The organism is Scandinavium sp. NPDC088450 (genome assembly GCF_044900545.1).
Lineage (GTDB): Bacteria > Pseudomonadota > Gammaproteobacteria > Enterobacterales > Enterobacteriaceae > Scandinavium.
Map to the genome: position 1 here is coordinate 1 of NZ_JBJDNI010000025.1, position 83,314 is coordinate 83,314.

The window sequence follows — 83,314 nt, forward strand, 5'->3', positions numbered from 1 at the left end:
TGAGGTCTCTTCTGTTTTGTTAGCGCAACCAGTAGATCACACTTCATCGTGCTTTTCACTTTTGTGGGGATACCTCAGCCCGCGGGGAGAGGGGATCAACCGGTATACTCTCTCTCCTTTGGGGAGAGGGCGGGGAGAGAGGACTTTCTTTACTCCCACATCCGGCTGGAGCTGGTTTGGTTTTCTCCCTCTCCTTTGGGGAGAGGGCAGGGGAGAGGGGTTATCACCGTATTCACAAAGGGAACCACCATGCCACTACACCGACCGTCGTTCTTTGCCAGTGCTCGCGGCCGCCTGCTGTTTTTCAACCTGCTGGTGGTGGCCGTCACGTTGATGGTCTGCGTCGCAGCCGTGCTCGGTTTTCGTCACGCCAGCCGAATCCAGGAACAGGTGCAGCAACAAACGTTCGACGACATGACGGGCAGCATGAATCTGGCGCGTGACACGGCTAACGTGGCGACGGCGGCGGTGCGGCTTTCTCAGGTGGTCGGCGCGCTGGAATACAAAGGGGAAGCCGAGCGTTTGCAGGCCACACAGCAGTCGCTAAAACGTTCGCTGGAAAAGCTGGCAGCCGCTCCGCTTGCCAGGCGTGAGCCTGAGCTGGTGCAGCGCATTATTCAACGCAGCAATGAACTTCAGCAGAGCGTGGCGGGCATGTTGCTACGTGGGCAACAGCGCCACCTGGAGCGCAACGCGCTGTTGAGTTCGCTCTACCAGAACCAGAGCTACCTAAGTCATCTGGAAGAAATTAATCAGCGTCAGGGTGAAGGCTCGCTTGATAATCAGCTGTTGCAGGAAATGGACCGGCTGCTCACTGCCGCGATTGAAACGTCGATGCCCCGCTCTACGGTGCGTCAACTGGATGAAGTCATGCACGCTTTGCCGATGCAAAGTGCTGATCCGCTGATCGCCTTCATTTTGCCGGATTTCGGTGCGGAATTACGAAAATTAGCCCCACTTTCACTCCAGCTTGAGCAAAGCGACCTGACGATCAGCTGGTACATGTTCCATATCAAAGCGCTGGTGGCCATCCTTAACGATGACATCAATCATTATGTGGCGCAGGTGGCGCAGTCTTCAGAGCAACGGGTGGCACAAAGTCATCGTGAACTGGGGTCGATAGTCGATCTCATCCTCAGTTTTGCTCTGTTAGCGCTGATTATCACAGGGTTCGCTGGCTGGTATATCTACCGTAATTTGGGCTCGAACCTGAACGCCATTTCCGATGCCATGTCGCGCCTGGCGCATGGCGAGCAGGATGTGCCCGTTCCGGCATTGCAGCGACGAGACGAACTGGGAGAGCTGGCGCGTTCGTTCAGCTTGTTCGCCCGCAACATGGCTTCGCTTGAGCACACCACCCGGTTGTTGAAAGAAAAAACGACCCAGATGGAAATCGACAAAATTGAACGTCAGGGTCTGGAACAAGCGCTGCTCCACAGTCAGAAAATGAAAGCCGTAGGCCAGCTAACGGGCGGGTTAGCCCACGATTTCAATAATTTGCTGGCGGTAATTATCGGCAGCCTCGAACTGGTCAAACCCAACGATACTGACGCACCGCGAATTTCCCGGGCGTTAAAAGCCGCAGAGCGTGGGGCATTATTGACGCAACGGCTGCTGGCGTTTTCCCGCAAACAATCGTTGCATCCGCATGCGGTAGAGATGAAAGGGCTGCTGGAGAATCTGGGTGAGCTGATGCGCCACTCTCTGCCTTCAAGTCTGACGCTGGATATCGAAGCGCAAACCCCGGCATGGGCGGCGTGGATTGATGTTGGGCAACTGGAAAATGCCATTATCAACATGGTGATGAACGCCCGCGATGCAATGGAAGGGCAAGCTGGGATCATCAAAATCCGCACCTGGAATCAGCGCGTGACCCGCAGTGACGGGCGCAGGCAGGATATGGTGGCCGTCGAGGTGATTGATCACGGCAGCGGAATGTCGCAGGAAGTGAAAGCCCAGGTGTTCGAACCGTTCTTCACTACCAAACAAACGGGCAGCGGCAGCGGACTAGGGCTGTCGATGGTTTACGGTTTTGTGCGTCAGTCAGGTGGGCGAGTCGAAATAGAAAGCGCCCCGGGGCAAGGCACCACCGTACGCTTGCAGCTTCCACGTTCCACATTGCAGGCCATAGAGCGCACGCACGAAGAAATCATGCCGGAAGAGCAGCCAGCCGAACAGCTGGCGCTGGTGCTGGAAGATGAAACCGATGTGCGCCAGACGCTGTGCGAACAGCTGCACCAACTGGGCTGGCTGACGCTGGAAGCAATGAATGGCGAACAAGCGATAGCGATGCTGGATGCCTCGCCGGATATCGCCATGCTGGTGAGCGACCTGATGTTGCCGGGAAAACTGAGCGGCGCAGAGGTTGTCAGTTATGCGAGAAACCATCACCCGCAGGTGGCCGTGTTGATGATCAGCGGTCAGGATTTGCGTCCGGAACATAACCCACAACTGCCGGACGTCGAGCTGCTGCGTAAACCGTTCACCCGCACGCAGCTTGCGCAGGCGTTGCGTCAGGCGGCCCGTAATTGAGATTCCTCCGCTACCCGCCCCTGCCTGCGTTGATTACGCTCAGGTCAGTCCAACCCAGAGACTGACCTGATGAAACGTACAACCCTTGCGCTGCTGTTTTGTTCTCTGCCTTTGATGAGCCAGTGTGCCCGCGCAGACATTATCGATGATGCGATTGGCAACATTCAGCAGGCGATCAACGACGCCTATAAGCCGAGCAACGACCACGTTTACCACGACGATCGTGATGACAGCGATAACGAAGATGACAATCGCCAACAGGACACGACCCGCAATCGCCAGTATGACGATCGCTATCGCCAGCTTGAAGATCGCCGCCATCAGCTTGATGACCGCCAGCGCCAACTGGACCAGGAACGCCGCCAACTGGACGATGAAGAACGTCGGTTGCAGGATGATTACGACCGCTAAGAGTTTTTTACCTCTTAAGCGATACTTTGGGCTTTGGCAGTAGCTTTTGATTCAGGAAAGAAGCAAACAGCGCCGTCAGGATAGCAGCGACCACGCTAATGATCATCAGCGCGATCAACAAAGTCAGACACACGCTGGCAGTCATGCCGCGCCACTGCCCCAAGGCGGCAAGATGTGAAAATTCCATCAACCACTGAGTGTGTGTGGCGGAATAAAATAAGGCCATAAAAATGACAGGTAAAGATAGCGGTATTATTAGCACTGTAATAATCATCCTGTTCACCTCCCCTTATATCCTTCATATGTGAAGAAATAGCTATCTTTCGACTATTTCATATTTTCCCATTATTGTCTTGATGAGTTTCTCTTACTGTTTAATTAATTTATAGCTGAGCATAAATTTCAATTAAATAAAATCCATTTTTAATGAATTAGAAAATAAAAATAAACTAATTGTGATATTTCCTTTAAGGTTTGGTGATGCTTAGGGAGCTGTTCCTGGCTAGTGTTAAATGGCAGCGCGAGAAAAATGCAGTTATAGAGCGTTATTTTCGTTATCAGCAACTCAGCCTAATGAAGGGAAAAGACCATGATCAATAAAGCAGTTATCTTTACCGTGTTAATGGCCGTCAGTGCTGGCTCGCTGGCAGCAACCGAGATCCGCGATTCACAAATGTCGGGGATGAAAGAGAAAATCGGTAACGTCTCGGTTAACGTGAAAAGCGGAACCTTTGAAGAAGCCATGGCAGCACTCAGCAAAGAAGCTGATGCCAAGGGAGCTGAGTATTATCATATTACTTCACTGGAGCGTACCGGGATGAGTGCCGACATCAGGGCCACTGCGGTTATCTATAAATAAAAATATATGCTTTCCGTGCCTGGTATTATTGGCCGTAACTTTCTCCGTGAGTGAGGTTACGGCCTTTTTTATAGAGACGTATTGTCGACATTAACATAACGGCGATATTTTAAATCCGGGCGCTAGCTACTCCACTACAATCTCCATTCCATCAAACCCTGCTTCAAATCCTTCTGGTAACGCATTGTCCATCAGCCACTCGTCGAACTGATGGCTGATATGCGTCAGCACCACGCGCGGGCAGCGGAGTATCTCATTCAGCGCTATCACGGTATTCAGATCGCAGTGATTACGCGGGGTCTGTGGGCGCGGCTCGTGGCTGCAATCAATGATCATCACCTGCGGATGGTTGTTGAGCAGGAATTTGAGCGTCTTTTCCGGCAGCCCGGCGGTATCGGAGAGCCATGCTACGCGGCTGTGAGCCGATTCCAGCAGGTAGCCAAAGGTCAGTTTTGAATGGGTGAGCGGCAGCGCTGTGACCTGCAACCCTTGCAGTTCAAACACCACAAATGGTTCAACGGTGTGGCTGAAATCCAGTATCCCGGGATGTTTGAACAAATCGTCGCAGCCTTCTTCATCCGGCGGGCCGTAAACCGGGATTTTTTCCCCAATACCCCAGCGCAGCGGAAACAGCCCCTGGACGTGATCCATATGATAGTGGGTCAGTAAAAACTGGCGGAAACTGCCAGCCGGATGATGGTCCATCAAATCGGGGATGCCTGCATCCAGCAAGGTCACAGCCTCGTTATAGCGCACCTCGGCGCTACAAGGGCGACGGCGATAACCGGGATTCAGGCGAGCACGCTGACAGGCGACGCATTCGCAGCCGAAGGCCGGCACGAGCTGGGCGCCGCCGGTCCCGGTCAGACGGAGAGTCAGGCTCATGGTTTATCCTCGAAAATTGCCCGGCGGCAGGTTGTTTGCCGGGCCTACAAAACCCGTAGGCCGGGTCAGCGAAGCGCTACCCGGCAAGGTGTTCACAACGCTTTCTTAAAGCGAAAGTGACTTTGCAGATACCCTTCGCGCAGATAGAAGCGGTGCGCGTCGGTGCGAACTTTGCCGCTGGACAGTTCCATCAGGCTTGCGCCCTGCGCACGGGCTTCGTCTTCCGCCCACGCCAACAGTTTTTTGCCGATGTTCAGCCCGCGTACCTGCGGCAAAATGACCAGTTCCTGAATTTCGCCAATCCAACAGTTCAGGTTGAGCGGAAACATGATTTGCAAACCAATCATCCCGACCACGTTTCCGTCCAGCTCGGCTAACTGATAGTGCTGGTTCGGATTGTTGAGATTCGCGGCGAAGCCTGCCGCGAAAATCTGCCGATCGTAGTCTTTCTGTTTTAGCTCGCAAATCAGGCCGTAAACGGCTTCGGTGTCATCGAGGGTGGCGCGGCGAAGTTCACAGGGCATGCTGGCTCTCTTTTTGGTTTCCATGGGTACGAATCAGGTGCAAAAACGTCTCCACAGACTGTAGCAGACTGCCGTCGTTATTCAGCGTTAAACAGTCCGTCGGCGTGTAACGTGCCGCTCTGTCGAGACGCTGATCAATCTCTTTCTGTGTCTCTCTGCCACGCTGTTCCAGACGGCTTCGCAGCACGTCGGGCGACACCTGCAAGCAGATGGGGAGCAGCGCATCGGCATATCGCGCTTTGGTTTGTGCCAGATGTGCGCGCGAGCCGTTTACCACCACGTCAAACCCGGCGTGAAGCCAGACGTCAATTTCAATGCCAACGCCGTAATAGAGATTATTCGCATGCCAGCTCAGGGCGAAAAGCTGGCGCTCGGCGCGAGTAAAAAACTCGTGTTCGCTTAGCGCGATATGGTTTTCACTTCCCGCGCTGGCAGGGCGCGTAATGTAGCGGTGAGCCACTAACATCCGCGCTTCTTCCCGCTGGCGCAGCGCCGCCAGCAGGCTGTCTTTCCCGGACCCGGAAGGGCCGACTAACCAGATGAGCTTTCCCGTCATTAAAAGACCCTCTTGCCCTGACGCCAGACATGATCGATGTGGACGTTTTCGCCCTTGCGATGCACCAGCACGAGGTCGGCGCGTTTGCCTTCGGCAAGTGTGCCGCGGTCGTCCAGATTCAGCGCGCGAGCCGGATTGCGTGTCACAAGAGCAACCGCCTGCGGCAGCGTGAAGCTGTTGCGGCCGTCATCGGCGATGCGGAAGGCTGCATCCAACAGGCTTGCCGGGTAATAGTCAGAGGAAAGGATGTCGAGCAGGCCGCGAGCAGCCAGTTCATGCGCCGCCACGTTGCCGGAATGCGAGCCGCCACGCACGATGTTTGGCGCGCCCATCAGCACGTTCATGCCAAGCTTGCGGGAAGACTCTGCTGCTTCGAACGTGGTCGGAAATTCGGCGATAACGCTGCCAATCTGATGGGATTCGACGACGTGGTCGTGTGTCGCATCATCATGGCTTGCCAGCGCAATGTTACGCGCACGGCAGAGATCTGAAATCGCCATCCGATTTGGGTGAGACCATTCATCCGCCAGCGCGATTTGCTCGGCCTCAAAGCGCTCCATCTGATCGTTGGTCAGATGGTATTTGCCCTGATAGTACTCGCGGTATTTCGAGCGATCGGCGTACTGGCGCTGGCCCGGCGAATGATCCATCAGCGACACCAACGACACCAGTTCACGGTCAACCAGCTTTTCAAACAGCGGCAGGGTGGTGAAATGAGGCAGTTCGCAGCGCAGATGCAGGCGGTGCTCGGCACGATTGAGACCGCGTTTCTGCGTCTCCTCCACGGCGTTGATCATCTTTTCCAGATTTTCGAGGCGGTCGCCGCCGTCGCGCACATCCCCAATCGCCACCGCATCCAGCACGGTCGTAATGCCGCTGGCAACCATCAAAGCATCATGGCTGCTCATCGCGGAATGCGCGGGCCAGTCCACTTTCGGGCGCGGGGTGAAGAATTTATCCAGATTATCGGTGTGCAGTTCAATCAGCCCTGGCAGCAGCCAGCCGCCTTCGCCGTCCATCGCCTGCGGGCTCTGGCTTTGGGTTTCTGCGTAGGTGCGGATCACGCCGTCCTGAATGTCGATGGAGCCGTGCACCACTTCGTTTTCAAGCACTAACTTCACGTTGTTGATAATCATGCTGCAGCTCCCATCGGGTGCAGGCGGTCGGCGACAATATTGCGCACCGCTTCATCATGGAAAATGCCGACAATCGCCGCGCCGCGCGCTTTGGCCTCACGAATCAGTTCCACCACGGCGGCGCTGTTTTTCTCATCCAGCGAGGCAGTCGGTTCATCGAGCAGCAGAATTGGGTAGTCGACAATAAAGCCGCGAGCGATGTTAACGCGCTGCTGTTCACCGCCGGAGAACGTTGACGGCGCGAGGTGCCACAAGCGTTCCGGTACATTGAGGCGCGTCAGCAGGCTGGCTGCTTTGGCGTAGCATTCGTCGCGCGATACGCCGAGATCCAGCAGTGGCTGCATCACCACGTCGAGGGCAGAAATGCGCGGGATAACGCGCAGAAACTGGCTTACCCAGCCGATGGTGCTTTTGCGTACTTCCAGCACTTTACGCGCCGGAGCCGTGACCAAATCGACCCATTCGTCGCCGTGTTTAATGTGAATATGGCCCGCGTCGGGCAAATAGTTGGCGTACAGCGAACGCAGCAGCGTGGATTTTCCGCTGCCGGAATGACCGTGCAGCACCACACATTCCCCGGCTTCGACAGTCAATTCCGCTTTGTACAACACCGGCAGATGGATGCCGTTTTGATGGTGCAGGACGAAGGTTTTACTCAGGTTTTCAACGCGAATCATGTTGGCCTCTTGGTTCGGGTTGCCGGGTGGCGCTGCGCTGACCCGGCCTACACGGCGTGCATTTGTAGGCCGGGTAAGGCGTAGCCGCCACCCGGCAAAAATCAGTTCTGCAAAACGGATGACACGAGCAGTTGGGTATAAGGGTGGAGCGGGTCGTCGAGCACGCGGTCGGTTAAGCCACTTTCCACCACCTGGCCTTCTTTCATCACCATCAGGCGGTCCGCCAGCAGGCGCGCGACACCCAAATCATGGGTGACAATCACTACCGCCAGATCCAGTTCCACCACCAGGCCGCGCAACAGGTCGAGCAGACGCGCCTGAACTGACACGTCCAGCCCGCCGGTGGGCTCGTCCATAAACACCAGCTTCGGATGCGTGACCAGGTTGCGGGCAATTTGCAGACGTTGCTGCATGCCGCCGGAAAAAGTGGTCGGCAGTTCGTCGATGCGTGATGGCGGAATTTCTACCGCTTCAAGCCACTGCTGCGCTGTTTCGCGGATGTTGCCGTAATGACGCGCACCGGTTGCCATCAGGCGTTCACCGATGTTGCCTCCTGCGGAAACCTGACGACGCAGGCCGTCCATCGGATGCTGATGCACCACGCCCCATTCGGTGCGCAGCAGGCGGCGGCGTTCGCCTTCGCTCATCGCATACAGCGATTTATCTTCGTACATCACCTCGCCCTGCTGCGGTGCAAGGCGGGCAGAAATGGCTTTCAGCAGCGTGGTTTTGCCGGAACCGGATTCGCCGACAATCCCCAGCACTTCGCCCGGCCACAGCTCAAACGACACGTCGGTGAAGCCTTTGCCTGGCGCATAAAGGTGGGTCAGGTTAGTGACCGAAAGTAACGGCTGATTCATTGATTTAATGCCTCGCTCTGTTGGCGGCAGTAATCGGTATCGGAGCAGACAAACATCCGTTTGCCGGTGTCATCGAGCACCACTTCGTCGAGGTAGCTGTGGCGTGAGCCGCAAATGGCGCAAGGCTCATCCCACGCCTGCACGGTGAACGGGTGATCGTCGAAATCGAGACTTTCCACTTTGGTGTACGGCGGCACGGCGTAGATGCGCTTTTCACGTCCGGCCCCAAACAGTTGCAGCGCAGGCATCTGATCCATTTTCGGGTTATCGAATTTCGGGATTGGCGACGGGTCCATCACGTAGCGATCGTTCACTTTGACCGGGTAGGCGTAAGTGGTGGCGATATGGCCGAAGCGGGCGATATCTTCGTACAACTTCACCTGCATCACTCCGTATTCTTCCAGTGCGTGCATGGTGCGGGTTTCGGTTTCGCGCGGCTCGATAAAGCGCAGTGGCTCTGGAATCGGCACCTGGAAAATCAGGATCTGATCTTCCGTGAGCGGCGTTTCCGGAATGCGGTGGCGAGTCTGGATAAGCGTCGCGTCTTCGGTGCGCTCGGTGGTGTTCACTCCGGTCACGCGTTTGAAGAAGTTGCGAATCGATACGGCGTTGGTGGTGTCATCCGCGCCCTGGTCGATCACTTTCAACACGTCCGCTTCGCCAATCACGCTGGCCGTCAGCTGAATGCCGCCGGTGCCCCAGCCGTAAGGCATTGGCATTTCGCGGCCGCCAAACGGCACCTGGTAGCCAGGAATGGCGACAGCTTTGAGAATGGCGCGGCGGATCATGCGCTTGGTCTGTTCGTCGAGGTAAGCGAAGTTATAGCCGGAGAGGTTAGCCACGGTTGTGCTCCTGTTGCAGGCGTTTGAGCAGTTCCAGTTCGGCCTGGAAATCGACGTAGTGAGGCAGTTTGAGGTGCGAAACAAAACCTGCGGCTTCGACATTATCGGCGTGCGCCAGCACAAACTCTTCGTCCTGCGCCGGGCCTGCGAGGTGTTCGTCGTAGTCGGGAGCCTGAAGCGCTCTGTCCATCAGCGCCATCGCCATCGCTTTACGCTCGCTGAGACCAAACACCAGGCCATAGCCCCGCGTGAAGTGTGGGGCTTCATCTTCCGGCGCAACGAAACCGTTCACCATTTCGCACTCTGTCATCAGCAGTTCGCCAACGTTCACTGCAAATCCCAGCTCTTCTGGCACAATTTCCACATCAACATAGCCACTGCGAATTTCACCGGCGAACGGGTGGTTACGCCCGTATCCACGCTGTGTGGAATAGGCCAGCGCCAGCAAATAGCCTTCGTCACCGCGCATCAGTTGCTGTAAGCGAGAAGCGCGGGAGCATGGGTAAACCGGCGGTGTGCGGGTGATGTCGTCCGGCGTTTCGCCTGCGTCTTCTTCCGCTTTCGCCAGCCCTTGTTTGCTTAACAGGCTGAAGACGTGTGGGGAAGCGGCGGGCTGTTCATCGCTGGTGCGTAATTCAGGCGTTTCACCATTTGCCAGTAGCGTGAAATCCAGCAGACGGTGCGTGTAGTCATACGTAGGGCCAAGCAGCTGACCGCCGGGCACATCTTTGTAGACCGCTGAAATTCGACGCTCTAAGCGCATTTCGGCGGTGTTGAGCGGTTCGCTGACGGCGAGTTTCGCAAGCGTTGTGCGGTAAGCACGCAGCAGGAAGATGGCTTCAACGTTGTCGCCGCTGGCTTGCTTCAACGCCAGCGCCGCCAGTTCGCGATCGGCGATGCCGCCTTCGGTCATCACGCGGTCCACCGCCAGGTTTAGCTGCTGCTCGATTTGCGCGACGCTCAGTTCGGCAAGCGTTGGGTCGCCGCGACGTTTGCTTTCCTGTAGGGCGTGAGCGGCTTCAATCGCCTTCTCGCCCCCTTTAACGGCAACGTACATCAGCACACCTCCACGTGGGTTGTGCGCGGGATAGCCAGCAGGCGATCGCCGCAGGTCAGGATCAGGTCGACGCCCAACGGGAACGGGTGCGGGCGTTCGGTCAGTTCATGCAGAATGCAGTCCGGCAGCTGGGGAGCAATCATTCGCTCTTCGTTAATGCCCGCGCCGGTCAGACGCAGCATGCGCCCGCCGCTCAGGCTGTTGAGCTGCACAATCAGCGTGGCGCTGGTTTCTGGCGCAACGGCACTTCCCGCCGATAACGCATTGAGCTGCTCTGCGCTGATGCTGGTGTCGGTCACGGCAAACAGCGCTTGCTGAGGTTGATCGACCAACGGCGCATTGGTATGAAAACGCAGGTTCTGACGAGCGATATCGTTATCGACAGAAGCGGACAGCCAGACCGGGGTGTCGTTGTCAGCCAGCGTCAGCAGCACGCTGGTGGTGGCGGGCGTCAGAGGCTGCCAGCCGTGCTTATGCTGCTGCATCGAGACGATCACACCTGGCTCGCTCATGGCTTTCAGCAAACGACGGAAACTGTGTTGGGCATCCTGCACCGGAAGAGGGAAAGCAGTCTTCAGTTCTGTAGAAAAGGTCATGCGTTGTCTCCACGCACTAAGGTAAAGAAGTCTACCCGGCTGGTGTTCACTTCGGCGTGGCGGGCGGCAATGCGCGCTGCGCGCTCGGCTTCCAGCGGGGCAATCAGGGTTTCCATCAAGGTCTGAAAATGGTCATGGGTTTGCAGCAGTGCGTCGATCACGGCGCAGCGTTCGGCATGAGCTTTATCGCGCCCAAGCACCCAGCTATAGCCCAGCGTACCGTCCTGCAATCGAATGGCCGCGCGGGTCAGCGTGGCATCTCCCGCAAAGAAACGTGCGCCGGTTGCGCCCATGCGGGCCTGGATTTGCACCAGTCCACTTTCGGGGGCGCGGAGCGTTTCGTACTCAGGCGTCAGCTTCAGAGCCTGCATACGGGCATTCAACTGCGCGGGGTCACTGTGAGTCAGTGCGGCGATCCAGCGCTGACGGGTAGCAGTATCGAAAGGCATTCAGTGCTCCATGGTGAATTCAATCATGTCGGCGCGGGTCAGGCTGACGGAGTACTCCGCCGCATTGATCTGGCCTTCACGATGGTTCAGGGTGCGCACGCAAAGCAGCGGCGCCATATTCGGGATTTCGAGAATGTTGCTCTCTTTAGCCTGAGCGCGACGAGCGCTGATCCGGGTTTGTGTCCGGGTCAGGGTGAGGGTCAGTTCATCGCGCAGAAAATCGTGCAGCGACCCGCTGTTAAATCGTTGCAGAACAGGCCAGAAACTCATGTCGGCGAAGTAGTGGTCGATCAGACACAGCGCCACGCCATTCACCCGACGCAAGGTGCGCAGATGGATAACGTTGTCGCCTTCCTGAACCCCCAGCGCATCCGCCACGTGGCTGGAAGCAGGGCGCAGAACAGACAGCAATTTTTCGCTGGTTGGATGGCTACCCTGATCGAGCAGATTCTGGCTGAAGCGTGCCTGCGCGTTGAGTGGGTAATCAAAAGGCCTCATCAGCACCAGCACGCCAATCCCCTGACGGCGCTGGACCCACCCTTTTTCCACCAGTTGATCGATAGCGCGACGCAGCGTGTGGCGGTTGACTTCAAAGCGTGCCGCCAACTGGTGCTCGGCAGGCAAATAATCCCCGCAGCGATACTGACTGCGCAGCTCTTGTTCGAGCTTCGCGGCAATTTCCTCATAGCGAGTCGGATAACTGGTCGGATGTCTGGACAGGTGGATCATAGGGAAGTCCTCTTCACGGTTGAGTCGCCTGATGCCCTCTCCCCAACCCTCTCCCACGTGGAGAGGGGGCTTTTCTTTCACCCACTTCCAGGTGCTTAGGGGGCTTTTCTTTCTCCCTCTCCCTCAGGGAGAGGGCAGGGGAGAGGGTGAGAGCTCACCAGAAACTGCCGACATCCTGACGCGGCAATATGACAGCGCCGTTAAGGCCCGGTGACTGAACGATGAAGAGTTGAGGTAAGGCGTGTGACAGGGCGGGAGGGCCCGCCCGGAGTGGGAATTACTGCGGCTATTTGACGACGTTGATCATCCACGGCACGCCGAATTTATCGCTGACTTTGCCAAATCCGTGCGCCCAGAAGGTTTCCTGCCAGTCCATTTCGATTTTTCCGCCCTGTGCCAGGGCTTCGAACCAGCGTTTACCTTCATTCACGTCCTGTGTGTCGAGCACCAGCGTGAAACCGGAATAGCTGACGCTGCCGCTCATGCCGTCACTCATCATGATGTCGCTGCCCGCGATGCGGACGTTGGAGTGGGCAATGGCGTCAGGTGGAAACTGCATGCCGGAAGGGCAGCCTTCTTCGCTGTTTTCGGATTTCGGCATTTCGCCAAAGGTGATTTTGTAGCCCAGCTCAGCGTTCAGCGCTTGTTGATAAAAGGCATGAGCTTCGGCGCAGTTGCCGCCAAAAGAGATGTAGGGACTTAAAGACATAACCATGACCTCGGATAAAGGGACCCGATAAGTGTAGTTACGTTGGGTGAATGTCACCAGGCGGTACGGTTTGGGAGGGTTGCAGAGAAAGGAACTGTAGGCCGGATAAGCGCAGCGCCATCCGGCGAAAATGCCCGGCGGCACTGCGTTTGCCGGGCCTACAAAGACACTGACCGTGGGATATTAATTCTTCTTCACGAACTCGGATTTCAGCTTCATTGGGCCAAAACCATCAATTTTGCAGTCGATGTTGTGATCGCCTTCAACGAGGCGGATATTCTTCACTTTGGTGCCGATTTTCAGCATGGAAGAGCTGCCTTTCACCTTCAGATCTTTCACGACGGTGACGCTGTCGCCGTCAGCCAGCAGGTTGCCGTTGGCATCTTTGACAATCAGCGTGTCGGCATCGTCAGCGGGCTGAGCATCGTTCCATTCGTGGGCGCATTCCGGGCAGATAAACATCCCGTTATCTTCATAGGTGTATTCAGAATTGCATTTCGGGCAATGTGGCAGAGACATAGGAACCTCATAAGTGATAAAAATGCGCCACAGGCCGTGCAAATTGCGGCTGAGCGCCAAAAGTATCACTCATTATACTGCATATCCTTACGGTTGTCGGGACTATTTGCCAATGCCAGCGTTAACGCTTTGTTGGAATAAATTATTTCTCTTATTCTAAATTGCTGGAGAATGCCGTTTACGTTATGGTGAACAGGCATTTCTGAATATTACACAGCGCTATCATCTCCCTTCATTTTCGGCCGGAAATTTATATGCAATATATCCTGTCGAACGGTGTTTATAGCGCTACGCTGTATATCTCCTGGTTTTTTTACGCGCTGCATTTTCATCGTGGTGCGGATAATTATATAAAAAATTTAAATCGGGAAATAAAAAAGCCTGACAAATAAAAGTTATAAAATTTGCGTTAAGGGAATACTTTAACCATGTACACACAGACAATATTTGAACTGAGTCAGGAAGCTGAGCGTTTGCTTCAGTTGGCATTACGGCATCTGGACACGGTCACCGCGCTGCCAGGGGGCTTGCAGGCAGAGCAGGGGCACGCAGAAATCTCACCCACAGCGCACTCGGGCGGGCATCTGCTGGCTGCTCAGCAGGACACGCTGAATAACGAATTGCGAAAAATTACCCGGCTGGAAATGGTGCTGGCGATTGTCGGCACCATGAAGGCAGGGAAATCCACCACCATTAATGCCATTGTGGGGACGGAAGTTTTACCTAACCGAAATCGCCCCATGACGGCATTGCCGACCCTTATTCGTCATACGCAAGGGCAAAAAGAACCGGTATTGAATTTTATTCATGTCGAGCCGATTGAACGCTTAATGCACGAGTTGCAGGAAAAGTTGCGGGATATCGACAGAGCCAAACTGGCGCTTAAGCTTGAAGTGGATAAAGACATGAACACGCTGCTGGAACGTATTATCGGTGGCGTGGCATTTGAAAAACATTATCTGGGTGCGCAGCCTATTTTTCAGTGCCTGAAAAGCCTCAACGATCTGGTGCGCCTTTCCCGGGCGCTGGATGTGGATTTTCCCTTCGCGGATTACGCCGCTATCGAACACATTCCGGTGATTGAGGTGGAATTTGTGCATCTGGCGGGGTTGGGTGAAAACCCCGGCCAGCTGACGCTGCTGGACACGCCCGGGCCAAATGAAGCCGGGCAGCCGCACCTGCAAAAAATGCTCAACGAGCAGCTGGCTCGCGCCTCTGCGGTGTTGGCGGTGATGGATTACACCCAGCTTAAATCGATTTCTGACCAGGAAGTGCGGCAGGCGATCGCCGCTGTCAGCAAATCGGTGCCGCTGTATGCGCTGGTCAATAAGTTCGACCAGAAAGATCGTAATAGCGACGATGAAGAGCAGGTTCGGGCGACTATCTCGGGCACGCTGATGAAAGGCTACATCACACCTGGACAGATTTTCCCGGTCTCGTCGATGTGGGGCTATCTTGCCAACCGCGCTCGGCATGAGATCTCCACCTATGGAAAACTGCCTGATCATCAGGATCAGCGCTGGGTGCAGGATTTTGCCGAAGCCGCGCTTGGCAGGCGCTGGCGCACGGCTGATCTGGACGATCTGACTCATATTCGCCACGCCGCGGATTTGCTGTGGGAAGATTCGCTGTTTGAAAAGCCGATCAACATGTTGCTGCATGCGGCGCATGCCAATGCGTCGTTATTTGCGTTGCGTTCGGCATCGCATAAGTTGTTGAACTATGCGCAAACCTCGCGGGATTTCCTCGACTTTCGTCTGCAAGGACTGACCGTTACGGCGGATCAACTACAGGACAATATCGCCCGCCTTGAAGAGGACATGGCTCACTTTACAGTGCGCCAGCGGGTGGTGAGCGAAGAGATCAGCCACGAAGTCGAACAGGCGATGGAAGCCGCACAGGGTTTTATCGAGCTGCAGCAGCGTGAAATCCTGACGCTGGTGGAGAACAGCTTCAGTGAGGACAATCTGCATCAGATGAGCGTGACGCACGGCGCTGAAGTGCGCTGGTCACAGCAGGACGGTAGCGGGGAGCTGATCCTTGAAGATGAAGAACAGGCGAACCGGTTGCTGAGCCTTATCCGTTCCGATTGCGAAAGCACGATTTTTTCCTGTCAGCAGGGCATTATCCGCGAGCTGTCGCTGCGCTTTAGTCAACTGGAAACCTCGCTCAGCCGAACGCTTGATGATGCGCTGCGTCCGATAGAATCACACGTCAAAGAGGAGTTGCATCGCGCAGGGTTCCGCACACGAATTACGCTGCCGGTGTTTCAGTCCGGATCGTTACAAATCACGATGCCACAATGGTTTAACGGGGCTATCGCGGCGGAAGAAAGCCCGGTGGGCAATGCCCGTGGCGGCATGCGTGAAACGGTCAGTCGCTGGCTGAACAACCCCAATTGGGGCTGGGACGATTATGTGATGACCAAAACGCGCTACATCATTGATGTGAATGCGATTAAAGGTCGAATTCTCGACAGCGTCGCGACCTTCTGTTCACAAATCCTTAAAGCTTTGGCGGCGCAAGTCGATGTCTCTGTTACGGCGGGAATGGCGACGTTCTTCGCAGAGTTTTCGCAAAGCCTCAGTAGCTTGCAAAAAAGCCTGCAGGAGAGCCTGACGCTCCGCCAACACCACCAGTCCACGGTGGCCGTGCTTTGCCAGAAGCTTCAGCAAAGCCTGGCGACGGTACGCTGGATTGAAGAGGATGCGCGCCTGTTGCGCGATGATATTCAAACCCTTTTTGCGGCTGAACAGAGATGAACACGCGATTGCTGGAGGGGCCGGGCCGGGCGCTTGAGTCCCTCCATGCCCGATTTATGGTCGACCTGGTGCTGGGGATTGATAACCCTCGCCAGCATGCGCTTGCCCCGCAACAGCAGCAGTTTCGTGAGCGTCTGATGAATGAAATCGTGGCGCAGACGCAGCTGCGGCCCTGGTCTGCGGCGGGGTTGTTCAGCGACAACCCGGCGATGCGGTTGGGCCTGGCGGAAAAACTTGCCAGCCAGTTTGATCCCGGGCATCTGGCGCTCACCCGGATGAGTGATTACCTGCTGATTTTGCAGGCCAAAAGCCACGCCTCAGTGGAGTTACGCCAGCAGTATGGCCTGATTGGCGAACAGTTCAGCCTGCGTGCCGGACATAAACATCGGGCGCTCACCCAGCGCGGGTTGATGGTGCAGTCTGGTTTGCACAGCGACGAAGTTTTTACCCGCTGGCACGCCGGGCAATACGATGGCTGGTCGCTGGCAGGGCGGTGCTATGTCGCGCTGGAAGAGCTGCGCTGGGGCGCGTTTGGCGATACCTGGCGGCTGGCAAATCCCGAAGTGCGCGCGTTGCTAAAAGACAGTTTGCGCACCATGACAGCACAGTATCTGGCGGAAGGCATTGGGGCGGCGAAAGAGACTCGCCATTCTTATCACCAGTGGCTGGCTTCGCCAACGTCAGTGGGGCTGATGGATCATAAAGAGATGCTGGCCTGGATGGGCAGCAACTGTGATGCGGTCCGACAGCCGGTGTGCTGGTCGGTGACACAAACCTGGCAGCCCGTTGCGCTGGGCATGCCGAGGCTTTGTTCTGCAACACGGTTGGTGGATGCCATGATTGAAGAGCTGTTTACCGAATGAATTTGTCGGGTGGCGCTTGCGCTTACCCGACCTACGATAAATTCGCGTTACGTTGTCGTTGCAGGCCGGGAAAGCTTCCGTGCCGCCCGGCATCTGGCATTAATGATGTAATGACTCTGCGGCTACCGGTTCTGGCTGTTTTGCGGTTTGTGGCTGACCAAAACGTTTAGCGTACAGCGCGGTAATGATCGGCACCAGAATCGCCGTCACAATCACGCTTGCGGCAACCAGCGCCGTGGCTGATGCGGCGACCGGTTCGAATGCCGGGTTAATTTGCGCGATAATCACCGGGTTTGCCACCGCAGCACCTGCGGCGGAAGACGCCGCCACACCTGCCGTACCATTTCCGCCGCCAATCAGACGATCCGCCAGAATCAACGGAATACCGGTGATGATGATCACCGCCACACCCAGCACGATACCCAGCAGGCCGGTATCCATAATCACGCTCAGATTGATGGTATTCCCCAGCGCGAAACCGAAGAACGGGATCAGCACCGGGGTCGCCTTGCTGAAGAACGCACGGAAGTCATGATCCAGGTTGCCGAGGACAAAGCCAATCAGAAACGGCAGGACAGCACCGATGAAGTGATGTGGCTCGAAAGAGGCGAGGCCAGCAGAGCCGAGGATAACCATCGTCATCAACGGGCCGGATTCCAGCGACATCAGGACAAACGCGCCGGATTCTTCTTTGGTGCCGTACTGGTTCATCAGGCTGGCATATAAGCCGCCGTTGGTCATGTCCATCGCAGAGACCAGCGCCAGCACTGAGAGGCCCGCGAAGAAGCCGGTCTGAATACCGCCTTCAGGAATGAAGGTTGCAGCAATCATCGCGACCAGCCATGCGACTGCTATTTTCGTCACGACCAGCGTGCCTGATTTGCGTAATACCGTGCCGGTAGCGCGTAAATCAATTGAGGCACCAATACAGAAAAACCACACCGCCAGAATCGGTACTGTGCCGCCAATCATACCTTTAGTGAACGAGCCAAAATAATTACCGGTATCCGGTGCAAGGGTATTTAACACTGCGCCGAGGAGCAGCGGCACCAGCATCATTCCGCCAGGGATACGTTCAATCGTGGCTTTGATTTTCATTTTCTATCCTCACTTCCCATCGCCTTCTGGCGGGAAAGACATAAAAGACGAGTCATCAACAGACTGGCCGAGGTGTTGTCGGGTATCTGTTTGTTTATGCAAGCTAAATTACGCAGAGGTGTTGTGTGCAGACGGACTGTCAGGTCGCCGGCTGCAGGCTGCGTGGCTATGATGCGATCACTGGAATAATGATTCAATGAAAATAAAACAGTGTTTTAGTTATATTTGTCACATATTTGAAGGAAAGCTTTGTCGGGGTTTTAAATATGATTTTGCTGTGAACTGAATGTAAAGAATTGTCGGTTGAAAATCGTTAGCGTATTAATTATACGCACAGAGAATTGTGCTTAATTAGCGAGAATATCGGCGTTTTTTTGTGCGGGAAATGCGAGCAGCTAACCGGGGGAATTCAGGCCTTGAGATTGAACTTATTTACGTTTCATGAATCAACATAACAGTAAGCGTATTTTTCCGTGAAGTTGATCACACTTATAAACACTGTTAGGGTAAAGACAGAAATACGAGAAATATCCCTGCTCATTGACCTGTTGGTCAGCCCCTTTTACTGCCAGAGCAGGCGTCAACAGGTTCGGTTGTACAGGCTGTAACCAGCCAGTGTAAGTAAACCTGCTACGCTTGAAATGAGGAGCACAGCAATTCGCCGCTCCACTACCGCACCGCTGCGAACCCCCTTGTTCGCCCCCTTGCGTGCGCTCACGGCGATAGTTAACGAGGACAACAATGCTAAAAAGGAAAAAAGTTAAGCCGATCACGCTTCGTGATGTCACCATCATCGACGACAGTAAGCTGCGCAAAGCGATCACCGCCGCTTCGCTGGGTAACGCGATGGAATGGTTCGACTTCGGCGTATACGGATTTGTGGCCTACGCACTCGGTAAGGTCTTTTTCCCGGATGCCAACCCAGGCGTTCAGATGATTGCCGCGTTGGGGACCTTCTCCGTTCCCTTCCTGATTCGCCCACTGGGGGGTCTGTTCTTCGGCATGCTCGGCGACAAATACGGTCGCCAGAAAATACTCTCCATCACCATTATCATCATGTCGATCAGTACCTTCTGTATCGGTCTGATCCCCGGCTATGCCACCATCGGCATCTGGGCTCCTGTCTTGCTGCTGCTGTGTAAGATGGCGCAGGGCTTCTCCGTCGGTGGCGAATACACCGGGGCATCCATCTTTGTCGCCGAATACTCGCCGGACCGTAAACGTGGCTTTATGGGAAGCTGGCTCGACTTTGGTTCCATCGCCGGTTTCGTGCTGGGTGCGGGCCTGGTGGTGCTGATTTCCACCATTGTCGGTGAAGACAACTTCCTTGAATGGGGCTGGCGTCTGCCGTTCTTCCTGGCGCTGCCGCTGGGTATTATCGGGCTTTACCTGCGTCATGCGCTGGAAGAGACCCCGGCCTTCCAGCAGCACGTTGAGAAGCTGGAGCAGGGCGACCGTCAGGGCCTGCAGGAGGGGCCGAAGGTGTCGTTTAAAGAGATTGCCACCAAACACTGGCGCGCGCTGCTGGTGTGCGTGGGGATGGTGATTTCGACCAACGTCACCTACTACATGCTGCTGACCTACATGCCGAGTTACCTGTCGCATAACCTGCATTACTCGGAAGATCACGGGGTGCTGATCATCATCGCGATTATGGTCGGGATGCTGTTTGTGCAGCCGATTATCGGTATGCTCAGTGACCGCTTCGGCCGTCGTCCGTTTATCCTGGTCGGCAGCGTGCTGTTGTTCGTCTGTTCCATTCCGGCATTTATCATGATTAACAGTGATGTCGTCGCGCTGATTTTCTGTGGCTTGTTGCTACTGGCGGTGATCCTCAACTGCTTTATCGGGGTGATGGCTTCTTCCCTGCCAGCGATGTTCCCAACGCACATTCGCTACAGTGCGTTAGCCAGTGCGTTTAACATTTCAGTGCTGGTTGCCGGTTTGACGCCAACGCTGGCGGCCTGGCTGGTGGAATACACGCAGAACCTGATGATGCCAGCCTATTACCTGATGGTGATTGCGGTCATCGGTCTGCTGACCGGTATCTCGATGAAAGAAACAGCGAACCGTCCGTTGAAAGGTGCGACGCCTGCGGCTTCGGATATTCAGGAAGCGAAAGAAATTCTGCGAGAGCATCACGATAACATCGAGCAGAAGATTGAAGATCTCGATACGCAGATTGCTGAACTTCAACAAAAACGCTCTACGCTGGTCGATCAGCATCCGCGCATTAATGAATAACCGCATTCATTAGCTTTGCTTAAGACGCCTCCAATTCTGGGGGCGTTTTTTTTGGCGCCAGCCATCCTGTTTTATGATTCGTATTTTGTGACTTGCGATAGAAAACGAATCAAAAATGGTTAGCATGCTCACAGTTCCTCTGCAAACTACTCATGGGTTCTGGATAACACGAGGTTCTCTGCCAGGATGAATCCGCGTTAACTCACCTGTAAGAGGATTCAATGAATAATAAAAATCATAAAATAATGAACTGTATTACCGCCGCCCTGTTGACCCTCAGTGGTAGCTCCGCCCTGGCAGCAGCACATTCAACAACAGACGTAAAAATCATTCGTGACGGCTATGGCGTGCCGCATGTGTACGCCAACGACGCCCGGCGGCTGTTCTACGGCTATGGCTATGTCGTGGCGCAGGACCGCCTGTTCCAGATGGAGATGGCGCGGCGCAGTACTCAGGGCACGGTCAGTGAAGTGTTGGGCAGCAAGTATCTCGACTTCGACAAGGACATCCGTACCAACTATTGGCCTGCGTCCATTCAGGCACAGATTGACGCTCTGCCGCCAAAAGAACGGGACATTCTTGAGGGGTACGCCGAAGGGATGAACGCGTGGATCGACAAAGTGAACGCTCAACCTGAGAAGCTGATGCCGCAGCAGTTTACGAAGTCAGGCTTCAAACCGCAGCACTGGCGGGCCTTTGATGTGGCGATGGTTTTTGTCGGCACCATGGCGAACCGTTTTTCTGACAGCACCAGTGAAATTGATAACCTGGCGCTACTGACTGCGCTACGGGATAAGTACGGCGCGGACAAAGGTATGGCGGTGTTCAATCAGCTGAAATGGCTGGTGAACCCTGATGCTTCCACCACCATCGAAGGCAAAGAGAGCCGCTACCCTTTACGGCTGAACAGCGAAGCGACGCAGCTTGCGTACCAGCTTCCTCGATACACGCAGACGCCGCCGATGCTTGAACGGCTGGCGAAGGGCGACGATGGCGCGTTGTTGGCGCTTTCGGGCAAAGCAAACACTGACACCATTGCGGCACAGTTTGCTCGCAGCGGGGCGAACGGGCTGGCGGGCTATCCAACAACCAGCAACATGTGGGTGATTGGCAAAGCCAAAGCGCAGGGCGCAAACGCCATCATGGTGAACGGGCCGCAGTTCGGCTGGTATGCCCCGGCGTATACCTATGGCATCGGTTTGCATGGCGCAGGTTACGACGTGACCGGCAACACACCCTTTGCTTATCCGGGCCTGGTGTTTGGTCACAATGGCCATATTTCCTGGGGGGCGACGGCAGGCTTTGGTGACGATGTGGATATTTTTGCCGAGAAGCTGGATGACGCGCATCCAGGCGCGTATTACCACAACGGGCAATGGCAAGAGATGCAGCGCCGTGATGAGCAAATCCCGGTGAAAGGTGAGAAGCCAGTGGCGTTCACGGTCTGGCGAACGGTGCATGGCAACGTGATCAAGATGGACAAGTCGACGCACACTGCCTATGCCAAAGCCCGCGCGTGGGACGGCAAAGAAGTGGCGTCGCTCCTGGCGTGGACACACCAGATGCAGGCGAAAAACTGGGGAGAATGGAAGCAGCAGGCCGCGCAGCAGGCGCTGACCATCAACTGGTATTACGCTGACCAGCAGGGCAACATCGGCTATGTTCATTCCGGAGCCTATCCCCAGCGCCAGCCGCAGCACGACCCGCGTTTGCCTGTGCCCGGCACCGGAAAATGGGACTGGAAGGGCATTTTGCCGTTCAGCACTAACCCTCAGGTCTACAACCCGGCTTCCGGCTACATTGCGAACTGGAATAACTCCCCGCAGCAGGGCTATGTGGCCTCCGATCTGTTTGCCTTCCTGTGGGGCGGCGCTGATCGTGTCGATGAGATCAAACGTTTAATCGACAAGCAGCCAAAACTCACTCGTGAACAGGCGTGGGATATCATTCGCCACACCAGCCGTCAGGATTTGAATTTGCGTCTGTTTTTACCGACGTTGCAGGCGGCGGTGAAAGGGCTGCCGGAAAGCGACCCGCGCGCGAAACTGGTTCGCACATTATCGGGCTGGGACGGCAGCAATCACCTGAATAGCGACGGAAAAACCTGGGCCGAGCCGGGGTCGGAAATCCTGAATCTCTGGCTGACCAGCATGCTGAAACAGACCGTTGCTGCGGCTGTGCCTGCGCCATTCGACAGCTGGTATACCGCCAGCGGCTATGAAACCACTCAGGATGGGCCGACGGGATCGCTGAATATCAGCGTGGGCGCCAAGATCCTGTATGAGGCGCTGAAAGGGCAGCAAAGCCCGATCCCACAGGCCGTTGATCTGTTCCACGGGCAAACGCAGCAGGAAGTGGTGCTCAACGCGCTGGATGAGAGCTGGAAAACGTTATCGCAGCGTTATGGCACGGACATGACGCAGTGGAAAACGCCAGCCATGCACTTAACCTTCCGGGCGAACAACTTCTTTGGCGTGCCGCAGGCGTTGCCAGAGGAAGCGCGCCATCAGGCGGAATACCAAAACCGTGGCACCGAGAATGACATGATTGTCTTCTCGCCAGAAGAGAAGCCGGGCAGCGTGCTGGCGTGGGATGTGGTGGCACCAGGGCAGAGTGGGTTTATTGCCCCGGACGGCACGCCAGCGAAACACTACAACGACCAGCTTAGCCTGTATCAAACCTTTGGCCGTAAGCCGCTGTGGCTGAACGCCGAAGAGGTGAAGCAGCACAGCGAATCTGAAGAAGTGCTGCATGTGACGCGTTAAGGCCGGTATCAGCAGCCAGCGGCAATGTAATCGCCGTTGGCGCTGATCGGGATAACGGTCAAAAACAGCACCACGGCAAACAGGACAATCAGCAATCCGCCGACAATTTTAATCGCAGGCACCAGCCACGGGCGCGGGTTGGTGCTCTCGCCAAACAGCGCGACAGTACGCTCTCGCGCATACCGTACGGCGAGCGAAAGCCCCAGAATCGATAACGCCGTGCCCAGCGCCATCACCATCACCGCAATGATCCCCCAGGTCACGATGCCCAGCGCATTGGAAAACAGCAAAATCATGATTGCCCCGCTGCATGGGCGAGCGCCAATGGCTAATACAATGGCTGCCCGGGTTTTCCAGTCGGCCTGTGCGAGGTCTGCGCCAACGCCGTGATGGCCGCAGCCGCAGCTATCACCATGATCATGGATAGGTTTAAGACTTTGAATGCTGAGCTTGCGTGGACGCAGGCTTTTCAGGGCTTGCCAGATAACAAAGGCCCCGAAGCTGCCAATCAGCATGGCACTGATTTTTTCCACATACCAGCGGCTCTCGCTGAGGTCACCCGATGCCAGGTTGAGGCCGACGGCCAGAATAAACACGAACAGAATGGCGCTCACACCCTGCATCAGGCTGCCGATAAACGGCACAACCCGCGCGGCAAGCTGGCTTTCGTTATGTGTGCTGAGGTAGGTGGTAACGATAAATTTGCCGTGTCCGGGCCCGATGGCGTGCAAAACGCCATACACAAAAGCGCCGACCAGGAGCCAGACACCGCCGCTGTACTGGTGGTTATTCAGCTGCAACAGGTACATCACCAGATAGCGGTGAAGTGTGATTTGAGTGGCGAGACACCATTGCAAAAATGCGGGCCAGTGGCTGTGAAGCTGAAAAGCCAGTGCCAGCAGGGCTACAAACAGGAAGAGTGCGCCGGGGATTCGCCAGTCACGTTTAGCGGCCAATGTCGTCATGATGGGGTTGCTTCGTCAAAAAGTGCATAGCGAAAGTATAACGGAAGGCAGGCGTCAAAAAGCCAGCCCGCAGGCTGGCTTTGTGTCAAATATTGTCTGACTTACTCGATATATCGCTGCAGGCGCTGCAACAGAAGACGGTTTTCCTGGCGCAGGCGTTCATTTTCATCCAGCAACGTGAGCGTGACGGCGATACCCGGCCAGTCCAGCGCCAGCTCGTGGCGCAGGCGTAATGCGCGATGCACAACCGTGACGGCATGATCGTCAAATTGCCAGGCGGCATCGGTGCTCTGGCGAGGTTCTATCACGCCAAGGCCGACAATTTCATCCAGTTCTTCTTCGGAAACGCCGGTGTGCAGGCAAAATTCGGTTACGGTAAAAGTGATGGTGACATTAGCCATGATTTTTCCCCCACGTTTTACGCGGACTGAAGCTGGCTTGCGCCTCGGCCAGTTGCTGCCAGAGCTCCGTGCTCTTTTCATCAGGTTTTGGCGGCATCACAATCTTAATGACCGCGAACAAATCGCCGGTCTGCTGTTTGTTCACCAGCCCTTTGCCTTTGATGCGCAGGCGTTGGCCCGCCTGACTGCCCGCCGGAATGGTGACCAGCACGCTCTCTTTGAGCGTGGGCACTTCCACTTTGGCGCCGAGTGCGGCTTCCCAAGGTGCGAGCGGCACCACGACTTCGAGGTTATGCCCCACAATGTCGAACAAAGGATGCGGCGCAATGCGGATTATCAACCACAGGTCACCGTTGGGACCGCCATTTTCACCCGGCGTGCCCTGGCCTTTGAGGCGGATGCGTTGACCGTCACCGACGCCAGCCGGAATTTTAACATTGAGGGTTTTCGGGAATTCCTGCTCGATCATGCCAAACACGTTATAAACCGGCAGCTTATAGCTGATGGTACGCTGATGCGCGTCGAGGGTTTCTTCGAGGAAAACAGCCACTTCGATTTCCACGTCGTGACCACGGGCGGTGTGTGCCTGGCGCGATTGCTGTGCACGATGACCAAACATAGACGAGAAGATATCGTCGAAATCCTGCTGGCTATAGCTTTCTTGCTGCCCGGTATGGGCCTGCTGGCGAAACGGTGGATCGTTGCGATGTTGCCAGAGCGTGTCGTATTCCTGACGACGTTGCTCGTCGCTCAACACTTCCCAGGCTTCGGCCACCTCTTTAAAGCGGGCTTCGGCATCGGGTTCTTTACTGACATCGGGATGGTATTGACGAGCAAGTCGACGATAGGCGGTCTTAATGGTTTTGAGATCGTCCGTCGGCTTCACGCCCATGATGGCGTAATAATCCTTTAATTCCATAGCATTATCTCTTATGAATCACGAACAGAACGGGTTCCCTGAAACAGTTACCCTTGTAAGTGTAGGGCAACCCAGGTGATCCAGTCAGAGAAAATGCGCAGGGATAGAGCGGAACTCAGTAGCGGCGAGCGGATTTTGAGGCGCTGTCGTCATCAAGCAAGCTGAACTGGTAGTCGCACAGTTCAGCACGACGGCGATCACAGGCTTTCTGGAACGTGGCCTGCGATCCTGGCGTCAGGGTGTCTTCGATACGAGCAATCAGCTTTTCCAGCACGTGCTCCTCTTTTACACAGCGTAGCTTTTTCAGGTAGTGATCGACGGTCATAGTGCCTCCTTGCTGGCTTTGGATGGGGAAACAATCGTCATGCTGCGCGCGAAGAGTACATGCGATAGTGTTCAAAAGATATTCAATTTTTGTTGCGGCGTTGTTGGAAATCGACGTCAAAGGCATGGAATATGAAGGGTTATCAGGTGGATAAGCCGGAGTTTTGCGCTAAACGTGCAAGAGTATTTTCAGAAGTTTCAGGGGCGGGGTGGGGGAAGTGTCTGTAGGGTTGATAGGAATCGAAGGCCTAAAAGCCAAAAACCATCCCGTAGGCTGGTTTCTCTGAATAAGTGGTGCCCGGACTCGGACTAACGCCGCAGGCGTTTGAACAACGCGCTTGTCGCGTTGGCCCCGAAGGGGTGAGCCGCTTGCGGCGAATCATCGAACCAAACTTCGATGAAGAGTCCGGAAATACAAAAGCAAAAACCCAGCCATAGGCTGGGTTCTCTGAATAAGTGGTGCCCGGACTCGGAATCGAACCAAGGACACGGGGATTTTCAATCCCCTGCTCTACCGACTGAGCTATCCGGGCAACGGGGCGCATTAAACCTTAATCAGTGCTGTCCGTCAACTCAATTTCAGGAAAAAACGACTGTTTGCTTAACTTTGCGGCAATCTGAACGGTTTCGCCGCAATTTCCCGTGTTCAGGTCAGTGCGCCGCCAGAACGGCATTGGGCGAAACGCAAAATATCTTCAGCCAGACGCTGTGCTGTGTCGACGTCCTGTTGGCTGCGTTTGACCAGCAGACGGCTCAGGCAGCCTTCCAGCACCAGTTCCATTTGCTTCGCGACCATGGTTGGGTCGTCCACTTCCAGTTTTGTCAGCAGGTCGTGCGTGAACTCGTGAGCGGCGCGTTTTTGCAAATCGGCCAGTTGGTGAATCGGATGCTCTGGATCAGGGTAGAACGTGCAGGCGGCGATAAACAGGCAACCCGGATAGCGACCATTGCTGACACACTCTGTCAGGGCGCTATAGCGGGCCAGCAGTTTTTGCTCGCTGCTCATCTCTTCGTTGAGCATCAGTTGCCGACGCCAGGTATCAACTTGTTGACTGAGGAAACGCAGCACGTCATACAACAGCGCTTCTCTGTCGGGCCAGAAACGCTTCAGAGACTCGAGCGGAACGTCGACCTTTTCGGCCACCATTTCCAGCGTTGTGTCGGCAATCCCTTTGATCTCAAGTAATTGCAGGGCTTGTCCCAATACGTCTTCGCGTTGCACGGCTTTCTCCTCCGTTTATCCCTTTAAAAGTGTCGTTTACCGGGGCAGTTTCTGCAAATGCGTGTAAAACGCACTGGCATCCATAAACCCGGCAACCCGCATGGCAGGGATTTCATTTCCTGCGGCATCAAAAAACAGAATGGTCGGTAGACCCGGAACCTGCAACTGTTTCAGCAGGGCGGCATCCTGCGCTGTGTTGTGGGTCACGTCCGCTTGCAGCAAAACGGTGTTTTTCAGCGCTTGCTGTACCTGTGGATCACTAAAGGTGTATTTCTCGAACTCTTTACAGGCCACGCACCAGTCAGCGTAGAGATCGAGCATCACCGGTTTCCCCTTTGCTTGCGCCAGCGCCTCGTTCAGGGCTTCCACATTCGCAATGTTGGTGAAATTCAGGTGTGCTTGCTGCTGTGCGGCTGGTGCGCCAAATGCCCAATCTTGTAACGGCCGAGCACTGACCAGCGCGGCAGCGAGCAGGGCAACTTGCACGATGCGCATCCACGGCTTACCTGCCGTCAGGCTGGTAATAAATGCCCAGCCGAAGAAGGCAATGCCGAGCAGCGACCACAACCGCAGCCCCCACGTCTCACCCAGAATACGTTCGAGCAAAAAGACCGGCAGGGCAAGAATAATAAATCCAAAAGCGATTTTAACTTGTGCCATCCACGGCCCACTTTTCGGCAGCAGGCGATTGCCAAAGACGGTGACCAAAATCAGCGGAATGCCCATACCCAGAGCGTAGAGATACAGCGTCCCACCACCCAGCCAGAGGTTCCCGCTTTGCGCGATGTAGAGCAGGATCGCACTTAAAGGCGCGGTGGTACACGGTGAGCAAATCAGCCCGGCAATGGCGCCCATCGCAAACACGCCACCCGCCGAGCCGCCCTGTTGGCTGTTGCTCATTAACGTCAGCCGGGTTTGCAATGAGGACGGCAGTTGCAGTGTGAACAGGCCAAACATCGACAGCGCCAGCAGGATGAACACAGCAGACAAGCCGATCAGCACATAAGGATGCTGAAGCGCGGCCTGGAACTGCAGCCCGGCAGCCGCCACGACCAGCCCTAACGCGGTATAGGTTAGCGCCATTCCCTGCACATAGAGGAAGGCTAGCAGCAGCGCTCGCCCGGTGGAAAGGCGCTGTTTGCCGCCTAACACAATGCCGGAGATCAGCGGATACATTGGCAGAACGCAGGGCGTGAATGCGATGCCAATGCCAATCAGCAATGCCCACAGGGCAGAGAAGGGGAGTTCGGTTTGAGTGTTCCCCTTCTCCCCAACCCTCTCCCCGGAGGGGCGAGGGAGAACGACAGTACTTTCTGTTTGAGCTGCGGGAGTGGCAGTCGCAGCAACCACCGCACTCAGCGGCACCACTTTGGTTTCTGGCGGATAACAAAAACCGGCTTCAGCACAGCCTTGATACGTCACCGTCAGCGTGGCGCCTTTACTGGCTTCAGCCACCGTAAGCGGCACCGTCAGCCGTTGGCGATAAATTTCACTTTTGCCAAAGAATTCATCTTCATGCCACTCGCCCTTGGGGAGCTGCAAGGGTGAAATTGAGGCCTGAGAAGGCGTGACGGAGACCTGTTTGCGGTAAAGATAGTAGCCGTCTTTAATCTGCCAGCTCAGCGTCATATCGTGCGCGTTTTGCTGAAAATCGAAGGCAAAGGCCTGATCGGCAGGAATGAAATTCGAGCGGCCGGGTGCGTCAAATAACCCGGCGAAGGCTGAGGTGCTGCACAGCAGCAGGATCAGCGTAAGGATGCGTTGAGCCATGAGAGGTATTCGTTGTCTCCGTGGGAAACGGGTAAAACCAGCAGTTCCGGGGTCTGATACGGGTGATGAGACTTCAGGCAATCCAGCAGTGCTTGTTGATGCGCCGTGTCGGTTTTCAGCAGCATCTGCACTTCATATTCCTGTTCTAACTTGCCTTCCCAGTAGTAAAGCGAAGTGGCGCCAGGCAACAGGGTCACACAGGCCGCGAGTTTCTCGGCCAGCACTTTGGCGGCGAGATCCTGAGCGGTGGCTTCATCCGGGGCGGTACAGAGTACAACGACTGCGGTGGGCAGGGTCATCTTCAACCTCGTATCGGCGAAAAAAGGCACTATAGCACGACGCAGGGGGGAAGGATGAATGACTCGGGCCGCTTAGCGGCCCGACTTTAAGTATTTTTACGCTCGACTGAAATCAGAGGATAAAGCTGCCCAGCACGAAGCCAAAGCAGACGGAGAAGATGACGCCCATCGTGCCAGGGATAAAGAACGGATGGTTGAAGACAAAGCGACCAATGCGCGTGGTGCCAGTGTCATCCATCTGTACTGCTGCGACGAGAGTCGGGTAGGTTGGCAGAATAAACAAACCAGACACAGCGGCAAACGAGGCCACTGCGGTCAGTGGCGATACGTTCAAGGCCAGTGCCATTGGCATCAGCGCTTTCGCCGTGGCCGCCTGAGAATAGAGCAGCGCTGAGGCGAAGAAGAAGATAACCGCCAGAAGCCAAGGATGGCCCTGAATCACGCTGCCTGCGGTCTCTTTGATCCAGTCGATATTGTGCGAAACGAAGGTGTCACCAAGCCAGGCAACGCCCAGAATACAGATACAGGCGCTCATCCCTGCTTTGAAGGTGCTGGAACTGAGAATGCTGTCGGTTTCGACCTTACAGATAATCGTTGTCAGGGTGGCAACGCTCAGCATGATGATCAAAATGGCATTGGTGGTGTTCATCAGCGGTTTCGCCACCAGACCCAGGCTTGGACTGTTGACGATGGCATAAGCGACCACGCAAAGCACGCCCACCAGGAACAGCAGCACCGACAATTTCGCCTTGGGTTTAATCTCCATTTTGCGTTCGCCACGGAGCTCAACCAGCCCTTCTTCCAGACGCTTGAGGTAAACCGGATCGTCGGAAAGCTTTGAGTTGAAGAGCAGGGTGACGAGGAATGACATCAGCAACACCGCCATCAGAGTCGAAGGGATCACGACCGACAGCAAATGAATGTAGCTGACGCCATGGCCTTCCATCACCGAAGACATGTACACCACGGCGGCAGAAATCGGGGAAGCGGTAATGGCAATCTGCGCGGAGACAACGGCTGTTGAAAGTGGACGGCAAGGTTTCACACCCTGTTCTTTTGCCACTTCGGCAATGACTGGCAGGGTGGCCAGTGAGATGTTGCCAGTGCCCGCAAAAATGGTCAGGAAGTACGTCACAATCGGTGCGAGGATGGTGATGTATTTTGGATTTTTGCGCAGCAGTTTTTCTGTCTGATTCACCAGGTAATCCAGGCCGCCGGCAATTTGCATGGCTGAGATGGCTGCGATCACCGCCATGATGATGGAGATAACGTCAAACGGGATCTTGCCGGGCTCCACGCCAATGGCGGCGAGGACCAAAACACCGAGGCCACCCGCATAACCGATGCCGATGCCCCCTAGTCTGGCGCCAAGAAAAATCGCCGCCAAAACGATGATCAGTTCAATGACTATCATAACCGCTTCCTTGATTGTTAGATGTTGGATAAGTGAATGTTATTATTTTGATATTCACTATAAGCAAAAAGGCACGTCACTGTGGACGTGCCTTTTTGATTTTAACCCGAAAGATTACTGTTCGTTTTCATCGGTAAAGCGTTTCGCTTTATAAGCCGGGTGCATCAGGTTCTGGGCGGAAAAGATATCGTCCAGTTCGGCTTCGGTTAACAGGCCGCGCTCGAGGACCACTTCGCGCACGCTTTTACCGGTTTCGGCACAGATTTTCCCGACGATGTCGCCGTTGTGGTGACCAATGTACGGGTTGAGATAGGTGACGATCCCGATGGAGTTATAAACGTAGCTTTCGCACACTGCTTTGTTAGCGGTAATGCCGTTAACGCACTTTTCCAGTAGGTTGTAGCAGGCGTTGGTGAGGATGTGGATGGATTCAAACATCGCCTGACCAATCACTGGCTCCATCACGTTCAGCTGCAACTGGCCGGCTTCAGAGGCCATGGTTACCGTGGTGTCGTTGCCAATCACTTTGAAGCACACCTGATTCACCACTTCTGGCACAACCGGGTTCACCTTGGCTGGCATGATGGACGAGCCCGCCTGCAGTTCTGGCAGGTTGATTTCGTTCAGGCCTGCGCGTGGACCGGAAGAGAGCAGGCGCAGGTCGTTACAGATTTTAGAGAGTTTCACCGCCAGGCGTTTCAGGGCGCTGTGCACCATGACGTACGCGCCGCAGTCAGAAGTCGCTTCAATCAGGTCTTCCGCTGGCACAACAGGCAGGTTCGACACTTCTGCCAGTTTCTGTACAGCCAGTTGCTGATAGCCGTCTGGTGTGTTCAGGCGTGTGCCGATGGCGGTTGCGCCAAGGTTCACTTCCAGCAGCAGCTCAGCGGTACGCAGCAGGTTTTTGGTTTCTTCGTTCAACAGCACGTTAAACGCGTGGAATTCCTGGCCGAGGGTCATCGGGACTGCATCCTGCAACTGGGTACGGCCCATTTTCAGAATGTCCTGGAATTCGACGGATTTACGCTGGAAGCCATCGCCTAATTGATTGATGGCGTCCATTAATTTCACCACGGAAGCATACACCGCGATGCGGAAACCGGTTGGGTAGGCATCGTTGGTCGACTGGCACTTGTTCACGTGGTCGTTCGGATTAAGGTATTGGTACTCGCCTTTTTGGTGGCCCATCAGCTCAAGGCCAATGTTGGCAAGCACTTCGTTGGTATTCATGTTGACGGACGTGCCCGCGCCGCCCTGATAGACGTCAACCGGGAACTGATCCATGCATTTGCCGTTATTCAGGACTTCATCACATGCGGCAATAATGGCATTGGCGACACCTTTTGGAATGGTGTGCAGCTCTTTATTCGCCAGCGCGGCGGCCTTCTTCACCATCACCATCCCGCGGACAAACTCCGGGATGTCGCTGATTTTGCTGTTACTGATGTAGAAGTTTTCAATCGCTCTCAGAGTGTGGACACCGTAGTAAGCGTCCGCTGGAACTTCCCTGGTACCCAACAAGTCTTCTTCGATACGAATGGTGTTTAACATGTGAACCTTCTTGATTAATCTGCCAATGAATTCACCGTACACACAGGATGAGTGGGGTCATGTGTGTTTTCTGACCGACGATTATTTCCTTAATCGGCCCGGTGCCCATGATCATATGCTGATAATAGCGAATTGCCGTAATCTGGATCACTTATTATGTGCCGATCCGTATCAGATTTATTAATCTGTGAAATGAATCACCGCAAAAACAGTGTGGAAAAAAATGATTCCTCGGATGGATTGAAAATGGCGGTTTTGCCTCCATCTCCTGAAAACGCGATTCGCAAACTCATTCAGACCGTTGCCGGGAGCAGCGGTTGTCCAACAGGAGAAGCCAGTGCGCTGGATACCTTTTATTGCCTTTTTCTTATACGTCTACATTGAGATCTCGATTTTCATCCAGGTCGCTCATGTTTTAGGCGTGTTCCTGACCCTGATTCTGGTGATTTTCACCTCGGTTATCGGTATGTCGCTGATCCGCAACCAGGGCTTTAAAAACTTTCTGCTGATGCAGCAGAAAATGCAGGCGGGTGAAAGCCCGGCGGCAGAGATGATTAAAAGCGTATCGCTGATCATTTCTGGCCTGCTGCTGGTTATCCCCGGTTTCTTTACCGATTTCCTTGGCCTGTTGCTGCTGTTGCCGCCAGTGCAAAAACACCTGACGCTCAAACTGATGCCTCACCTGCGTTTTTCCCGTATGCCGGGCGGCGGTTTCAGTGGCGGAACCAGCGGTGGTGAGACGTTTGACGGGGAATATCAGCGCAAAGACGAACAGCGCGATCGCCTCGATCACAAAGACGATCTGTAATTTATTGACCTGGTGGCGCTGTCGCTCTGGTGTTGTAGGCCGGATAAGCGAAGCGCCATCCGGCACTCAAACCACGCTGCGTTTAGGTAAAAACAGCCACAGCGCCGCCAGCATCACAATGGCGTACAGGCTTTTCAAACCCACCATCGCCAGCAACAACAGGCACAATATCCCGCCAACAACCGCAAGCACTCTGTATCGCCCCTTCAGTAATCGGCAACCCGCCAGCATGCACAGCAGATAAATCATAATAAAAATGCCATTGGCGTAGACGATCAGCGCTTCGAGATTGATATCCAGCATATAGATGCAAAGTGTGCTCAGCACACAGCAGCCCAGCACCGCGTTAAGTGCATTGAGCGGGATTCGGCGTGGTGATAACTGCGCCAGGCGGCTGTCCGGACGATACTGCGCCTGCGACCACACCAGACGCGCAAAGCTCTGGATATAGATGTTAAGACTCGCGAAGCACGCCAGGAATCCGACCACACTCGCAACCCAAAGGGCTTTCACGCCAAACAAAGTGACGACAATTTCCGGGAGTGAAGCGGCGGCGGCTTTGTCTGCGCCAAAAGCGTGGAAGTGCAAAACTAACACCGTGCACGCCCAATAAACAGCGCCAGCCAGCAGCAAGCCGATCATCAAGGCGCGGGGGAAATCACGTTCAGGTTGTTTGAATTCGGACGCCATGTGCGCAAAAGCTTCTAGCCCGACGAAACACCAGAACATGACCGAGAGTGCAGCGAAAAGCTGTGAGGTATTGACGTCAGTCACGGGCGGAAAGGGAATCGCGGAAAGTGTGATATCGCCCGCCCACCAAAGGGCTGCAATCAGAACAACAATCAATACGGCAACCAGCGTTTGCAGGTTAGCGCTGGTGCTAGCGCCGCGTGAGCCGACCCACCAGACAATGCCCAGCGTGCCCAGTTCTGCCAGCAGCAGTTGCTCATCGTGCCAGCCAAAAAGTGCCTGACTGAAACCGGTGGCAATATGCAGAGCCGCTGGAAGCCCGACGGGAATGACTGAGAGAAAAAGCCAGCCTGTGACACGCTCCAGCCGTGGACCAAACGCCATGCCGACGAAATGCGCGACGCCGCCTGCGCTTGGGAAATGGCGGCCTAACAGAGCGAAAACGATAGCGATGGGAAATGCCAGCAGAATCAGTGCAGGCCACGCCCACAGGCTGTTATTGCCCGCCACTAACGCGCCCAGCGCAGGGACAGCAAAAACCCCCGTTCCCAGCAAAGAGGTGGAAAGTAATCCCACGCCCTGAGCCAGCCCCAGTTCTTGTTTTAAACCACTCATTACTTCAACCTCTTAGATGAATGTCTGCATCCTGGCATTTTTAAGCCGTGCTGTGTTTCGTGACATAAGTCCGTTTCAAAATTTTTTTTGATTTTGCCCCTTGAAGGCCTTGTCTGCCATCCCCATCTCTCAGGTCACTAGCCGGAAAACCGATTGCGGCCCGGCGTCACCCATAACTGATAAAGACTTTCTCAAAGGAGAGCTATCAATGAGTATTCGTCCGTTACATGATCGTGTGATCGTCAAACGTAAAGAAGTTGAATCCAAATCTGCTGGCGGCATCGTGCTGACCGGTTCTGCTGCTGGCAAATCAACTCGTGGCGAAATCATCGCTGTCGGTAAAGGCCGCATCCTGGAAAACGGAACCGTGCAGCCGCTGGACGTGAAAGTGGGCGATATCGTTATCTTTAACGATGGCTACGGCGTGAAGTCCGAGAAAATCGACAACGAAGAAGTGCTGATCATGTCCGAAAGCGACATCCTGGCAATTGTTGAAGCCTAATCCACGAAACGAAGTTAAGGGAAAAGAACAATGGCAGCTAAAGACGTAAAATTCGGTAACGACGCTCGTGTGAAAATGCTCCGCGGCGTAAACGTACTGGCAGATGCAGTGAAAGTGACCCTGGGCCCGAAAGGCCGTAACGTGGTTCTGGATAAATCTTTCGGTGCACCGACCATCACCAAAGACGGTGTTTCCGTAGCACGTGAAATCGAACTGGAAGACAAGTTCGAAAACATGGGCGCGCAGATGGTGAAAGAAGTGGCCTCTAAAGCGAACGACGCTGCAGGCGACGGCACCACCACCGCAACCGTACTGGCGCAGGCTATCATCACTGAAGGTCTGAAAGCTGTTGCTGCGGGCATGAATCCGATGGATCTGAAACGTGGTATCGACAAAGCTGTCGCTGCTGCGGTTGAAGAACTAAAAACCCTGTCTGTACCGTGCTCTGACTCTAAAGCTATTGCACAGGTGGGTACCATCTCCGCTAACTCCGATGAAACCGTCGGTACTCTGATCGCTGAAGCGATGGATAAAGTCGGTAAAGAAGGCGTTATCACCGTTGAAGACGGTACCGGTCTGCAAGACGAACTGGACGTGGTTGAAGGTATGCAGTTCGACCGCGGTTATCTGTCTCCGTACTTCATCAACAAGCCAGAAACCGGCGCTGTTGAGCTGGAAAGCCCATTCATCCTGCTGGCAGACAAAAAAGTCTCCAACATCCGTGAAATGCTGCCAGTCCTGGAAGCCGTAGCGAAAGCGGGCAAGCCACTGGTTATCATTGCAGAAGATGTTGAAGGCGAAGCGCTGGCAACTCTGGTAGTGAACACCATGCGCGGTATCGTGAAAGTGGCTGCTGTTAAAGCACCTGGTTTCGGCGACCGTCGTAAAGCTATGCTGCAGGACATCGCAACCCTGACTGGCGGTACCGTTATCTCTGAAGAGATCGGTATGGAGCTGGAAAAAGCGACCCTGGAAGACCTGGGTCAGGCAAAACGCGTTGTTATCAACAAAGACACCACCACCATCATCGATGGCGTGGGTGAAGAAGCGGCAATTCAGGGTCGTGTGACTCAGATTCGCCAGCAGATCGAAGAAGCTACCTCTGACTACGATCGCGAAAAACTGCAGGAACGCGTAGCGAAACTGGCTGGCGGCGTAGCCGTTATCAAAGTTGGCGCGGCCACTGAAGTTGAAATGAAAGAGAAGAAAGCTCGCGTTGAAGATGCCCTGCACGCCACTCGTGCTGCGGTAGAAGAAGGCGTGGTTGCTGGTGGTGGCGTGGCACTGATTCGCGTAGCGTCTAAGCTTGGCGAACTGCGTGGCGTGAACGAAGACCAGAACGTGGGTATCAAAGTTGCACTGCGTGCGATGGAAGCTCCACTGCGTCAGATCGTACTGAACTGCGGTGAAGAGCCTTCTGTTGTGGCGAACACCGTGAAAGCGGGCGACGGTAACTACGGTTACAACGCGGCGACCGAAGAGTACGGCAACATGATCGACATGGGTATCCTGGACCCAACCAAAGTAACCCGTTCTGCGCTGCAGTACGCTGCTTCTGTGGCTGGTCTGATGATCACCACCGAATGCATGGTAACCGACCTGCCAAAAGGCGATGCTCCTGATTTAGGCGCTGCCGGCATGGGCGGAATGGGTGGCATGGGCGGCATGATGTAATACATCCTGCCTCTGTCGGTAAGTGGGAAGCCAACTTACCTCAGAAAGCAATGCCATAAACCGGTTCGCCAGGCGTCTGACGCTGAAAGCTGAAGGTTTGTCAGGCGAACATAAAGCACCGAACGATTCTGTCGTCGGTGCTTTTTTTATCCCGAAAATCGATTCTTTACGGCGCGAGTGCTCCTGGCGTCATCGTCTATTTCTTAGCTGTTGGCAACGAGTCCACACGTGGTAACGGGGCATGTATAGCTTGATATTGCCTTCGTCGCAAAGCGGTAGTTTTGACGAGTAAATTTTAAAGGTACGAGTACGGGCATCAGAGGAATTTATCTCATGCCGGATGACCCACTCCGCTCATCATTGATGGCGATTACAGCGGTATGCTCCCTCAGTATGCGGGAAAACGGATAGCGGTGATTGGCTAGTCCAACCGTACGGAGCCTGAGTTTCGTCTCTCATCATTTGCGAATTTCCAGGGCTGGAGCGTAGAGGCTAAAAGCAGGAATGACGCAAATTGAATGGCCGTCACATTATATTGAATGATCATTATGAATGATCAATTCTAATTTATTATTGATATTTTTAATATTAATGAATTCCTAAAGTAAGGCATAACACCTAATTTTATTCATCATTACCTCACCGTGTGCTTATAATATTTTCGCTGAGGTATTAACGGGTGGGGGTAGGTGGGAATTCGTTGCTTTAGGCGGAATGACCTCTTTTCGTGATTTTTGTTCTGCTTGCTGGATGTTAATAATACTGATTGTTTAGCAGCAGATCAGATGGCCATCAGCGGTGTCGAAAGTCGACGTATATTACAGGAACCGTTCAAACCAAAGGATTTAAGGTATGAATAACGCAATTAATGCGATAAAGCGCAAAGTAAATCAGTACCAGGAAATTAAGAAACAACGTGGTGTGACGTTGCTCGAAATTATCATTGTTTTAGGTATCGTGGGCATTATTGCTGCGGGTGTGATTATTCTTGCGAACCGTGCCTTTACGGCACAGGATATCAGTGAGTTAGTCGATAATACCAACTCCGTACGCGTAGGCACGACCGAAGCGTATAAAGACTCTGCTGAGTATCCAGCCACTGTTGACGCCACCCCTTTAACAAAAGCTAATGTTTCCACTTTAGCCAACGACTCTATTATCTCTGCCCTTGTTAAAATGGGCAAAATTTCTGCCGATGAAGCCTTTAACGGCATGTCTAATGATGCCTTTGAAATCGGTGGGGTTAAATATGCCACTGCAGATTCAAAAATGAAAGGTTTCTATATTGTTATTAACGGTCTGGATACTGAGGATTGTCGTAATATTGCCTCTCAGATCGGTTCGCAATGGGACTATGTTGCCTCCGGAGTGGCAGCGGCGGGCGCAGCGTTAGGTGCCACCGGCGCGCCAGGTCAGCTATCAGGTGATGCTTCCGACTCAATTCTGAAAACATTGACAGCTGATAATTTAAACCCGGCAAGTATTGTCAAAACTGGTTTCTGTGACAATTCTACTAGTGCTGGCTCCGATAATGCACTGATCTTAGGCAGTAAATAAGCCAGGCGTTAACGTTTAAGCACCAAGCTTACAACATTTATTGTTGTAAGCTTGTTTCTGTCTCTGCCCGGGTGATGAGAATTATTATGCGGAAGGTAAGCAACTGCAAAGGATTTACCTTATTGGAAATGATTGTCGTCATGGGCATCATGGGCATCATTTTTACGTCATTCGCACTCTATAAAAAAAGACAAATAGAATCCGTGGCAAGAGAAAATCTGGCGAATGTCATTGTCGGTGAAATGTATGGGTTTTTGCAGTTTACGCATGAGGATGAAATCGAGCTGAACAGTGATGACAATGCCGATGGAGAACGAGATGTCATCCTCAATCCGCTTTATGATAAGTCTATTCAGCCTACCGATGATAAAGGGAAAGCGTATAGTTGGCGTTCAAATAATAGGGCTCTGAATGATGAGCCGGGAAATGAAAATCAATATATCAAGTGGGATAATGACCAAATGCGAGGGTATTTTACCAGCCATCGCTGCTTCAGTTCGAGTAACCAAAAAGTCGCTGATAAAGAGTTTACTACCGACTATTTGCGCTGTAACCAGCCTCTTAACAGTCAGGATAAATTTCTGGTTCTTGAAAGGATTGACCTTATAGGGAATGGGGTGGAAGGCGATCGAACCATCCAGCGGATAGACTTCTTTGTGAGTTTCCATCCTGGAAAAGAGGGTAGTAAAGACATCGATAAGTTTTCACTCGAAAACTATGCGACAGCATTCAGTCAGGCCCTGTCTCATTACAACATTGCCTATACGCAGGCAGATTACCTCTACCGCTCATCGGCTCTAAAAAGCGATGCCATCAATTTTGGCGTTGGCTGGAAGCTGCTAAAGGCGAAATCAGCCAGCTCAACCGACGATGCCATACCGTTTGGTAGCCTGGCGTCCTGGCTCGATAAAATTGACCAAAATGCAGAGCAACTGGGCATCCGTTTCAGTTTTATACCCGGCATGGGTGAAATGGTTAAACCGGACGGGTCAATCGGCGTTGATAAATTATGCTGGAATTATGATGAAAATAAGCTCACGCATTGCCTTGAAGTTGAAAAGGGAACGGGACGTAACAGTGAGCAAGGCGTTATGCACCTGACTGCCAAAAATAATGAAAATGAAACGGTAACAGGCACGCTGATGGCAAACGTTATTTTTGAAGGAGAAGCCTACAATCCTGAGTCAGGTCAAAATGAAATCGCATTAATGACCAGCCCCGTCATTTCTTACCAGTCCTTTGGCAACACCAAAGGGGGAACAGATGTCATTATCGATGATCCCGAAAATTACGATAAAAATGTAACCGATGAGCCTGGGTACATCAAACTCCCGGTGCAGACATGCCCTGTGGCACCCAACGTTAACGATCCAGCCAAACCGATTCAACTTTATCCTCGCCTTGCCGCGGCACTTTCCTCGATTGTGGCCGATGTGGGTAAAAGTGAAAATTCGGATGGCACGATTGAAGATGACGGTAACTTTTCTGACTTCTCGAACAGTGAGATGAACCGGGTATCTGCCAACGGTGTTCTGGATCATTTAAGCGGTGTGGCGATTCAGGTCAATTTCATTGATGAAACTGAGCCTGCGTCTGATTACTGGGTCGTGAGTGCAACCAGTGGCGTTTATGACAATGTGTCAGGTAAAGGGGTCAATGTGATAAACCCGGGATCACTTTCTGTCGTTCTGACCTCATGGTGCAGTTCAGTGAAACAACCTGCTCACGGTAAATCGGTTCCAATGCCTCCTACGAAATAGTACAGCCTTGATGAAGAATGGATTGTTTGGTTTTTTGATACTGTTCAGGATGGAATAATATGAAAATTAAAAATCTCGGATGTGCAGTGATTTTGTATTTAGCGTTAGGGACACTATCTCATGCTGCGGGGAATACGGTAGGAAATGTTACGACATCAGCCACGCCCCCTGCCACGCAGACGAATTCCGGAAAAGCATTAAGCCCTTTTTCAGCTGACAGTAAACCTGCAACGAGTGGGAGCCCAGTTCCCGCCATCATAATGCCAGCCCCGGTGAATGTGACCATGGTACTGAACAGTGGCGATTTACTCAGTTATGGGATTAAAGTCTGGGCTGAGAAGTCAGGATACAAACTGCTTTGGCAAAGCAAAAATGATTACTTGATTTACAACCCCATTGTCCTCAGTGGCAAAGATGATGATACGGTTTTGACTGAGTTGGGAAGGTTATTTGCCTCTGAAAACTATGGTCTAATTATTAAGAATTATCAGAGAAATCATGTTTTAGTTGTTGATGATATGTAATGTCATAATCTTCATGGATAGAGAGATATGAAATCAAAAATAGTATTGATTGCAATGTTTTTTATCTTGCAAGGTTGCGCAGAAAAATTTAACAAAGAATTTTCACGTGACAGTGCGACCGCTGCCTTAGAAGGTGCAATGTCTGCGGATGAAATGAAAGTTAAGCCGTATGTCAAATATGATACGGCCTACCTGGGTAAAAAAGTTGACTATAGCTCTACCCGGCAGAATCTGTTGGCTAAAAAAGTCAGCATAAACTCCTATGAGCCGACGGATTTAAATACGGTTATGGAAGCCGTACTGGCACAAACGGGGGTTAGCCATCGTATTAATTTAGCGATTCCATCGGAAAAGGGAAGTAGCACCGGGAATGTTGAAATTGGACCACGCAGTATCAACTTTAACGGAACATTTGAAGAGTTTATGCGCTATTTGTCCGCGTTGTATGATGTCAGCGCTGTATTGGATGAAAACAATATTTTAAAAATAGATGCCTTTAGTGTCTATGCAATCAAACTTGATTTCTATGGTGAGAATAATAAATTCGAGGCGAGCCTTGATTTGTCCAACGATGCCGTCAGCAATGGTGGGTTGAAAGGGAAGTCAGAAACGAAATTCGAATCCACATTCTGGGATGATGTCGAGGATATGGCTGATAAGTATGTCTCCAGTGGCATGTACAGCATATTTAAAGATGCTTCAATTGTGACATTGACGGGCCGGCCTTCAGAATATAAAGCCTTGAGTGATGTCCTGGCAAAATACCAGAATGACAATAATCGACAATTTGTGGTTACCTATAAGATCTTTACGCTGAACAAAGAGAAAATGGAAGAGTACGGCGCTGGTTTAAATATGAACTATCAGGATGGTGGCTCCAGCGTTGTCATCGACACAGCAATGATGGGGATGCTCGGCGGTGGCATGACGGTAGTGGCAGGCGCTGACAGGGCGCTAAGCATTGATGCAAAGCTTAATGCATTATATTCACTTACGGGGAGTAAGGTTCTGCAAAGCGGTTCCTTTGTTACGCGTAATAATGTACCCATCCCGCTGAATATGACTAACTCGCAGCATTATGTTTCCGGGCGCACCCGTACGGTGAATAATGATTCTGGCGAAGAAGATATTGAAATTGAGACATCAGAGATTATTACAGGGACCAGCTTTATTATCACACCTCGGGTAATGACGGATGGGCGGGTCGAGGTGACCAGCGGTTTTACCAAGAGCCAGCTAAATTCCATTGATGTCTTTGATACTGTCCAGTTACCGAATGTGACAACAACAGAAATGTTTAATTCAACGGCAATTAACCCCGGCAGCTTATTGATGGTAGCAAAATATGATCTCAATGAGTTGAGTAAAGATAAACAGTATATGATGCTTGGTTATGGTGAAAATGCTAACGATAACGAAAGCACGGTCGTGATGGTGGTGGGGATTGATTATTACCGTGCCCCCTTAAATCGATAATTGCCCAGAGGGACACCATGCTTAAGACTTTATCACGCAATAATATCCTGACAGGCTTAGTCTGGGAGATTTCTGGGGCAGAAAGCCAGGATATAGGGTATAGCCGGTGGATGTCAAATATCCGCCGTAGCCACCGTGTGTACGTCTATAGTCTCAAGGATACAGACGGAACGAGTGAGCTAACGGGATATTCCTCGAAAACAACGCCGGGTTGTGAATCCTTTGCTGTCCATTTGAGAAATCTTTATGGTGATGGGGCTTATTATTTTTCGACAGGAAACAATGAAGTCTATCTATTGATGGTGATGGATGGGGTGATCATCAGTGGTAGTGACTGCGTGGTGACAGAGGCTTTTTTTGAAAAATTTAGTCAGTCATTACCTGACTCCAGATACTCCAGACTGCAACTGATTGAAGTCACCCCAGGACAAATCGATGTTGTCGTTGAATCGTGCAAAGCCAGTCAACTCGTTTATAGAAAAAAGCAACGCCTGTTTTGGACAATGGTGGGGGGGGGCATCTTTATATTACTTTTGGCCTCAGCTATTTTTCTTTATAGCATAATCGCAGGGTGAGATGATGATCAAGCGATTACAGTTAAGAACAAATAGACGCCCTGCTTCGCCAGGCTCAAAAATAGGGTGGGTTGTTGCTATCTTATTTATTGTGCTTATTTCATGTGCTGGAGGTTGGTATTATTTTGTGTATACGCCGGCACAAGAAAAGGCCAAAGCGCTTCACCAGGAACAAGAGCAACTGGCCAAGGATATTAAAGCGATAGACGCTTTTTATCTCAAGGAGTTATCGGGTGGCAGTGTGCAACGTTTTACCGAGTTGGCCAATGAAATCGTTGAAAGCTCAATAATACTTCAGAAATTCAATTATGTTGATGAAGTCTTCACCTGCACGGCAGAAAACTGTGTTTTTAGCTACAAATTGGGCGAGGGAGGCGTATTCAATGTGGCTCAAAAAATATTCTGGGGTGAGGTCTATACGGTGAATTATTCAGACAGCACATATGATTTCACAGGAATAAAATCCAGATTAGACAGTAATCCTGTTCTTACTGCCTATAAAAATAAGCAAAATGCAAAGGTCTATCCCTGCGGTGATTTACTGAGTTATGTTTATTCCTATAATTCTGCATTTATTCATGAAATGCCTTTAACCATTAAATCTCCACCATCGTCGTCGATACTTGCACTTGAAGAGAAAATTGTAAACAAAGGAAAGTTAAAACTGGTTGGTCTCAGTTTTATTCCTTGGGAAGTGAAGTTATCGTCGGTGGAAAATACGAGTGCTAGCTTTGGATATATTAATATTTTGTATCTGGCCAGTTTCTTCGAACGGCAAGCTTACAAAGATGCCTTTATTATTAAAAAAATCGATACTGCGAAGGAAAACAACATTACAGGAGTCATGGTATGCAAAAGTGGAAAATAATGATTGCAACGGCAATTGCTTCACTTTCTTCAGGCAGTTATGCCGACGATGTTGTCAATAATGGTGAAAATCCTGCCGCAGTACCCGCTCCTGTCCAGGAGCACATCTCAAAACTGATGCAAGACGACGTTGAGTATAATGAAAAACTCCGCGAGCTGTCGCATTTGGTTGTGCTGGCCAAATTACGCCTTGAAATAGCAAAAATAAAGAGTGAGGCGTCTGAACTCTCGGCCCCGCCGCCAGTGAATAACGGAGAGGAAAAATCAGGCACTGCTGAGGCCAAACCTCCTGTCGCGTTGATTTCGCCACCACGAGTGCTCATGTTATCGCAGATTGCTGGTGTGACGAAGGCGGCGGTTTCTGTGGGAACGAAAACTATTTTTGTCCGCATAGGGGAGTTGTTTGCGGTGAATGGGAAGCGCTATGTCGTTCATCAGGACAAAAGCGGACAGCGTTCTTTTGTGCAGGAAGTGCCGCAGTGATTATCGATTATATTCAGTTAACAGATGAATCTATTTACAGTAGTGAATGGGTTTTTGCTGAAATTGAAGACCGGATGCTATTGGCCCGTTTGGGGACACAGGAATTTCTGATTTCAACACGCTCTGTTGTTGAAGAACTTCATATTATTCAATATGAAGTGCGTAAAATGAACGATATCCACCGACACAATATTGTGGGTATCGCGGGTGTCACTGAGTCGGTGTACTTCAAAATATTCGAAATTGTCTCATTGCAGAAGCAGAGTCTGGTTTCTTTGGATATCAGTGAAACTCAGAAAGAGCTGGAAGCCATTTTGATTGAGGCGGTGAGGCTCGGGGCTAGCGATCTGCATATCACGCGTAATGATATTTTGGCGAAACTTGAAGTGAGAGTAAATGGATTGTTACTGCCGATGATGCAGATGCCATCCAGCAAATGTGATGAGTTGGTCTTTGTTTTATACAACGTGCAAGCCAGCACCCGAGACACGACATGGAACCGCACTATTCCGCAGAGTGCTAATATTCTTTATCAGTTGAATGCGAGAAGTTTTCGTTTTCGTTATGCCCATTTCCCTATATTTGGCGAAACTGCAGACTGTTATCATGCGGTGCTTCGTATTATTCCGTCTGGATTTTCGAAAGGGACTGTCGCCAATCTTAATAAACTTGGGATATCGCACGAAGAGCTGGAAGACTTGAAGAAAATCCTCAGTAACCCTTACGGCGCTTATATCATTGCGGGGACAACGGGGTCAGGGAAATCCACGACGCTGAAAAATCTGATGGAGTGGTTGCAAATCAACCGCTATGCAGACAGAGGGTGCTTTCTTACGGTTGAAGACCCTGTGGAATATCAAATCTACGGCGCGAAACAAAGTTCTGTGGTGAGTGTTGAAGGGGGTGGGTTTCATTCCGCCATCAAATCAGCATTACGTCGCGATCCTGATGTGCTGATGGTTGGCGAAATCCGTGACAACATCTCCGCCAACGCCCTGGCGGGTGCAGTAGAAAGTGGCCATTACTGTTTTACCACCGTGCACGCCGGTAACATCGTCTCTTTATTGCAACGTCTGTCTGCGATGGGAATTACCAGCGACAAACTCTCAACGCCTGGTTTTGTGGCCGGGCTGCAGTGCCAAAAATTGGTTCCTGTTATTTGCGCCGACTGCCGGCGTTCGCTGGAGCTGCCTTTTGGCGGCCAGATGATGACGCTGTATGAGCAAAGGGAGGAGGGCTGTGAGAAGTGCAATTACACCGGCATCAGTGGCCGGCAGCTTGTTATTGAATATATGCGGCCAACCTATGACGAATTAGCGGCGATATCCAGACAGGAATGGCTACAGGTGTATGTGCTATGGCGAAATAAACGTATTCCCGCGCCTGGATTGAGTGAAGGATTTGAAATTAAGGAGAAAGTCTTTGCCGAAGTACTGCGTGGGCGTGTGTGTGCGACCTGGTTCAGCATGGAGTTCGGTGATGTAGAAAAAGACAATCTGGAGGTCATCCTTGGCAAAGTTCAGTAAAAAACAGCGTCTCTACCTGTATAAGTTTTGCGCCGATATGATCAGCACAGAGCTCCCTCTCTATGACTCATTGCTTAAACTGCAGACTGAGGGCAAGACGCTGCTCGGGCGTGCTTTTGCAAAGAATGTGGGGGTGCTGACAAACAACATGAAGTCCGGACTGACCGGGGCATCGATAGCGGTCATGTTTGAGGGCCTGGTGCCGCAAAGTGAATTAAGCGTGATAAACGCGGCGGAACAAAGCGGCAGCCTCGCGGACGGGTTTATGACACTGGTGAATGTCATCAACTATAACAGCGAGTTAAAGAGCAAACTGATCGGTGCCATTTTGTTTCCGGTCATTATGCTGACCCTCTCTCTGCTTGTCATTGCCGGGTATTCAGTCAAAGTTTTTCCCGCTTTTGAAAGCGTTGTGCCTGTCAACAAATGGCCGGGGGTCACTCAGGCTTTATTTGGTTTTGGCAAAGCCCTTGTTGCCGGGCTATGGATTTATATTCTGGCAGGCGTCATTGCCACCGTTTTTTTATTAAGATTTGTTATTGCTAATTTTTCCGGGCCGATACGTAACAAATTCCTTGATAAGATCTTACCCTTTTCGACCTACAAGCAAATCACGGCCTCGATCTTTCTTAATAACCTGGCGTTAATGTTAAAAAATGGAATCCCTCTGAATGATGGGCTGGCCATTATTTTGCTGAACTCGAACCGCTGGTTAAAATCCCACATCAATGGCATGCGTGAAAAAATGGCGGTAGGGTTGGGGTATGGGGATGCCTTAAATACCGGCCTGTTTGGCCCTGAAACGCTTCTGAATATTAGTTTGTATGCGGGGCTTCCCTCTTTTAATGAAGTGTTAGCGTCAGTCTCCAAAAAATCTCGTGAACAGGTTCAGGAATATATCAAAACCCTTTCCAGCTTACTGAAATCTCTTTCTACCATGGTCCTTGGGGGATGCGTGATATGGGTGTTTGCGGCGTTATTCGCTCTTTCTGACTCGCTCGCTAAGCTGGGTGCCAGTGGTTCATTTTAAAGGAAATAGTATGAATAATTTCAGGATGTATTGGTTCATGACCCCTTTATTCTTCGGAGTGCTGTCATTCAGCGTCTTCTCTGCCACCATCCCGAAAGGGGGCGTTTTCAAATATTCAATAAAAGTCAACGGTGATGAGTTGGGACCGCTGGATATGCCATTGGCATTGCCCATTGCGAATTTTTTTGGCTTTACTCGCGAGGGTAATCAATATTCTTATGAAGAAAAGAACTCCTTACCCATTGCGATCAATATTATGTATATCGAATCGTCACTCAGCGACGCCCCGCCACCCCGCTTACCCTCAATCACTGATGATAACTTCGATTTTTCTGAGCACTATCTGCATTATAAAACAGACGCAACTTACAGCTGGGTCAGCGGGGGTAAGGAAGGGGGATGGGTGATGCCGGTGATTAATGCTCAGCCCTATCAACAGGGCGATCCTTTCCCGGCCGTGACGACCTGTGTGGGGACCCCTGCAACCGTTAAAGAACAGCAGTATAAATGTAAGCCCGGAATGAGCAGCAGTACCCGCAACCTCTCAATGTATGATGAGCTGATTGATGTGGCGGCCAGTATGAACAAACCGTTGTGGGTGGGGACCCTTGTCTTCCCACGCGCCTCAGACGGGCCGGAAGGCTATACGAGCAATGCGGGGACCGGGGGCGAGGGTCATGAGCTGGTTGTTTACCTTCCTCATCGCCATCTGGCATTGATACATCTGGAAGCCGTGTTAATGGGGTCGGCAAACGGCGCCGATCGGCGCCTTGCGGCATGGACGCTTAAAAGCGACGACGGCGAATATTTCGAACCTTTCAGTCAATATAACAATACCGAAGAGTTTGGATTTGTGTCTGCTGGAAACACTACGGATAGCCGCACCACGATTTTTAGCGTCATTCCTTTTTCTCTGATGTCGAATAATCCGCCGCGTATGCCCATCGCCGAGGTCGCTGCTATTCACACACGTCTGGCAGGCGGTGTGCAATGGGCCGATGAATGGAGTGATTTCGCGCCAGGGCAGGGGATAGAGGCATCTCGTCTTTTCACCTGCATGAATGGGGCAAAAGGCTCAGTCGATGATTATACCCAGTTAGCCACTTTTCAACTGCCGGATGTCGACGAGTTTAAGGGGCTTGATGGCAAAACAAGGCTGCTTCCGGAAGGGCAGAAAGGATTCACGTTCGAACAAATCATAGAGCGTCCCCCGACATCAGATGACGCGTATGTCTGTGATACCAAAGGAACGCAGCTATTTTCCCGGCGCATAGATAGCACGTCATCTGGTGGCTGGACTTTGCGCCTCGACTTTACAAACAGGGTTAGCGGTATTACCGCGAAATGACGTTACCACAGATGAGACTCTTTGTTTCACATCAAGGGACTGAGTGTTATGTATAATTTTTATCTTTGGTTTTACCCGGTGATGGCGGCAATTGTGGGGGTATTTATCGGGAGTTTTATCAATGTCGTCATCTATCGTTTGCCGCTGATGATTTACGCGCAAAGCAACGGTGAGCCTGATGCCGGAAAAATAAATTTATGGTGGCCGCCTTCGCATTGTCCTGGCTGCGGTACACCGGTGTGGCGGCGAGATAATATCCCGGTATTAAGTTGGTTATTACGAAAAGGTAAATGCCGCCATTGCAACGGTCATATTTCAGCGCAGTATCTTATTTCTGAAATCCTGTGCGGCGTTTTCTTTACCCTCCTGACCCTCAAAGCCTGGCCGAATTTTACTGAAGCGCAAATCTGCTGTTTTTTCCTTTATTTTTGTTTGCTCTATACGCTGTCGGTGATTGATTTTCAGCACCTGTTGCTGCCCGACACGCTGGTATCGCTGCTTTTATGGAGCGGGCTTGTGGCCTCAATAAGCGGTCTTACCGGGCTGCAGCCTCGTTCAGCCATTGTGGGGGCTGTCGCTGCATGGCTGCTGCTATACAGTGTGATGACAGGGTATGAAAAACTGCGGGGACGGGAGGGGTTAGGATACGGGGATGTGAAGCTGATGGCCGCCATCAGCGCCTGGCTTGGAATCGAAAAACTGCCCGAACTCATTGTCTGGTCAGCCGTCTCTGGCATCGTTATCTACGTCTTGTGCGCGTGCCTTAACAAGCGTCGGGCACTGCACGAGAATGCGGATGAAGCAGAAAAGCACTACATCCCCTTTGGCCCGTCTATTTCCGTGGCCGCGCTGGTGCTGTTTTTTAGCGGGCAGTTCTGACCATGCGTATCCGGATGGTCTTTCTGAGTCTGCTTTTTCCGCTTGCTGCGCTAGCCAGCAGCGATACGGTGGTGACGCTCGCGCTGATTCATGTCTCCCGTAATGATGCCACTCAGTCCTTTTCCCCCGCGTTGCTACGGGTGTCGCGTGAGGAACGCCCGGCAACGGTGAGTGCGTTAGCCCGTTACCCTGACTTTCATCCTCCCCTGGGTGTTCCATTACAGACCACGTCGTCGTTCAGTATGCGCCTGCACCCGTTTACACAACGCTTTACCCATCATGATGGGACAGACTTTGCGGCTCCCCTTTTCTCTCCTGTATTTGCGACAGAGAAGGGCACTGTTGTGGAGGCTAAATACGATGCCTTAGCCGGGAATTATATTGTCTTGCGCCATCCCGGCGGCTGGAGCAGTCGTTACATGCATCTGAACAAGATGAGTGTGGTACCCGGGCAGTCGGTTAACCGTGGCAGTGTCATTGGTTTTTCGGGGAATACCGGGCGGAGTACCGGCCCGCATTTGCATTTCGAACTGGCCTACAGAGGGGTTCCGGTTAATTCTGCTAACCTGCTGGTTGCTTCTCATTTAGGGACATTTCCCTCCATGGAGAAAGCCGTTGTTCGCGCCGTGGTGCCTTTTGTGCCAAAAATAATGCTGGTCACGAAAATTGCGGGTGAGGAAAAGGTGATGGTCAAATTCGGAAGGAAAACGGTTTACGCAGGCGTAAACCAGACCGTATTTGGGCTTTATCGGGTATTAATGGAAAATGGGCGTTATCGTTTGAAGGCTGTGGCAAGAATGAAGTGAATCTTTCAGTTCCCGCAATAACTCTGGTATAAGGTTTATCAGGACTCAAAGGTCTACTTTATAGTGACGAGGAATAACATGCGTATCAGAGTGTTAACAGGAATGGTTGGTGCCGCGCTGCTGCTCGCGGGTTGTAGCTCCAGTAACGACCTGTCAGCCGGCGGGCAGAATGTTCGCTTTGTTGAAGACAAACCGGCAAGTGAATGCCAGCTTCTGGGAACCGCGACGGGCAAGCAGAGCAACTGGCTCTCCGGCCAGCACGGTGAAGAAGGCGGTTCAATGCGCGGTGCGGCGAATGCGCTGCGTAACCAGGCGGCTGAAATGGGTGGCAACGTGATTTACGGCGTAAGCAGCCCCACTCAGGGCATGCTTTCAAGCTTCGTACCGACTGACAGCGAAATGATCGGCCAGGTTTATAAGTGCCCAAACTGATCCTTCCCGTCTGGAAAAAGCGCCCTCATCAATAGAGGGCGTTTTTGTTTATTCCGCTTTTGCTGGCATCTGCTGTGTTTTTTGATAGAGCTGATACAGCGCCCGTAATCCGTGTTGTTGAGATAACAGCCCTTTACCGGAGGCAAGCGTCGCCACCGAAATTCGACACGGTTTTCCTTCCAGTTTTTTCAGCCGTGGGCTAAATGGCAGTAAACGCTGGGCAATAGCCTGAGCCTCTTTCATATCACCCCGAATGCGCGATTTAATCAGGGTACCGCAAGCCTGTTGCTGCCCGTTTTCATCGGTAAAGTGATAGACCAGCGCCAGATAATGCGTAAAGAGTTCGATTTTCCAGGCGGGATGCTGGTAGGTGTCGTATTCCATTTCACCGTTATCTTTCATGTCGGTGTCATACATCGGCAGGAAATCGAGCAGGGAAGCAATACGCAAAGACAGCTCATGCATCCCGGCATTATTGATGGCATGAGAAATTGCGCTGATCAGCAAGGCGATTTGGGCATCATCAAGAAATACTGTCAGTTGGTTTTCCCCTTGCAAGGTAAAAATCAGCTCAGAACCCTGTTGTTTTGCCTCACCCGGAGCAAAGCCCGTGACGCGCTGGCGAATATCGGCGTGCAGCATCTGTTCCTGATTCAGCTCAGGAATGTTGTGGTGCAGTGATTGCGTTGCGACATGCTGACGCGTTTTAAACGTGGCTTTATCTTTGGCGTTGCGCTGGCCTTGCAAGTAGAGACGGTGCTCAAGATAAATATAGAGATCGCCTAGCGGCAGGGCGGGAATAAAAATCAGGGATGCCTGATTATGTTGATGCTTGAATTTGAGTGCCAGAGCCTGAAACTGCTGGGCGTGGCGAATCACGCCGGTGTTGATACCGGTGATAGTGAAGGTCATTTCTTCTCTCCCTGATGAGGTCTTATCCCTGAGAATCTGTCCTGAACCCAGGATGGCGAGGGATGTTTTTTGCGGAGGCTAAAATAGCACTCAGCCAGATTTCGGGAGAGTCGGTTTCCGGACTTGAAACCTGTGCGACAGGCATCGCACAGGCTTTTGCTGAAGGGATTATTGTTGGCGAAGCTGCAAATCCAGCGGGGTTTTACTCGGTTCGCCACCAATCTCACGTGCCAGTTTCGGCACCATATAGCCAGAGATCAGCGTCAGGAGTTCGCGCATGATGGCCCGGGCTTCGTCATCACTCACCATGTAATGCGCCGCCCCCTGCACTTTGTCCAGCACATGCAGGTAATAGGGCATCACGCCTGCATCAAACAGTGCATTACTGAGATTGGCCAGCGTTTGCGCGTTGTCATTCACATCACGCAGCAGCACGCTTTGGTTGAGCAATGTGACGCCCGCAAGCTTCAGCTTACGCATCGCCTGGCGGAATTCTTCGTCAATTTCTTGCGCATGGTTGATGTGGTTCACCAGCAAAATTTGCAGTGAGGAATGAGCAAAGCGTTCAGTTAACGCCTCGGTGATGCGCGCCGGGATCACAATCGGCAAACGGCTGTGAATACGAAGTCGCTTCAGATGAGGAATCGCTTCGAGCGCATCCATCAACCACGCCAGCTCATGATCCTTCGCCATCAGCGGATCGCCGCCTGAGAAGATAATCTCATCAAGCTCCGGGTGGGCGGCAATGTAATCCAGCGCGACCTGCCAGTTTCGTTTGTTGCCCTGATTATCGGCATATGGGAAATGTCGACGGAAGCAGTAGCGGCAGTTGACGGCGCAGCCACCTTTCACCAACAGTAAAGCGCGGTTGCGGTATTTATGCAGCAAACCGGGCACCACACTGTGCTGTTCTTCGAGCGGATCGGTGCTGAAACCTGGGGCAGCAACATACTCCTGCTGCGAGGTAAGTACCTGTTTGAGCAGCGGATCGTTCGGATCGCCAGGCTTCATTCTTGCAGCGAAAGCACGAGGCACGCGCAGCGGGAAGAGACGTTTTGCGTCACGACCGGCGAGCAAATTTTCATCAGCGTCTATCTTTAACAGACGCAACAGTTCATCAGGATCGGTGATTACATCGGCAAGTTGCGATAACCAATCTTCTCTGGACGGGGTGTTTAGGGTTACAATATGCGCCATTTTGTGGCTTAGCTACCAGTTAACAAATTTAGAGGGCCTTATGGCGACTTATTCTAGCAACGATTTCCGTGCCGGTCTTAAAATCATGATGGATGGCGAACCGTACTCGGTTGAATCCAGCGAGTTCGTAAAACCAGGCAAAGGCCAGGCGTTCGCACGCGTTAAGCTGCGCCGTCTGCTGACCGGGACTCGTGTTGAGAAAACCTTCAAATCTACCGACTCTGCAGAAGGCGCAGACGTTGTCGATATGAACCTGACTTACCTGTACAACGACGGTGAGTTCTACCACTTCATGAACAACGAAACCTTCGAGCAGCTGGCTGCCGACGAGAAAGCGGTTGGCGATAACGCTAAATGGCTGCTGGACCAGGCTGAATGTATCGTGACCCTGTGGGACGGCCGTCCAATCGCCGTGACCCCGCCAAACTTCGTTGAGCTGGAAATCGTTGAAACCGATCCAGGTCTGAAAGGTGATACCGCAGGGACTGGCGGCAAGCCAGCAACCCTGAGCACCGGCGCCGTGGTAAAAGTGCCCCTGTTCGTACAGATTGGCGAGGTTATCAAAGTTGATACCCGCTCTGGCGAATACGTTTCTCGCGTGAAGTAATTCATGCTATAAAAAAACGGCGCAACGCTTGTTGTGCCGTTTTTTTTAAAGGGCAGGGATGATGAACCGCTTATTCAAACTCTTCTTCATACTGTTGGTCTCCGGAGCACTGCTTTCCGGCTGCAATACCTTCCGTGGCTTTGGCCAGGATGTCGAACATCTGGGCAATTCAATTTCTCACGCCGCCAGCAAATAAGTTCACATCGTCTTAAAATTGCTTCGTTTCGCTCTCACTACGTCTTTCTTGTCTATGCTTATGTTGCTACAGCACAACTGTTAACTGGCAATAAAAGGAAGACATCATGCTTAAGAAATCCATTGCTGCGTTTTTTACTCTCCTGGTGCTCTCTTCAGCCCTGACTGCTTGTAATACGACGAAGGGGATGGGGGAAGACATTTCCAGTGGCGGCCAGGCTATTTCCGGTGCAGCGACCAAAGCTCAGAACTAAAGATGTTCGGTACGGCTTTTCGGCCGTACCGTTATTCAACGCATTCTGCTGAGGGAATAAAAGGCGAGAAGCGATGCTCGACTTTGAGCTTCAGGCGAATGTTGCGTTTGTAGGTATAAACGGTTTTTCCGGTGATCCGCATCTCGCTGGCAATGGTTTGATTGCTCGCCCCTTCCATCCACAGCGACAAGACTTTCTCTTCCTGACGCGTCAATAAAGGCGTTACGACCCGTGCCGGATTGATGATTGGGCCGCTAAGCAGCAAATCCATCACTCGTTGTCTGAGAACGTCCAGCGGGGCTTTCTTTGATATCGCTTCACCGACGTTCTTAAAAACAAAGGGTTCATTCTGTAAACGAAGGACTCGCGTTCGCTGTTCGCAAACATTCAGCAGTGCAGGTAGAAAATGCGACTGGAGAGCGTCGTGCTGAAAACTGGCGAAATCGGCGATCACCAGATGAGGCTGCCAGCTTTCGACATGGGCTTTGGCGAGTAACAGACTGTTCAGGTGAGTGACTAAAAATGACGATGCCTCGTCTGTTTTTTGCTGCAACCCCGTCTCCAGCCCAAGGCGACTGAAACAGCAGCGATCGATAATCAGAATTTTATACATGCTGGGCAAATGCGCGCTTCATAGGGTGCAGGAAGTAATGGGCCAGGCAACCATGATAGAGAAAGAAGCCCTCAGACAAAAAGGCGATCTCCACATTGAAATGCGCTCATTTCACGTTATCGTCGAGGAAAAGTAACTTAAGTTAAATTGCTTGCATGCCCGACATCAGTGGGTAAAATAGGCGCTCTTCTTGACCTTACGGGACGACCCGTAAGCGTATCTTAATCTCGGGGACGACCCCTTTCTGGAGTCACTATGTCCTGGTTAATTCTTGTTGTTGCGGGTCTTCTTGAAGTGGTTTGGGCTGTTGGCCTGAAATATACCCATGGTTTTACTCGTCTGGTGCCTAGCGTGATTACCGCTACCGCGATGATCGCGAGTATTGCGTTACTTTCCTGGGCGATGAAAACATTGCCGGTCGGTACCGCTTACGCCATCTGGACCGGTATCGGTGCCGTTGGCGCAGCGGTAACAGGTATGCTTCTGTTAGGCGAATCTACCAGTCTGGCGCGTATTTTCAGCCTGGTGCTGATCGTCTGCGGCATTATCGGCCTGAAACTCAGCGCTCACTGATAAGTCTGATTCACCCAAATAAGTTTCTCTACCGGGAAACCTTGCCGGGTCGCGATATCCAGCATTTGCTGTTTCATTTCAGGAGAGATGGTTGGCGTGCGGGCAAGTATCCACAAATAGTCGCGATCCGGCCCACAAACCAAGGCATGACGGTATTCTTTATCCAGCGCGATAATATTGTAACCGCCATAGAAGGGGCCAAAGAATGATACTTTCAATGCAGCCTGATTTGGCGGGCCAGTAAAGTAAGCGACACCCTCTGTTTTTTGCCACATCCCGCGATCGGGGTTATAGCCTTTATTCAGCACGTCAATGCCACCATCACTCCGCTGGCTGTACGTCGCGGTGACTTTCTCCAGACCACTCTCGAAGTTGTGATCCAGCCGGGCGATTTCATACCAGGTGCCGAGGTAGCGGTTGGCGTCAAAGGGAGAAACAACGGTCACGCCTGGTGGCGGGATAGGGTTACTACAGGCAACAACCAAAAACGCAGCGGCAACAGTCGCAATGAGGGGCAGCAGACGCATGGCAATGTCCTTGCAGGTTTTTTTGTAAGTGTAGAACCAGGCGGGAAAAATGTACGGCGGGCAGAAAGAAATATGCCCGGCGTGTGCCGGGCATCTCAGCTTTAGATGAAAATGATCCCCACAAGGGTGACGATAGTCAGGATCGCCGCCAGGCCATAGAACACCCACTTACCGTTTGGCACGTGAATTTTCAGGTCATGCATCGCGTGGTGAATACGGTGCAGGCCACACCAGAGTGGCAGCACAATCATCAGGAACAGGAACGCGCGGCCAATAAAGCTTTGGGCAAAGGCCAGGACGCGCTCATAGCTGAACGCGTCATGAGGCGCGAGTCCCAATGGCAGCAGAACGCCCACTAACAGCACGATAACAGGGGCAATAATGGCACCCCACATGCCGCCTGCGCCAAACAAGCCCCAGAATACGGGTTCGTCTGAACGTTTCGGATTTGGATTGATCATCTCGGTCTCCTTACCAGAACAGCGCGACAAACAGGATGATGACCGTGACTACAATCGTCACGCCCCATAGCCCTTTAATCACAGGCTCTGGCCCCAGTTTTTCGCCTTTCACAATCACGTTAGCGGCTTTGGGTGCCAGTTCGAACCAGGTTTTGGTGTGCAGCAACGCTGCCGCCAGGGTTATCAGGTTCAGGATTACCACAATCGGATTTTGCAGAAAACCGACGTATCCCGCCCAGGACTCTGCGCCGTGTTTCAGGGCAAACAGCCCGTAAATCAGAACGATACTGAACCAGACTGTCGGCACTGCAGTGCCTTCACGCAGCATGTAGAAGCGGTAAAAAGGCAGTTTCTTCCACCACGTTGACGTCATCGGCTGGACATAGGGTTTACGTTTTGTCGTCATCATGCACTCCTTAGCGTGGTTTCAGGGTGGCGATAAGAAAGTCTTTCGAGCTTTCCACTTTGCCCTGCTGAATGGCGGCTGCCGGGTCGACATGCTTCGGACACACTTCCGAGCAATACCCGACGAACGTACAGCTCCAGACGCCATTCTTGCCGTTGAGCTGCGCCATGCGCTCTTTCTTACCGTGATCGCGGGTGTCTTCGTTATAGCGGTGCGCCAGGGTGATGGCGGCCGGGCCGATGAACTCTTTGTTCAGACCAAACTGCGGACAGGCGGCATAGCAAAGGCCACAGTTGATGCACCCTGAGAACTGATGGTATTTCGCCATCTGCGCCGGGGTTTGCTTGTTCGGCCCCTGATCCGGTGTACGCGGGTTGCCGATGATATACGGCTTAATGGCTTCCAGGCTTTCGATAAAGTGGGTCATATCGACCACCAAATCTCGTTCAATCGGGAAGTTCGCCAGCGCCTCAACCTTCAGGCCGTTGGTGTATTCACGCAGGAACGTTTTACAGGCAAGCTTGGGTACTTTGTTGACCATCATGCCGCAGGAGCCGCAAATCGCCATGCGACAGGACCAGCGATAGCTTAAGTCCGGCGCGAGGTTATCTTTGATGTAGCCAAGCGCATCAAGTAATGAAGTTTGCTCATCGTAAGGCACTTCATAGAACGCGCTGTGCGGGGCCGTGTCCACTTCCGGGTTGTAGCGCACGATCTCGATTTTCAGGTTTTTCATCTCAGCCATTTGCCGTCTCCTTCTTGTCGGCAGCTTCCGCTTCTGCACCGTAAACACGTTTCGCCGGTGGCAGCGTTGTGATTTTCACGTCGCTGTAATCAAGGCGTGTGGTGCCGTCCGCGTCGCGGTAGGCGAGAGTGTGCTTGAGGAAGTTAACGTCATCGCGCTCGGTACAGCCTTCGTCGAGACGCTGATGAGCGCCACGAGACTCTTTACGCGCCATGGCGGAATGCGCCATACATTCGGCAACGTTCAGGCCATGACCCAGCTCGATGGTGTAAAGCAAGTCGGTGTTGAAGACGCTGGACGTGTCGGTAATGCGCACACGCTTGAAGCGTTCCTGCAGCTCAGCCAGCTTGTCGATGGTTTTCTGCATCAGTTCTGGCGTGCGGTAAATGCCGCAGCCTTCTTCCATCGACAGACCCATTTCGTCGCGTATCTTCGCCCAGTTCTCGTTGCCTTCCTGATTGACCAGCGCTTTCAGGCGTTTTTCGACATCGACAACCTGTGCGTCCAGTGCTGCGCTGTTGGCTTCGCCTACGGTAGAGGCTCGTTCCATGGCTTTCTCGCCCGCCATGCGGCCAAAGACCACCAGTTCTGCCAGAGAGTTTGAACCGAGACGGTTCGCGCCGTGCAGGCCCACAGAAGAACATTCGCCAACGGCAAACAGCCCTTTGATGCGGGTTTCACACTGCTGATCGGTTTCGATACCGCCCATGGTGTAGTGCGCGGTTGGACGCACCGGAATCGGTTCTTTCACCGGGTCGACACCCACGTAAGCTTTTGCCAGTTCACAAATGAACGGCAGACGCTCAAGCAGCTTTTTCTCGCCCAGGTGGCGCAGGTCAAGGTAGACCACATCGCCGCGTGGCGTTGGAATGGTGTTGCCTTTGCGCCACTCATGCCAGAATGCCTGCGACACTTTGTCGCGCGGGCCGAGTTCCATGTATTTGTTCTTCGGCTCGCCGAGCGGGGTTTCCGGGCCCATGCCGTAATCCTGCAAATAGCGGTAGCCATCTTTGTTGACCAGAATCCCGCCTTCGCCGCGACAACCTTCGGTCATCAGGATGCCGGAACCCGGCAGCCCGGTTGGGTGATACTGCACGAATTCCATATCACGCAGTGGCACGCCATGGCTCAGCGCCATGCCCATACCGTCGCCGGTGACGATGCCGCCGTTGGTGTTATAGCGATAAACGCGCCCAGCACCGCCAGTGGCCATCACCACCGCATTGGCACGAATCTGGACCAGTTCGCCTTCCATCATGTTCATCGCCACCAGACCACGGGCCTGGCCGTCATCGACCAGAATGTCGAGGACGAAATGTTCGTCGAAGCGCTGAATTTGCGGGAATTGCAGAGAGGTCTGGAAGAGCGTGTGCAGCATGTGGAAGCCGGTTTTATCGGCGGCAAACCACGTACGCTCGATTTTCATCCCGCCGAAGCGGCGCACGTTCACAGAACCGTCTTCACGACGACTCCACGGACAGCCCCATTGCTCAAGCTGGGTCATTTCGGTTGGGCAGTGGTGGACGAAGTAATCAACGACGTCCTGTTCGCAAAGCCAGTCGCCGCCAGCGACCGTGTCGTGAAAATGGTACTCAAAGCTGTCATGATCCTGCGCGACGGCGGCAGAACCCCCTTCGGCCGCCACGGTGTGGCTGCGCATGGGGTAGACTTTTGAAATCAGTGCGATTTTAGCGTTGGGATTAGCTTGTGCTGCAGCAATAGCAGCCCGTAATCCCGCCCCGCCAGCGCCTATAACGGCAAGATCGGCATGAAAGGTTTGCACGACATTCCTCCAGATTGTTGTTATTTCGCAACACGCCTTACCAAAGGTAGTTCACTCATGCGGCACGGCAATTGCGAAAGCGATTCCACTGCTCCTTTATGGGTAAAACAGTATATCCGTATGAATGAGGGGGAAATTTGACGCGTTCGATTTTTTTGCTGTTCTGTGCTGCCGTTTATCATCGGAATTGATGGATTGCGTCACGAAATTGGCTTCTTCAATAAAATCCGGCTTTAAATCGGGTCAGATTTGTCTCGCTCCGGCGTTGAGGGTAGACTTCGTGCCTTTGTTTGACTTCGGAGAGTTTTACCATGAGCGAAACGGCAACCTGGCAGCCGAGCGCCTCCATCCCCAATCTGTTAAAACGTGCGGCCATCATGGCGGAGATCCGCCGCTTTTTTGCTGACCGCGGCGTGCTGGAGGTGGAAACGCCCTGCATGAGTCAGGCAACGGTGACGGATATTCATCTGGTGCCGTTTGAAACGCGTTTCGTCGGCCCGGGCCATTCTCAGGGTATCAATCTCTACATGATGACCAGCCCGGAATACCACATGAAGCGCCTGCTGGCGGCGGGATGTGGCCCGGTGTTTCAGCTGTGTCGTAGTTTCCGCAATGAAGAGATGGGGCGTCATCACAACCCGGAATTCACCATGCTGGAGTGGTACCGTCCGCACTACGACATGTATCGCCTGATCAATGAAGTGGATGATTTGCTGCAACAGGTACTTGAGTGCCAGCCCGCAGAAAGCCTCTCTTACCAGCAGGCGTTCCAGCGCCATCTGGAAATTGACCCGCTGTCAGCGGATAAAACTCAGCTACGTGAAGTGGCGGCGAAGCTCGACTTAAGCAACATTGCCGATACCGAAGAAGATCGCGATACCCTGCTGCAGCTGCTGTTTGCCATGGGTGTTGAACCGCACATTGGTAAAGATCGCCCAACGTTTGTCTATCACTTCCCGGCAAGCCAGGCTTCACTGGCGCAAATCAGCACGGAAGATCATCGCGTAGCTGAGCGCTTCGAGGTTTACTACAAAGGTATTGAGCTGGCGAATGGTTTCCACGAACTCACGGATTCCCGCGAACAGCAGCAGCGTTTTGAGCAGGACAACCGCAAGCGTGCTGCACGCGGTCTGCCGCAGCAGCCGATTGATGTGAATCTGCTGGAAGCCCTGAAAGCAGGTCTGCCAGATTGTTCCGGCGTCGCGTTGGGCGTGGATCGTTTAGTGATGCTGGCGCTGGGCGCAGAACAGCTTGGGGATGTGATTGCTTTTACGGTGGACAGAGCCTAGGTAAACAGCAAAAATCCTCTCTTTGAGAGGATTTTTTTGTGGTTGCACCCCTCGCCCTGTGGGAGAGGGGCCGGGGGAGAGGGCATCAGGCGACTCTCCCCTAAATTTTACAAACTCCCCGCCGTCCGTCCACGTCCTGCTGAAGTCATCGTTCTACCCGTCTTGCGGCCATCCATGGTTTCCAGACGCATCTGGAACGGTGGGAACGGCATATCGATCCCGTGTTCACGGAAGCCTGCCAGGATCAGCTGGTGGATCTCATGGCGCAGCGGCATGCGATGCCCCATTTCAGCGGCGTAGATACGCAGTTCGAAGATCTGAATCCCCTGCTGCAAATCGACCAGGAAGACTTCCGGCGCCGGGTTGTCTATCACATACGAACAGCGTTCGGCGGCTGTCATCAGGATTTGCGTCACTTCTTCGCTGTTAGCGTCGGAAGGGGCTGGAACCGTTAACACCACGCGAGTCACTGAGTCCGAAAGCGACCAGTTGATAAACTGCTCTGTGATGAAGGCTTTGTTCGGCACGATGATCTCTTTGCGATCCCAGTCGCTTATCGTGGTTGCACGGGTGTTGATCTTGGTGACGCTACCCGTCAGGTCGCGGATCGTCACGGTATCGCCGATACGGATCGGTTTCTCAAACAGGATGATCAGGCCGGAAATAAAGTTGGCAAAAATCTCCTGCAAGCCAAAACCAAGCCCGACACCTAACGCGGCAACCAGCCACTGCAGCTTCGCCCACTCAATGCCGATCATCGAGAAACCGACCAGGCCGCCAATCAGCATCAGCAGATATTTGGTGATGGTGGTAATCGCATAACCTGTGCCTGGCGTCAGGTTGATGTGCTGCAACACCGCCAGCTCCAGCAGAGCAGGAAAGTTTCGCACCAGTTGGGTGGTGATGATAAAGACCAGAATCGCAATCAGCACCGCACCGAGCGTAATTGGCTCCAGACTTTCGACCCCCTGAACCGTCGAGGTGGCATCCCAGAGAGAAATGTTTTCGAGGAAGCCAAAGGCGGAGTGAATTTCTGACCACAGCACGATAACTGAGACCAGGGCGATCAGCATCAGGATCGAACGCACCAGGCGCAGGGATTGTGCGCTCAGGGTGTCGAGATCGACTTCGGCAATATCGACTTCCGCTGATCCTTCCAGGCTGGTGGAGTGATGGGGATCTTCTTCACCGCGCGCACGATGAGCAAGCATTTCGGCCCGACGATGCTTGGCGCGGTCAAAGGCAATTCGGCGGCGCTGGATGAGCATCCAACGACGAATGACATGGTAAACCACCAACAGCAGGAACCAGATGGCGACAGACGTTTCCAGTCGAACCAGCAAGGCTTCGGCTGTAGCCAGATAACCGACGGCTGCCGCCAGAATCGCGGCCAGTGGCGCACCCAAAAGCAGGTTCCACAGCACCCGGTTAATCATGTTGTCGCCGTTGCCCTCTCTGTCGAGGTACAGCGGAATACCGGCACGTTTAAGGCTCAGGGTCACTACCGCCAGCGCTCCGCAAATCAGCATAAAACAGAGCCTGCCGAGCGAGGATGAGAATTCACGGTCGTTGAGATTATCGAACATGATCAACGCCATAATCAGCGGCACGATAAGCCCGATGCTCATCAGGTAGTAGCGCATCGCACGGGCAACGCGGTTACGCGGCCAGCCAAAGTGGGCCACGAACAGACCATTTGGGCGGGCGAAGGCGGCGCAGATCATCACCACCCACAGTAACGGTACGGTAGCCGTTACGCCGTCGCCAATTGCCACAGCCAGCGGATAAGGCCACGCTTCCTGTAAACCATAGCCGAGCGTCATCCACAGCACTGGCAGCGGTGAGGCCACCAGAATCGACCAGAAAACCGTCCGTAGCGTTAGCCAGAAATGGTCTTGTGTCACTTTGCCGACACGGCTGCTTGAACGCTCCAAAAAACGCGTGAAATGCTTGCGAGAGCTGATGCTAAAGCCCACCAGAATCAGCGCCGCGAAGAGGGGAATCAGCGTTTCTTTGCTGGTTAACATCATCACCGAGGCTTTGCCAAGCTGACTGACGGTGTCCAGTGAAATCAGTCGACGCAGGTCCTGAACGATGCTCAGTGGCCATGAGAAGGAGATTGGGCTGACATCGGAGGTCCAGAAGAGATAGCGGTGCGTGGCTTCGTTAATCTCTTTTAAAGCGTCTTCTAACTGACCGTTTGCCACTTTCAGCTTGGTCAGTTCCAGGATTAGCGTATCGCCGCCCTGCAACAGAGAATTCAGCAGCTCGCGCTGAGTGCGCAGTTGAGCGTCGAGAATACGGGATTCTTCGCTCGACAGGGGTTGCCCGTCGGCCTGCTGGATTTGGCGTAATTGCGGCTGCTTGCTGAGGAGATCTTCATAGCGCAGACGATGTACGCGCAGCTGCGCCATTTCGGTATCGAGCTGCTGCGGTTTAGGCATTTCCGGTAAACGGGCCACCTGGGCACGCAGAGCTTCACCCAGCAGATTCGAGGAGCCCAGCCATTGCGACTGCTCGCGCAGCGTGTTGAGCGCCTGACGAACCTGCAAGGTTTGATTGGTCGCCTGACGCTGCTGTGATGCCACTAAATCCATACGCTGAGCCTGCTGGTTCAGCGCCTGCGAAAGCTCGCGGTTGGTGGTGAATTGTTTGACCAAATCTGGCGGCAGATTAGCGCTGTTTTCTGCCAGCAGCTCGGTGCTTTCCAGGGCCTTTTCGGCTTCGCGCTGACGCTGACTGTTGAGCTGGTTACGCAGCGCCTGCAAATAAGTATCGAGCTGTTCGCTCTGCTTTTGCGCCAGCTCAGAGCGCATTCTTGCCAGTTCCTGGCGGTTGTTGGCCGACAGTTGCGCCAGTTCCAGTTCGTTGACCAGGGCTTTTAGTTTGGCGGATTCTGCCTGCAGGCTGAGATTTTGCGCCTGAGCCGAGTTGCCCGTGGCGCTGCCGACCCGGCGTTCCACCTCGTTTAGCTGACGGCGAGCATCAGTTTGCTGCTGGGGAAGCTGGTTCAGAGAATCGGCGATTTCGCGGGCACGTTCTTGTTCCTGCTGTGCCTGACGGCTTTTCTCCAGCAGTTGGCTACTGACCTGCAGGATTTCCTGATTAAGCGCGTCTGTGGTTAACCCGGTGGGTACCTGACGAGGTTCCTCACGCAGATTCGACAGCTGGCTACGCAGGGTTTGAGAAAGCTTGGGGAAATTGTCGATAGACTGCTGATACTGCGTGGCGCGCTCAAGCGAACCTTTACGTTCTTCGAGCGCGTTTAGTGCGGACTGAAGCGCCTCGACGGCTTCAGGCTGAGCGGGCTTCGCCGCTTTCGCTTGTTCCAGTTCCTGAGCAATTTGTTTGCTGTCGGGGGCGCTGGCTGCGTACGCCCCCATGCTGAGGCACCAGGCCATCAGAAAAGTGATAATCAGGCGCACGTCAGCGGTCCTTCCTGGTTAGCCCTGGTCTTTGCTGTCTTCGACCAGCGGGCTGGCGTCGTGTTCAGCTTTGATCTCTTCTTCCGCCAGCACTTCAGCTTCGGGGGCGACGAAAGCTTCGGTAGAAACGGCCAGCGGCAGGCCAATTTTGGTGACGGACAGGCTTTCAAGCTGCTCAGCCAACTGGACTTTGCCAGGGGCGAACAGGTTGATAACCGTTGAACCGAGTTTGAAGCGACCCATTTCCTGGCCTTTCAGCAAGGCCACAGAACCTTCGCTTTCACCGGCAGGCCACGTCCAGCGTTTAATGATGCCTTCACGCGGTGGAGTAATAGTGCCAGCCCAGACAGTTTCAATGCTGCCCACGATAGTTGCGCCCACCAGAATCTGCGCCATTGGGCCAAATTCGGTATCAAACAGGCAGATAACTCGCTCGTTACGGGCAAATAAGTTTGGCACATTCTGCGCGGTCAGGTGGTTCACAGAGAACAGGTCACCCGGCACGTAAATCATTTCACGCAGGATGCCGTTGCACGGCATATGCACGCGGTGATAATCACGCGGGGACAGATACGTGGTGGCAAACGAACCGTTACGGAACAGGTCCGCCATCAGATAGTTACCCGCCAGCAGAGCTTCCAGGCTGTAGTTGTGGCCTTTTGCTTGCAGAATTTTGTCGTCTTCAATCTTACCCAACTGGCTGATTACGCCGTCGGCTGGCATCACCAGCACGTTCGGGTCGGTATTCAGGGGACGAACATCGTCACGCAGCGGGCGGACAAAAAAATCGTTAAAGGTGCGATAGCTGGCAGTATCGGGTTTCTGCGCTTCTTTCATATCGACCTTGTAATACTTCACGAACAGGTCAATCACCAGCTTTGTCAGCCAGCCTGCTCGTTTGCTCGCGCCCCAGCCGGCGAGGCGTGTCAGCCACAGTTTCGGCAGAATGTATTGAAGCGAAAGTTTAAATGAATTTAACAAGGTAGCCTCCAGGCCAGTGTCGGGTCATCACAGACTTTATATCCAAGCCATTTAAAAAAATGGGGGGCTGATTCTATCGGCAGTCAGCTTAAATGTCAGTCGTCGGTTTCAGAAAAGCTTTTACGCGTTTTTACCTGGGCCATGCTCTCGAGGATGCGATGGTAGTTTTCAAAGCGCGATTCGGCGATCTCACCTTTTTCGACCGCTTCACGAATGGCGCAGCCGGGATCGTTGTCGTGCTTGCAGTCGCGGTATTTACAGGCGCCTAAATAGTCCTGGAATTCGACAAAGCCATTGAAGATTTGTTCCGGATCCAGATGCCACAAGCCAAATTCACGTACGCCCGGGGAGTCAATCACATCGCCACCGTGCGGGAAGTGGTAGAGACGCGCTGCCGTGGTGGTGTGCTGGCCGAGACCGGAGTTATCGGAAACATCATTGGTGAGAATTTCTTCCTGCAAGCCGAGCAGAGCGTTCAGCAGGCTGGATTTGCCCACGCCGGATTGGCCCGCAAAAATGCTAATGCGGTCAGTGAGCGCGACTTCAAGCGGCTTAAGGCCGTCCTGCGTGCGGCTGGACACCATCAGGACCTTGTAACCGATGCGGCGATAGATATCCATTTGCTCGTTAACGAAAGCCATGCTCTCGTCATCAAGCAAGTCGATTTTATTCAGCACGATGATCGGTTCAACGTTGAGCGTTTCGCACGCCACCAGATAACGGTCGATAATATTGACGGAAAGCTCCGGCAGGATCGCCGACACAATGACAATCTGATCGATGTTGGCGGCGATAGGTTTGACGCCGTCATAGAAATCCGGACGCGTCAGGACTGAGGTGCGTTCATGCACGGCTTCCACGATGCCTTTGACGTTAACGCCTTCTGCCGCGGTTTTCCCCGGACGCCAGACCACGCGGTCACCGGTCACCAGAGAACGAATCGTGCGGCGAATGTTGCAGCGGTGAACGCCGCCGTCAGTTGCTTCCACGTCGGCATGCATGCCAAAGCGGCTAATGACGATGCCTTCAGAGGCTTCACCAAACAGGTTGTCATCGAAATCGGCCTTCTCCGCAGTCGTTTTAAGGCGGCGCTGATGGTTCGCTTTGACGCGGCGCTGTTGACCTTTGGAGAGTTTATTTTTACTCAATCGGGCTAGCTCCTGGTCGCCCCAAAGGGGCAAAACCTTTATGATACACGCTATTTTAGACGAATATAGTCACAGTCGTTGTGACGCGAGAAGGGTGGAAAATAGCATGAGTGCAAATGAAAACAACCTCATTTGGATCGATCTTGAAATGACAGGCCTCGATCCCGAGCGTGATCGCATTATTGAGATCGCTACCCTGGTGACCGATGCCAATCTCAACATCCTGGCAGAAGGGCCGACCATCGCGGTACATCAGTCTGATGAACAACTGGCGCTGATGGATGACTGGAACGTGCGCACTCATACTGGCAGCGGCCTGGTTGATCGCGTAAAGGCCAGCACTCAGGACGACCGTGCGGCGGAACTGGCTACCCTCGAATTCCTGAAACAGTGGGTGCCGGAAGGCAAATCACCTATCTGCGGTAACAGCATCGGCCAGGACCGCCGTTTCCTGTTTAAGTACATGCCGGAACTGGAAGCTTACTTCCATTACCGTTATCTGGATGTCAGCACGTTGAAAGAGCTGGCGCGTCGCTGGAAACCAGAAATTCTCGACGGCTTCAAAAAGCAGGGCACTCATCAGGCGATGGATGATATCCGTGAATCGGTCGCTGAACTGGCGTACTACCGCGAGCATTTTATCAAGCTGTAAGTTTTATGCCGGGCCTACAAGCCATTTGTAGGCCGGCTAAGCGCAGTGCCAGCCGGCAATCGGTGTTAATTTGCCCACATCGATGATTAATTCAGCACTTAAGCAAAAATCAAAAAAAATCGCGCGAAGGGGGGTTGCAGCTAAAAGGATTTCTCGTATAATGCGCCTCCCGTAACGACAGAGAATTCATCGTTACGACAGCAACAAATTTGCGGGAATAGCTCAGTTGGTAGAGCACGACCTTGCCAAGGTCGGGGTCGCGAGTTCGAGTCTCGTTTCCCGCTCCAAAATTTGAATGCAGCAAAAGTTGACAGTATCGCAAGATACGCACCACCCAAGCGGGAATAGCTCAGTTGGTAGAGCACGACCTTGCCAAGGTCGGGGTCGCGAGTTCGAGTCTCGTTTCCCGCTCCAAAATTTGAATGTCAGCACAAGTTGACAGTATCGCAAGATACGCACCACCCAAGCGGGAATAGCTCAGTTGGTAGAGCACGACCTTGCCAAGGTCGGGGTCGCGAGTTCGAGTCTCGTTTCCCGCTCCAAAATTTTCTTCAGTCTGACTTCTTATCCACAGCGTGAAAGCACGTTGGGGATGATTCTTGTTTCCTCTGACACACTCTTGTAAACAGACTTATCCACAGGCCTGAGTTTTTGTCTTAAAAACCAAAATGCTTCGATGTGTGAATAGTATCTTTTCAATTCATTGATTTATAACAAATAAATAATATTTCAGATTGTTATTTTGATCTCTTGACGTCTCAGGGCGTGTTGAATTGCAATGTGTTTTTATTTTTATTCACACCCTGTGAATGATTCAGGCATCCCTCGGTAACCCTTTTTCGATCACCCTCACCAGACGCTGTTTTTGCGGTAACTGCACTTCCACAACGTTGGCATTTCGTTTCTCAATTTGCTGCGCAATCGCCCACTCAATGTGCTCGTCGAGAAGTGGGTGCTCACCTCGGCGACTTTCCAGGGCGTGTAAATTACGCTCATCCCAGGGGGCATTTCCCAGTGCGACGCTAATGTTTCGCAGCCAGCGGAGATGGCCGATACGCCGAATGGGCGAGCCTTCTGTGACTTTCAGAAAATGGGCCTCGCTCCAGGCAAACAGTTCAATCAGCTCCGGCGCGTGCAGGGCTTTGCGCGGGCTGAAATCCTCTTCAACGGTTAATTGTGAATAGCGATTCCACGGGCAAATCAACTGGCAGTCGTCACAGCCATAAATGCGGTTACCCATGAGTGGGCGAAATTCTTCCGGGATGGCCCCTTCCAGTTCGATGGTCAGATAGGAAATACAGCGACGGGCATCGACAGTGTAGGGTTCAACAATCGCTCCCGTCGGGCAGATGGTCATACAGGCGACACAGCGCCCGCAGGCTTCTTCCACTGGCTTATCAATGGGTAACGGCAGGTCTATCAGCAGTTCGCCAAGGAAAAAGAAAGAGCCCGCGTCACGGCTTAAGATAAGTGAGTGCTTACCTGTCCAGCCAAGCCCGGCTTTTTCAGCGATTGGGCGCTCCAGAAGGGGCGCGGAATCGACAAAAGGTCTAAAATTCAGCGAGGCACACTGTTCCTGAATTTTTTCGCCCAGCTTCTTAAGACGATTACGCAACAGCTTATGATAATCACGCCCGAGGGCATAACGGCTGACGTAACCGAGCGAAGGATTTTTCAGGGTGCTGGCAAACGCGGCATGGGTGGGCAAATAGTTCATTCGCACACTGATCACGCGAAGCGTTCCCGGCAGCAATTCATGCGGGCGGGCGCGCATCATACCGTGACGTGCCATCCACTCCATTTCGCCGTGGTACTGTTTGTCCAGCCATGCCTGCAGTTTGGGTTCGGACTCGCTGAGGTCAGTATCGGTGATACCGACGTGCTGAAAGCCCAGTTCGGAGCCCCACTGCTTGATGTCTTGCGCTAATTGATTGAGATCGAGGGGCTGTGACATGACGGACCATACAATGACGAGAAACCCCGCAAGTATACCACACACCATCTGGTCTGCGGATGACCTGCGTCGCGCCGAAAAAGAGGCCGCCGATGCGCTCGGGTTAACGCTTTATGAACTGATGCTTCGTGCTGGGGAGGCCGCTTTCACGCTTGCCCGCGAAATTTATCCTTCAGCCGCCCACTGGATTATCCTCTGCGGACACGGCAATAACGGTGGCGATGGCTACGTTGTCGCACGCCTTGCTCAGGCCGCAGGCATCACTGTCACGCTGCTGGCTCAGGAGAGCGATAAACCGCTTCCTGAAGAGGCCGGGCAGGCACGAGCCGCCTGGTTGAATGCGGGCGGTATTATTCATGCAGACGATATTGCCTGGCCGGAAGGCGTGGATCTTATCGTCGATGCTTTGCTGGGAACCGGGCTGAACAGCGCTCCACGCGAACCGGTTGCCAGCCTTATCTCCCATGCCAATGAACATCCTGCTCCGATTTTCTCTCTGGATATCCCTTCCGGCCTTCTGGCGCAAACGGGGGCTACGCCCGGAGCGGTGATTCATGCGGCTCATACTTTGACGTTTATCGCCCTCAAACCTGGATTGCTGACCGGCAAAGCTCGTGATGTCACGGGGCGTCTTCATCAACACTCGCTCGGCCTTGATAGCTGGCTGAATGCTCAAACCACGCAAATTCAACGTGTTGAGGCTTCGCAGCTTGCGCAATGGCTCCTGCCGAGACGGGCCACTTCACACAAGGGGGATCACGGCAAACTGGTGATCATCGGCGGTGATGTAGGAACTGCGGGAGCCATCAGAATGGCGGGTGAAGCCGCATTACGCGCTGGAGCGGGGCTGGTGCGAGTGCTGACTCGCAGCGAGAATATCGCGCCAATCATCACTGCAAGGCCGGAGTTGATGGTTCACGAACTCACTCCGCAGAGCCTCGATGAAAGCCTTGAATGGGCTGAAGTGGTGGTAATTGGGCCGGGTCTGGGCCAACAGAATTGGGCAAAGCAGGCGCTGCGCAAAGTGGAAAACGTCCGTAAGCCCATGTTATGGGACGCTGACGCACTGAACCTTCTGGCAATCAATCCGGATAAACGTCACAATCGCATTCTGACGCCACACCCCGGCGAAGCCGCCCGGTTACTGAATTGCAGCGTGGCAGAAATTGAAAGCGATCGCTTACTTTCTGCACAGCGTCTGGTAAAACGGTACGGTGGAGTGGTGGTGCTAAAAGGCGCGGGCACGGTCATTGCGGATGAAATCCACGGCCTGGCCCTTGTCGATACCGGCAATCCCGGTATGGCCAGCGGTGGAATGGGCGATGTGTTATCAGGCATTATCGGTGCGTTGCTAGGTCAGCATCTCACGCCGTATGATGCTGCTTGCGCCGGTTGTGTGGTGCACGGCGCGGCGGCGGATATGCTCGCTGCGCGATACGGACCCCGTGGCATGCTCGCCACCGATCTTTTTTCCACGCTACAGCGTGTTGTTAACCCGGATGTGATTGACGTAAACCATGATTAATCGAGTGATTCCCTTACCCGACGAGCAGGCAACATTAGATCTTGGCAACCGCATGGCTGCCGCCTGCAAAGGCGCGACCGTTATCTATCTCTACGGCGATTTGGGCGCCGGGAAAACCACCTTCAGCCGTGGCTTTTTGCAGGCACTCGGCCACAAAGGCAACGTCAAAAGCCCTACTTACACGCTGGTAGAACCGTACACCCTCGATAATCTGATGGTGTATCACTTCGATTTATATCGCCTTGCGGATCCTGAGGAGCTCGAATTTATGGGGATCCGCGATTACTTTGCTGATGATGCCATCTGCCTGGTGGAATGGCCGCAACAGGGCGCGGGTGTATTGCCTGAACCGGATGTCGAAATTCACTTAGAGTACCAGGCACAAGGGCGAGAGGCGCGCGTGACGGCAGTCTCCTCACTGGGTGAGTCTTTACTGGCACGTTTGGCCAGTTAACCTGAGGGATGGCGGGATGATTTATCGCGTTAAAAGTTGGTGTGCGGCAAGTTTGATGCTTTTTTGCCTGCAGGCGACGGCGGCGAGTTTATCCGATATTCAGGTGTCCAACGGAGATAAACAAGCCCGCATCACCTTCAGTTTCATGGGCGATCCAGACTACTCGTTTTCCCAGGAAGGGAAGCGCAGCGTGGCGCTCGACATTAAACAAACAGGTGTGATTCAAGGCTTACCGCTTAATTTTAGCGGCAACAATCTGGTGAAAAGTATTCGCTCAGGCACGCCGAAAGATGCGCAGTCTCTGCGTCTGGTGGTCGACCTGACCGGCGACGGGAAAACCCGTGCGGTGAAACAGCAAAGCGGTGGCAATTACACCGTGGTGTTCACCATCAATGCGGATGAGCCACCGCCGCCGCCACCGCCACCTGTCGTTGCGAAACGAGTGGAAGCTCCAGTGGTCGCTCCGCGTCCTGCTGAACCGGCAAAAAATCCGTTCAAAACGCAGAACGATCGTATGACCAGCGTCACCAGCAGTAACACGGCGACGCGTCCGGCGGCAAGAGCCAGAACCGCCAGCGTGACAGGCGATAAGGTGATTATTGCCATTGATGCCGGTCACGGCGGTCAGGACCCGGGCGCGATTGGTCCGGGTGGGACGAAAGAGAAAAACGTCACCATCCTGATTGCCCGTAAGCTGCGTGCGCTGCTGAACGATGATCCGATGTTTAAGGGCGTTTTAACCCGCGATGGCGATTACTTTATCTCGGTAATGGGGCGTTCGGATGTGGCGCGTAAGCAAAACGCCAACTTCCTGGTGTCCATTCACGCGGATGCCGCGCCAAACCGTGATGCCACAGGCGCTTCGGTATGGGTGCTTTCCAATCGCCGCGCAAACAGCGAAATGGCCGGATGGCTGGAACAGCATGAGAAGCAGTCCGAACTGCTGGGCGGGGCGGGCGACGTGCTGGCAAACAGCCAGGCCGATCCTTACCTGAGCCAGGCAGTGCTGGATTTACAGTTCGGTCATTCTCAGCGCGTCGGGTATGATGTGGCGGTAGATGTCCTGGGCCAGCTACAGCGAGTGGGCAATATTCACAAACGCCGCCCTGAACACGCGAGTTTAGGCGTCCTGCGCTCACCGGATATTCCGTCGATCCTGGTAGAAACTGGGTTTATCAGCAACAGCGGGGAAGAGCGTCTGTTGGGCAGCGACAGCTACCAGCAGCAGATTGCTGAGGCCATTTACAACGGCTTGCGTAACTACTTCGAACAGCATCCGTTACAAAACGGCCCGCGTGGTGAGTCTTCACAAACGGCCAGCGCCACTTCTCCCGGCGGAACGTTAATAAATTAAGGAGCCTTTCAATGCCGATTCAGGTTTTACCGCCACAGCTTGCGAACCAGATTGCCGCTGGCGAAGTGGTAGAACGGCCCGCATCGGTAGTGAAAGAGCTGGTAGAAAACAGCCTTGATGCGGGCGCAACCCGCATCGATATCGACATCGAACGCGGTGGCGCAAAGCTCATCCGCATTCGTGATAATGGCTGTGGGATTAAAAAAGACGAGCTGGCGCTGGCGCTGGCTCGTCACGCCACCAGTAAAATTGCCTCTCTTGACGATCTGGAAGCGATAATCAGCCTCGGTTTTCGCGGCGAAGCGCTGGCCAGTATCAGCTCTGTTTCCCGTTTAACACTCACTTCACGCGTTGCCGAGCAGCAAGAAGCCTGGCAAGCCTATGCGGAAGGGCGTGACATGGACGTCACGGTGAAGCCGGCGGCCCATCCTGTGGGAACCACGCTGGAAGTGCTGGATTTGTTCTACAACACTCCAGCGCGTCGCAAGTTTATGCGCACCGAGAAAACCGAGTTCAGCCATATTGATGAGATTATCCGCCGCATTGCGCTGGCCCGTTTTGACGTCACCATTAATCTGAATCACAACGGTAAAGCGGTGCGCCAGTATCGCGCGGTAGCGGAGGGCGGGCAGAAAGAGCGCCGTCTGGCCGCTATCTGTGGAACACCGTTTGCGGAACACGCGCTGGCGATTGAATGGCAGCACGGTGATTTAGCGCTCCAGGGCTGGGTGGCCGATCCGAAGCAGACCAATGCGCAGCTCGCCGAGATTCAATATTGCTATGTGAATGGTCGCATGATGCGAGACCGCCTGATTAACCACGCCATTCGCCAGGCCTGTGAAGACAAACTGGGCGCGGGTGAACAACCGGCCTTTGTCCTCTATCTGACGATCGACCCGCATCAGGTCGATGTGAATGTGCATCCTGCCAAGCATGAGGTGCGTTTCCATCAATCACGCCTTGTTCATGACTTTATCTATCAGGGCGTGTTGAGTGTCCTGCAACAGCAAGTCGATGCGCCGCTGCCATTCGCGGTTGAAGAGGAAGAACCGGCCCCACGCTCGTTTCCTGAAAACCGGGTAGCGGCTGGGCGAAATCACTTTGCCGAACCGGCTGTTGCGCGTGACTCCGCTACGCCTCGTTATAGCAGCCAGACCAGCAGCGGTGGCAGCTCGCGAGCACCTTCAGGCGCAGGATGGCCGAATGCGCAGCCTGGCTATCAAAAGCAGCAGGGCGCGTTATACAAACAACTTTTGCAAACGCCCGTTGCCGAACGTAAGCCTGTAAGCGCGCAGGAAACCGAAAGCCTTGCCGGGCACAGCAGCAGCTTTGGCCGCGTGCTGACGATAGTCGCCAACGATCGTGCGCTGCTCGAACGTGACGGGAAGCTGAGTCTTCTGGCATTGCCCGTTGCGGAACGCTGGTTGAAACAAGCGCAGCTCTCCCCGGAAAGTGCACCTGTTTGCGCTCAGCCTTTGCTTATTCCGCTGCGCCTGAAAGTGAGTGCTGATGAACAAGCGGCAATCCAAAAAGCCCTGCCAGTATTAGGGCAATTAGGCGTGGAAATTCAACCAGAAGCGCAGCATGTGACGGTGAGGGCGGTGCCTTTACCCTTAAGACAACAAAATTTACAAATCTTGATTCCTGAACTGATAGGCTACCTCGCGCTGCAACCATCCTGTGATGCGAGCACGCTTGCGCAGTGGTTAGCACGAAACCTCGCAAGCGACCATGCGCAGTGGAATATGGCGCAGGCGATAGCCATGCTGACCGACGTTGAACGTCTGTGTCCGCAACTGGTGAAAGCCCCGCCAGGTGGCCTGTTACAACCCGTTGATTTACATACGGCGATGAATGCCCTTAACCATGAGTAACGACACAAATAGCCTGCCTAAGGCCATATTCCTGATGGGGCCAACGGCCTCCGGCAAAACGGCGCTGGCCATTGAATTGCGTAAAGTTTTGCCCGTAGAGTTGATTAGCGTGGATTCCGCCCTCATCTATCGAGAGATGGATATCGGAACCGCGAAGCCGGATGCGCGTGAGCTTGCCGCGGCACCGCACCGGTTGCTGGATATTCTCGACCCGGCGCAGGCGTATTCTGCCGCGGAATTCCGCCGCGATGCGCTTGCCGAAATGGCCGAGATCACCGCAGCAGGGCGTATACCGCTGTTGGTTGGCGGCACTATGTTGTATTTCAAAGCCTTACTGGAAGGATTGTCGCCGTTACCGTCGGCAGATCCTGACGTGAGAGCCAGAATTGAACAACAGGCAGCAGAGCAAGGATGGAATGCGCTGCATCAGCAACTTCAGGAAATTGACCCGGTTGCTGCTGCTCGTATTCATCCAAATGATCCGCAAAGACTTTCCCGGGCACTGGAAGTTTTTTTCATTTCGGGTAAAACTTTAACGGAACTGACGCAAACGTCAGGCGAGGCTCTGCCGTACAAGGTGCATCAGTTCGCCATCGCCCCGGCGAGCCGTGAACTGCTCCATCAGCGCATCGAGCAGCGTTTTCACCAGATGTTGGCTTCAGGTTTTGAAGCAGAAGTGCGGGCGCTTTTTGCCCGCGGAGATTTGCATACGGATATGCCTTCCGTTCGTTGTGTGGGATATCGCCAGATGTGGTCGTACCTTGAAGGCGAAATTCCTTATGATGAAATGGTTTATAGAGGTATTTGCGCCACGAGACAGTTGGCCAAGCGCCAGGTGACCTGGTTACGCGGCTGGGAAGGCGTTCACTGGTTAGACAGTGAGCAACCTGAACAGGCGTTCAACGAAGTGTTGCAGGTTGTTGGTGCGGGTCAGGACTGAACGTGTAAAATTAAGACGTATCGTGCGCAATTTTTCAGAATCGCAAGGTTCTAAGTACAAGCCCGAAGTTTGTGGGTAAAAAACCCTGAAAACCGTGGGTAAAACAAGCATATAAGGAAAAGAGAATGGCTAAGGGGCAATCTTTACAAGATCCGTTTCTGAACGCACTGCGTCGGGAACGTGTTCCAGTTTCTATTTATTTGGTGAATGGTATTAAGCTGCAAGGGCAAATTGAGTCTTTCGATCAGTTCGTGATCCTGTTGAAAAACACGGTCAGCCAGATGGTCTATAAGCACGCAATTTCTACGGTGGTTCCGTCTCGTCCGGTCTCTCATCACAGCAATAACGCCGGCGGCAGTACCAGCAACTACCATCACGGTAGCAACGCGCAGGCTTCATCTGCGCCGCAAGACAGCGAAGAAACCGAATAAGGTTGATGGCTGTTTTTCCATGTCGGGGAGCCAGGTGGTTTGGTTCCCCGCTGGTCTTTTAGGAGAGATTACGCTTGTTTGACCGTTATGATGCCGGTGAGCAGGCGGTACTGGTACACATCTATTTTTCGCAAGACAAAGATATGGAAGACCTTCAGGAGTTTGAAGCCCTGGTCTCTTCCGCCGGTGTCGAAGCAATGCAGGTGATTACCGGTAGCCGTAAAGCGCCGCACCCAAAGTATTTTGTTGGTGAAGGTAAGGCTGTCGAAATTGCGGAAGCCGTTAAAGCAACGGGCGCGTCCGTTGTCTTATTCGACCATGCATTAAGTCCGGCCCAGGAACGTAACCTGGAGCGTTTGTGCGAGTGCAGGGTTATCGATCGTACCGGTCTGATTCTTGATATTTTTGCTCAGCGTGCGCGTACCCATGAGGGGAAACTGCAGGTTGAGCTGGCGCAGTTGCGCCATCTGGCGACGCGTCTTGTGCGTGGCTGGACCCACCTTGAACGACAAAAGGGCGGGATTGGTTTGCGCGGCCCGGGTGAAACCCAGCTCGAAACTGACCGTCGTTTATTGCGTAACCGCATTATGCAGATCCTCTCTCGTCTGGAGAGAGTTGAGAAGCAACGTGAGCAAGGGCGCCGTTCGCGTACTAAAGCCGATATTCCGACCGTGTCGCTGGTGGGTTACACCAACGCCGGGAAGTCGACGCTGTTTAATCAGATTACTGAAGCGCAGGTTTACGCCGCGGACCAGCTGTTCGCGACGCTGGACCCGACTCTGCGCCGTATTAACGTCGCCGATGTGGGTGAAACCGTGCTGGCGGATACCGTAGGGTTCATCCGCCATCTGCCGCACGATTTGGTGGCTGCGTTTAAAGCCACGCTGCAGGAAACGCGTCAGGCGACGCTGTTGCTGCATGTTATCGATGCCGCGGATGTCCGCCTGCAGGAAAACATTGATGCAGTGAACGTGGTGCTCGATGAAATCGAAGCCGATGAAATCCCGACGCTGCTGGTGATGAACAAGATCGATATGCTGGAAGATTTTGAGCCGCGTATCGACAGGGACGAAGAAAATAAACCGATTCGCGTCTGGCTTTCTGCGCAGACGGGAGTGGGTGTACCACTGCTTTTCCAGGCTTTAACTGAAAGGCTTTCCGGTGAAGTGGCTCAGCACACGCTGCGCTTACCTCCGCAGGAAGGGCGTCTCAGAAGCCGGTTTTATCAGCTTCAGGCGATAGAGAAAGAGTGGATGGAGGAGGACGGTAGCGTCGGTCTGGAAGTACGCATGCCGATTGTTGACTGGCGTCGCCTCTGTAAGCAAGAACCTGCGCTGACAGACTATGTGGTCTGATAGTCAATCAGCCTGAAAATTATTCGCTTTTATACTTGGTAATAAAGCCAGATACCCTAAATAGTTCGAGTTTCAGGAAGGCGGCAAGGGAGTGAATCCCCAGGAGCTTACTTTAGTAAGTGACTGGGGTGAGGGAGTGCAGCCAACGCACCTGCAGCTCGAAATATGACGGGTATATACACCGCATAACAAATATGGAGCATATACATGGCGTGGAATCAGCCCGGTAATAACGGACAAGACCGCGACCCGTGGGGAAGCAGCAATAATCAAGGCGGCAACTCTGGGGGAAATGGAAACAAAGGTGGTCGCGATCAGGGGCCTCCTGATCTGGATGATATCTTCCGCAAGCTGAGTAAAAAACTCGGCGGCCTGGGCGGTGGTAAAGGCGGCTCTGGCGGTGGAAATACCACACAACTGCCGCGTGGCCCAATGGGCGGGCGCATTGTGGGTATTGCTGCTGCGGCGGTGGTGATCATTTGGGCGGCGAGCGGGTTCTATACCATTAAAGAAGCCGAACGTGGCGTGGTGACTCGCTTCGGTAAATTCAGCCATCTGGTTGAGCCGGGCCTTAACTGGAAACCGACCTTTATCGATGAAGTGACGCCGGTTAACGTGGAAGCCGTTCGCGAACTGGCCGCTTCGGGCGTGATGCTGACTTCCGATGAAAACGTGGTGCGCGTTGAAATGAACGTGCAGTACCGCATTACCGATCCGCAAAAGTACCTGTTCAGCGTCACCAGCCCGGATGACAGCCTGCGTCAGGCGACAGACAGCGCATTACGCGGTGTGATCGGTAAATACACCATGGATCGTATCCTCACTGAAGGCCGTACCGTTATTCGTAGCGATACTCAGCGTGAACTGGAAGAAACCATTCGTCCGTACAACATGGGTATCACCCTGCTTGACGTGAACTTCCAGACCGCTCGTCCGCCGGAAGAAGTGAAGGCTGCGTTTGATGATGCCATTGCCGCGCGTGAAAACGAGCAGCAGTACATCCGTGAAGCCGAAGCTTACACCAACGAAGTTCAGCCACGTGCTAACGGTCAGGCGCAGCGTATCCTCGAAGAGGCACGTGCGTATAAGACTCAGACCGTGCTGGAAGCGCAGGGTGAAGTGGCTCGTTTCGTGAAGATCCTGCCGGAATATAAAGCGGCTCCGGAAATTACGCGTGAGCGTCTCTACATCGAAACGATGGAGAAAGTGCTGAGCCATACCCGCAAGGTGCTGGTGAACGACAAAGGCGGAAACCTGATGGTATTGCCGCTTGATCAGATGCTGAAAGGTGGCGCAGCGCCTGCAAAAAAGAGTGACAGCAGTGGCGCTGACAGTTTGTTACGCCTGCCGCCTGCGTCCAGCTCCAGCAGCAGTGCTAACAGCAACAGCGCGCCAGCCACGAGCGATAGCGACATCATGGACCAACGCCGTGCTAACGCGCAGCGTAACGACTACCAGCGTCAGGGGGAATAACGATGCGTAAGTCAGTAATTGCGATAATTGTCATCGTGCTGGTAGGCCTCTACGCCTCTGTATTTGTGGTGAAAGAGGGTGAGCGTGGGATTAAATTCCAGTTCAGCAGTGTGGTGCGCGACAGTGACAAGAAGCCGGTGATTTATGAGCCGGGCCTGCACTTTAAGGTTCCTTTCATTCAGTCAGTGAAAACGCTGGATGCACGTATCCAGACCATGGATAACCAGGCCGATCGCTTTGTGACCAAAGAGAAGAAAGACCTGATCGTCGATTCTTACATCAAATGGCGTATCAGCGATTTCAGCCGTTACTTCCTGGCGACCGGCGGCGGTGACGTCTCCCAGGCCGAAGTGCTGCTGAAACGTAAGTTCTCTGACCGTCTGCGTTCTGAAATTGGTCGTCTGGATGTGAAAGACATCGTCACCGATTCCCGTGGTCGTCTGACCATCGAAGTCCGTGATGCGCTGAACTCCGGTTCTGCGGGCACCGAAGATGAAGTGGCCACGCCAGCAGCAGACAGCGCTATCGCTGAAGCCGCAGAGCGTGTTGCCGCAGAAACTAACGGTAAAGTGCCGGTTATCAACCCGAACAGTATGGCTGCGCTGGGTATTGAAGTGGTGGACGTTCGTATCAAGCAGATCAACCTGCCGACCGAAGTGTCCGACGCTATCTACAATCGTATGCGTGCTGAGCGTGAAGCGGTTGCCCGTCGTCACCGTTCACAAGGTCAGGAAGAAGCCGAGAAGCTGCGTGCTGCTGCAGACTATGAAGTGACCAAAACGCTGGCAGAAGCTGAGCGTCAGGGTCGTATCATGCGTGGTGAAGGTGATGCTGATGCGGCGAAACTGTTTGCTGATGCCTTCAGCCAGGACCCGGATTTCTATGCCTTTATCCGTAGCCTGCGTGCGTATGAGAACAGCTTCCAGAGCAATCAGGACATCATGGTTCTGAGCCCGGACAGCGATTTCTTCCGCTACATGAAGACGCCAGGCAACGCGACGCGTTAATATCGTCGGCTGTCTCATTATTGAAAAACCACCGCACTGGCGGTGGTTTTCTTTTATCAGGATGAACCATGAATTCAACAATCTGGCTGGCGCTTGCGCTGGTATTAGTGCTTGAAGGGCTGGGGCCGATGCTCTATCCGCAGGCGTGGCGAAAAATGGTGTCAGCATTATCACAACTTCCTGACCATCTTTTACGCCGCTTTGGCGGTGGCCTTGTGGTCGCGGGCGTGGTGATCTACTACATGTTGACGAAAACGATTGGCTGATTAAAAACTCGCCGGATTCATTGTTTTTTGATGTCAAAAAGTGCTGGTCATCATCGAAACCGATGGTAGAATCCATTTTTAAGCAAACGGTGATTTTGAAAAATGGGTAACAACGTCGTCGTACTGGGCACCCAATGGGGTGACGAAGGTAAAGGGAAGATCGTCGATCTTCTGACTGAACGGGCTAAATATGTTGTACGCTACCAGGGCGGTCACAACGCAGGCCATACTCTCGTAATCAACGGTGAAAAAACCGTCCTCCATCTTATTCCATCAGGCATTCTTCGTGACAATGTGACCAGCATCATCGGTAACGGTGTTGTGCTGTCGCCTGCTGCGCTGATGAAAGAGATGAAAGAACTGGAAGACCGTGGTATCCCGGTTCGCGAGCGTCTGCTGCTCTCTGAAGCTTGCCCGCTGATTCTTGACTATCACGTCGCCCTTGATGTAGCGCGTGAGAAAGCACGTGGCGCGAAAGCTATCGGCACCACCGGTCGTGGCATCGGCCCGGCTTATGAAGATAAAGTGGCCCGTCGTGGCCTGCGCGTTGGCGACCTGTTCGACAAAGCGACCTTCGCCGAAAAACTGAAAGAAGTGATGGAATATCACAACTTCCAGCTGGTGAACTACTACAAAGTTGACGCGGTTGACTACCAGAAAGTGCTGGACGATGTGATGGCGGTTGCCGACATCCTGACCGCGATGGTCGTGGATGTTTCTGACCTGCTGGATCAAGCGCGTCAGCGTGGTGATTTCGTCATGTTCGAAGGTGCCCAGGGCACGCTGCTGGACATCGACCACGGTACCTATCCGTACGTAACCTCTTCTAACACCACCGCGGGTGGCGTGGCGACCGGCTCCGGCCTGGGCCCGCGTTATGTTGATTACGTTCTGGGTATCATCAAAGCCTACTCAACCCGTGTTGGTGCTGGTCCGTTCCCAACCGAACTGTTCGACGAAACCGGCGAGTTCCTCTGCAAGCAGGGCAACGAGTTTGGTGCGACCACTGGCCGCCGCCGTCGTTGTGGCTGGCTGGACGTTGTTGCCGTACGTCGCGCTGTACAGATTAACTCCCTCTCAGGTTTCTGCCTGACCAAACTGGACGTCCTGGACGGCCTGAAAGAGGTGAAAATCTGTGTCGGTTACCGTATGCCAGATGGCCGCGAAGTGACCACCACTCCGCTGGCAGCCGACGACTGGGAAGGTATCGAAGCGATTTACGAAACCATGCCGGGCTGGTCTGAAACCACCTTTGGTGTGAAAGAGCGTAGCGGTCTGCCACAGGCAGCCCTGGACTACATTCAGCGCATCGAAGAACTGACCGGCGTGCCAATTGATATTATTTCAACGGGCCCGGACCGTACTGAAACCATGATCCTGCGCGACCCGTTCGACGCATAATCATGTCAGGGGCGCACTCACTGCGCCCCTTTGTTCCCGCTTTCCACCTTCCCCCGCTTAAATTAATTAACCGCTACCTGGCTGGCTGGTTTATCATCAAAGGTAATAACACCCTGTTTTTCCCTGCTTGAGGTTGATGTGCAGTTAACGAGTTTCACCGATTACGGATTGCGTGCGCTAATCTATATGGCATCGCTGCCTGACGGTCGTATGACAAGTATCTCTGAAGTGACGGAGGTCTACGGCGTGTCCCGTAATCATATGGTTAAAATAATCAATCAGTTAAGCCGTGCTGGCTACGTCGATGCCGTGCGTGGAAAAAACGGCGGTATCCGCCTTGGCAAACCGGCAAAAAGCATTCGCGTGGGCGATGTGGTTCGAGAACTTGAACCGTTATCGCTGGTGAATTGCAGCAGCGAGTTTTGCCACATTACGCCTGCCTGTCGGCTTAAACAGGCACTTTCTCAGGCCGTGAACAGTTTTCTCAAGGAGCTGGATAACTACACGCTGGCCGATTTGGTTGAAGAGAATCAACCGCTTTATAAATTATTGCTGGTGGAGTGACCTATCACTTCATTGGAGCTGACTACGGAGGAACCGCTATGTCACAAGATCCTTTCCAGGAACGCGAAGCAGAAAAATACGCGAACCCTATCCCGAGCCGGGAATTTATCCTCGATTTTATTTCAAAACGCGAAAAACCCGTCAGCCGTGATGAGCTGGCCACTGAGCTGAACATTACCGGTGAAGAGCAGCAGGAAGCGCTGCGTCGCCGTCTGCGTGCGATGGAGCGCGACGGACAGCTGGTGTTCACTCGTCGTCAGTGCTATGCGCTGCCGGAACGCCTTGATCTGCTGAAAGGCAAAGTCATTGGGCATCGCGATGGATTTGGCTTCCTGCGCGTTGAAGGCCGCAAAGACGATCTTTATCTCTCCAGCGAGCAGATGAAGATGTGCATGCACGGCGATTTAGTGCTGGCACAGCCGCTGGGGGCCGATCGTAAAGGCCGACGCGAGGCACGCATCGTGCGTGTGCTGGAGCCAAGAACCGGGCAGATTGTTGGTCGCTACTTTACTGATGCAGGCATCGGTTTTGTGGTACCGGACGACAGCCGACTGAGCTTTGACATTCTCATTCCGCCTGAAGAAGTGATGGGCGCGCGAATGGGCTTTGTGGTGGTGGTTGAGCTGACTCAGCGTCCGACTCGTCGTACCAAAGCTATCGGTAAAATTGTCGAAGTGCTGGGCGATAATATGGGTACTGGCATGGCGGTCGATATGGCGCTGCGCACCCATGAAATCCCTTACGTCTGGCCGCCAGAAGTTGAAAAACAGATTGCCAGCCTGAAAGAGCAGGTACCTGAAGAAGCCAAAATCGGCCGCGTGGATCTGCGCGACCTGCCACTGGTCACCATCGATGGCGAAGATGCGCGAGACTTTGATGATGCCGTGTACTGCGAGAAAAAACGCGGTGGCGGCTGGCGCCTGTGGGTGGCCATCGCTGACGTCAGTTATTACGTCCGTCCGCCAACCCCGCTGGACACCGAAGCCCGCAACCGCGGCACTTCCGTTTATTTCCCGTCGCAGGTTGTGCCGATGCTGCCGGAAGTACTCTCCAACGGCCTTTGCTCGCTGAACCCGCAGGTTGATCGTCTGTGTATGGTCTGTGAAATGACCATTTCGGCAAAAGGCCGTCTGACGAGCTACACCTTCTACGAAGCTGTCATGAGCTCCCACGCGCGTCTGACCTACAACAAGGTCTGGCATATGCTGCAGGGCGATCAGGATCTGCGCGAGCAGTACGCGCCGCTAGTGAAGCATATCGAAGAGCTGCATAACCTCTACAAAGTGCTGGATGTTTCCCGCGCGGAACGTGGCGGCATCTCGTTTGAAAGCGAAGAGGCGAAGTTTATCTTCAACGCTGAACGTCGCATTGAGCGTATCGAGCAAGTTCAGCGCAACGATGCCCATAAACTGATTGAAGAGTGCATGATCCTCGCCAATATCTCGGCGGCGCGTTTTGTCGAGAAAGAGTCTGAGCCTGCGCTGTTCCGTATTCACGACAAGCCGACTGAAGAGGCGATCACCTCTTTCCGTACCGTGCTTGCAGAGCTGGGCCTCGAGCTGCCGGGCGGTAACAAGCCTGAGCCACGCGATTATGCGGAGCTGCTGACTTCCATCGCCGATCGTCCTGATCATGAGATGCTGCAAACTATGCTGTTGCGCTCAATGAAACAGGCTGTCTACGATCCAGAAAACCGTGGCCACTTTGGCCTGGCGTTGCAGTCTTACGCGCACTTTACCTCGCCAATTCGTCGCTATCCGGATCTGACGCTGCACCGCGCGATCAAATATCTGCTGGCGAAAGAACAAGGCAATAAAGGCAATTCCACCGAGACGGGTGGCTGGCATTACAGCATGGAAGAGATGCTGCAACTCGGCCAACACTGTTCAATGACCGAACGTCGCGCGGATGAAGCGACGCGTGAAGTGTCTGACTGGTTGAAGTGCGACTTCATGCAGGATCAGGTTGGCAACGTCTTCCCGGGCGTTATCGCCAGCGTCACCGGCTTCGGTTTCTTCGTGCGTCTTAACGACCTGTTTATCGATGGCCTGGTGCATGTCTCCTCGCTTGATAACGACTACTACCGCTTCGACCAGATTGGCCAGCGCCTGATTGGTGAATCTGGTGGTCAGACTTACCGTCTGGGCGACCGCGTGGAAGTCCGCGTGGAAGCGGTCAACATGGATGAGCGTAAAATCGACTTCTCTCTGATTTCGAGTGAGCGCGGTCCACGTAATGTTGGCAAAACAGCGCGTGAAAAAGCGAAAAAACCGGGTAACGGCAAGCCAGGCGGCAAGCGTCGTCAGGCAGGTAAAAAGGTAAACTTCGAGCCAGACAGCGCATTCCGTGGTGAGAAAGGGCAACCTAAAAAGCAGAAGCCGAAAGCGGCGAAGAAAGAAGCTGCCAGTAAAAAAGCCAAAAAGCCGTCGGAAAAAACGCTTAAAATCGCTGCCGCCACCAAAGCTAAGCGTGCAGCGAAGAAAGCGACAGAGTAATTAGCTAACCCCTCTCCCCGGCCCTCTCCCCAGGGGAGAGGGGCAAACAATAATTGAACTAACAGGTAACGAGTACCCTTCATGAGTGAAATGATTTACGGCATCCACGCGGTGCAGGCCCTGCTGGAACGTGCCCCGGAGCGTTTTCAGGAAGTCTTTATTCTGAAAGGCCGCGAAGACAAGCGTTTGCTGCCGCTGATCCATGCGCTGGAAGCACAAGGCGTAGTGATTCAGGTGGCGAACCGCCAGTTCCTGGATGAGAAAAGCGAAGGAGCCGTGCATCAGGGGATCATCGCCCGTGTCAAAGAAGGCCGTCAGTATCAGGAAAACGATCTGCCGGACTTACTGGCTCAGTTTGAGAATCCGTTCTTACTGATCCTCGATGGCGTGACCGATCCACACAACCTCGGTGCGTGTCTGCGTAGTGCAGATGCGGCTGGCGTGCATGCGGTGATCGTCCCGCGCGATCGCTCTGCACAACTGAATGCCACGGCGAAGAAAGTTGCCTGCGGTGCTGCGGAAAGCGTGCCGCTGATCCGGGTCACCAACCTGGCGCGCACCATGCGTCTGTTGCAGGAGGAAAACATCTGGATCGTCGGTACGGCTGGCGAAGCGGATCATACTCTGTATCAGAGCAAAATGACGGGCCGTATGGCGCTGGTGATGGGTGCAGAAGGTGAAGGTATGCGCCGCCTGACCCGCGAACACTGTGATGAGCTGATCAGCATCCCGATGGCGGGCAGCGTTTCTTCCCTGAACGTGTCTGTCGCGACAGGCATCTGCCTGTTTGAAGCGGTACGTCAGCGCGCAGTATAAACAGCAAAACCTTCTCTTTGGAGAAGGTTTTTAGTGTTTGCTCCCTCTCCCTGTGGGCTGAGGTATCCCCACAAAAGTGAAAAGCACGATGAAGTGTGATCTACTGGTTGCGCTAACAAAACAGAAGAGACCTCATCGTGCCTTTAC

80 protein-coding genes and 4 tRNA genes are annotated in these 83,314 nt (G+C 53.3%); 46 read left to right on the forward strand and 38 right to left on the reverse strand.

The annotated features are described in order from the left end of the window. Positions 1–249 precede the first annotated feature (249 nt). Both ACI2I2_RS18920 and yjdP read left to right on the forward strand, forming a co-directional pair. Positions 250–2,532, forward strand: a complete 2,283-nt coding sequence (locus ACI2I2_RS18920) for an ATP-binding protein (RefSeq protein ID WP_404659284.1) — start codon at positions 250–252, stop codon at positions 2,530–2,532. Positions 2,533–2,601: 69 nt separating this feature from the next. Next, positions 2,602–2,943, forward strand: coding sequence for a DDRRRQL repeat protein YjdP (gene yjdP, locus ACI2I2_RS18925; RefSeq protein WP_404659285.1), 342 nt, complete (start codon positions 2,602–2,604; stop codon positions 2,941–2,943). Positions 2,944–2,950: 7 nt separating this feature from the next. On the opposite strand, the gene ACI2I2_RS18930 is transcribed toward yjdP, so the two are convergent. Beyond that, positions 2,951–3,217, reverse strand: a complete 267-nt coding sequence (locus tag ACI2I2_RS18930; protein WP_404659286.1) for a hypothetical protein — start codon at positions 3,215–3,217, stop codon at positions 2,951–2,953. 315 nt (positions 3,218–3,532) lie between these two features. Between ACI2I2_RS18930 and ACI2I2_RS18935 the strand changes: the two genes are divergently transcribed. Further along, complete coding sequence (locus ACI2I2_RS18935) at positions 3,533–3,802, forward strand: DUF1471 domain-containing protein (RefSeq protein WP_404659287.1); 270 nt, start codon at positions 3,533–3,535, stop codon at positions 3,800–3,802. 126 nt (positions 3,803–3,928) lie between these two features. On the opposite strand, the gene phnP is transcribed toward ACI2I2_RS18935, so the two are convergent. The 13 genes from phnP to ACI2I2_RS19000 form a co-directional block, all read right to left on the reverse strand. Continuing rightward, complete coding sequence (phnP, locus tag ACI2I2_RS18940; protein WP_404659289.1) at positions 3,929–4,687, reverse strand: phosphonate metabolism protein PhnP; 759 nt, start codon at positions 4,685–4,687, stop codon at positions 3,929–3,931. Between the two features lie 92 nt (positions 4,688–4,779). Further along, positions 4,780–5,211, reverse strand: a complete 432-nt coding sequence (phnO, locus tag ACI2I2_RS18945) for an aminoalkylphosphonate N-acetyltransferase (RefSeq protein WP_404659290.1) — start codon at positions 5,209–5,211, stop codon at positions 4,780–4,782. Next, positions 5,201–5,767: a ribose 1,5-bisphosphokinase gene (gene phnN, locus ACI2I2_RS18950; RefSeq protein WP_404659291.1), complete on the reverse strand. Its 567-nt coding sequence runs from the start codon at positions 5,765–5,767 to the stop codon at positions 5,201–5,203. Before phnN ends, phnO begins: the two co-directional genes overlap by 11 nt. Then, positions 5,767–6,903 (reverse strand): alpha-D-ribose 1-methylphosphonate 5-triphosphate diphosphatase, encoded by a 1,137-nt coding sequence (gene phnM, locus ACI2I2_RS18955; protein ID WP_404659292.1) that lies wholly within the window; start codon positions 6,901–6,903, stop codon positions 5,767–5,769. Before phnM ends, phnN begins: the two co-directional genes overlap by 1 nt. After that, positions 6,900–7,580 carry a phosphonate C-P lyase system protein PhnL gene (gene phnL, locus ACI2I2_RS18960; RefSeq protein ID WP_404659293.1) on the reverse strand — a complete coding sequence of 227 codons (681 nt, stop codon included), beginning with the start codon at positions 7,578–7,580 and terminating at the stop codon, positions 6,900–6,902. Before phnL ends, phnM begins: the two co-directional genes overlap by 4 nt. A gap of 101 nt (positions 7,581–7,681) precedes the next feature. After that, a complete protein-coding gene (gene phnK / locus ACI2I2_RS18965) occupies positions 7,682–8,440 on the reverse strand; it encodes a phosphonate C-P lyase system protein PhnK (protein WP_330983713.1) in 759 nt (252 codons plus the stop codon). Continuing rightward, entirely contained in the window at positions 8,437–9,282 is an 846-nt protein-coding gene (gene phnJ / locus ACI2I2_RS18970) for an alpha-D-ribose 1-methylphosphonate 5-phosphate C-P-lyase PhnJ (protein ID WP_404659294.1), read from the reverse strand. Before phnJ ends, phnK begins: the two co-directional genes overlap by 4 nt. Then, entirely contained in the window at positions 9,275–10,339 is a 1,065-nt protein-coding gene (locus ACI2I2_RS18975; RefSeq protein ID WP_404659295.1) for a carbon-phosphorus lyase complex subunit PhnI, read from the reverse strand. Before ACI2I2_RS18975 ends, phnJ begins: the two co-directional genes overlap by 8 nt. After that, positions 10,339–10,935 (reverse strand): phosphonate C-P lyase system protein PhnH, encoded by a 597-nt coding sequence (phnH, locus tag ACI2I2_RS18980; RefSeq protein WP_404659297.1) that lies wholly within the window; start codon positions 10,933–10,935, stop codon positions 10,339–10,341. Before phnH ends, ACI2I2_RS18975 begins: the two co-directional genes overlap by 1 nt. Beyond that, the gene (gene phnG / locus ACI2I2_RS18985; protein WP_404659298.1) at positions 10,932–11,384 is read right to left on the reverse strand and encodes a phosphonate C-P lyase system protein PhnG; all 453 of its coding nucleotides are present in this window, start codon (positions 11,382–11,384) and stop codon (positions 10,932–10,934) included. The genes phnH and phnG overlap by 4 nt, the downstream gene beginning before the upstream one ends. Then, positions 11,385–12,110, reverse strand: a complete 726-nt coding sequence (gene phnF, locus ACI2I2_RS18990) for a phosphonate metabolism transcriptional regulator PhnF (RefSeq protein WP_404659372.1) — start codon at positions 12,108–12,110, stop codon at positions 11,385–11,387. A gap of 289 nt (positions 12,111–12,399) precedes the next feature. Beyond that, complete coding sequence (yjdN, locus tag ACI2I2_RS18995) at positions 12,400–12,822, reverse strand: VOC family metalloprotein YjdN (RefSeq protein ID WP_404659300.1); 423 nt, start codon at positions 12,820–12,822, stop codon at positions 12,400–12,402. A 183-nt stretch (positions 12,823–13,005) separates the two neighbouring features. After that, positions 13,006–13,341: a zinc ribbon domain-containing protein YjdM gene (locus ACI2I2_RS19000; protein ID WP_404659301.1), complete on the reverse strand. Its 336-nt coding sequence runs from the start codon at positions 13,339–13,341 to the stop codon at positions 13,006–13,008. 428 nt (positions 13,342–13,769) lie between these two features. Here ACI2I2_RS19000 and crfC point away from each other — a divergent pair, with 428 nt between their 5' ends. Both crfC and ACI2I2_RS19010 read left to right on the forward strand, forming a co-directional pair. Further along, complete coding sequence (gene crfC / locus ACI2I2_RS19005) at positions 13,770–16,103, forward strand: clamp-binding protein CrfC (RefSeq protein ID WP_404659302.1); 2,334 nt, start codon at positions 13,770–13,772, stop codon at positions 16,101–16,103. Further along, positions 16,100–16,966, forward strand: a complete 867-nt coding sequence (locus tag ACI2I2_RS19010) for a diguanylate cyclase regulator RdcB family protein (protein WP_404659303.1) — start codon at positions 16,100–16,102, stop codon at positions 16,964–16,966. Before crfC ends, ACI2I2_RS19010 begins: the two co-directional genes overlap by 4 nt. Positions 16,967–17,065: 99 nt before the next feature. On the opposite strand, the gene kdgT is transcribed toward ACI2I2_RS19010, so the two are convergent. Next, positions 17,066–18,064 carry a 2-keto-3-deoxygluconate transporter gene (gene kdgT, locus ACI2I2_RS19015; protein ID WP_404659304.1) on the reverse strand — a complete coding sequence of 333 codons (999 nt, stop codon included), beginning with the start codon at positions 18,062–18,064 and terminating at the stop codon, positions 17,066–17,068. 741 nt (positions 18,065–18,805) lie between these two features. On the opposite strand from kdgT, the gene proP reads away from it, so the two are divergent. Further along, complete coding sequence (gene proP, locus ACI2I2_RS19020) at positions 18,806–20,308, forward strand: glycine betaine/L-proline transporter ProP (RefSeq protein WP_404659305.1); 1,503 nt, start codon at positions 18,806–18,808, stop codon at positions 20,306–20,308. Between the two features lie 221 nt (positions 20,309–20,529). Then, positions 20,530–23,073 (forward strand): penicillin acylase family protein, encoded by a 2,544-nt coding sequence (locus ACI2I2_RS19025; RefSeq protein WP_404659306.1) that lies wholly within the window; start codon positions 20,530–20,532, stop codon positions 23,071–23,073. Between the two features lie 8 nt (positions 23,074–23,081). Here the strand turns inward: ACI2I2_RS19025 and ACI2I2_RS19030 are convergent, their stop codons facing one another. The 10 genes from ACI2I2_RS19030 to aspA form a co-directional block, all read right to left on the reverse strand. Then, complete coding sequence (locus tag ACI2I2_RS19030) at positions 23,082–24,038, reverse strand: nickel/cobalt transporter (RefSeq protein WP_404659307.1); 957 nt, start codon at positions 24,036–24,038, stop codon at positions 23,082–23,084. Between the two features lie 101 nt (positions 24,039–24,139). Further along, positions 24,140–24,439, reverse strand: a complete 300-nt coding sequence (cbpM, locus tag ACI2I2_RS19035) for a chaperone modulator CbpM (RefSeq protein WP_404659309.1) — start codon at positions 24,437–24,439, stop codon at positions 24,140–24,142. Then, complete coding sequence (gene cbpA, locus ACI2I2_RS19040) at positions 24,432–25,358, reverse strand: curved DNA-binding protein (RefSeq protein WP_404659311.1); 927 nt, start codon at positions 25,356–25,358, stop codon at positions 24,432–24,434. Before cbpA ends, cbpM begins: the two co-directional genes overlap by 8 nt. A 115-nt stretch (positions 25,359–25,473) precedes the next feature. Beyond that, positions 25,474–25,683, reverse strand: coding sequence for a hypothetical protein (locus ACI2I2_RS19045; RefSeq protein WP_404659312.1), 210 nt, complete (start codon positions 25,681–25,683; stop codon positions 25,474–25,476). Positions 25,684–26,139: 456 nt separating this feature from the next. After that, positions 26,140–26,215 (reverse strand) — tRNA-Phe (locus ACI2I2_RS19050). Between the two features lie 113 nt (positions 26,216–26,328). Next, the gene (locus ACI2I2_RS19055) at positions 26,329–26,904 is read right to left on the reverse strand and encodes a transcriptional regulator (RefSeq protein WP_404659313.1); all 576 of its coding nucleotides are present in this window, start codon (positions 26,902–26,904) and stop codon (positions 26,329–26,331) included. A 36-nt stretch (positions 26,905–26,940) separates the two neighbouring features. Continuing rightward, positions 26,941–28,674, reverse strand: a complete 1,734-nt coding sequence (locus ACI2I2_RS19060; RefSeq protein ID WP_404659315.1) for a protein-disulfide reductase DsbD — start codon at positions 28,672–28,674, stop codon at positions 26,941–26,943. Then, positions 28,650–28,973: a divalent cation tolerance protein CutA gene (cutA, locus tag ACI2I2_RS19065; protein ID WP_404659316.1), complete on the reverse strand. Its 324-nt coding sequence runs from the start codon at positions 28,971–28,973 to the stop codon at positions 28,650–28,652. The genes ACI2I2_RS19060 and cutA overlap by 25 nt, the downstream gene beginning before the upstream one ends. 112 nt (positions 28,974–29,085) lie before the next feature. Next, positions 29,086–30,387: an anaerobic C4-dicarboxylate transporter gene (locus tag ACI2I2_RS19070; protein WP_404659318.1), complete on the reverse strand. Its 1,302-nt coding sequence runs from the start codon at positions 30,385–30,387 to the stop codon at positions 29,086–29,088. A 114-nt stretch (positions 30,388–30,501) separates the two neighbouring features. After that, positions 30,502–31,938 carry an aspartate ammonia-lyase gene (gene aspA / locus ACI2I2_RS19075; RefSeq protein WP_404659319.1) on the reverse strand — a complete coding sequence of 479 codons (1,437 nt, stop codon included), beginning with the start codon at positions 31,936–31,938 and terminating at the stop codon, positions 30,502–30,504. Positions 31,939–32,275: 337 nt separating this feature from the next. On the opposite strand from aspA, the gene ACI2I2_RS19080 reads away from it, so the two are divergent. Then, positions 32,276–32,746 (forward strand): FxsA family protein, encoded by a 471-nt coding sequence (locus ACI2I2_RS19080; RefSeq protein WP_404659320.1) that lies wholly within the window; start codon positions 32,276–32,278, stop codon positions 32,744–32,746. A 66-nt stretch (positions 32,747–32,812) separates the two neighbouring features. On the opposite strand, the gene yjeH is transcribed toward ACI2I2_RS19080, so the two are convergent. Next, entirely contained in the window at positions 32,813–34,051 is a 1,239-nt protein-coding gene (gene yjeH, locus ACI2I2_RS19085; RefSeq protein WP_404659321.1) for an L-methionine/branched-chain amino acid transporter, read from the reverse strand. A 208-nt stretch (positions 34,052–34,259) separates the two neighbouring features. Between yjeH and ACI2I2_RS19090 the strand changes: the two genes are divergently transcribed. The 15 genes from ACI2I2_RS19090 to ACI2I2_RS19160 all read left to right on the forward strand — a co-directional run bounded on the left by ACI2I2_RS19090 (position 34,260) and on the right by ACI2I2_RS19160 (position 49,490). Next, positions 34,260–34,553, forward strand: coding sequence for a co-chaperone GroES (locus ACI2I2_RS19090; protein ID WP_013367964.1), 294 nt, complete (start codon positions 34,260–34,262; stop codon positions 34,551–34,553). Between the two features lie 30 nt (positions 34,554–34,583). After that, positions 34,584–36,227 carry a chaperonin GroEL gene (groL, locus tag ACI2I2_RS19095; protein WP_404659323.1) on the forward strand — a complete coding sequence of 548 codons (1,644 nt, stop codon included), beginning with the start codon at positions 34,584–34,586 and terminating at the stop codon, positions 36,225–36,227. 852 nt (positions 36,228–37,079) lie between these two features. Continuing rightward, positions 37,080–37,784: a prepilin-type N-terminal cleavage/methylation domain-containing protein gene (locus ACI2I2_RS19100; protein WP_404659324.1), complete on the forward strand. Its 705-nt coding sequence runs from the start codon at positions 37,080–37,082 to the stop codon at positions 37,782–37,784. A gap of 86 nt (positions 37,785–37,870) precedes the next feature. Beyond that, positions 37,871–39,544: a Tfp pilus assembly protein FimT/FimU gene (locus ACI2I2_RS19105; protein ID WP_404659325.1), complete on the forward strand. Its 1,674-nt coding sequence runs from the start codon at positions 37,871–37,873 to the stop codon at positions 39,542–39,544. A gap of 59 nt (positions 39,545–39,603) precedes the next feature. Continuing rightward, entirely contained in the window at positions 39,604–40,068 is a 465-nt protein-coding gene (locus ACI2I2_RS19110; RefSeq protein WP_404659327.1) for a TcpQ domain-containing protein, read from the forward strand. Positions 40,069–40,095: 27 nt separating this feature from the next. Continuing rightward, positions 40,096–41,544, forward strand: coding sequence for a type II and III secretion system protein (locus tag ACI2I2_RS19115; protein WP_404659329.1), 1,449 nt, complete (start codon positions 40,096–40,098; stop codon positions 41,542–41,544). A 17-nt stretch (positions 41,545–41,561) separates the two neighbouring features. Continuing rightward, positions 41,562–42,119, forward strand: coding sequence for a pilus assembly protein (locus ACI2I2_RS19120; protein WP_404659331.1), 558 nt, complete (start codon positions 41,562–41,564; stop codon positions 42,117–42,119). Between the two features lies 1 nt (position 42,120). Beyond that, positions 42,121–42,987: a hypothetical protein gene (locus ACI2I2_RS19125; RefSeq protein WP_404659332.1), complete on the forward strand. Its 867-nt coding sequence runs from the start codon at positions 42,121–42,123 to the stop codon at positions 42,985–42,987. After that, a complete protein-coding gene (locus tag ACI2I2_RS19130) occupies positions 42,969–43,469 on the forward strand; it encodes a hypothetical protein (protein WP_404659333.1) in 501 nt (166 codons plus the stop codon). Before ACI2I2_RS19125 ends, ACI2I2_RS19130 begins: the two co-directional genes overlap by 19 nt. Further along, a complete protein-coding gene (locus ACI2I2_RS19135) occupies positions 43,466–44,995 on the forward strand; it encodes an ATPase, T2SS/T4P/T4SS family (protein WP_330983298.1) in 1,530 nt (509 codons plus the stop codon). Before ACI2I2_RS19130 ends, ACI2I2_RS19135 begins: the two co-directional genes overlap by 4 nt. Then, positions 44,979–46,025, forward strand: coding sequence for a type II secretion system F family protein (locus ACI2I2_RS19140; RefSeq protein ID WP_404659334.1), 1,047 nt, complete (start codon positions 44,979–44,981; stop codon positions 46,023–46,025). The genes ACI2I2_RS19135 and ACI2I2_RS19140 overlap by 17 nt, the downstream gene beginning before the upstream one ends. A 10-nt stretch (positions 46,026–46,035) precedes the next feature. Beyond that, positions 46,036–47,373 carry a hypothetical protein gene (locus ACI2I2_RS19145; RefSeq protein ID WP_404659335.1) on the forward strand — a complete coding sequence of 446 codons (1,338 nt, stop codon included), beginning with the start codon at positions 46,036–46,038 and terminating at the stop codon, positions 47,371–47,373. 48 nt (positions 47,374–47,421) lie between these two features. Beyond that, on the forward strand, positions 47,422–48,252 hold the full coding sequence (locus ACI2I2_RS19150; protein WP_330983301.1) for an A24 family peptidase: 831 nt from the start codon (positions 47,422–47,424) through the stop codon (positions 48,250–48,252). 2 nt (positions 48,253–48,254) lie between these two features. Next, the gene (locus tag ACI2I2_RS19155) at positions 48,255–49,058 is read left to right on the forward strand and encodes a M23 family metallopeptidase (RefSeq protein WP_404659336.1); all 804 of its coding nucleotides are present in this window, start codon (positions 48,255–48,257) and stop codon (positions 49,056–49,058) included. A gap of 78 nt (positions 49,059–49,136) precedes the next feature. Continuing rightward, positions 49,137–49,490: a DUF4156 domain-containing protein gene (locus ACI2I2_RS19160; protein ID WP_330983303.1), complete on the forward strand. Its 354-nt coding sequence runs from the start codon at positions 49,137–49,139 to the stop codon at positions 49,488–49,490. A gap of 48 nt (positions 49,491–49,538) precedes the next feature. On the opposite strand, the gene yjeJ is transcribed toward ACI2I2_RS19160, so the two are convergent. Next, positions 49,539–50,402 carry a YjeJ family protein gene (gene yjeJ, locus ACI2I2_RS19165; protein ID WP_404659337.1) on the reverse strand — a complete coding sequence of 288 codons (864 nt, stop codon included), beginning with the start codon at positions 50,400–50,402 and terminating at the stop codon, positions 49,539–49,541. A gap of 168 nt (positions 50,403–50,570) precedes the next feature. Next, positions 50,571–51,599 carry an EF-P beta-lysylation protein EpmB gene (epmB, locus tag ACI2I2_RS19170; RefSeq protein ID WP_404659339.1) on the reverse strand — a complete coding sequence of 343 codons (1,029 nt, stop codon included), beginning with the start codon at positions 51,597–51,599 and terminating at the stop codon, positions 50,571–50,573. 40 nt (positions 51,600–51,639) lie between these two features. On the opposite strand from epmB, the gene efp reads away from it, so the two are divergent. The 3 genes from efp (at position 51,640) to ecnB (ending at position 52,655) form a co-directional block, all read left to right on the forward strand. Beyond that, positions 51,640–52,206, forward strand: a complete 567-nt coding sequence (gene efp / locus ACI2I2_RS19175) for an elongation factor P (RefSeq protein ID WP_404659341.1) — start codon at positions 51,640–51,642, stop codon at positions 52,204–52,206. Between the two features lie 58 nt (positions 52,207–52,264). Then, positions 52,265–52,402, forward strand: coding sequence for an entericidin A/B family lipoprotein (locus ACI2I2_RS19180; protein ID WP_330983316.1), 138 nt, complete (start codon positions 52,265–52,267; stop codon positions 52,400–52,402). Positions 52,403–52,508: 106 nt separating this feature from the next. Continuing rightward, on the forward strand, positions 52,509–52,655 hold the full coding sequence (gene ecnB / locus ACI2I2_RS19185; RefSeq protein WP_404659342.1) for a lipoprotein toxin entericidin B: 147 nt from the start codon (positions 52,509–52,511) through the stop codon (positions 52,653–52,655). Between the two features lie 31 nt (positions 52,656–52,686). On the opposite strand, the gene ACI2I2_RS19190 is transcribed toward ecnB, so the two are convergent. Next, positions 52,687–53,268, reverse strand: coding sequence for a response regulator transcription factor (locus tag ACI2I2_RS19190; RefSeq protein WP_404659343.1), 582 nt, complete (start codon positions 53,266–53,268; stop codon positions 52,687–52,689). 255 nt (positions 53,269–53,523) lie between these two features. Here ACI2I2_RS19190 and sugE point away from each other — a divergent pair, with 255 nt between their 5' ends. Further along, positions 53,524–53,841: a quaternary ammonium compound efflux SMR transporter SugE gene (gene sugE, locus ACI2I2_RS19195; protein ID WP_404659345.1), complete on the forward strand. Its 318-nt coding sequence runs from the start codon at positions 53,524–53,526 to the stop codon at positions 53,839–53,841. Here sugE and ACI2I2_RS19200 read toward each other — a convergent pair. The 5 genes from ACI2I2_RS19200 to frdA all read right to left on the reverse strand — a co-directional run bounded on the left by ACI2I2_RS19200 (position 53,835) and on the right by frdA (position 57,763). After that, complete coding sequence (locus tag ACI2I2_RS19200) at positions 53,835–54,368, reverse strand: lipocalin family protein (protein ID WP_404659346.1); 534 nt, start codon at positions 54,366–54,368, stop codon at positions 53,835–53,837. The two genes, sugE and ACI2I2_RS19200, sit on opposite strands and share 7 nt — an antisense overlap. Before the next feature lie 101 nt (positions 54,369–54,469). After that, positions 54,470–54,829 carry a fumarate reductase subunit FrdD gene (gene frdD / locus ACI2I2_RS19205; RefSeq protein WP_404659347.1) on the reverse strand — a complete coding sequence of 120 codons (360 nt, stop codon included), beginning with the start codon at positions 54,827–54,829 and terminating at the stop codon, positions 54,470–54,472. A 10-nt stretch (positions 54,830–54,839) separates the two neighbouring features. After that, positions 54,840–55,235 (reverse strand): fumarate reductase subunit FrdC, encoded by a 396-nt coding sequence (gene frdC, locus ACI2I2_RS19210; RefSeq protein ID WP_404659373.1) that lies wholly within the window; start codon positions 55,233–55,235, stop codon positions 54,840–54,842. Positions 55,236–55,245: 10 nt separating this feature from the next. Further along, the gene (locus tag ACI2I2_RS19215) at positions 55,246–55,980 is read right to left on the reverse strand and encodes a succinate dehydrogenase/fumarate reductase iron-sulfur subunit (RefSeq protein WP_404659348.1); all 735 of its coding nucleotides are present in this window, start codon (positions 55,978–55,980) and stop codon (positions 55,246–55,248) included. Beyond that, on the reverse strand, positions 55,973–57,763 hold the full coding sequence (gene frdA / locus ACI2I2_RS19220) for a fumarate reductase (quinol) flavoprotein subunit (protein WP_404659350.1): 1,791 nt from the start codon (positions 57,761–57,763) through the stop codon (positions 55,973–55,975). Before frdA ends, ACI2I2_RS19215 begins: the two co-directional genes overlap by 8 nt. Positions 57,764–58,074: 311 nt before the next feature. On the opposite strand from frdA, the gene epmA reads away from it, so the two are divergent. After that, positions 58,075–59,052, forward strand: coding sequence for an elongation factor P--(R)-beta-lysine ligase (epmA, locus tag ACI2I2_RS19225; RefSeq protein WP_404659351.1), 978 nt, complete (start codon positions 58,075–58,077; stop codon positions 59,050–59,052). 107 nt (positions 59,053–59,159) lie between these two features. Here epmA and mscM read toward each other — a convergent pair whose 3' ends face one another. The 3 genes from mscM to rsgA all read right to left on the reverse strand — a co-directional run bounded on the left by mscM (position 59,160) and on the right by rsgA (position 64,606). Further along, complete coding sequence (gene mscM, locus ACI2I2_RS19230) at positions 59,160–62,477, reverse strand: miniconductance mechanosensitive channel MscM (protein WP_404659352.1); 3,318 nt, start codon at positions 62,475–62,477, stop codon at positions 59,160–59,162. 18 nt (positions 62,478–62,495) lie between these two features. Next, positions 62,496–63,458, reverse strand: coding sequence for an archaetidylserine decarboxylase (gene asd / locus ACI2I2_RS19235; protein ID WP_404659353.1), 963 nt, complete (start codon positions 63,456–63,458; stop codon positions 62,496–62,498). Positions 63,459–63,553: 95 nt separating this feature from the next. Then, positions 63,554–64,606 (reverse strand): small ribosomal subunit biogenesis GTPase RsgA, encoded by a 1,053-nt coding sequence (gene rsgA / locus ACI2I2_RS19240; RefSeq protein WP_404659355.1) that lies wholly within the window; start codon positions 64,604–64,606, stop codon positions 63,554–63,556. 106 nt (positions 64,607–64,712) lie between these two features. Between rsgA and orn the strand changes: the two genes are divergently transcribed. From orn to ACI2I2_RS19260, 4 genes are all read left to right on the forward strand, one after another. Next, the gene (gene orn, locus ACI2I2_RS19245; protein WP_404659356.1) at positions 64,713–65,258 is read left to right on the forward strand and encodes an oligoribonuclease; all 546 of its coding nucleotides are present in this window, start codon (positions 64,713–64,715) and stop codon (positions 65,256–65,258) included. Positions 65,259–65,469: 211 nt separating this feature from the next. Beyond that, a tRNA-Gly gene (locus tag ACI2I2_RS19250) sits at positions 65,470–65,545 on the forward strand. 51 nt (positions 65,546–65,596) lie between these two features. Further along, positions 65,597–65,672 (forward strand) — tRNA-Gly (locus ACI2I2_RS19255). 52 nt (positions 65,673–65,724) lie between these two features. Next, a tRNA-Gly gene (locus tag ACI2I2_RS19260) sits at positions 65,725–65,800 on the forward strand. A 272-nt stretch (positions 65,801–66,072) separates the two neighbouring features. On the opposite strand, the gene queG is transcribed toward ACI2I2_RS19260, so the two are convergent. Continuing rightward, the gene (queG, locus tag ACI2I2_RS19265; protein WP_404659357.1) at positions 66,073–67,212 is read right to left on the reverse strand and encodes a tRNA epoxyqueuosine(34) reductase QueG; all 1,140 of its coding nucleotides are present in this window, start codon (positions 67,210–67,212) and stop codon (positions 66,073–66,075) included. On the opposite strand from queG, the gene nnr reads away from it, so the two are divergent. The 14 genes from nnr to rlmB all read left to right on the forward strand — a co-directional run bounded on the left by nnr (position 67,211) and on the right by rlmB (position 83,167). After that, a complete protein-coding gene (gene nnr / locus ACI2I2_RS19270; protein ID WP_404659358.1) occupies positions 67,211–68,737 on the forward strand; it encodes a bifunctional ADP-dependent NAD(P)H-hydrate dehydratase/NAD(P)H-hydrate epimerase in 1,527 nt (508 codons plus the stop codon). The two genes, queG and nnr, sit on opposite strands and share 2 nt — an antisense overlap. Further along, positions 68,730–69,191, forward strand: a complete 462-nt coding sequence (gene tsaE, locus ACI2I2_RS19275; protein WP_404659359.1) for a tRNA (adenosine(37)-N6)-threonylcarbamoyltransferase complex ATPase subunit type 1 TsaE — start codon at positions 68,730–68,732, stop codon at positions 69,189–69,191. The genes nnr and tsaE overlap by 8 nt, the downstream gene beginning before the upstream one ends. Before the next feature lie 16 nt (positions 69,192–69,207). Continuing rightward, entirely contained in the window at positions 69,208–70,545 is a 1,338-nt protein-coding gene (amiB, locus tag ACI2I2_RS19280) for an N-acetylmuramoyl-L-alanine amidase AmiB (protein WP_404659360.1), read from the forward strand. A gap of 11 nt (positions 70,546–70,556) precedes the next feature. After that, complete coding sequence (gene mutL, locus ACI2I2_RS19285) at positions 70,557–72,419, forward strand: DNA mismatch repair endonuclease MutL (RefSeq protein ID WP_404659361.1); 1,863 nt, start codon at positions 70,557–70,559, stop codon at positions 72,417–72,419. Further along, on the forward strand, positions 72,412–73,359 hold the full coding sequence (gene miaA / locus ACI2I2_RS19290; RefSeq protein ID WP_404659362.1) for a tRNA (adenosine(37)-N6)-dimethylallyltransferase MiaA: 948 nt from the start codon (positions 72,412–72,414) through the stop codon (positions 73,357–73,359). Before mutL ends, miaA begins: the two co-directional genes overlap by 8 nt. A 125-nt stretch (positions 73,360–73,484) precedes the next feature. Beyond that, on the forward strand, positions 73,485–73,790 hold the full coding sequence (gene hfq, locus ACI2I2_RS19295) for an RNA chaperone Hfq (protein WP_330983338.1): 306 nt from the start codon (positions 73,485–73,487) through the stop codon (positions 73,788–73,790). A gap of 74 nt (positions 73,791–73,864) precedes the next feature. Further along, positions 73,865–75,145 (forward strand): ribosome rescue GTPase HflX, encoded by a 1,281-nt coding sequence (gene hflX / locus ACI2I2_RS19300; protein ID WP_330983339.1) that lies wholly within the window; start codon positions 73,865–73,867, stop codon positions 75,143–75,145. A 207-nt stretch (positions 75,146–75,352) separates the two neighbouring features. Beyond that, positions 75,353–76,618 carry an FtsH protease activity modulator HflK gene (hflK, locus tag ACI2I2_RS19305; RefSeq protein ID WP_404659364.1) on the forward strand — a complete coding sequence of 422 codons (1,266 nt, stop codon included), beginning with the start codon at positions 75,353–75,355 and terminating at the stop codon, positions 76,616–76,618. Between the two features lie 2 nt (positions 76,619–76,620). Beyond that, on the forward strand, positions 76,621–77,625 hold the full coding sequence (gene hflC, locus ACI2I2_RS19310) for a protease modulator HflC (protein ID WP_404659365.1): 1,005 nt from the start codon (positions 76,621–76,623) through the stop codon (positions 77,623–77,625). 68 nt (positions 77,626–77,693) lie between these two features. Then, positions 77,694–77,891, forward strand: a complete 198-nt coding sequence (locus ACI2I2_RS19315; RefSeq protein WP_404659366.1) for a DUF2065 domain-containing protein — start codon at positions 77,694–77,696, stop codon at positions 77,889–77,891. Between the two features lie 102 nt (positions 77,892–77,993). Further along, entirely contained in the window at positions 77,994–79,292 is a 1,299-nt protein-coding gene (locus ACI2I2_RS19320; RefSeq protein ID WP_404659367.1) for an adenylosuccinate synthase, read from the forward strand. A 138-nt stretch (positions 79,293–79,430) separates the two neighbouring features. Then, positions 79,431–79,856 (forward strand): nitric oxide-sensing transcriptional repressor NsrR, encoded by a 426-nt coding sequence (nsrR, locus tag ACI2I2_RS19325; protein ID WP_404659369.1) that lies wholly within the window; start codon positions 79,431–79,433, stop codon positions 79,854–79,856. Between the two features lie 38 nt (positions 79,857–79,894). Continuing rightward, a complete protein-coding gene (gene rnr, locus ACI2I2_RS19330; protein WP_404659371.1) occupies positions 79,895–82,351 on the forward strand; it encodes a ribonuclease R in 2,457 nt (818 codons plus the stop codon). 81 nt (positions 82,352–82,432) lie between these two features. Further along, on the forward strand, positions 82,433–83,167 hold the full coding sequence (gene rlmB, locus ACI2I2_RS19335) for a 23S rRNA (guanosine(2251)-2'-O)-methyltransferase RlmB (RefSeq protein WP_330983346.1): 735 nt from the start codon (positions 82,433–82,435) through the stop codon (positions 83,165–83,167). Positions 83,168–83,314 lie beyond the last annotated feature (147 nt).

Bases quoted from the DNA above. Each gene is read 5' to 3' on its own strand.
- epmB (WP_404659339.1), bottom strand. From the start codon at position 51,599: ATGGCGCATATTGTAACCCTAAACACCCCGTCCAGAGAAGATTGGTTA.
- phnG (WP_404659298.1), bottom strand. From the start codon at position 11,384: ATGCCTTTCGATACTGCTACCCGTCAGCGCTGGATCGCCGCACTGACT.
- crfC (WP_404659302.1), top strand. From the start codon at position 13,770: ATGTACACACAGACAATATTTGAACTGAGTCAGGAAGCTGAGCGTTTG.
- ACI2I2_RS19180 (WP_330983316.1), top strand. From the start codon at position 52,265: ATGATGAACCGCTTATTCAAACTCTTCTTCATACTGTTGGTCTCCGGA.
- ACI2I2_RS19090 (WP_013367964.1), top strand. From the start codon at position 34,260: ATGAGTATTCGTCCGTTACATGATCGTGTGATCGTCAAACGTAAAGAA.
- sugE (WP_404659345.1), top strand. From the start codon at position 53,524: ATGTCCTGGTTAATTCTTGTTGTTGCGGGTCTTCTTGAAGTGGTTTGG.
- ACI2I2_RS19130 (WP_404659333.1), top strand. From the start codon at position 42,969: ATGCAAAAGTGGAAAATAATGATTGCAACGGCAATTGCTTCACTTTCT.
- ACI2I2_RS19215 (WP_404659348.1), bottom strand. From the start codon at position 55,980: ATGGCTGAGATGAAAAACCTGAAAATCGAGATCGTGCGCTACAACCCG.
- yjeJ (WP_404659337.1), bottom strand. From the start codon at position 50,402: ATGACCTTCACTATCACCGGTATCAACACCGGCGTGATTCGCCACGCC.
- phnL (WP_404659293.1), bottom strand. From the start codon at position 7,580: ATGATTCGCGTTGAAAACCTGAGTAAAACCTTCGTCCTGCACCATCAA.
- tsaE (WP_404659359.1), top strand. From the start codon at position 68,730: ATGATTAATCGAGTGATTCCCTTACCCGACGAGCAGGCAACATTAGAT.
- ACI2I2_RS19060 (WP_404659315.1), bottom strand. From the start codon at position 28,674: ATGGCTCAACGCATCCTTACGCTGATCCTGCTGCTGTGCAGCACCTCA.
- ACI2I2_RS18935 (WP_404659287.1), top strand. From the start codon at position 3,533: ATGATCAATAAAGCAGTTATCTTTACCGTGTTAATGGCCGTCAGTGCT.
- queG (WP_404659357.1), bottom strand. From the start codon at position 67,212: ATGTCACAGCCCCTCGATCTCAATCAATTAGCGCAAGACATCAAGCAG.
- phnM (WP_404659292.1), bottom strand. From the start codon at position 6,903: ATGATTATCAACAACGTGAAGTTAGTGCTTGAAAACGAAGTGGTGCAC.
- ACI2I2_RS19160 (WP_330983303.1), top strand. From the start codon at position 49,137: ATGCGTATCAGAGTGTTAACAGGAATGGTTGGTGCCGCGCTGCTGCTC.
- hflK (WP_404659364.1), top strand. From the start codon at position 75,353: ATGGCGTGGAATCAGCCCGGTAATAACGGACAAGACCGCGACCCGTGG.
- yjeH (WP_404659321.1), bottom strand. From the start codon at position 34,051: ATGAGTGGTTTAAAACAAGAACTGGGGCTGGCTCAGGGCGTGGGATTA.
- yjdN (WP_404659300.1), bottom strand. From the start codon at position 12,822: ATGTCTTTAAGTCCCTACATCTCTTTTGGCGGCAACTGCGCCGAAGCT.
- hfq (WP_330983338.1), top strand. From the start codon at position 73,485: ATGGCTAAGGGGCAATCTTTACAAGATCCGTTTCTGAACGCACTGCGT.
- ACI2I2_RS19200 (WP_404659346.1), bottom strand. From the start codon at position 54,368: ATGCGTCTGCTGCCCCTCATTGCGACTGTTGCCGCTGCGTTTTTGGTT.
- ACI2I2_RS19100 (WP_404659324.1), top strand. From the start codon at position 37,080: ATGAATAACGCAATTAATGCGATAAAGCGCAAAGTAAATCAGTACCAG.
- ACI2I2_RS19105 (WP_404659325.1), top strand. From the start codon at position 37,871: ATGCGGAAGGTAAGCAACTGCAAAGGATTTACCTTATTGGAAATGATT.
- ACI2I2_RS19070 (WP_404659318.1), bottom strand. From the start codon at position 30,387: ATGATAGTCATTGAACTGATCATCGTTTTGGCGGCGATTTTTCTTGGC.
- phnN (WP_404659291.1), bottom strand. From the start codon at position 5,767: ATGACGGGAAAGCTCATCTGGTTAGTCGGCCCTTCCGGGTCCGGGAAA.
- miaA (WP_404659362.1), top strand. From the start codon at position 72,412: ATGAGTAACGACACAAATAGCCTGCCTAAGGCCATATTCCTGATGGGG.
- ACI2I2_RS19030 (WP_404659307.1), bottom strand. From the start codon at position 24,038: ATGACGACATTGGCCGCTAAACGTGACTGGCGAATCCCCGGCGCACTC.
- ecnB (WP_404659342.1), top strand. From the start codon at position 52,509: ATGCTTAAGAAATCCATTGCTGCGTTTTTTACTCTCCTGGTGCTCTCT.
- hflC (WP_404659365.1), top strand. From the start codon at position 76,621: ATGCGTAAGTCAGTAATTGCGATAATTGTCATCGTGCTGGTAGGCCTC.
- orn (WP_404659356.1), top strand. From the start codon at position 64,713: ATGAGTGCAAATGAAAACAACCTCATTTGGATCGATCTTGAAATGACA.
- mutL (WP_404659361.1), top strand. From the start codon at position 70,557: ATGCCGATTCAGGTTTTACCGCCACAGCTTGCGAACCAGATTGCCGCT.
- cutA (WP_404659316.1), bottom strand. From the start codon at position 28,973: ATGACCCTGCCCACCGCAGTCGTTGTACTCTGTACCGCCCCGGATGAA.
- phnK (WP_330983713.1), bottom strand. From the start codon at position 8,440: ATGAATCAGCCGTTACTTTCGGTCACTAACCTGACCCACCTTTATGCG.
- efp (WP_404659341.1), top strand. From the start codon at position 51,640: ATGGCGACTTATTCTAGCAACGATTTCCGTGCCGGTCTTAAAATCATG.
- ACI2I2_RS19025 (WP_404659306.1), top strand. From the start codon at position 20,530: ATGAATAATAAAAATCATAAAATAATGAACTGTATTACCGCCGCCCTG.
- ACI2I2_RS18930 (WP_404659286.1), bottom strand. From the start codon at position 3,217: ATGATTATTACAGTGCTAATAATACCGCTATCTTTACCTGTCATTTTT.
- amiB (WP_404659360.1), top strand. From the start codon at position 69,208: ATGATTTATCGCGTTAAAAGTTGGTGTGCGGCAAGTTTGATGCTTTTT.
- ACI2I2_RS18975 (WP_404659295.1), bottom strand. From the start codon at position 10,339: ATGTACGTTGCCGTTAAAGGGGGCGAGAAGGCGATTGAAGCCGCTCAC.
- ACI2I2_RS19110 (WP_404659327.1), top strand. From the start codon at position 39,604: ATGAAAATTAAAAATCTCGGATGTGCAGTGATTTTGTATTTAGCGTTA.
- phnP (WP_404659289.1), bottom strand. From the start codon at position 4,687: ATGAGCCTGACTCTCCGTCTGACCGGGACCGGCGGCGCCCAGCTCGTG.
- ACI2I2_RS19190 (WP_404659343.1), bottom strand. From the start codon at position 53,268: ATGTATAAAATTCTGATTATCGATCGCTGCTGTTTCAGTCGCCTTGGG.
- nnr (WP_404659358.1), top strand. From the start codon at position 67,211: ATGACGGACCATACAATGACGAGAAACCCCGCAAGTATACCACACACC.
- yjdP (WP_404659285.1), top strand. From the start codon at position 2,602: ATGAAACGTACAACCCTTGCGCTGCTGTTTTGTTCTCTGCCTTTGATG.
- phnO (WP_404659290.1), bottom strand. From the start codon at position 5,211: ATGCCCTGTGAACTTCGCCGCGCCACCCTCGATGACACCGAAGCCGTT.
- epmA (WP_404659351.1), top strand. From the start codon at position 58,075: ATGAGCGAAACGGCAACCTGGCAGCCGAGCGCCTCCATCCCCAATCTG.
- cbpA (WP_404659311.1), bottom strand. From the start codon at position 25,358: ATGGAATTAAAGGATTATTACGCCATCATGGGCGTGAAGCCGACGGAC.
- ACI2I2_RS19000 (WP_404659301.1), bottom strand. From the start codon at position 13,341: ATGTCTCTGCCACATTGCCCGAAATGCAATTCTGAATACACCTATGAA.
- ACI2I2_RS19150 (WP_330983301.1), top strand. From the start codon at position 47,422: ATGTATAATTTTTATCTTTGGTTTTACCCGGTGATGGCGGCAATTGTG.
- aspA (WP_404659319.1), bottom strand. From the start codon at position 31,938: ATGTTAAACACCATTCGTATCGAAGAAGACTTGTTGGGTACCAGGGAA.
- rnr (WP_404659371.1), top strand. From the start codon at position 79,895: ATGTCACAAGATCCTTTCCAGGAACGCGAAGCAGAAAAATACGCGAAC.
- ACI2I2_RS19045 (WP_404659312.1), bottom strand. From the start codon at position 25,683: ATGACCGTCGATCACTACCTGAAAAAGCTACGCTGTGTAAAAGAGGAG.
- phnH (WP_404659297.1), bottom strand. From the start codon at position 10,935: ATGACCTTTTCTACAGAACTGAAGACTGCTTTCCCTCTTCCGGTGCAG.
- ACI2I2_RS19010 (WP_404659303.1), top strand. From the start codon at position 16,100: ATGAACACGCGATTGCTGGAGGGGCCGGGCCGGGCGCTTGAGTCCCTC.
- ACI2I2_RS19145 (WP_404659335.1), top strand. From the start codon at position 46,036: ATGAATAATTTCAGGATGTATTGGTTCATGACCCCTTTATTCTTCGGA.
- kdgT (WP_404659304.1), bottom strand. From the start codon at position 18,064: ATGAAAATCAAAGCCACGATTGAACGTATCCCTGGCGGAATGATGCTG.
- ACI2I2_RS18920 (WP_404659284.1), top strand. From the start codon at position 250: ATGCCACTACACCGACCGTCGTTCTTTGCCAGTGCTCGCGGCCGCCTG.
- groL (WP_404659323.1), top strand. From the start codon at position 34,584: ATGGCAGCTAAAGACGTAAAATTCGGTAACGACGCTCGTGTGAAAATG.
- ACI2I2_RS19315 (WP_404659366.1), top strand. From the start codon at position 77,694: ATGAATTCAACAATCTGGCTGGCGCTTGCGCTGGTATTAGTGCTTGAA.
- cbpM (WP_404659309.1), bottom strand. From the start codon at position 24,439: ATGGCTAATGTCACCATCACTTTTACCGTAACCGAATTTTGCCTGCAC.
- ACI2I2_RS19125 (WP_404659332.1), top strand. From the start codon at position 42,121: ATGATGATCAAGCGATTACAGTTAAGAACAAATAGACGCCCTGCTTCG.
- rlmB (WP_330983346.1), top strand. From the start codon at position 82,433: ATGAGTGAAATGATTTACGGCATCCACGCGGTGCAGGCCCTGCTGGAA.
- frdD (WP_404659347.1), bottom strand. From the start codon at position 54,829: ATGATCAATCCAAATCCGAAACGTTCAGACGAACCCGTATTCTGGGGC.
- ACI2I2_RS19320 (WP_404659367.1), top strand. From the start codon at position 77,994: ATGGGTAACAACGTCGTCGTACTGGGCACCCAATGGGGTGACGAAGGT.
- proP (WP_404659305.1), top strand. From the start codon at position 18,806: ATGCTAAAAAGGAAAAAAGTTAAGCCGATCACGCTTCGTGATGTCACC.
- ACI2I2_RS19115 (WP_404659329.1), top strand. From the start codon at position 40,096: ATGAAATCAAAAATAGTATTGATTGCAATGTTTTTTATCTTGCAAGGT.
- ACI2I2_RS19155 (WP_404659336.1), top strand. From the start codon at position 48,255: ATGCGTATCCGGATGGTCTTTCTGAGTCTGCTTTTTCCGCTTGCTGCG.
- ACI2I2_RS19120 (WP_404659331.1), top strand. From the start codon at position 41,562: ATGCTTAAGACTTTATCACGCAATAATATCCTGACAGGCTTAGTCTGG.
- frdC (WP_404659373.1), bottom strand. From the start codon at position 55,235: ATGACGACAAAACGTAAACCCTATGTCCAGCCGATGACGTCAACGTGG.